Below are 115,343 nucleotides of genomic sequence, written 5' to 3'. Positions count from 1 at the left end.
TACTGCGCAAGCGTATCGTCGCGGAGGGCGCCCGGCCAATAGACCATAAGCCAGGGGATCCAGCTGACGGCTATTGCTGTCCAGAAAATAAGCAGATATTTTTTAGCGGCTGCGCCGAACGTTACAGGCTGCATACGTCCAAAAACATGTGCGGTAAACCGTGACAGCCGGCTCCCGCTATCCGAGAAGCTGCCGCCCCGGAAGCTGCTAACGCTATCGCTGCTGGTACCGCCGCTGATGCCGGTGCTGCGGGTACCGCTGCCGCGGCGCTTCGTCCAATCCGCCCAGCGGAAAATAACCAGTGCTACCAGATATGCCGCGATACCGAAAACGACTCCGCGCTCAACCGCGACAGTCCTCAAATATGGCGCCGAAGAGCCCTCAAACTGTGCAAGGCCGTCAACTACGCAGCTCAGGCAGGCAAGACCGCCGGCAATAACACCGAAAACCAGCGCAGCCGGATCCGCAAGGAACCTGACCGTGCTGCCCAGTACATTCAGTGCACGGCGGGTGCCCGGTGCCGGCCCGGAGGCAGAAGCAGAGGCAGGGATGCGAGCAGCAGGGGCATTGAGAGAAGCAGCAGCCTGCACCTGCGTATCCTGCCTGGTATCGCTGCCCTGCATTGCGGCTTCCGCGCGGCCCCCGACGGCCTGCCGGTTGGTATGCTCAGTTTCCATAGTTGCCTTAACCTGCTTTATTTCTTCCGTATCCTTCGGCCCTTCAGCCTCCCGGGCCCGCGCATCCCTGTCGGCTCCCGCTACTCCTGTTTAAAAATATGTTCCCATGAACTTATTGATGCCATGTCGTAATCAGCATACTCCCGGGCAAGTTTTTTCCAGTTTTTCAGGATAGTGCGAGTAAGGCGGGCATTCTCCAGCATCCCCTGGCGCGCACGCCTGTCATCGCGCCTGACCCACGCCACGGTATTGCCGTCAGGGGCTGTCAGAAGTGCCGAATCAAGGTTGTGCAGTGCTATGCCTGCCCAGGAAGCATCTTTTGCCGGGACAGCAATATCAGGACGGGAAGGATACCCCTGCTTCCGCTTCGCACCGCCTGCAAACCCCGCTGCAGCACAGCGCCCGAGAAGCCCCAGGACAGCCTTATAATAATCCTTCATAGTCAGGCTTTCACGGCGTTTGCCGTGCGAAGCCATCTCCCCTGCCGGCTCGGGGAAATCCTCAAAACTGCTTTTCACCTGCGCATCATCAAACTGCGCGCGCAGGGATTTCACTTCGTCAAGCTTCACAGGAAGGCTCCGGGCAATATATTCCGGCCCTTTAAGGATATCTTTCAGGCCCATCGTATGCAGGGCGAGGGCAGAGTAGAGGAACCGCAGGCTGACGCTTGCATCCCACCGTAGGTTCTCCAGAACCATGCGCGGAGGATGGTCCGGGAAGCACAGCAGCGCAGATATCCACCGGTTACGCTGGATGAAATACTCTTCCCAGCCGCGCGTAGGGTCTTTATCATGCCACGCCTGATGCCAGACTGCCACACCGGGCAGGCATACAGTCGGGCAGCCATGGCGCCTGGCCCGCAGGCAGAACTCGATATCATCGAATTTGATAAAGAACGGCTGGGACAGGCCGATCTCCCTAAGGACAGCTACGGGGATAAGGCACATCCACCATCCGTTATAATCGCTGTCCACCCGCTGATGCCGTTCAGGGGCGTCACGGAGAGGGCTGGCCGCAAAATCAAAATTATAATCAAGCCCGGCAGACGGCATATTCCACATGCGCGAAGAGTTGATGCGCTCACCCTGGGTATACAGCACGGTGCGGTTATCGAGATGGAACATCGCACCGCCCACAAGCAGCGGCTTTACCGCATAATCCTCAAACTGCACGGCGCGGAGGATGGATTCAGGCTCGCTGACGGCATCATCATCGGGAAGGAGCACATAATCGCTCCGGCCTGCTTTCACAGTTTCATACATGCCGCGCGAGTAGCCGCCTGAACCGCCCAGGTTACGCTGGCAGATATAGGAGAGCTGGCCGCCCAGCTCAGCCGACACCTGCTCAAAACCGGGCTGGTTTTCCACACGGTCCGTCCCCTGGTCAACACAGTACACAGTGTCGATACGCCGGCGCAGTTCAGGGGCATTGGCAAGCGTCCGCAGCTGGTTAAGGCAGTATGGGGCGCGGTTGAAAGTCGTTATGGCAACTGACAGCGTCGTCTCAGCCTTTCCTCCCGACAGATGCGCAGTTTTTGCCTCGCGCGGCACGGACCATCGGGCATCTGCTACGCTCACCGGGCTGTCTGAAGCCTCAACATCAAACCAGAAGTAGCCGCCGTCCATAAGCCCGGTCAGAGGTATCTCGGCACTGATGTCGTGGAAACCGTCGGCGGCATCAACAGCTATCTCCTCTGCAGCCGCATAGATAAGCCCGCGGCCGGTAGACTTGAACAGCCGGACGGTCCCGCTGCCCTGTACCCGAGCGGAAAAACGCACTTCCCGTACAGACGTCCACCGGCGCCAGTATGCGGCAGGGAATGCATTGAAGAAAGTGCACAGCGAGGCATACCCGCGCCGGCGGACAGTTATCTGCGTACGGCTGTTGACAGTGAAGGAATCGCACGTTACGGAATCGCCGATGCCGCTGGTGCGCACAAGTTCCTGGAACTTGCCCCGGGTCATGGCGCCCACGTCCAGCTTCGGGAGCACGCCGGACGTTGCCAGCGCAGCTTCATTTATGCGGGGGCGCGTGAAATCAATAGCATAAAGGGGCATGACCTGCTGCCCGTCTTCAACAGGGAAGACCACACGGGATACCGCTTCCCAGCCGTCGCCTTTACTGCCGGCAGTTCTACTGCGCTTTCTGCGTACCATATTTCTACCTTACACCATCTGCCCATCCTGCGATGGGATTTTGCCCTGTTACTGAGTTGCTGAGTCACTGGCGCTGGATATATTCGATCTGCGAAGGGTCTTCCGGGGTTATCCTCAGCACCCGGTCGCTCAGCAGCGCATAGTCGCTGTTCCGCTTATCACGGACCACGAAATCGCAGGCATTATCATCGATCGCCACGGCAACGAATTCCGCGGTATCAGGATCCTCCGCGCTGCCTTTCCACAGCGAAGTCACAAGCCTGAATTCGCCGTTGTTGAAAAGGTCCAGGGGCAGTTCAAACCGTACCGTATGATGCCCGTGCTGCAGGGCTTTCAGATTATGGTTGCCCGTATCATATGTTATGCCTCCGCGCCTTATATCATGCAGGGCGATAGCCAGGTAGAAATCACCGGGCTCGTCGAAACTGTATTCCACATCAAACCGGAAGATATCCGAGCTGCTGTTGACCATTGACGATACAGCAGAAGTCTTCAGGATGGGGCACCGCTCATTGAGCCCGTTCGCATACCCGCCGTTTTCCTTCCGCCTGCGCCTGGCCTCGGCCTTTTCTGCCTCCAGGTTGGCAAGGGTATACTGCTTTGATACTGACTCGGGGTCCCCGATCGACCTGACAGTACCGTCAGAAATCATCATGGCACGGGTGCAGTATTTTGTTACCGAACCCATATCATGGGTCACCAGGATAACCGTTTTGCTCGGATCCCGCTTGATCTCCGTAAAGAAATCGTCGCATTTGCGCTGGAATGCCTCGTCCCCCACAGCAAGCACCTCATCAAGCACAAGGATATCCCCCTGGGCTTTGATGGCAACAGAGAACGCAAGCCTTACCTGCATGCCGGAAGAATAATTTTTAAGCTTCTGGTCCATGAATTCTTCAAGCTCGGCGAATTCAACGATATCATCGTACATGAGGTCAACTTCACGGCGCGTGAAACCCAGCAGCGCACCGTTCAGATACACATTTTCACGCCCAGTCAGCTCAGGGTTGAAACCGACGCCAAGCTCAATGAACGGCACGAGTTTCCCTGAAACCGAGATCTCGCCTTTTTCCGGATAGTATATCTGGGAAATGATCTTAAGGAGCGTAGATTTCCCGCCGCCGTTACGCCCGACGATACCGAAAAACTCGCCCTGATGGACATCAAAACTGATATCTTTAAGGACTTCCTGCCGTGTATAGCCTTTGATGCCTTTTGTCCAGTTGATGAACGCCTGCTTGATGCCGGTCGCCTGCTCAGTAGGCAGTTTGAATGATTTGGACACATGCTGTGCGGAAAGCACGACCGGAGCAGCCATATAGTCGCGCCTGGAAGCAGCTTCCCTGCTCTGCCCATGCATATCCTTTTCCCCGGAACCTGTGGAATCCTGCTTATTATCAGCGGCTTCACTCTGTGCCGGCGGCACATGGAGGCCCTGCGGCTTACCTGGTTTACCCATTACATCACCTCCGCGAACTTGCGGCTGTTGCGCCTGAAAAGCCAGACAGCAAACCACAGCAGTACAGCTGTGAACACTAGGGGGAAGAATTTCCCGCACCAGCCGATAGCTGAATTGCCGTACATCGTCCATATTGTCTGCTGGTTCTCAGCATCTATGAGGTTATGCCTGATATCCTGTATCGACTGGGCAATAGGGTTCAGCAATTCCAGTTTCGCCAGGAGTTCTAATCTCCTGGGCGGTTCCAGCAGGATTTTTAACGGGTAGATAATAGGCATGGCATAGAAAATAAGCTGCTGGAGCACTTCCCAGATATGCGCGATATCGCGGAAATAGGCATACATGGTCGCCATAATAAGCGTCATTGCCAAGGTCACAGCATACAGCTCGATAATATTCAGCGGCAGCAATAAAGTCCACCATGTAAAATTGACACGCAGCGCCACAGCAAAGACAAGCACGACAAGGAGGTTGATCGCATAGCTGATCAATGCCCCGACAGTTGCAGAAACCACCACAATATAGTTGGGGAAATGGATCTTCCGCAGGAGGTCCCCTCTGTCAACAATGGACCGCAGGCCTGTATTGACGGATTCCGTCACGAACTGCCATGAGCTGATACCAGCCAGGAGGACTACCGGGTAGGTAGGCGTGCCGTCAGTCATGCGCAGGAAACGCGCGAAAACGAAATACATGACTACGAACAGCAGCAGCGGCTTGAGCACTGACCACAGCACGCCGAGGAAGGACCCCTGGTACCGCAGTTTGAAATCAGTCTTGACAAGCCCTTTAAGGACAGTCCACGCATAACCGTAGCGCTTCTTCAATCGGTTTTCCACTTGGTTCATCTCATTCCTCTGCCTGCGGTGCACGGCATCCAATTACAGCATGCGTGCACGCCTGTGACCGGCTACTATGCACCATAGGCAGATAAAGGTTAGTCCATTTTAAGATAGTGTTTCCAGTACCCGACAGATGTTATTGTTGCGCGCGCCGCTTCATATTCATGACGCAGACGTGCAGCATGGGTCTTATAGTAGCGCATATCGCGCCTGTAGCGTTTCATGATCTCATTGTACCGGGCCGGGTCTTTCTCACGTACAGCACCTTTACGGTTGAACCAGTCAATGGCGACAAGCTTCTTCTTGCCGCGTATAACGCCGGCCGGATAAGCCCACCCGATCAGCGGAATCACAGCATACCCCCGGCCTTCGCGCTTAATGACATGCTGCCAGTTGTCAGTAGTAAAATCTACTGCACGGTTGAAGAAAGTACGCGGCTTGTCCCCGTCGATCAGCTGCCGGTCAATATCCGAGATCTGGAGGCCTTCAACATCGGGGTCTGCATCAAGCTGTTCCTGGAGGGTTTTAAAATCAACAAGTTTTTCTTTATCTTTATTAGCTTTCATAAAGGTAGCTTCAGCTACCCCCGGCTTGCTGATAAAATCAGGTCCTTTCAGGAAATCTTCGAAGGCATCAAGGCAGAGCTCGGCATCATCATAAGCAAATTTCTTCAGTTCGAGCCTGACATTCTTATACAGCTCATGGAACGGATCAGCCTCTGCTGCCACACCCGTAGTCGCCTGGGCAATCATAATGTTCCGGGTGCTCTGGTACCGTTCCACAGCAGCGTTATATCGCTTGCTGAATGACATATGCCAGACGCACAGGCTGTTCATGGTGATAAATGGGGTTTTGCAGCGTAACCCGTATTCAACATCATCGCAGCGAACAAAGTAAGGGAGCGGCAGGCCGTTCTTTTCGATCACCGAAACGGGGATGCAGCAGTACCACCAGGCAGCATACAGATCTTTTTTCATCTTCTTTGTCGGTTCGAATTTCTCGTTATACACAAGATCTTCAAACACCGTCATACGCAGGGGCGGCTTGCAGGCCCTGAAAGCCCCCTCAGGGCTGACATGCCCGATGTCTTCCCACTGGTCCTCGCCTACCTCGTAGTTGAGCATCGCGCCGCTGATCATGGCCTCTTCATACTCAGGCTTGAGAAGGCGCAGCACATTATATGTGCGTTTGATGCTTTCAGGAGAAACGGCCACGTCGTCATCCATAAGGATGATATTGGTGGCTTTCGGCTCCTGTTCCATAGCGGTGATCATTGCCCGGGTAAAGCCTCCCGCACCGCCAACGTTATCGTTAGGGGTAACAGTGATCCGTTCGCTGCTCAGGGCCGGGGCATCCAGAGTGCGCCCGTTGTCTATAACATACATATGAAAATGCCGGGAAATATCTTCATCAGTATCAATGATATTTTTCCTGATCAGATCAATATTTCCGGTAATATAATTTTCTTTTTTGAACGTTGTCGTGCCGACGGCAAGCTCGATATCGCGCAGCTTCCCGCTGTAGCCGACCTCATAATAGCTGTTGCGGATAGCCACCCGGCCTTCAGTCCTGATGACGAAACCGGCAAGTACCATATCATCCGTAACTGCCAGGGGCATATCAATAGTCTGCCAGCTGTCGCCCGCAGCCACTGTACGCTCAGACCCTTCAATGATTTCAGGCTCTGCGCTGAAGACCCCGCCGTAGTTCTGGCGGACTGTGCACGCTGCACCTTTAAGCTCCAGATGCAGGCTGAAACTGTCTGCGGCAGTATATTTCCGCAGCTTCATGACTGACAGCGAATTGAAATATGTGGCGAAATCATAGGTCCCTGCTGAATACATTTCCCACTCGCCTGTGCCGGGGTCCCGGACCACCGGCTGGTCTGAACGGCAGTACAGGCCCGGATATGCCGCTGAACGCGGGTTCGACTCCAGCAGGATATTGGCAAACTTCATAGTTGACATAATATATACCTCGATAAAACTCCACTAGATAAAGTCAGACATCTATATTTTAGCAATTCCCATGAAACAATGCCGTGAAACTATTTCCTGTAAGCCCGCCACTGCTGTGCCGGCGCACCGTTCGTTTCCCATATCTGCACATTAGCATAATTACGGGCTATGCCGTTAGGGATATCCAGAGCGCGGGAAGCGTTCAAAGCGGAAATAAAAGTATACGTCCCGTTGCTGTTGCGCACCGCTACCCATTTCTGCGCAGCGGCACCGTTCAGCGGCCACTGCTGGACATTCGCCCCGCGCTGCGTGGAACTTCCTGCAACATCAAGGGCCTTCCCTGATGCCACGCTTGTGAAAGTTATGAAACCCTCAGCGTCATGGGTTATTTTCCAGTCCTGGGCTGTGACACCGTTCGCCTGCCACAGCTGGATATTAGTGCCATTTGCGGGGGATCCGCCGTTGAGGTCAAGCCTGTAGTAAGGGTTCGCTGCTGCGCCGAAAGTATATACCCCGTCAGCGAGGTCATTGCGGTGCCGGTATGCCAGAGCCGCAGGGCTGTCTGAATGGGTGACTTCCCACTGCTGGGCCGTAGCCTTAGTATCCTGCCATATCTGGAGCTTTGTCCCCAGCGCAGTATTGCCGGCAGGGTCGTCAAGGAATTTGCCCGATCCTGAGCCGATAAAGCCATACCTGTTTCCGCCAAGCCACCGTGCATGCCAATGCTGGGCTTCGTTGCCGTTGGACTGGTACTGCTGAACCATAGACCCGTTGGCAGACCTGTTTTTATCAACGTCGACAAGCTTCCCCGAGTTCAGGTTCGCAATAGTGTACACGCTGTTGCCCACCTGCCGGAAAGTAAAAAGCTGGGCCGATCCGCCGTTCCAGGTGTACAGCTGCGGCCGCGCAAAATTGTCGCGGGAACCAGAGGGGATATCCATAACAAGCCCAGAACTTATGCCGCTCGATATGCGCATGGCAGTGCCCGTTGATATCGGGTTGACCGATGCGATCTGGAATTTCTGTGCTTCAAGCCCATTAGGCGTATACAGTTTGACCGGCGTGAAATTGGCACTTGACCCGTTTGTCATATCAAGCACCCAATTGCCTAAAGCAGACTGGAGGTAATAGCCGTTCCCCGCGTCACGGATAAACCATTTCTGCGCTGCTGCGCCGTTCACTTCCCACTGCTGTATCTTCGCATTGTTATAAGTCTGGGAACCGCTTACATCAATAGCTTTGCCGGAGTTCACGTTGGTGATCACATAGCTGCCGTCATTCTGGCGGGTGAAGCGGAACTGCTGAGCGGTAGCATTGTTCCAGTGGTACAGCTGGAGCGCCTGGCCGTTGCTGAGGCTGCCTTTATTGATATCAACAGACATCGTGTCATTCTGGCGGACATTGATGTAATACAGGCCGTTAGGTACCGTGACCTGAGGGAGCCGCGTCACATCAAGGCCGGTACTGGCAGGCCTGACCGCATCTTTATACCCGAACGCATTAATATCCACATTCCCACTGATCCCGTTGACCCTGCCGTCAGATGAGTACTGCCAGCCGCGGAAGTTTGAGGACAGACCCGTAAAAGTCATAGTGCTTCCGTACTGGGCGACCCATGACGTTTTCTGATGGATGGACGGGCGGTTCAGTGCGCTGTTGAGATAGCTCGTGTATGAATATACGCCCAGTTTATTCCCATAGCCTGCAGCACCCATAGCTGAATACCATGAGCTGACGATCCTCTCATAAACGGCAGGATCGGTGGAACGGGTATGCCCTTTCCATGTCCACGCTTCAAGGTCATAGTAGATCGGATAACTGAGGTCACGCTCGGAAACGCCGAACCTTTTCAGCAGGTTCGCGGTAGACGTCCCCTCATTGTAGGCAAAACCGGAATCCGACGCATACGAATATATATAGACCCCAAAAGGTATGCCTAAGCGCCTGCATTCTGAAATATTGTACTGGGCTTTTTTATCGGCATTCCCTACTCCGTACCCGATACGGATAATAGCACCTTCGACACCGGCACGTTTGGCGGCTGCCCAGTCGATATTTTTCTGCCATTCGGATACATCGATCACGCCTTTAGCCTGCTGGGCGAAAAGGGACCCGTTACGGCTGAAGAATGCGGGAGTTCCGTTATACTGCCCCCAGTGCGCCCCGTAACTGTTGTTCTGGAGAGCAGCAGGAAGGGCCTTATCCGGGAGGGGCGCAGTTGGAAGGGCTGACCGCAGCAACGGGGCTGCAGCAGTGGCATCCTGGGATTTCAGGGAGACAGATGCTGCCGCAGGAGCAATGCTGCCCTGCTGATGCCCTGAAGAAAGTTCCGCCGGGGCATCCGATCCCGCCTTGTCCCGGATATCTTCCACAGGGACAGGCAGAAATGACTTCCCGCCAGTTTTTGCCAGCGGATCGGCAGGGGCCGTATCCGTACCAAAATAACGTGAATACTGCCCGGGGTCCTGTGAGCCCGAAACTGTTGCCCCGGTTGCAATGTCGTACACTGTGCCGTCAGGCGTTGCAGCCATGCTCCCGGATATGACAACAGCGTTGCCGGGGATGGAACTGGCGACACGGGATGGGGTATCCTGCGGATGGGAGCCGGAATTATTATTCCCCTTAAGGCCACCCCCGCTGCCCTGGGGGCTGCTGGCAGGACCGCCGGAACGTCCGCCCTGCCCCGGGCTGCCTGAAGACCGTAAGCCGTCCTGCGCCCCCTGCCGTGCAGTACCCGCATTTCCGGAAGCGCCCCTGCGTGCAGCCGTGATGGACGCCATATCCTTCCCCCGCGCCGAGAAGTCAAAAGAACCGGTAAGAAAACCGGCTGCCGCAATCGTTGCAGATACTGTTACAAGGGTTATAGCTGCCGTCGTGGCTACAGTGATACGGCGCTTCCTGGCTTCATGCCGCGCTGTGCCTGCAGAGCCGCGTAACCCCCCGGAGGGGTTCCCCGAAGGGTCTGCTGCTGAAGGATCGTTCTTACCCAGTTTCCTCATATAACCGTACCTTTCCAACCTGCGTTCCTGTACGCTGTATACGTTTCCATCTTTCCGATTCCCGGCCAGCCTTTAAATGCCCGTATCACGTTTCCTGTTCCTGCTGTTATTCCGGGCGCGCTGAAGCTGCTGTCCTGTCCACACTAAAGGAAAAGCCTTAAGGTCACAGGTTTTATCAGCAATAAGCACAATTCCTTGTAATTTAGGCTGTATTTTTCTACGTTCCCTTCACAAACGGGGCTGCAGGCCGCGCATATATGCTGCATTCTGCGCCGTCCGGCTGCGGGCAGGCCTGCAGCAGATCGCGCGCATTCCTTGGGACACGGTAAAATATAAGGCACAGTCATTTGTGGTCATATGCGAAGGACGGGTTATGACGATTTACCGCAAAAGCGACAGGCCTGATATGGACAGCGATGGGAATACTGCTGACGCTGCAGCGGAGGCAGGCAGCGCGGATAGTGCTGCTGATATCCAGTCCACGCAGTCTATCCCGCCGATAGAAGACCCGGTGCTGATCACTGATGAAGATGCGCGCAGCCATTCTTCACATCCTGAGGGTCCGGAAGCCTCCCATTCCTATACGATGCCCGACACGCTCGAGGACCCTGTACTGCATATGCAGGAGCAGCAGGCAGTCCGCCCTGCCGGGGACGCCGCCGGCAGTACCACCGGCATAATCCCAGGTGCTGGAGCAGCAGACAGTGCAGAAGACAGGCCGCTTGAAGAAACACAGACTTTCAATCCCCTTCTTGATGATGACAGCGGTCCGGACGGCTGGCAAGGCGTAGGGTTCCACACGCTCAGGGCTGAAGATATGCCGGCAGGCGGCGGCACAGGTACTATGGCTGATACCGGCGCACCTGCCGGGACTACGGAAACTGCCGGAGGTACGGGTGCCGGCGCCGCCAGTACAGGCGATGCGGAAACTGCTATAGTTACTGCCCCGGTTGCTCCGGCTGCCTCATCTGCAGGGGATCCTGCGAACAGGCCGAATGTCCTCCCTGCCCCCGACTTTGACACATCAACACTCATCTTTCCGCCGGCCGGTACCCCTGCGGCGGCAGGGACTGCCCAAAACGGCCCGGCGGATACTGCGGTGCTCGGCAGCGCGGCATCCCCCGCCGCAGAGCCGCCCGCTTCATCGGCTGCTGCAACTGTCCCGGCAATCCCTCCGGCTGCTGCAGCGGCAACACAGGCTATTGCCCCATCCCCCTCAGCCCGGCAGGAGGCTGACCCATCTGCACAAGGCATCTTCTCCTCTGCCACACAGGTGTTCGCGGAATCTGAACCTGACCAGCTTGATCCGGATCTGGATCAGCTCGTTTCCAATTTCGGCGAAGACACAGCATCCTCCGGTACGCCCTTCGCAGGTATCGGGACACGCGGAACCGAAGCATCCGAAGAGCTTGGCGCAGGTGGTGTCAGTGCGGCGGCACGCAAAGAAGATGAAAACCAGCGTAAGCTTATCCGGGTAACTGTGATCACGCTTATTGCCATCGTCGCGGTTATCGCCCTTGTTTACGGAGGCCTGGCGATCCGCCGGGCTATGCGCACCAGTGAATACAACACAGCCCTGTCGAGCTGCCAGGCGGCAACAGCAAAAATGCAGACTGCATCCGGCGAATTGTCCGAGCAGCTGTCGAAAGCTGAAAGCGTAACATCATCGGTAAGCGGATCAGATGTTGAGGATTCAGCAACGATCACACAGCTGCGGACTACAGTATCCAACGCCCGCGATACATCAAACAGCATCAACGCTGTAGAGGCCTGCAGCCCTTCGCTCGTCCGCGGCAAGCTGGAAGAGATCGTCCAGAAAAGCACCACACTTACCGCAAACGCTAATAAACTTGCCCAGTCCCTGAAAAATAACGTTTCTGCAGTGCAGAAAAGCCAGGCAGCAAAGGTAAAATCCAATGCGCGCGAGAGCTTGGAAAGTGCAGTTTCCCAGGCACAGGCCCTGTATACGTCATCAAACGGCAGGGTTATGGATGACCAGGTACGCTCCGATCTGGAATCTGCCATCGACAGTGCCAGGACTCTTCTGAACAAAAGCGGTTCCTCAGTCACCGCCGACGAATACAGCGATGAGCAGAAGACCCTCGAATCTGCTATGGCGAACGTTACCAGCTCTGTCAACGCCAAGGCACAGGCAGACCGCGAGCAGGCCGAGCAGCAGCGCCGGGAGCAGAACGGCAACCAGGGGCAGGATGGCAATCCAGGTGATAATGATAACGATGGTGATACCGGCGGCGAGTAGACAGAGGACAGGATTCCGGCGAGTAGACAGAGGCAGGTACCGTATCCGAAGCATCTGCAGCAGGCATCCGTCCACATCATGAAACAGAGTACCCCCTTTCCGCTTCCCAGGGGCAGTACCGGATATGGTAAGACTAAACCTGAAGCGACGGAAAGGCCATTTTTATGAAGGATACTGCCGGTACGGAAAGTGCGGATACAGAACGCAGTACGGAGGCAAAAGGTATGGATGCAGGAAATGCGCATAACGATATAGACCCTGAGAACGGGCTGCGCAAAAATCTGAAAAACCGCCATATCCAGCTGATCGCCCTCGGCGGCGCTATCGGCACAGGGCTGTTTTATGGGTCCGCCGAATCCATCAAACTTGCCGGGCCCTCCATCCTGCTCGCTTATCTTATTGGCGGGCTGGTCATCTTCCTTATTCTGCGCGCGCTCGGCGAGATGAGTACTAACGACCCCAGGGCCGGTGCTTTCAGCTACTACGCTGCACGGTACTGGCATCCGCGTGCGGGTTTCATCTCTGGCTGGAATTACTGGGCAAACTACATACTCGTGTCAATGGTCGAGCTGAGCGTTGTAGGCACTTTTGTGCAGTACTGGTTCCCCCAGATACCTGCGTGGGTCAGTTCGGCTGTCTTCATGGTAGTTATCACCGCCGCGAACCTCCTGGGGGTACGCGCATTCGGTGAATTCGAATTCTGGTTCGCTATTATCAAAATCGCTGCTGTTATTGCGATGGTCATTGTGGGGCTGACCCTCATATTCCTGGCGGTACCCAATTCCAGCGGCATTATACCGGGATTCTCCAACCTGTTTACGCAGCAGGGAGGATTCTTCCCCCACGGTTTCCTCAGCGCGCAGGCGCTGCATCCTGCAGATGCCGCCCAGGCATCCGGCCCCTCCCCTTCCGGACTTATCGGTTTCCTCGACAGCTTCCAGTTCTCCGGCATGCTTATGGCACTGGTTGTCGTTATGTTCAGCTTCGGCGGTACAGAACTGATAGGCATTGCTGCAGCTGAAGCCGACGACCCCGGGAAGTCGATCCCGAAGGCAACGAATGAAGTAGTATGGAGGATACTGGCATTTTACATAGCCGCGCCTGCCGTGATCATGGCTGTTGTACCGTGGCAGGAGATCGGCAGGCCTGATGCCCGGGGTGTTGTCGTAAGCCCGTTCGTCCAGATATTCAATACTGCAGGATTTTCGATCGCTGCCGACATCCTCAATTTTGTATGCCTCACCGCCGTGATCAGCGTTTACAACTCAGGCCTGTATTCCAACTCCCGTATGCTGTATTCGCTCTCCAGGCAGGGCAATGCGCCGAAATATCTGGGACATGTCAATAAACGGGGCGTACCTGTAGCCAGTGTGCTTACCTCTGCCGCTATTACCGCCATAGCGGTAGTCGTTGTTTTCCTATGGCCGGACTTTGCATTCACCTATCTCCTGGCTATCGCCACTTTCGCCGCGATCATCAACTGGTCGATGATCGCTGTCACACAGATGAAATTCCGCAGATATATAGGTGCCCGCGAAGCCCGGAAACTCACGTTTAAACTCCCTCTGGCACGCATAACGCCATGGATCATTATTAGTTTTATGGTCCTGCTCTACATCCTGATGTGGCTTAACCCGAGCTACCGGGTGGCAGCCATTATCGGGCCGGTATGGGCAGCTGTACTTTTTATTGCTTCGCTTATTACGCATCCGAAAGGACGGGATGCCGCTGGCCCAGCCGATAGGTATACCGGTCCGGCGCACGGCCCTCAGCTGGAAACAGAAGCTTCCTGACGGACGACATCAAGCGCCTTATTGAACGCATCTGACGTCCAGCTTGCCCCGGCAACCTTGTCTACCTTAAGGCTTTTCAGCGGCCTGCCCGCTACCGCAGATTTGATCTGCCTGACAAACCCGTCCTGATATTTTTTCGAGACAGGGGTTGCCGGATGCGGCGTTACCTTCACATCAGAAACCTGTTGATTGGCAACAGTCACAGCAACATCAATCGAGTCCTCGCTGACCGGGCCGTATGTGGCAACTGACGTAAAGGTGCCGTCCGCATATATTCCGGTATCCGGTCCCAGCGTCCGCGGGCTGCCCCTGCCCGGATCCGCGGAAGGTTTGGAAGCCTTCGATGACGGGCTGCCGGAAGACGGTGCCGAAGATTCCTCGCTCCCGCCTGCATAGCTGTCATCCGCCGGGATGGCCCGCGTCTGCCCGCAGCCGGCAAGCAGCATACCGGAAGCAAGGATCCCCAGCGCTGCCAGCGATACGCTTTTACCGGTTTTTTTCTTCATGATCCGCCTCTGTTCCATTGCGGGCCCCATCCGCAGGGCCGGTATGGTCTGCTGTATCCACTTTAGCAGCTTTCGCAGGGGAACTGTATACTGCCGCTGCTGGCGAATTCGGATCGCCGCTCACCGCAGTACGCCCTCCGGCGGCTACAAATCGCTGATGAGCCTGCTTGTCATTCCACTTTTCCCCTGCAACTTGCCCATGGTTAAGCATGATCTCGCGCTGCGCACACGATGCAACAAGCGCATCATGGGTGACAACAATAACAGTCGTACCCTGTGCGTTGAGCCTGCGGAAAAGCTCCAGCACGACCTTTTCGTTGGCCTCGTCCAGATTCCCTGTAGGCTCATCAGCAAGGATCAGCTCCGGATCATTGATCAGCGCACGGGCAATACACACCCTCTGCTGCTCCCCTCCCGACAGCTCCCGCGGCAGGTGGTGCGCGCGCTCTTTAAGGCCTACCCTTTCCAGCGCTTCCATGGCCTGCTTCTCATCAACCACAGAATGGTAATATTGCGCAACCATAACATTTTCCACAGCTGTCAGGTGCGGGACAAGATAGAATTTCTGGAAGACCAGGCCGATCACATTTTTACGGACATCGGCAAGCTGAGACTGGTTAAGGTCTTCAAGGCTGCGCCCGTCCAGGGCAACTGACCCTTCAGATGGGCTGTCGAGGCAGCCGATAATATTCATAAGCGTTGTTTTCCCCGATCCTGAGGAGCCGACGATTGCCAGCCACTGGCCGCGCGGGACGCTGAGGCTGATATCATCTACGGCATGCAGGTCACCGTATATTTTGGAAATATGGCTGAGATCGAGGAGCATGTCCTGTTCCCCATCATTAGTTTTTTCATCATTAATATTGTTATTATTCATCACTGAGCACCACCGCCGGATCGATTTTTACAGCTGTACGGATGGGTATCCACGAAGCGGCTATTGCCGCTGCCACGCTTATTGCCAGGCACAGGAGCGCAAGCGCCCAGCTGAATGAAGCGCTCCGCTGGAATACGGTATCAGTGAGGGCAGCCGAAACACCGTACCCCACGCCGATCCCCAGGATACCCCCGACAAAACCGTAGATCGCGGATTCTGCCTGGAACTCGGCCGATATGCCTGCGGATGTAGCCCCCAGGGCCTTCCTCAGGCCGATCTCGCTTCTGCGCTGGGAAACTATGGAAGCCATCGTTGTTGACACCCCAACAATAGTCAGGGCAAGGATAACCAAGGAGATTATCCAGAAAAGCGTTGTAAGCATGGTGATAATGGATGCATTTGCTGCGGAGATCTTCGCAACTTTCTGCGCTGTTACATTCATGCTCGTCATATCGTTGATATTCCTGACAAGCCTGTCGAGATCCTGCCCCTGGGCAGCTGAGGCATATTCTATAACGTCAGCCCCGCGTTTCCTGCCTGTAAGGCTTTCCAGCGCAGGGTTCGTCATATAGATCATGGAGTCCTCAGCTCCCCCGGTATCAACGATCCCGCAGATACTGAACGGTTTCCCGCCAGTATCAAGGATATCAGATACAGAATCGCGCCTGGGCTGCGCCTTATCGGATGATGCTGTGCTGTCCTGGCTGTCTGAGGCGCGATAACCGATCTTTATAGTATTGCCGACTGATACGCTGAGCGCGCGCGCCACATCGGAACCGATAAGTATCTGATTTTTGCCCTGCGGCATAGACCCCTGAAGGCTCCAGAATGTGTTGATCCCGCGGGTACGCACGGGGTCAATGCCCGCAACCTGGTATGGCGCTGAATGTATGCGCACATTTTCATAGCGGTACGCAGCCCATGATGCCTGCTGGCCGTATGCCGTAACCATATCGGTCGTGTGGTCGATCATTGCTTGCTGGATGCCGTCCGCCGTTTTCCCGGTACCGTTAGATTTCACAATGAGGTTAGCGCCGTAAGACTGCATCTCCTCAGCCATCTGCCGGGGGACGATCACGCATACTGAAATAAGGCAGAATAATGTTGCCGAGCCTACCAGCGATGCGATAACAGCCATGGCTGCGCGCGAACGGCGGCGGAAAACTGCGCCGGCCAGCATTATCCAGAACATGCGGATATTGCTGTTTGAATACCGCTTTCCCCCCGGCCTGTGCCCCCTGCCGCAGGAGCGTCCGGAATCCTTGCTGCCGGAGCGGCCGGCATCCTTATCAGCCATTATGCCTCCTTCCTACCGTCCATGCAGCACCTGGGCGGGCTGCAGTTTCAGTATCTGCCTGACTGCTGAAATAGATGCCGTAAGTACGGTTATGGACAGCAGCACAGCGACGAGGACGAAAACCATAGGCCGCATGGTAATAGCCGAATGGAAAACGGCATGGCCTACAAGCTGCGACAGCCCGGCGCCGGCAGCTGCGCCGGCCACTGCACCTGCTAATGCTATCCCGGCCGTTTCAGCAATAATAAGCCTTGAAACTTCACTGTTTTTGGCGCCGATCGCCTTCAGAAGCGCCAGCTGGGAAGCCCGCTCCGCCATCGCAGCGGACATAAGGTTGGCAACGGCGATCGTTGCGGCGATAAGTGTCAGTGCGGTCATCACGATCATAACTGCGCGGGTCTTCTGAAGGACATTGCCTTCAAGCGCCGCCACCTGACGCACCTGCTTAGCCACAGCCCCGGGGAGGGCCTCCTCGATCTGATACGCGATAGACGACGGGTATGCGGTGCAATACCACGTTTCCCATTCTTCCTGCGATAATGCGTCCGGATTTTTCGCCGCTTTGCGCGCCAGGTCATTTTCAGGTGTTGTCAGCGCTTTCACTTCCACATAATCCACAGAATCCGGCAGTCCGCTCAGATCCTGCACAAGTGCTGTTGATGTGTAAAGGGCGTTGTCGTCATCATCTCCGGAAGTATACACGCCTGTTACTGTCAGCTGCCGTGTATGCGAGCCTTTGGAGAGGGTAACCGTATCGCCGGCAGATATCCCGAGCCTGTCTGCCAGCGCGGAACCGGCCATGGCCTGGTCCGCCGAATCCTTAGCCCACGACCCTTCCAGCTTCCACCATGGACGCATGCGCTGCACCCCAAGCACGCTTGTTTCCCCGGTCGAAGCATGCAGGGTTTTGTTGAACCATGTGCCGATTACAGGGACATTGCCCGCTTTCTGTGCAGTCTTCCCGCTTTGTACCGACATGCGGATATTGAGCTGCGGAGCAAAATCGGTAATATTATATGCCCAGAAAATTGTTTTGATCTTCTGAAGGTCAGATTCCCTGATGAAACTGGTCGGGTCTGCCGTCGATGAGCTGGGGGTATTTGAGGAGCTTGACCCGTACAGTTCGGCCGTGACAGCATCCGACTTAGGGCGGACGGTAATGTTGGACCCGTACGTTGACAGTTCAGTGGTAAGTTTATCGCCAACATCATAGACGATACCAAGCATCGCCACGCTTACTGCGGCGGCAAGTGCTACGGTTATGCAGATAAGCACGCGCCGGCGGAACTGCCGGGCCACTGATCTGCTGATCATCCTCAGAAAAAACATATGAGCCTTCTTCCATCCTACAGCGTTTTGAAGTGGCTCGAAAGGGCATCCAGATCGGCTGTTTTGATAGTGATCTTCCCATGCGCCGATTCATATGCGACCGGGATGGGGTTGCACCCTCCCTTAAAACCAATGGTCGCAAGGTTTATAGCAACATCACACTTTTTGCAGACTATCTTCCCGTCTTTTTCGTAATACCCTGCCGGACCGCAGTTTTCGCATGCATCCAGCCCGACACCATACGCGCCGCCAGATTTTTTGATAATGATGAACCGCATAACAGTGCCGTCTTTCGCCGTGTACTGGAACCGGTGGAGATGGCCGTCAGAAAGCTGGCCGTAAGAGACTGAGGCGACGCCATCCTTCAGCTCATATTTCTCAGGGGCAGACAGGACGATCTCCTGGTTAGTGCGGGCAACGCCATAGGTAAGTGCTGTGCCGACGAAAAGGACCGCTGCCAGGGACCATACTGCCGCAGCGCATGCATGTCTGCGGAATTTCCTCGCGATACGGCCCTGCGCCTGGGAATGGCCTGATCCCTGCACCTGGATACGCGCCTGCGGGCTGATGCGGATCCCTGCCGCCACCGAAACAGCAGCGGGGATAATGAATACAGCCGCCTGGGCAATAACAAGGTAAAGCCCGTGGTTGATGAGGAATACCAGTACGGAGAACAGGGCATCACTCAGCTCGATGTCAGCTGTATTCACCAGTATCTGCACCAGGGCCGTGCTCTGCTGGATAAGTACGGCAGCCATAAACAGCACGCCGGTTGCAGCAAAAACCCTGTGCGGTACGCTTGTCCGCATTGTTGAAAAAATGGCCGCAACAGCTACTGCTGCCCCTACGCCAAGGAAGAAGCCCAAAGCGCGTGCCAGCATAGCGGATGTGAACGCCGACTGGCCTGTTTCCACGAAGTTCGCCAGCTGGATGATGACGTCCGGAAGGCAGGTGAAAAATGTATCCGCAATAGCTGCGGCAGCCACGAGGTTAGCCAGGTCAAGCCATGTGAAGCGCCGTCTTGCTGTTCCCCGGCCTGCTGCAGCTGAACCGGACTCCCCCTGCCGGCTACGCTGCTGTGCGCACTGGCTGCGCCAGTTATTTATCAGCCAGCCTGACCCTGCGATTGCGGCGGTAACAGCGATATCTGCGATCACGCTCACGTAAAGGGCCGGTCGCAGCGCCGCCGTCTGCTGGCTTATCACTGCGAATGAGCGCAGGCCGGCAAAAACAACTGCCCCCGCAATGCCCGCAAGCATACCTATGAAACGCCAGGAGCTGCTCAGAGGTTTTGCTTTGCCCTCCCCCACGGACAGGGTAACGTTTAACACCATATACAGTAATACCGGTGTCAGCGTTCCGGGCAATGCGGTGACAAACTGTTTAAGCACAAGAATCCTTTGCTGTTTCCCTGGTGAAATGCACTCTGAAGGTTACCACTTATGCGGCGTGTAGTTCCAGTCGAAGCTGACTTTCAAAGGTGTGGTCCAGAACTCGCCTTTGACGCCGGTCTCCTTATCGACATGGAGTGCCCACCCTTTTTCAGCCGGCGAGTGGATCGACAGGTTGAGCTTATACTGGCCTGCCTTGTCGAGCTTCACGTTGGCGCCATAGTGCGGTCCGTCATTGGCATTCATCTGCATGAATGTCCCCGATGCGGCAGCCTGGCCGGTGGTTTTATCCACGATCTCATACTGTACAGTCAGATCAGGCACATACTCGCCTTTGGAATAGCCCAGGTCATTATTTGCCAGGGCATGGATATCAGCCTCCAGATGGAAGCTGGCTTCAGCTGCCGACAGGCCCATGCCTGACGGCTTCATATCTACGGGCTGGAAATACACCATAGACACATTCAGCGGCCCGACTTCCTGGTCATGCCCGATAGGGTACTCCTCAAAGCCTTTGCTGCCCTGTGAATCGCTGGATGTCTGCGATGTTTTCGCTTTAGTCGCTGCAGGCTTCTGCGAGCCGCAGCCCGAGAGCGAAACGGCCATAGCGCCCGCACAGAGCATGGCTATTGCGGCCGCACATACTTTCTTCAGTTTTCCTGCATTATCTGTTGCCATCTGTATCTGCCTTTCTTTACAGGATCTGACACTGTGTGTTTAATCGTTGTGATTATGTGTACTGTTTGGATTATTTTTTTGCTGCCCCGTATGAGGCACATCTGCGTGGGGGCTTCCGGTATCCGGGCCGGACGCTCCGGTACCGTCCCCCTCCGCCTGAAGGGAAGCCTTCCTGGCCTTCCTCTGGCTGATGATGGAAACCGCTGCCAGTATTATGACCGTTGCAGCCATGATTATCTGGAAAACAACAGTTTCTGTGTATGGGTATATCCCCAGGAAATCATTGGTGATCCAATCCGGGTGATACACGCCGTCGATCACATCAGCCTCAATCAGTTCATGGAGCCCGCTGCCTGCAAAAATCACGACCATGGCTGCCATAAGGGTACTGGTGGCTGCGAAGAACGGGCGGATAGGGATCCTGACTGATGTGAAGCGGATGAGCAGGAAGACGATAACAAGGATAACAGCTGCTGCGGCAGCCCCTCCGTACAGGGCGCTGTAATCGCTGCCTGATACCATTCCGGCCAGCGCCTGGTAAAACAGCACAGTTTCGGCCCCCTCACGGAATACTGCAAGGAACGACAGCGAGGCCAGGGAAAGCACGCTCCCTGTTGAAATACTTTTCTCAGTTTTGGAACGGATATATGTGTTCCATCCTGCGACCGACGATTTATTGAGCATCCAGTTGCTGGTGAACAGCAGCATCAGCATAGCAACAAGGGCGGTAAACCCTTCGATCATTTCCTGATGGGATCCGCTCGCACCGAACAGTACATTCAAGATAACTGCCATGATCCCGGAAGCTATGATCCCGGCCAGGACACCCATGTAAATATAACGCAGCTTATCCTTATACCCTGCTTTTACAAGATAGGCAATAACAGCCGCAACTACGAGGATGGCTTCAAGCCCTTCACGGATCAGTATGATGAATGCCTGCCCGAATGAGGAACTGAAGAACTGTGTGAACGGGTTGATGTGCGCGGCAGACGAACCGCCGGAATTCGCGGCATCCAGTATCCCGGCATCCTTAGTGAGCATATCTTTCAACGCAGTTACATCTTTTTTGATGGTCTGCGCAGGTTTACCCGCAACCATATCTTTACGGGTCTGTTTGAACTGGTATTCTACCGCGGAGACACGGGCCCCGGAGATCGCACTCATAACGGTTTTTTCAAAACCAAGCTTTTCGTAATACTTGTAGTACGCATCGTTGACGAGCTCTGCTGCTTTTTCACCGTTATGGCCGTCAACTGCGGTTGTATAAGCCTTGTCAAGGATAGCATTCATTTCACGGGCAACTGCAGTCCATGTGCGGTTCCCCCGGCCTTCATTCCTGTTGACGCTCTCAGCGTCCAGTTTGCGGCGTTCCTGCCTGATCTTGTCATCAAGTTTTTTCCCATATACCCGCGGGGACCCGAGGGAAGTGTCGGCATCCAGCACCTGTGCCGAAGCCTTCAGCCGGTTTTTGAGCTGCTGTATGCGGGTTTTGAGGTCCTGGATATTCTGCGCGCTGGGCTGCTGGTATGTAAGCGATGTGACAGCCATAAAATCGCCGGCCTGGGACTGGGCCTCTGCAGATCCCTGGACCTGCTGCACAGCACTGGTCATATTCGTAGCAACATAGCCTGTGTTGTATGCACGCTGCGATGAAGCTGCTGCCGTTGTAGTATCGCCTGATCCGTAAGAAGCCTCTGCAGAGTCAAGGTCCTGGGAGATCCTGGAAACGACTGCATCCCATGAAGCATAATCCGTTGCCGCATCTGCCGCATACGCCCGGGGCACAGTGGCACCTGATATGGCGCTTATGCATATCACAAAAGCAGCGCACAGGAACACACATACACGCAGGGCATGCCGCAGCAATGTACGATGTACATTAAGCCCGCCATGCTGTTTACAGCGCGTAAACGGCAGGGCTTGAGGCATGTGTATAAACGGATATGGATACTGTTTCACGGTTCTCCTTAGGACGAACTCTTTTACTAACGTAAAATATCAGGGCCGATTTGTAAAGGGTTTTAATGAAACTTATTGAAAAATTTTTGACATCTGTTCCTGTATCTGTGATCACGCCTGCGCGCGCTGCGGCCTGCAGGCTGCAAAATCGTTGGCCATACTATAGCGCCTGTATTGCCGCCTGCACCTGCAAGGTATAATGGCACAATGCGAATATCCGATACTGGCGCCGCCTTTGCTGCAGAACGGCATATCTGCGCTTTTCCCGGCGTACTGGGTACAGGCATGATCATTACCAGCGAAAAAAGGATACCGCAGGATGCGCAGGACAGCCTCCGCCGATCTATCTCCGGATATGAAGCTGCCCTGTCCCGGTTCCTGCCCCGCTCGCTTGTGCGCGCTATGGGCGATCCGCAGGGTATAGCCGAGCATAACAGTATTTTTGAATTCCCCGAATACTGCAGGCCGCTTTTTGACATCTACGATTCCCTGTATGAGGCAACTGACGGCCGTATAGACCCCTGCATTGGGGAAAGCCTGATACGCCTGGGCTACAGCGTACCTTTCGACCTTATCGGCAATGGCCCTGCTTCCAGTGGGCCTGTGGGCACCGCCCCAGGCAGGCCCCGCAGCATATCCGCAGGAGCCACTCCTGCCGGATTCCATACCGCAGACTGGCGGTCTATCCACAGGGAGGGGGCAACACTGTACACCAGGACGCCTGTCAGCCTTGATTTCGGTGCTGCGGGGAAAGGGTTCTGTGTTGACCTTTTATCCGCGCAGCTGGAGGCACTGGGCTGCGGAGCGTTCACCATCAATGCGGGCGGAGACCTCTACTTTTCAGCAGCCCGCTCACAGTACAGCCAGGAGACCGGGGATATCCAGAGTCTGCACAGACCTTATAAATCCCATACAGTGCAGGCAGCCGTCGGAGTTACACAGGTCGCGCTCGAAGATCCAAGCGATACCGATACCGCCATAGGCATCTGCACCATCGGCCGCAGTACACGCGAACCCGGCATGCGCGGGACCGCCCTGTGCGCTTCAGCGCCGGGCAGGCGCACATGGACCGTCCGCCGGCCTGATTCCTCACTTATCCAGGCCCATCACATCCTTGATGCGCTGACGGGAAAGCCGGCCCGGGATGTTGAGGCAACGTGGGTATATGCACCGCACACATCATCCGGTATGGAGTATCCAACAGCATGGGCCGACGGGCTGGCAACGGCATTATTCGTCTGCGACCCGCAGCATCTGTATAACAGCACTCCGCCGGAAATCAATTTTGAGTTCCTCCGCCTGCTCAGCGGGCATCCAGAGGGGTGCACAACTGTAGCCGGGCACTCAGCAGAGAATGCGTCCAAAGACGCATCAGGGCGTCCAGCCGCGCACAAAGCCCGATACACAGCCCAGCATTCGTCCGGGTTCCCGGCAGAGATTTTTATAGAATAAATATAAATCCCCGCAAAAATCCGATGCCTTACAGAGAGGCTGTATGCCGCTCTTGCATGCGGCGCACACGGAAATGGGACCACACACCGAAGACCGTAAACCATACAAGTCCGCCCACCGCAAGCCATACTGTGTCTGCCGCCATAAAAAGCGAAATATAGATAAGGATGAAAAAAGCAATGGCAAGGGCATCGAAAATTTTATAAGCAGGCATCAGGAAACCGTCAGCCGTAAAATCAGAACTGCTGCGGTATTTCCAGTGTGCGATGACCGTCAAAATGTAGATGCCGATAATAACGGCACTCGACGCACTGGAAAACCATGTGAATGCCTGCGTTACCGCCGGGAACAGGCTTACTGCAGGCGACAGCAGGATAAACAGCCCGGACATCAGAATGGCACGGGCAGGGACTTTATGCCCTGATACCTGTTCAAGGCTGAAGAAGCGCAAAACAGAGCCTTGCCGGGATCCGTTCGCCACCTGGTAAAGATGGCGGCCTGCAGAGAACAGGAGGGAGTTCAGCGACGAGCTCGCTGCTGTGATCACCACAAAGAATACGAGCGCTGCTGCCCAGTCGATCCCTGCGTATTTGAATACCATAATAAACGGGGAAACGAATTCGCCTGTCTTATCAGGCACGAAATTGCGCCAGGGGACAATAGTCATGATGGCGATAAGCGCGCCGACGTAAAAGATCAGGATGCGGTAAATGATCTGGTTTGTAGCTTTTTTAAGTACCGGACGCGGATTCTTGGTTTCCGATACTGTTACACCGACGAATTCAATCAGCTGATACGCAAAAAATACCATGGGGAATGCGATGGCAAAGTTGTACCAGCCGTGAGGGGCAATCGAAAACCCGCGGAAAATATTGGCAAGCGAAACTTCCCCTGCCGGCGAGCTGATAACAGAATTTGTTGTCCTTATGCTTACTGCCGGATAACGGTAATGGATAATAAGCATAACGATGGCGGTAACGATCATGCCTATGATCAGGGTGATCTTGATCATGGCAAACCAGAATTCTGCCTCCCCGAAAGCCTTGACAGCAATAAGGTTGATGAGGACGAGGACAGCCAGGAACGCTATCTCTATCAGCCATTTCCACGACGACAGGTCAATATTGTACGTCCGGAAAAACTCCACAAAATACTTGGAAACTGCGGTAAGTTCAGTCATACCGATAAGGACGAGCACGATCCAGTACGACCATTGCGCGAAGTATCCCCAGCCCTTGCCTACATATTTCGTAATAAAGTTGATAAACGTGTGCTGGCTTGGATCATTATACATAAGTTCGCCGATAGCGCGCATCAGGATGAACATTACCAGCCCCACCACAATATACACGAGGACGATCGACGGGCCGGTGAGCGCTATCGATTTGCCGGAACCGAGGAAAAGCCCGGTACCGATGGTGCCGCCAATTGCAATGAACTGGACATGGCGGTTGCTCAGTCCGCGCTCCATCTTGTTATGGGTATCAAGCTGCTCCACAGAATCCAGCGAATTGTCTGTTGGACTGCCGTTCGCCATATTATCCACCCCTTGCTGCGTATCTGCCTTATTGCACACTAAAACTTCATCTGACGCTAGTAGTCTCTAATACTACTGTCTGCCGTAGCCTTGCAGCATGCATCATCTCAATATCCGCCAAGTCGGCACATAAAGCACATTAACCGGAACAATCCGGAGCAGGCGCAAAACCAGCTTTATGGGATCTTCCGACGGTAAAACATACAGATACAAATAAAATTCAGGAACCAGCGGATCATCTTTAAGTCAAAGGGTCCAACCGTCGCCAAAACCGTAACAGGGCAGGCCGTAAACTTCTGCAAAAAACATCCCCGCGGCACGAGGCCTCACCACGGAAGAGGGCTGGCATCTGCTAAATATGAATAAGATCTTACAATAACCGGAGCCTCGAGATAAGTTGAGGGGCAGAAGCCAAAGCCCCTGCCCCACGAATACAGCCCTTCTACTGCGTTCTGAAATAAACCATCCTGCCGTGCTGATCTGAACCGTACAGCTCCGGCACTACCTGACTTTCTTGATCCTCATGATGAGGTACGCAGCCACAAGTACAAGGATAATAGCTATAATAAATACCCATACGTATGCGTAGCCTGGAACTTTCCCTGAGTGGGTCATCCCTCTGACCAGTCCTAGAATGGTAGAGGTAAATACAGAACCTATAACTGTAGATAAGGTATTTGCAAGGTTCAAAATCCCCAGATCTTTACCGGCTTCCTCAGGGTTTGGCAGTACCGCAACATTAAGCGCCTGATCAATAGCATTGTAGATCCCATAACCCAGGCCTGCTATACCCGCGAACAGATACATCCCAAGCGGGCTATGGAAAAGCAGAGGCATTGCAGCGCCTACGGCGAATAAGCATGATGCCAGCGCCACAGGGATTTTACGCATATGGATCCTGTCAGTAATCGGTCCGGCAGTCACAGCAGCAAAAAGCGAAACTCCCAGGGTGATCAGTGACATGGTAGCGATAACTGCAGCTGCCTTCTTGACTGCGTCAGTCTGGTCGCTAAAAATATAATCCTGGCAGATGTACAGCTGGTAAGAGTTGATCATCCAGTATCCGCCCATCATAAGCGTCCTGCCACTAAGGGCATAGTAGAAATCCGGAGCATGCAGAGGAGGCCGGAAAGAGCGCAGGATCATCATGACGCTGAACTTATCGCGCGGCTGATCCACATTAGATTTGTCCGCAGGCCATATAGCTACCGTAATAATGCCAATAAGGGAAAATACGCCAAGCCCCATCATCCAGCCGGCGAAAATCCCGGAAGCCCCCTGTTTGATCAGGCTGGCGCCTACATAATTTCCGAGGGTCTGCCCGACAGCTATACCTGCACCGTAAAAACCTGAAATCGTACCGCGGACCTTGTCCGGGACGCGGTCAGACATAGTTGCCACAAAAGGTGCAAGCATAATGTTATAACCCAGCTGGGCCATTGACCACAGGAGGACGATCAATCCAAAATTCCGCGTAACACTAATTAACCCTACGCTAACACCTGCTACGACCCCTCCTGTGATGATCCACCAGAAACGTTTGCCGCGCTTCGAACGGGTCAGGTCAGATAATGTGCCGAATATGACGTTAGCCAGCAGTGCTACAACTGCACCTACAGCGTTCACTATCCCAAGCATGGCAGTTTTCTGATTATCATCAATCTGCCCCAGCACCGCCGGAAGGATAATAGTATTCAGTGCCACCCACGGGATAGCACATGCAACAGCACTTACCGTGAAACCTATACCAAGCCGGATCAGTTCGCCGCGTGAAGGCACGCGCCCTGATGCGTCTGCCATGGGATCGCGCATATCATTCAACGCGGATTCAGGGTTCAGCGGCTCCGATTCAGCAACTTCAGCGATGGCAACTGCCGGCGCTGCCTCAGTCATGCGCACAGCCTGCACATCGGTATTCTGCAGTGTTTCCGGTGTTGCGGGCCGTGCTTCCATGATCGGCTTGCGCAGCTTGTCTACACTTTCTTTCTGCTCGGGAGTAAGCGCATTATCATAATCCGGCCTGTCATCAATGCCGGGGCGCACAAAGCTGTCATCCGAAGGCTGATGCTCCCAATTCTTCTGATCATCTGGCGATGTCATAAAGACCTCCTCAATAGTTCTTAAATTTTAATTTTTACTGTGCTGCTGCCGGCGGGTTTGCGATAATATCATCGGTGACATGCTCACCGGAAGCATCCTTCCACGCAATAGTGCATACAGGGACCTCGCTGCTGCCCGCGCCCTTGCCGGGAGCAAAAGTAAGGGTTGTGCTTGTAGACTGCCCTGTCCATGCCATAGCCAGGGATCCGCCGTTTTCAGTGAAACTGAAATCGCCGTCAAACGCCTCAAGGGTATTGCGGAAACGTCCGAGGGCATTAAGCGCCTGGACCACCGGACGCCTGAGGTTCTCGTCGATCTCCGCAACGGTGTAGTAATGGCGGTTGATATCGCGCCCCACGTTCGTGCGTTTGAGGAGCTCCATATCATTCTTCCCGGCAAGCGCACCTACGTAGTAGACCTGCGGCACACCAGGCATATAGAACTGGACAGCGCGGGATGCGATATACTTCTGGTCATCGCAGCCGAGTGCGGAGTAGTATGTGCAGTTGACCTGGTACAGGTCCAGGTTGGAGGCTGCTGCCCCTGTGGCTTCTGCGGATTCACCATGCGAGTTTTCTTTGATAGTCTCGACAAGCTGGTCAACCTCATCATCGGGCACCAGGCCTTTCAGGGACCTGTCCATCTGATCGGACCCTACGTCGATCACACCAATACCGTCATGGGTATCAAGGACATTTACCGCATTCACGGGCCGAACCCCCAGCCAGTGCGCCAGGGGGCCGGTTTTACCTGTGCTCAGGGCGTGGAGCAGCAGCGCCGGGATTGCAAAGTCATACACGCGGTCAACCTTATTCGCGATCTCCACCTGCTTTTTGTAATAGGAGTGGACCTCGATAAGCGTTTCCATTCCGCGCCTGGCAGATTCTTCCTTGATCCTGCTGATCAAGTCAAAAGTATCCGGCGTCATAAAGCAGCTGGTCTTCGCCCGCTTGGCACCGTATCCCACGGCGTCAAGGCGGATGAACGACACATGCGATTTCGACATCTGGTCCAGGATAGACATGAGATATGCCCACCCTTCATCGGAAGCAGTATCAATATCTACCTGTTGAGGTGTGAAGGTCGTCCAGACAAGGCGCGTTTTGCCGCCCCATGTATAGTGCGTGAAAGGCAGGCCCGGGCGTGGGCGGTATATTCCGGCAAGGTCTTCCTCAGTAGCACCCTCCGGGAATACGGCAGACATGGTGAGGAACATCGGGTAATACTCCGAGCCCTCGCCTTTCTTCATAACATCCTGGAATTGCTCCGACTGCCATGACATATGGTTGACAATAGCGTCAACCATGATGTCGTGGGTTTTGGACAGTTCAGCCACATCATCCCAGCTCCCCAGGCGGGGGTCAACTTTCGTATGGTCAATAGGGTCAAAACCGGCGTCTGCCCCATCAAAAGGGGTAAAGAACGGGAGTATGTGCACACCTTCATACACGCCATCGAACCGGGTGCGCAGAACTTCTGTCAGCGAAGCGAGAGTACCTTCGCCAAGCCTGTCGGCATAAGTAATAAGCTGTACCTTGTTTTTCATCAGACCTCCTTGCCTGAGGGTATCTCCGCTTCTGAGGCGCTGGCCTCAGTGCAGGCACACTTAATAGCTACATACAGGTATACAGTTTTGACAGTCCATGCCGAGCAAGCCTCCTGTTGTTTCCGCAGTACATAAATAATGGGGATCCGGAAAGACCGGATACTGTGAGACTCACCGCGACACGCATTGTGCTACTTGAATTCTAGCACGGAATCCCGCACGCCGTGCCGCTGCCCGGGCCGTAAAAAAGCTGCGCCCGCAGCCATATACGGTGCGGGTGCAGCTATGGGAATTTATGGGGCCGCCGGTATCCCGGCCGCCAGTTTCAGGTTCCGTGCATCAGGCCCCATCGCCTGAAGCTTATGCCTGGATTTTATGGTCCGCCCGGGATGCCCGGATCGCCAGGCCCTTCTTCGCGAAAGCGAATGCGGCAAGTACAGCCAGCACGGTGACAGCGCTGAGGCCAAGCAGGGTATGGGCCTCATCCCCGGTATATGCCAGGGAAGAAGGCCTGGCTGACCTGTATGGGGCCTGCGCCAGTATGCCGGTTGTACCGCTGCCCGAGACCTGCGCACCTTGCGGCGCGGATGCCGCAGGGCCGGACGCCCCGGCAGACCCGTGGGCGCCAGCCGCAGACGGCTGCTGCCCGGCTGAGGATGAAGCACCCTGGGCCGAATCCTCAGGATGGGAAGCCTTATTCCCGGCATTCTCAGCATTCTCAGCATTCTCAGTGCTGTCCGTTTTAACGGCTTCCCCGGCTGCAGCAGCGGCGACGCCTTCCCGCATGCTTTTCAGCTTCTGCAGATAAGACAGCTTTGTGCCAACATCACCGGAAGACTTCGCCGCGGTACGGGCGGTATCGGCCGCAGCAGACCAGCTGCTCCCAGCGGGGCCGGAGACGCTCTCCGCTGCCGCAGGTGCAGCTTTTATATCTGCAGAGATCCGCTCAACAGCAGAGTCCAGAAGCCCGCCCAGTTTTGCCTCACCCTGGCTGGCTGTGACTTTCCCGGACTGCACCAGGGCTGCCAGCGCATCACAGTCCGCCGCGAAAGACCTCCCGGTAACGGTATTGGCCTGAGCAGCCAGTTCCGGGCCAAGGGCCTCCCTCACGGTATGGATCCTGTTCAGCAGCGCCGTCTGTTCAGTTTCAGACAGCATGGCCTGCCCTGCAGCCGTGCCTGTGCCGGCACCGGCAGCATCAGCATTCTGGCCGGTCCCGCCCTGCGCATTGGCACCGTTATTATCCTGGATGTTGTTCACGATGTACGATACAACCGCGGATTCGTTGCCGTACCGGTCAACCGACTTGAAGCTGAACAGCCCGTTAGCCGTAACAACTACCCCGCCGGCGGGGACATCCTGATAGGTTGCCCCGTCAGTGCTGTACCGGACTGTTTCATCAGCTGAGGCGGCTTTGGCAGTCAGCGTTACCGACGCTGCCGGCCCAGTCGTGCTTGGGGTGATCACCGGCGAAGCCAGGGTTTTCCTCGGCTCATAGTATACCGTGATTCTTTTGGTGACAGTATTATTCCCGGAATCGGTGACAGCCACAGTAAGGATATTCCTGCCCTTCACCAGCCTGGCAGTATAGTTGATATCCATTCTCCCGGGCTTGCCGCTATTGATATCGACATCCTCGTACTGGGTGGCAACATTGCTGCCGTTGATCATCAGCTTGAGGTAATCGACATTGTCGGTTGCCGTACCGGTGATCCTGTAAGCCGGATCATTCGTGTACGCCGGCCTATTTGTCGGATTATCAAGCGCCAGTGCGGGAGGGACGGTATCCAGCACGAAAGTCAGAACCTCCTGGAAAGACCTGTCCTGGGTAGTATCCCCAACTATCACGCTGAACGGCTTCTGCCCGGCGGTCCCCAGGTTCAATGTGAACTTGAACGTCAGGTCGTCGTTGATCGGCACATCCTTGCCGTCAACTTTCAGCGTGGTGGTAGGATGCTTGACTTTACCGGTAATCGTTGCCATGCCGGTTTTCGCATCGTAATACCTCGACCTGCGGGCTGTGACCTCATTAGTACCAAAGGTAATGCCATTATTGAATGTGACGGCATTTTTGAGTACTTCAGCATCATATGACGATGTGACCATCTTGTAGGTGCTTGCAGTATTCCCGTCAGCATCCTCAAGCTGGACAGTGATCCTGTTGGAACCATATGAAACAGGGACATCAGCGCTGAACTTGTGCCCGGCATCGATCTGCGCCCTTATCGGCGTGCCCGAAGTAGAGGTTGAGATAGTGACGCTTTCGGTATCATCACTGACCGTCCCTGAAACTTCAACAGAGGATTCCGAAGTCTGCCTCTCGCCGCCATTGATCTTCACATCAGCGAAGCTCGGGGCCTTCAGCCTTACATCAGTCCCAAAGCTCTGCACCAGCTGCGTGCGGGCAGCATTATTGTACAGATTGACCGTGCTATGGTAATCCTCCGCAGTCAGAGGCAGGCTGCCTTTGAAATTGCGGGTCACGGAGTTGTAGGTGATATCCATGTTATGGGTCTTGCCCTGTGAATCAGTATACGTACCGTAGACCTTCCCCGGATAAGTGCCGGAGAACGTATAGGTACCGGTGCCGTCATCGAAGGGGCTTTCCTCATAGCCATCTGTTGGCTGGGATATCTTCTGCGGGATGCCGCCCTTGTCTATGATAAGGCCGTACATAACATCGCCGGGCTTCTGCACCCTTTCTTCCGCACTGGCACCATTCCCGGCATTATCAGTCAGATATGCGCCGATCCTGTTGTCGCCAGCAGCAAGCGCATCTGCCTGCTGCTGGGTCAGCACTGCCCTGATCTGCGAGTAGCCGTCAGGCGTTGTGCCGGTCACCGTATACGAGCCGTAAGGGTTGCTGATGCCGTTCACAGACACTTCAATATTATGCGAGATGCTGAGCCCGCTGAAATCATCCTTAGCCTCTGCCGACAGATAATACACAGTCTTGCCCTGCTTCTGCTCCTGAGCCAGCGAGACATTCCGGACTACAGGCGCCTTGGAATCAAGCTTGAACAGCACATCATAGGCCTGCCGCCTGTCCCCGCCGGACGGCACAGCGGAAATCCGGTACACATACTGCCCGTCTTTCGCATGTTTTACAACACCGTCGCTCTGGTCGTAATACGTACCGTCCCAGGTAGGCGGATAGTAATAGGAATACCTGCCTGCAGAAGGCCTGTAAATAGTCTTGATCTGGTTGGCAGACGAGCTTAATGTTGTAACAACATTGCCGCTGCTGTCAAGTATCTCGACTTTAACATCCCTGGCATTCCTCAGCATGTAGTACTGCATGCCTATACCGTTATACAGGGCGGAGGAAGAAGTGGAGAATGCAACAGCATCCGTATTTACCTTCCGGCTGCCCTGCGCATCAATATACAGCCCGCCGTAATACTGGTCCCCTGAATCCTGGTTGAGCATCAGCGGCACAGTGCCGTAATTGCCGGTTGCCGGGCTGGCTGTAATGCCGTTGATGGCATCAACGATTTTCCCGCTGTTCCAGTCCCCGAAGAACCCCATATAGGGTATGTTCAGGCGCGTGCCGTCGTTCCCCCTGAAGTTCAGGAACCCTTCCACGAACTGCTGGGTGCTGAATGATTCCGGCAGAACCAGCTGGAATTCTACCTGGGCTGTCCCGCCGGCAGGGACATTGATAGTGCTCCCTGCCTTGATGGAAGCCCCATCGATCTTTGTGTCATACAGTACGCCGGTAGCGGGATCAGTTGCAGATGTATAGACAGCATTGGTGCTGTCGTTGGAATCTATGGTATATACCATGCTCTGGCCTGTCGGGTTCGTGAAAGTGAGCCTGAACGTTGTGGTCCTCCCATTGAAGCTTTTAAGCTCAACAGCAGGATATCCGTTTTCCGAAACGACCGTTGACGGATTGTTCTCCAAAGCATCGATAGCTGCCTTGACGTCGATCATTCCGGCACCCTGGCGCCTTGGCGACACTATGGCGTTGCCATGGCCTGTGTCTTTGACCGGCTGCGCAGTATTCATTTCCACAGCCTTGAGCAGGTCGGTAATCTGGGTCCCCTTAAGCTTCTGATAGTAGGCATAGAACTTATTATTTTTATTGTTCATCGCCTGTTTGAGGAGAGCCTGGGAACCCGCAACGAACGGGGACGCCATTGATGTACCCGACATATTCGTGTACCCGTTATTATTCTGCGTAGACCAGATATTCCCGCCCGGAGCTGTGATATCAGGTTTGAAGGACAGGTCGGAAGCCGGGCCGTATGATGTGAATGTAGACATCCGGTCAGTAAGGTAGCTCTGATTCGGCAGAGGCATCAGGGCAATCTTTACAGTAAGCGCCGTACCCTTATGCTGGTCCACCCAGTCAATAAGCTTGTGCCCGGTAACATTAGACAGGCCGAAAGCGGGGAAATCAGAAGACAGGGCAATACCTGTGAAGGGGGATGTGCTGCCTGTCTGGTTATTGACAATAACCACACCTGTTGCGCCCGCCTGCTGCGCATATTTCTGCTTGTCTGTAAAAGTCATGCTCCCGCGGTTGACAATAGCGATCTTGCCTTTTGCCTCAGATGTATAGTCACCCAGGTCACCTGTACTGAGTTCACCGTTGGCTTTCCGCACTACATAAAACTGTTTCTTATTGAAACTGCCTGCAAAACTGTCCGCTGAAAGCCTGACAGACTCAGGCCCGAGCTTGAAACCGTCAGCGTCTGAGAACGTTACCGCCTGGCTGATGACCTGCGAATTTTCGCCTGAAGCAACGGTGGTGGCGCCTCGTGATGCCCCCGGCGTACCTACTGTTTCAAGATCGCTGAGTCCGTAGAAATCTTTGTTGACGCCTTCAGAGGCAGAAGCCGAGGTCCCTGAATTCCCCGCAGAAATTACTGCAGCAGTACCGGCTTCGTTGGCATTCTGCACTGCAGCCTGTTCAGGGTCCTGCAGCGTCTGGTCGCCTGAAGCGGCCCCCAGCGACATATTCAGCACATCAGCGCCGAGCTTCGAGGAATCTTCCACTGCAGCCACTATAGTGACCGTTCCCGTTGTGGACGACGTACTTGAATTGGAAAATACTTTCATTGCCAGGAGCTGCGCCTCAGGGGCAACGCCGGTCACAGAGCGCGCAGGGTCTGTGCCTGTGCCGTTCGCTCCGATGATGCCGGCCACGTGCATCCCATGCTGGCTGTCTTCGCTGTTGTCAGTGATTATGGTGTTGTTATCAGCATAATTGTAGCCGTAAGGGACTTTAGGAGTGAAGTATTTCCCGTGCTTTGCCTTGCTGATGAAATTGCTGACATCCGACCGGGTCAGTTTAACGTCCCGCTCATTGCTGAGCCTCATATCTTTATGGTTTGGGTCGATCCCGGTATCGATAACGGCAACAACGGTATGCTCGCCTTTATATTTGTAGCTTGACCACACTGCCTGCACGTTTGCCATGGAATTGGCGTTAGCCTCGGAAGGATAATAGACTTTCGCAGGCGTAACGCTTTTCACGCCGGCGATCTGCCTGAGCCTGCCGATATCACTGGCTTTGGCTTTAGTTGTGAAACCGTTGAAAACATAGCCGTAGCTTCTGCCTGGGGCCTGCCCGGTCACCTGCTCGGCTGCTTTTTTAACGCTCGCCTGGGCGGCTATTACAGTATCGGTTTCCCGCTGGATCTCAGCGGTACTGGAATAGTCAGCGCGCAAAGTGCCGTTTTTCGATGCCGGCGCTGCAGACATCTGGACTATTACATCAACGTAAATGTTATCCTGCTGCGTATGGCTGAGTTTGCTGTAACTGATATTTTTTACGGCCAGCTGATCAGCGATCGCCTGTTCGGCAGTTACTGTATCCGTACCTGTACCGGTATCTGCCCTGTTTTCTGCGGTATAGGCCTGTGCCTTGCCGGCAGATGCCGGATCGGCTGCAGTGCCTGCACTGTTATGCGACTGCTGGTCTTTTGCTGCAGTGGCTGTCGGAGGCTTGCCCGGCTGGGCCGTTGGCGCAGATGCGGTATCCGCCAGGACTGTGCCGGACGGAAGCGCTGCGAAAACCCCGAAAGTAACAGCAGCAGCTAAAAGAAAAGTTACCCCTTTCTTTTTTGCTTGCATGATGCCCTCCAATTCTCATATATTTAGGTGGATCACGGTTAAAAATACCGTGATATGGTTAGGGGCTATTGTACTCAGATCTGAGATTTTCCAAGGGAAAAGTATTCATTTTCCGCCTGGTCTGTTTATAATGCAGGAATATTTTATAAATTTATACATAACATCCTTGAAAAATAAGGGATCAAGAAAGTTCTTACATCTGTCCACTATGTGGAACCCTGCATACGGGCGTGTGCCTACTAAAATAAGCCAGTACGAAGCAAAACAGCCTAGCTGTGGCTGTTCCGCAGCAGCACATATTATTTAATTTATCCATTGCTAATACGCGAAGGAGAATAACGATGAAGAGGAAAACAGGAGTTCGGGCCCTGCTGGCAGGGATAGCAGCGGCAGCACTGCTGGCCGCCGGCCTTGGGGGATGCGGGCGTGATCCTGCTGTCGCCACATATGACGGCGGCGAAGTATCCCAGCAGGAACTTTATAATGAGCTTAAGCGCTCCCCCTCCGGGAAAACAGTCCTCGCGAACCTCCTGATCTATAAGGCGCTGGACAAGGAATACGGCAGTTCAGTAAGCGCAAAAAGCGTTGACGATGCTTATGCAGACTATAAAAAACAGTATGGGGATAATTTCAGCTCCTATCTGAGCCAGAACGGTTTTACCAGGAAATCTTTCAGGCAGAGCCTGCGCACCAACCTCCTGAGCGAAGTGGCACTGAAACGGCTTAAGAAGGTGTCTGAAGACCAGCTCAGGGAAGCTTGGGAAACCTACCGGCCGCGGGTCACCGTACAGCATATCCTGGTAGGGGATGAAGGCACTGCCAGGCGCGTTATAGCAGAGCTGAACGCCGGCGGCAATTTCAGTACGCTTGCCGGCACATACTCGATCGATACCTCAAGCAAGGACCAGGGCGGCACGGTGGCCTTTGAGGCGGCTGACAGGAATTTTGACTCGACTTTCAAAGATGCCGCGTACGCGCTGAAAGATGGGGAATACACCCGGGATCCGGTGCAGGTCACTAATGGGTATGAAATTATTAAAATGATAAAAAATCCGGGTAAAGGCGAATTCAAAGATAAAAAGAAGGAGCTGACAGAAACCGTATACTCAAAGTGGCTGCGCGATACGAACATAATGCGGCAGGTCATCAGCCAGGTCCTGAAAAATGAACATGTCACTATCAAAGATAAAGACCTGGCTAATGCGCTTGACACCTATAAGGCAGCTGCGCCGTCACTCCAGAAGAAGTGAGTGGGGGAGGAAGGGGGCCCCGGTCAGCCCCTTTCAGTGATGCTTCTGCGCAGCTTTCGGAATATTACGCCGATGCCGGCGCCTATGGCGTATGCTGCTGCTGAGCATAGTATAACCGCACCTTCATAGGGGAGCGCCAATGCCCCTAAAAGCTGAGAAGTGCTGTCCTCAGAGTACTCAACTAAATGCCAACGGATCACGTCATAAAGGAAAAACGCGAGTGCGCTTATTATCTCAAGCCCGGCAACACAATCAGTATCTGCGGGATCGCTACTTCCCACTTGGGGAATGCAATACCCGTGATAAGCATAATAATCGCCATAGGAATGGCAGAAAGCATAACACCTATGATCACCAACCAGTCGAAGTCCCCTTCAACAATACCGTAGCCCCAGAATACCGCAGGGCTAAAAAGTATGATCACTGCACTCAGAACAGTGACAACTGCAAACTGGACGCGGGTTATATGCTTGAACATCCGTGAGAACATCGTTATCCTCCATCCCGGCCATACCAAAAACTCTAAACCATAAAGATAACATCTATATTATCCAGCAAAAGGGCTTCTTGATATAGCCTTATAATCCTGACGGTTTTATTCTAGCAAACCCGAAAAAGTACTTGCAGAAAACCGATAAAACACCTGTCAGTGCATCATTCCCATAAGGCTATAATGGAATCACATTCTGTATCAGATTAGGGGACAAGCCATATCGACAAGGTGGTCATATGAAGGATAAAACGGGCATATACCCATTGCGCATGGCAGCCGGCATCACGGCCCTCTGCAGTATTATGCTTTCCGGCTGCGGGATTAACGCTACAAAAGTTACTGATTTCTCCCGAATAAAGCTGAGCCAGTATGACTACGCTTTACATGCGGGCTCTCAACGTTCAGACAGGCATATGGGGAATACCGCTTACACCATTTTTATTGATAAATACTTTCTTTAAATCCATAACAAATTGTGATTGTTGTTTTCTTAAATATGATTTTACAAAGGGTTTCATAATTATTCTTTTTACTATTACACATTCTGTAAAATCTATTTGAGTTTTATTTCCTTTAGAAGTAAAAATGCCAGTCCAATGTCCTTTTATATTACTGTTTTCCATATCAAACTCCCAACGCTCATACGGTTTTACAACAGTAATAGTAAAGGTGGTAGGAAAGCCATCTTTGGCATATTCAACAAATTGTTTTTTATTTATTACTTCCGTTTTACTTAAATCACTCCGCCATTGACTGTATTTTTCAACCGCTAAAACAGTTTCCCAAACCTTATGAATATCACTATCAATACTTTCTTTTATATTTGAAGTTGTTTTTTTCATATCCATATTACAACGGTTCCATATATCCACTACAACGATAATCTAATTATACAGACTATTTTTGCTGTCCCTGTGGGTTGTGGCTCCGCTGATTGCCCTTATTCTCCAACACAATGTCGTCCGCCTTGATATATCAGTCCACATCAGCCCCTCGATATCTGCCTCCGCTCAGTTCCCTGCACTTTCGGGCGGCACAGGCATCGGTTTCCAGTCCGGATCGTGGAGGATGCGGTGCTCTGCGGCCCACCCTTTGCATATCTGGATGAACCCCGAGCGCAGGCTTTTCCTGTCTACAGTAAACAGGCGGATAAGCTCCTTGCAGAAAGTGATGGCGTTGCCCAATGCAAACGCAGCCGGATAGTAATCGCCATGCGCCATGTAGTAGCGGGCCAGGAAACCGCGGTTGCGCATAAGATAGAAACGTTTGACGTCTGACATGGAATTGATCTGCGGAAGCCCTGCAATATCAATATTTGCGAGCGTGCGCGTGCGGCGCAGCACCTTATCTCTGATAATGATGGGCTCGGTAACCTTGCTGGCAAGATATCCGAAATTGGCATCATCCCAGGCAATGAAGAAACGGGGATCAGGGAAACCGGCCTTATCGACTACCGATCTCTTGAACAGCCCGCCTTCAAAACACATAGAATTCATGGGGCGGAAACCGGAAGCGCCGAACTTCGGCGGGGAGAACGGGTTGGGGATGCCCAGCGGGATTATAGTCTGATACTGCCAGTAAAAATCGCCGCCGTCAAAATCGTAGCGGCCGCCCTGTATGGCTTCAAAATTTTTCATCCATGGGGACAGCTTTTCCAGTGCATCAGGGAGGGCGGCTACATCATCATCCATCACCCAGAACCATTCGCTGCCGCGGTCGTAAGCCTCTTTCACGCCACGGTAGAACCCCCCTGCGCCGCCGGTGTTTTCCTTCATAGGGATATACACCACACAGTCAGTCCCGCCTTTAGCATCTGCCGAAGGGGTACTTCCCGAAGAATGCTGCCGATGGGGAGCATGCCTGCCTTCGGGCACAGACAGCGCTTTCTCAAGCGCTTCAGCGATCCTCTGTGTGTCGGCGGAAGCTTCATTATCCACTATAATGACGCGCCACGGCTTAATGGTGAGGCCTTTAATGGAATCGCACAGTTCCTGGAGCAGCTCCTGACGTTTATATGTCACAATGACCATTGAAAGCCGGTCAGTTACTGCGTGCGCCTGATGGGAATTCCGAACCGTCATGCCTTCCATGATAACAGCCTCACTGTTCTATACGTATATTGGTAATGTTGTACGGCGGCAATGCTGCGTCCGGACAGTGCGCCATCCCGCAGCCTGTATGCGTGTTGTATAAGCCAATAAATGCCTACAGCTGGTATACGAAAGCCTCCCATGGGGAAAGCCTGCCGATAAGCAGTGAGGCCACAGTTTCCTCAGGCCTGTATGTTGAGACCAGTATCTGGTCCGCACCGGCCCGCCCATTCACCAGAGCCGCTGTCTGGGGCGGCACCTTTGCGGGCTGTGACGATACATTAACGGCTACAAGCAGCTGATGCCCGTCCGCTTCAGGGATGCCGCGGGATTCATCAGCAGGCAGGCTGCGCGTAAAAGCATAGACCTGTTCGTCATCGGCATCCAGCAGATCCCACTTCCCCGCAGAAACGAGCACATTGTCATGCCGCAGGCGGATCAGCTCTTTATAAAAGGAATATACAGAATCCGGATCCCGTATTTCGTCATGCGCGTTGACCGTATCTTTATTGGGGTTCACAGATATCCACGGTTCCGTCGGCGCGTATTCTGCCGTAAAGCCAGCGTACCCGGTGCTGTCCCACTGCATTGGGGTGCGCGAGTTGTCGCGGCTCATAGCCGCCAGCCCTGCAAGCATCTCTCCGCCTGTTGACACTTTGGCTTCATCCACACGCTGATGGTACATATTGATCGATTCCAGGTCACGGTACTGGCCAAGACTCGTAAAACCTGCATTCGTCATGCCCAGCTCTTCGCCCTGGTACACATACGGCGTACCGCGGTGCATATGCATAAGCAGGGCAAGCGCCTTAGCCGAGCGTATGCGGAGCCCGTCTGTACTCGTGTCGCCCCAGCGCGATACTGAACGCGGCTGGTCATGGTTGTTGAAGAATAGTGTTGCCCACCCGGCTTTTTCAACTGCCTTCTGCTGGGCACCCATAGCCCTTTTCAGCTCAGTGAGCTTCCATGGGGTTACTGTCCACTTGCCGTCAGCACCATGGTCAACATCGGTATGTTCAAACAGGAACAGCATATCAAGCTCACGATGCACCGGATCGGTAATATATTCGTCCCGTTCAGGCGTGATCCCCGGAGATTCACCGACAGTAAGGTACCCCTCCCTGCCGTCGAACACTTCCTTATGCATCTCAGCAAGGAATTCATCGAGCCGCGGGCCGTCCTGGCAGAACGGGGCGGGGCTGGAATACCCTTCCGGGCCGGCAGCACCCGCGAATACGGCAGAACCCCCTACTCCAGGAAGCTCCCCGGCCTCATCTACTTTCTTGGAGATCAGGGTGATCACATCCATACGGAATCCATCGACACCGCGGTCCATCCACCAGTTCATCATGGTATATACCGCCTGGCGCATACTGGAGTTTTCCCAGTTCAGATCCGGCTGTTTCTTTGAGAACTGGTGGAAATAGTACTCTCCGCGGAGCGGATCGAATTCCCATGCCGACCCGCCGAAATACGATCCCCACCCGTTGGGCTCTGCGCCCTCAGTACCGGGTTCGTGCCCTTCTTTAGCCGGGCGCCACCAGTACCAGTCAGCATGCGGATCGTTTTTATCACGCGATGCCTGGAACCATGCATGCTCGTCTGATGTATGGTTGACAACCAGATCCATCACGATTTTCAGCCCGTGCCTGTGCGCCTGCGCGATAAGCTCGTCCATATCGTCAAGCGTCCCGAACATCGGATCTATATCCTGGTAATCCGCAATATCGTAGCCGTTATCATCCTGAGGCGACCTGTATACCGGGGACAGCCAGATAACATCTACGCCCAGATCAGCCAGGTAATCCAGGCGCGACGTGATCCCGCGCAAATCCCCTATGCCATCACCATCAGTATCCTGGAAAGACCGGGGATATATCTGATATACGACAGCATTAGACCACCACGGGTTGGGCGTATCGCCGTTAGTATGCACCTGCTGCGGGACTGCTTTGCGCCCGGAATCAGTCATAACTGCTCCTCAATATTTATTTATCGATATTGCCGATATTAGCTCGCCAGTTTCAGTTTACCGGTTTCAGTTTACTGCCGGATCACCGGGTTTCGCCTCTGCCTACTTTACAGCACCCCGCATCACGCCGGACACTACCCATCTCTGGGCAAAAATGTATACGATGAGGACGGGGGCCATAGCCATCAGATAGCTGGCGAACGCTACGGGATAGTTAGTATTGAACTGCGACGAGAACACGTACTGCGACAGCTGGATAGTTGAATCCTGCTGATTGGTAAGGATGATCAGCGGAAGCATGAAATCGTTCCACACCCACAGCACTGTCATAATGCCGATAGTCGCGTTTATAGGCCCCATCAGCGGAAAGACGATAGTCCAGAATACGCGCCACGTACTCGCTCCGTCGATCCGCGCAGCTTCTTCCAGGGACACAGGGATAGAGCGGATAAACCCGACCCCGATAAAAAGGTTCGTCCCCAGGCCAAGCACCGTGTACAGGATGATCAGGCCGAACTGGTTGTCCAGATGCATCCATCCCATCTGGCGGGCCAGAGGCAGCATGATCACTGTAAACGGCACGAACATGGCTGCAATAAAGAAATAATAGAGGAATTTGAAGAACGGCCTGTCCATATTGCGGGCGATGGCATATGCTACGAACGTATTGCTCACCAGGGTAAGTGCTGTTGCGCACACAGTGATCAGAAGGGTCGTCCATGCTGCATGGGGGTAATTCACCATATTCCATGCCTGGGCGTAATTGCCCCAGTTCCATGTTTTCGGCAGCTCAAATCCGCCGATAGTAGCATTATCTTTCAGCGACGACACTACAGCGAAGTACAGCGGCACAAGGATAACCAGGGAGAGCACTGCAGCCAGTACGGTCAGCGGCCAGTTCACACGGTTCTGTTTGGACAGGCGCAGCTTTCCCCTATTGGAGCCATAGCGTTTCGCTGCACCGACATTACGCCCCTGGCGCCCCATGGAGCCGAGGCCCGGCTTTTTCTGCTGCGTCCCTGCAGCACCTGCAGTATTTGGATGTGCACTGCTCATCAGATCTGCTCCCTGTTTGAGAAGAACCGTAACTGTACGAAGGCGATAACAGCCAGCAGGATGAAGTACACGACTGCATCTGCTGTCTGATAGGCATATTCGCCGCCCGTCAGGCCGTTATTGTAGATCAGGTAAGAAACGGTTTCCGTTGCGGAATCAGGCCCGCCTCCGGTCAATGCTACGACCTGGTCGAACGCCCCGAGGGCATTTTTCAGCGACAGCACCATATTTATGGTCACGAATGGGCCGAGAAGCGGGAAAGTGATCCGCCAGAAGCCCTGCCATGCATTTGCACCGTCTATTTCCGCCGCCTCATACACTTCCTGATCAATAGTCTGCAGGCCGGCCAGGTACAGCAATGTGTTGTACGCCACTGACTGCCACACCGTAAGGAAGACGATAGGTATCCAGGCCAGCTGCGCGCTGGTAATCATGGATGTGCTCAGCCAGTCGATATGGAGTGCCTGGCCGAGCGCCGGCAGCGGCACCATGAAAATATATTTGAAGACATAGCCGATAACAAGGACTGCCAAAGTGTACGGGATGAAATATATTGCACGGAACCCGTTCTTAAAAGCAATGCGTGAGTTCAGCAGCACAGCCAGGAACATTGCGATAAGGTTGATAAGGACCGTGCATATGACAGCGATAAAAATCGAAAAACCGTACGCATGCCATACACGGTCGTCCTGGAACAGGGCAATGTAATTTTTCAGCCCGATCCATTTATAGGTACCGAAACCCTGCGAATTCGTAAATGAATACAGGATACCCTGGATGAACGGTACGTACAGGAAGAAAGCAAAGATCAGCGCTGCAGGGACCGTCATCCAGTAATAGGTACGGTCCAGCCGCCTGCCTGCCCTCCCCTCTTTTTTGGAGGATACGGGGCCCGCACCTGAACGTGCAGATCCCGGCCTTGGATGCAGAGAAGTTGACACTGTTGTCATAATGGTCTCCTGTTGCCCTACTCAAAAGTCCTGGACTGGACTTTATCCCATTCTTTCTGCATGGCATCGGTAAACTGCTTCGTATTGCCTGTTGTTACCAGTGCCTGCAGGAAGCCTGCGAGATTGATGGATGAAGGTATCTGATGGTCGCAGAAATCTACGATGCGGCCCGAGCGGAAGAAAGGAAGTACGGGGGCGATCTCCCTGCCGCCTGCCTGTGTTTCCTTCAGCGGCGTAAAGGCGTACTGGGCTTTAGCATATTCAGCTACATTCTTCTCACTGAGAAGGAATTCTATAAACATGCGTGCTTCCTTTTCATGCTTGGTGTTTGCGCCCATAGTGAGGAGCACATCGTCACCGGCAACAAGTTTCTGCTCATTGGCATTATTGGTTGCAGGCATGTTGGCGAAGCGCAGGCTGATATCCTTATTGACCGATGTGACCTGCGGTATGGCATACGTCCCGAGAGGGAGGATGGCAGCCTTGCCGTTGGCGAAGTCCTGCGTGGCCTGCTGGTATGTCACGCCTTTGTTTGGCTGCGCATACGTATACAAAGTATGCTCCTTCTGAGCAGTTTCAGTCCACAGCTTGCCGAAATCGGTTTCCTTCTTCTTGAGTTTCGTATAGTCGCTCAGCGGTACAAGGGTACCGTTCAGGGAAGCCAGAGGGGCCTGGAGGGTCCATGTATCCGCCCACGATGCCTCAACCGGCGTGATCCCCGCGCTTTTGAGCTTCTGCAATGCTGCGATAAAGCTGTCCCACGTCTGCGGGGGATTATCAGGGTCAAGTCCCGCTTTTTTCCACAGGTCAGTATTGATGATATAGCCTGAAGCATTGCCGGCGTATGGGAGGGCATACAGCTTTTTCTTTGCCGGATCGGACGTCTGGACGAGATCCCTTGATATCTGCAGCATGCCGGTATTGAGCCTTTTCGTGATTGGGTCGCCTTCCCAGTTATGGTAGACCCCCGAAGCTGCAAAATATCCGTAGCTGATATCGCCGTTCAATGTGATAACATCGGGTACCCGACCTTTTACCAGCCGTGTGCGCATATCGGTCTGCGCATTTGCCGTGTTATTGACATTGATTGTAATATTGGGATGAAGTTTCTCAAATTCACGCGCCTTCTGGGTAAACCATGAAGCAGCTTCCGCCTTAAACTGGAAAAAATCAAGGGTGACCTGCTGCGACTGGGAGCTGCCGCACGCCGCGAGCGCTGAACCTGCTAACGCTACGGTAGCCACTGTACTGATAAGCCGTCCTATTATCTTCCTCATTTTAAGGGTGCCATTCCTCATAATGACTCCTTTTACCATGGTACGGCAGCCATGCCGCAACTCACTACAACACTGCCCAGTCTAATTTCTTTCGATTTATATTCCTACTTTGGGCATGTTCCTATTGTTTTGAAAGTAAAGCATGATAATTTAGTATATATGGAAAATAATCGCATACCTTTATGGTTCAGGCACTCAGAAAATACACACGCAATCGCTGCCGATATCATGCGGAACAGTCCTGTTTCACGGTCGCAGCTGGCACGGAAGCACAAGCTGTCACAGGGGACATTATCGAAGATAACCGGCGAACTGCTGTATGACGGCATCATCGAAGAAAGCGATGCCGCAGCTTCTCCCGGCAGTGCAGAAATGCGCACGGGAGATGCCGGCAGGGGGAGGCCGCAGACCGCACTGCAGATAGCGGCAAAATCCCGGACTTATATAGGCGTCAATATACACACCTACGAATGCATAATGGCAGTGACCGATGCAATGTGCTCTGCAATCTGCGAACCCCTTATCATCCACTATACCGATAACCGTCCGGAAAACCTTACGGCCCTGATCTCCCAGGGAATAGGGCAGCTGTCACAGGCTGCTGCAGAACGCGGTTTCCCCCAGCCCTCGGCAGCAGGGATCACAATAGGCGGGCATATCCTCAACGACAATACTGTGACTTTCGCACCGTTCCTCCAGTGGAACAAGAATGTCGATTTCGGCAATATGGTGCAGGAAGCCGCACATATGCCGGCAGCAGTATTCAATGATCTGGATTCCCTGCTCGCATACGAAAGCTGGTTCGGTGCAGGCCGCAGTTCCCGGCGGTTCGCCCTGCTGACCATCGGGCTGGGGATCGGGTATGCGCTGTGCGACGGCGGGGAGCCCGTTGATTACCCCGATAAAAGTTACGGTATGGCGGGGCATGTGCCCGTTGACCCCGACGGGCCGGTCTGCTACGCCGGGCACAAAGGCTGCTCGCAGTGCCTGACTTCACCGTCAATAGCCATGGAATATTCGCAGCTTATCGGGCATGCATCTACATTCGAGGATTTCGCCCGCAACGCGGAATCAGGCAAACCCATAGCCCGCTACCTTGTGGAACGCACATGCTACAGGCTTGGGGTCCTCATAGCGACAGTTGCCAATATGGCGATGCCCGAAAAAATACTTATTGGGGGCGAATCAGCATATCTGGCTGAAAGCGCACTGGAATCCATCAGGACGGGCGCCGGCCGCTACCGGCACAGCAGGGCTCAGCAGGTGCAGTTTGAGATCCTGAAATACGGGTGGGAACGCTGGGCGCTCGGCGGGGCTGCGCGGGTTATCGCCATGTCTGTTAAAGGATAGGGCGCAGTGCACTGCTCTATCCCCTCCTGCAGGCCTCGCACACACTTACACTTTTTCAGCTGCAAAAATAACAGCCTGTGCAGGATGGAGCTGCGGAGGGCGGATGCCGTAATTGGTGAGCGACTGCGCAGACAGTGTGACCCCCCGGGGCGTCCACCAGTATAACGGCCCTTCCCCGTTGCCTGTCCCGGAAAGGTCCCGGCTGGCGGCGAGCGGGTAAACACGGTATGAACCGTCCGGGTCGAGGCCGGGCAGGCGGACAGGGGCAGCAGGGTAGTTCGGCGACGTAGCCACCTGGATAAAGCGGAAATACCCGCGCGACCTGTCGGCAGAGACTATACCGTCCACGCAGACAGAAGCATCGTTGGTATCAGACTGGACCAGGCTGCCTTCAGCGATCAGGGGGCGCATGTTTTTATACAGCGCGATCCACGAGGACAATTCGTCAAGCTGATCCTGCCCGACAGCATTAAGGTCCCACTCCACACCAAGATGGCCGAAAAGCGACGTAATGGCCCGCATCGGCAGCGATGTTGCGCGCCGCGTGGAGTGCGCAGGGGATGCACCGATATGCTCGCCTATCATTTCAGGAGGGACGAGCAGGGCTGTGTACCGCTGTATCGCAGCGCGTTCAACAGGGTCCACGCAGTCAGATGCCCAGATACGGTCGCAGAATGCGAGGATCCCCATATCTACACGCCCTCCGCCCGAACTGCACGACTCGATCTCAAGGCCCGGATGGCGGAGTTTCAATGCTTCAATGATCGCATAAACAGCCAAGGTCTGGTTATGGACTGCCGGGGTTCCGGAATGCCGGGAAACAGCTTCGGATACAAGCTTATTATGGTCCCACTTGATATAGCTGATCCCTGTTTCGCTGACCAGGGAATCCATCGCATGGAAAATATACGACAGTGCAGCCGGATTGGTCAGGTCAAGCACCTGTTGGGACCGGCCCTGGACGGCACTGCGCCCCGGCGTGGGAGACAGTACCCAATCAGGATGGGCACGGGCGATCCGGGAATCGGGGTTGACCATTTCAGGCTCAAACCACAGGCCAAACTCCATACCCCGGCTGCGGACATAGTCGGCAAGCGGGCGGAGGCCTTCCGGCCATACGTCTTCAGAGACCTGCCAGTCACCCAGCCCTGAAGTATCATCCCTGCGGGACCCGAACCATCCGTCGTCTACCACAAAACGTTCCACACCGCATGACTGCGCAGTGTCGGCAAGCTTCTTCAGCGTATCGAATGAATGGTCAAAATATACGGCTTCCCACGTATTCAGGATGACCGGACGCGGTTTGCTGCGCAGATTGGGGTGGAGCTGGCGCAGGGTCTTATGGAACCTGCGTGCAACTTCGTTGAGCCCCCGGCCGTAGCTGCCGTATACCCACGGGGTTATATACTTTTCGCTGACCTTAAGCTCCACTTCACCGCCCAGAAGCAGCTCTCCGCCGCCTAAAACAGGCAGGCTGAACGGCGTCGAATCTATGCTGAGCGTACTGTTCCCGCTCCATCCCACATGCACGCTCCATACTTCGCCTTCCTCGAAGCCGAATCCGCGGGTACCGGCGCTCATCAGCAGGGATGCATCAAAATCAGGCCTGCCCATGACTGAATTCTTTTCAAAACGGCCTTTAACAAGAGGCTGCCGCTGCGGCGAGCGTTCCCGGAGATGATGCCCTGTCGCAGTCATGATTTCGCTGGCCGCAGGAGGCACTGGGAAACCCAGCTCAACAGCCTGCACAGAAAGGGGGGCTCCGCCTTCCAGCTTCCCTATATTCCTGACCTCAGCTTTCTGCCTGACTAATCCGGAATCAAGCACCTGTATTTCCCAGACAAGCTCCACACCCTGCTCGCTGTCACGCGCCACAACTACGGCATGGGGCACTGCAGCCTGATCCGGATATGTACCGCTCTGCACCTGCGCGGAACGGAGCTCATCGTCGCCGAATCCGGCAAGGGTGCGCGCCTGCCGGGAAACTTCATCAACAAACCTGCCGGCATGGTCTGCTGTAAAACTAGTTACGTCAAACTTGCAGAAAAGCTCTGTCCCTTGCGAGCGTATAACAAAACGGGATTTGCCGCTCCATGCCTCAGACTGTACCGGCATAATACTCGGGAACGGTGTTATATCAAGATTGCCTGAGACCCTTTGGGGGTGGAGAGCATCATAAAGGCCCCGGGAGGAGGACGGATCGCCCATCTCCCTGCCCCAATGGACGATATGCGGCATATCAGAACCGCACGCAGCCAGGGCAAGCGCGACGCCGCCATTGGCGAGGTATACCGTGCGCAGCGGCATGCCGGCGGATGATATGGAATCGAAAGTGCGGACAGCAGCAGTCATTGGTACCGTTCTCCTGATACGTTCTACAACTTTTATACTATGCTTTACGGTGTTCCTGCCTGCGGGGGATACGCTGTATAGCTGGCCCGCATAAGCATTTGCACTGTTTTCCTTCTGCCACTATATAAGCTGAGCTAACGATACGGAAGGTTACTTTCCCTGTCCGGGCGTGGCATGATACAAAGGAAAGTAAAGTCAGACCGGTCGGCCTGGACTGCCGGGATGATGCCGGGAACATGGGCGACGCTGTTCAAAAAAACTGCCGAGCAGCCGGGAACACTCCTCTTCGCGGATACCGCCGGCAACCTGCGGATGCGTCCCGATATGGGGATCACGGGGGATATCCCACACAGACCCGCAGGCACCCATCTTAGGGTCCCATGCTCCGAAAACGATGCTGCCTACATGGGCGCTGACAGCTGCGCCCGCGCACATGGGGCACGGTTCAAGGGTCACGACTAAAGTAAATTCTGCCAAATTCCAGGATCCATTGACGGCGGCAGCGGCGCGGATCACTTCGATTTCAGCGTGGGACAGCGGGTCGCCTTTCTGCTCACGCCTGTTATAGGACCGCGCGGCTATTGCCCCATCCCTGTCAAGCATCACAGCGCCCACAGGGACATCTGCGTTCCTCTCAGCCTCGCGGGCGCAGCGCAGCGCCTCCCCCATCGCTGTAGCCAGCGCTTCGCCGTTGATGCCCATATCCCGCCTGACTGTATCTGCAATAACTACAGCACCAGTATAAAACACCGGCATGGAGAGGGTGGTATGGATGGATCCGGGACGGGGACCGTGAACGCCTTCGATCATATATCTTCTGAAAGGGAATGCCTTATTGTTATACCTTTATTGTTCGCCTTATCGTTATTGCTTGCGCCTGCGTGATATGCCGCTGCCCAGCCGCTTAAAATGCTGTTCAAGGACCAAGGCTGCAGAAAACAGCTCGGCAGGGGTGGCTTCCAAAGCCGTGCACAACTGCCATATCTTGTCGAGGCTCACTGATTTTTCGCCGCGCTCCACGCGCCCAACGTACGACCTGTCCATTTGAGCCGAAAGTGCAAGATCTTCCTGGCTCATATTCTTTCTTTCGCGGAATTTCCGGATAGCCCGACCAAAAGAAAGCCTCTTAATATAAGTATCGTTCGCTTTCATGCGGTTCATCGTCCGTCCGAATCGGCGAGATATCAACGGATTATAAGCCGTAAATCTAAAAACAGCCTGTGAACTTCCCGGCTGTCCCGTGCCGCTCTCTAGCCTATGCCGTGACGTATCATAAAAGTATGACTATGCATCTTACAGTTCTGGATCATCCGCTGGTAGACCACAAACTTACTGTCCTGCGGGATAAAAACACGCCATCCAATATTTTCCGCGAGCTGGTCAGTGAACTGGTGACCCTTGAAGCATACGAGGCGACCCATGATCTTGCCGTTGAAGACCGGCCTATTGAGACCCCTGTAGCATCTGCAACGGGGCGGCATCTTGCCGGGCCTAAGCCGATGGTCGTGCCTATACTCCGTGCCGGGCTGGGCATGCTTGACGGCATGACGCGCCTGCTGCCTACAGCCGAAGTCGGCTTCCTCGGCATGCGGCGTGACGAGAATACGCTTGATATCATCACATATGCAAACCGTCTGCCCGATGACCTGACTGACCGCCAGTGCTTTCTGCTTGACCCGATGCTCGCAACAGGCGGGACACTTGTTGCTGCAATCAAATACCTCAAAGAACGCGGCGCCAAGGATATTACCGCCATTGACATCCTTGCCGCCCCGGAAGGGCTGGATCGCCTTGAAAAAGAGGTGGATCCGTCTATAGACTTCAAAGTGGTCGTCTGCGCAGTGGACGAGAAGCTTAACGATAAAGCGTATATCATCCCTGGCCTGGGTGATGCCGGCGACCGCCTGTACGGGCTGGCGGAGTAGCGCAGCTCTCCCCCGGCCGGTCCTGCTCTGCCGCAGGCATGCCCGGCAGCAGTTTTATAAGACCTATATGAGGTGAAACATGCTCAGCATTTTTGACATGTTCAGCGTGGGCATCGGCCCATCATCATCTCATACTGTAGGGCCTATGCGCGCGGGGAAAGCTTTTTCCGATGCCCTTGCCCGGAACGGCCTGCTCGGTTCGGTTGCGCGGATACATGTCGTGCTGTACGGATCGCTGTCGCGCACAGGCAAAGGCCATGGTACAGACCGTGCTGTCGCTGCCGGGCTTGAGGGCTGGGAACCTGAAACCGTTGACCCCGGGCACGTATTGGCCGTACTTGACGAGTGCTGCCAGAAGCAGGAAATAACCCTTAATTTCAACCATACGATCCCTTTTTACAGGGAAGACATCAAATTCGACCTGTGGCGGACCCCTGATTACCATCCTAACGGCATGGAGATGAAAGCCTTCGATGCTTCCGGCAACGAGCTTTACAGTGACACGGTCTACTCGGTCGGCGGCGGATTTATTATCCACGGCAGTGAGATCAGCGGGGCTTGCTGCAAAGCTGCAGAAGGGCAGGGCCCGGCTGCAGTCCCCTACCCTTTCGCTAATGCGGCAGAATTAGTTGATATCTGCGGACGCGAATCAAAATCCATTGCTGATATAGTATGGGAAAATGAACTGGCGTCCCATACGGAGGATGAGATAAAAGACTATATCCACAGGGTCTGGCATTTCATGCATGAGTGCATCACGAACGGGTGCCTCAGCGAAAAAACCATATTGCCGGGCGGGCTCCGGGTACACCGCCGGGCGCCGGGCCTTTACAGGGCCCTGGCAAGGACCGGCGATACTGCCATATTCGGGGAAAATAAAGAGCTTATCAGCAGGCCGCTGAGTACAACAAACGGCAGCGTTATGGAATGGATCGACCTGTTCGCACTCGCGGTCAATGAAGAGAATGCAGGCGGCGGACGGATAGTGACTGCCCCGACAAACGGTGCTGCAGGCATCGTCCCGGCTGTCCTGCACTACTACTGGTATTTCATTGACAATGCCGACGAGGCAGGTGTAACGGAATTCCTCCTCACTGCCAGCGCTATAGGCTACCTGTTCAAACGCAATGCATCCATTTCCGGTGCTGAAGTCGGATGCCAGGGTGAAGTGGGCAGCGCCTGCTCTATGGCTGCCGGCGGCCTGTGTGCAGTCCTTGGCGGAACGCCTGCCCAGGTGGAGAATGCTGCCGAAATAGGGATCGAACACAATCTTGGGCTGACCTGCGACCCAGTGGGCGGGCTGGTGCAGATCCCCTGCATTGAACGCAACGCTATGGCTTCCAATACTGCCGTCAATGCCGCACGCATGGCGCTGCTCAGCAACGGTTCGCATATCGTATCTCTGGATTCCGCAATTGAGACAATGCGCCAGACGGGGCATGACATGATGTCGAAGTACCGTGAAACTTCCGAAGGCGGGCTTGCCGTTAACGTTGTTGAATGCTGAGGCCGGCGCAGGCTGACTGCCTGTCCGGCCAGCCGGCAGCGGGCCCTCTGCCCTATTCGACTTCTAAACCGTAGTTTTCTGCCATGCTCCGGATATCAGGGGCACCATATCTGTCAACAAGCTCATGCCAGCGCCGCACATTATCTTCCCCGAAACGTGCACAGCGGCGGGAATACCCCTCAACGGATACAAATACGATGGGATCTGATTTGCTGTTGAATTTATCTGCATACATGACGATCTCCTGCTCACGGGTAAGCGGCGCATAATCAGCGGCCGGGAGGTCCAGATGCTGCCGTTCGACCATATCCCTGGTCAGCCCAAGGCCTGTATGGTTGCGGGCAAACTGCGCCACTGCTTCATCGGCGCCGGAATCACGCAGATATGCATATCCCAGTATCCCGTGCCGGATATAGTCCCTGCGGAAAGTCACGGGATGGGCGGGACCAGCCTCCCTACCCCCGTACGATCCCGGGTCATTGATGACCTGATACGTACCGATGTCGTGGATAAGCGCGCCCAGCACGGCCAGGGGAAGGTCAACAGGGCGGCTGCCGTCCGTTGCTGCCCCATGGTCCCCAGCACTTCGGCCCGCAGTATCTTGCCCATGGGCACCATGCCCCGCAGTATTCCTGCCTGCAGTACTGTAGCCTGCGGCGCTTCCCCCCGCGATACTTTTGCAGATGCGCTGGGTAAGGAGCGCAACGATTGCACAATGCGAAGCGATAAGGTCGAATGCCCTGTCGCCCGGCGCCTGATCCCTGTGGAGGCTGAGAGCCCAGCCCAGGGCTTCCTCTGATATCTCAAGCTGCGGAAGTATATCGTCGAGTATCCGCGTATTCCATGTGCCGCCCCGCGCACCAGGCCAAAGGGGACCTGCTCCACCGGTTGCACCGGCCCCGCCAGCCGCGCCTGCCTTACCGGCCATGTCTGGCACGCTGGCTGTATTATGCCTGCTGTCCCTGCCGGTTTTCACCGGCCCAAAACCCAAATCCATATCCCTATCATAAAACGCGCGGAGAACCGGCAGCATTTGCTGCCTGTATGCGTGCCGTCCATAAGCAGTTCCGAGCAGGGACTGGACGGGCAGCATAGTTCAAAAAATCGTTACCCTTTATACTGGATACATAATGTTTTAAAGTGTTCATCTTTAAAGTGTTCATCAAGCTTAGCGATAGCCTATATGCTACGCTGCTGCAGCTTCACAAGTCCCGCCCTATTCAGAGCCAGCCCGGAGGCTGCCGGCAAAATGCCGCATGGTATTTACCTCAGGCGGATTGGCTAAAATAGATGCATGATTGGAAAGCCGCATATCAGGGCCGCCGACTGGCGCGCGCACAAGCATGATTTTGCGGCGCTCGTTGTCGGCGTGATAGCGGCAGCGTGCATTATCCTCGGGTCGGCAATAGGCATTATCCACCTGTTCCAGTCTTCGCAGCAGGGGCGCACCCCCAATGATGCAGGTATAACAACACTAAGCTCGTCAGCCACACCCAAGAATACAGCCCAATCAGCACGGTCCGCGAAGCCTGCCCGATCATCCGGATCTGCTGCAAAGACGGCGAAGCCAAAGGCGCCGGGCAGGAAAGTCGACTGGCATGGCCCGACCGGCGGGGCGCAGCCGGACCTTGCTGGTTACAGTGAACTCTCAATTGACGTAGACCTCAAAAAACAGCGCGTATATGTTAAATCAAACGGCCAGACTATTTACACGATGATTGCCAGCACAGGGATGGACAACACTACGCCAACCGGCAATTTCGTAGCGGGCGGATATGCGCCCAACCCTCGCGGGGCATCGTTCTACAATACTGCGGAGCGGATGGGCGCACAGAACTGGATCTGCATCCATGACAATATCCTTTTCCACTCCGTCCCTACTGACATCAACGGCGAATACATTGCCAGCGAAGCCGAAAAGCTGGGCAGCCCGGCATCGCACGGCTGCATCCGCCTGAGCATAGCAGACAGCAAATGGCTCTATGACCAGCTCCCCACAGGGACGCCCATCCATATCTACTGAGCAAATTCCCGGCGGCTTTCAGCCTCAATAGGATTTGAACTGCCTGTTCTGCCGGCAAGGTTAAATTCTTGCAGTGCGCGAAATTTCCCGATATCAGGATGCTGCGGCTACAGCGGCCGTTAGAATAGCAGATATGACTACAGGTTCAACAGGTTCAATAAACTCAGCAGATTCTGCGCACGCCTCACAGTGGAAGAACCCGCTCCGTGATCCGCGCGATTTAAGGCTACCCCGTATTGCAGGGCCTTGTTCCCTTGTACTGTTCGGTGTTACCGGCGATCTGTCGAAAAAGAAACTTCTCCCGGCCGTATACGACCTTGCTAACCGCGGCCTCCTGCCGGCAGGGTTCGGGCTGGTCGGTTTTGGACGGCGCGACTGGTCGCATGACGATTTCGCGGGATTCGTTAAAGAAAATGTCCGGGAACACTGCCGTACCCCCTTCAATGATTCCACCTGGAAGCATCTGAGCGAAGGGCTGCGTTTCGTCCAGGGCACTTTTGACGATGCTGATGCATTCGCACGGCTGAGCAGCACAGTCGCAGAGCTGGACCGAATAAGGGGCACCGAAGGCAACCATGCTTTCTATATGTCCATCCCGCCGAGGGATTTCCCCGTCGTAGCGAAGCAGCTTGCCGATTCAGGGCTTGCCAAGTCTGCCGGCGACGCATGGAGGCGCGTTATTATTGAAAAGCCTTTCGGGCGCGATCTGGCGAGTTCGCGGGAACTCGACCGCGTTGTGTCGGAAGTGTTCGATCCAAACTCGGTATTCCGTATTGACCATTATCTCGGTAAGGAAACTGTGCAGAACCTTCTAGCGCTGCGTTTCGCCAATATGATGTTTGAGCCGGTATGGAATTCGAATTATGTCAGCCACGTTGAGATCACTATGGCTGAAGATATCGGCATCGGAGGCCGCGCAGGATATTACGACGGGATAGGCGCTGCCAGGGATGTTATCCAGAACCATCTTCTCCAGCTGATGGCGCTCACTGCCATGGAGGAGCCTGCCAGTTTCAACGCGAAAGACCTGGCGATAGAGAAACTCAAAGTCCTTTCCTCTGTACGGCTGCCGGAAGATCTTGCGGCACATACTGCGAGAGGGCAGTATTCAGCAGGCTGGCAGGGCTCTGAGAAAGTTGTCGGATACCTGGAGGAGGCCGGCATCAGCCAGGATTCCACTACAGAGACTTATGCAGCCGTAAGGCTTGATATTGATACCCGCCGCTGGGCGGGAGTGCCGTTCTACCTGCGCACAGGCAAACGGCTGGGCAAGCGCGTCACTGAGATCGCCGTAAACTTTAAGCGCGCCCCGCATCTGCCGTTCGATTCCACGTCAACGCAGGAACTTGGCGAGAACGCTATCGTCATACGGGTGCAGCCCGACGAAGGCATTACCCTGCGGTTCGGTTCCAAGGTACCGGGCACTGCCATGGAAGTGCGCGACGTGAATATGGATTTCACCTACGGCAACTCGTTCACTGAAGCTTCCCCCGAAGCCTATGAACGCCTGATCCTGGATGTCCTGCTTGGAGATCCGCCACTGTTCCCCACATCCCGGGAGATCGACCTGTCATGGAAGATCCTTGACCCGATAGAAGAGTTCTGGTCGGCCCAGGGCCAGCCGGAGCCATACCGTGCAGGAACATGGGGTCCGGCGCAGGCAGATACCATGCTGGCTAACGATGGGCACAGCTGGAGGATCCCGTAAACCCGGAAGGGATCTCACCCATCCCTCACCGCAAACCCCTGTCCCACAGGTGCCGCAGAATGCGGAGCGCAGGGGCCGCAGCTGATACAGGGTCTTGAGGATAGGATCCGGGGCTGCAGGGTGTAGGGACTGGAGAACCGCAGGGACATATACAGGAGCAATAAACATACAGGAGCATAAATGAAAGCCAGACTTAATAACTGCACTACAGCACAGATCACTGCAAAGATCAAAGACCTTCACGAAGAACGCGGAGAATCGACGGAAGGCCGCGTCTTCACTATGCTTATCCATACTTCAGAAGATGATCTGGAAGACGCACTTGCTGCAGCAAACGTAGCGAGCCGCGAACATCCATGCCGCATTATCGCCATAGCAACATGCAGCGGGAAGGGCAGCGACCCCGACACCCCGCTCAATGCTGAGATCCGCTTCGGTGCCGATGCGGGCGCGGGCGAGATAATTGTCCTGTTCCCGACCGGCGGTCTCCTGCGGCATCTCGATACCCTTGTTATCCCTCTGCTTGTGCCTGATGCCCCGGTACTCGCATGGTGGCCGGAAGAAGTGCCCGGGAACCCGTCCGAAGACCAGATCGGCAGGATGGCACGCAAGCGCATTACCGATGCCCAGCAGACAGAAGATCCTGAAAGGACTTTTGAAAACCTGCGCGCGCACTGGACGAAGAATGACACTGACCTGTCATGGACACGCCTGACTATCTGGCGCGGGCAGCTTGCAGCGCTGATCGACCAGCCGCCGCATACAGCTATACAGTCTGTAACCGTCCGCGGCGCCAGGCATTACCTGCCGCTAGAGCTCCTTGCCGCATGGCTTGCATGGTCGCTGAAAGTCCCCGTTACCGTTGACCGCCAGGATGATGCTGTCAGTGTGACCAGCGTTGAGATCACACGTGAGAACGGGGTTGCCAGCATCCAGCGGACGGGCATTGACGAGCTCCAGGTACAGGAGCCAGGCAGGAATCCGCAGAAAATATCGGTCCCCCACCGCACACTTACTGACAGCATCAATGAGGAGATGCGCAGGCTTGACCCTGATGCCATTTACGCGGCCGTCATCAGAGATGGCTGGGATCTCGTACCGCACGAGTAGGCAACACGTCCCCAGAACGCAGATTATACATTATGCAAAGCGTCGTCTAAACTGGGTATATGAGTGTCAGTACATGGGAATTTGGGTCTAAAGCTGCTTATGCGTATTCCAGCCGGGAGGAAACCGTTGCTGCTGTAACTGCTGCGCTTTTCGAACGCACTGCACAGCTGTGCATGTCACAGGGCCGTGTTGATATTGCCCTGACCGGCGGGGGTGACGGTATCGCCGTCCTGTCTGCAGCGCACAGCGTCATGTCCGGGGTCTGGAAATCCGATGCGGATCCGCTGTCCCACATTATTAAGGCGATCGATTTTTCTAAAGTCCATTTCTGGTGGGGCGATGAACGTTTCATCCCCGCAGATGACCCCGACCGCAATGCGCTGCAGGCGCGCACAGCCTGGCTGGACAGCCTCACGACACACCACGGCCTGCCGGAAGGGAATATCCACGAGATGCCTGCCGATACGCGGCCAAAAGGGCTGATCGAACAGTGCCGTAATGATCCTGATGCCAATCTGAAAGCCATGAGGGCAGCTGCTTCACATTACCAGGATGAGCTCGGCTCACAGCTTGGGGATAAGGGGCATTTGGATATCGCACTGTTCGGGGTAGGCCCGGATGGCCATTTTGCTTCGCTTTTCCCTGATCGCCCTCAGATATACAATACGGACAGCGGCACGCTTGTACTCCCTGTTACTGATTCCCCTAAAATGCCGCCGCTCCGGCTGACCCTGACCGCGCAGTTCATCCAGACAGCTTCCTGCGTATGGGTGGTCGCTACCGGCCAGCACAAAGCGGAAGCCGTCGGAAGGGCTCTCCGTGAGGCAAATAACGGCGACGTGCCGAGCTCATTCGCACAGGGTGCGGAAAGGACTATCTGGTTCCTTGACCGGAGATCCGCAGTACATCTTCAAAAGACAGCGGAAGCGCGCCTGTGATCAGTTCCACGTCATGGGTCACCCCTGCAAGCCGCCCGCTGCCGATCGCAGTATAAGTTGACACCCAGGCGTCAAGCTCCCAGTCCGGCACATCGTACTGTGCCCTGCGGCTGGCGTACGCTTCTTCAAGGGTCTCATTTTTATAAGTGACTGCTGTGCCGGTCTCTCTGGACAGTATCCCGGCGATCTCACCAAGCGTCAGAGGCTGGGGGCCGGTAAGGGTATAGGTCGTATTGCTGTGCAGGACGGGATTCCTCAGTACCGCTGTGACTGCTGCAGCTACATCCCTCTGAGATACCGCGGACACACGCCCATTACCGGCAGGGCCTGCAATAATGCCGGACTTCCCCCACTCTATAAAAGCCTCGATATAGAAATTATCGCGCAGGAATGTATACGGCAATCCTGATTTTTTGATATATTCTTCAGTTGCATAGTGGTCGCGGCCTAAGGTGAAGTCAGCGTCTTCGGAAGCACCGTCGAAAGACAGGTAGACAAGATGCCTGACACCCGCCTCCTGTGCAGCGTCAACGAATCCCTTATGTTCCTGCACCCTGCTGGGGCCTTCATGCGCGGAGACCATAAACACAGTCCCCACACCCCGCAGGGCTTCTACTGTCTGAGGATCATACCCGAATATGAACGGGGCTGCCTGCGCACCTTTAAGCCGCGGAACCCGGCCCAGGGAGCTATCACGCGCCAGAAGCCTGAGCGGGTACCCTTCGGCAGAAAGTGCTGCAGCTGCGGCACCGCCGATATTCCCTGTTACCCCTGTTACAGCAATAAGCGGCAACTGATCCATATCCTGCCCTGCCATGGTATCCATATTTTCAGAGTATCCTTACTTATCTTTGCTGCCTGGCGCCTGCATATTACGCCTGCCTGGCCTTTATCGTACTGGGTATTGTATTAGGTTATATCAGACAAGGCCTGTTCCATTTTGCGGCAAACCTTTTGTCTGCCTTATGCTGCTATGCGGCTGCCCGTTTCCTGCCCCGGCCCGTTACCGCTGTCAGCAGGCGGTCTATCCCTTTGATCACCCAGCATACGGCAATCGCGATCACAATAATAATGAGGATGTTCCGGGCTGCAACAAGGTAGCCGATCCTGACCACATTGACGAAAGCATACGGATAAGCATGGAAAACCAGGCCGTGCAGGAACATCCAGCCGACCCAGATGAGCGGGATAACTACACATCTCGGGATGATACCCGGGCCTGACATATCGCGCGGCCCCCAGATGAGCCAGACAGCCCAGGTCAGCGCCGGAGTGACAATATGCTGCCACGGGTTCGTGACCAGGGACCAGCCGCGGAGAGGGTTCGTAGGCGCGATAGCAACCGCATACACAACAGCGGTTACCAATATCATCATGAGCGCGCACATATGGAGCGCCTTGCGCCATGGGGTACGTTTCTGCGGGTTCAATGCAAGCATGAGCGTTACGGCAGCAACCATAATATTCGACCACATGGTGAAATAGGTGAGCTGCTGCATACCGCGTAAAGCCATGCCGGGTGTGCCTTCCGGCAATCCTCCGAAAAGGCCTTCGCCCGTTTTCTTATTGTCAGCTTTGCCGAGAAGCGTAATCGTATTGGTGAGGATCACACCGCCCCACGCAACAGCAGTATTTACCCACAATGCAGGGCGGGTACCTTTAATAAGTTTCACAGATACTAGTTTTCCTGTATCTCTCGACGTCCCTCCTGAGCCCACAATGTATGGAAAGTGCCGGGCCTGTCTACCCGCTTGTATGTGTGCGCGCCGAAAAAGTCACGCTGCCCCTGGATAAGCGCCGCGGGCAGGCGGCCGGAGCGCAGCCCGTCATAGTATGCGAGTGAGCTTGAGAAAGCAGGGACAGGGATACCCGCCTGCGCGGCCGCAGCCACTACCTGGCGCCAGGCATCCTGGGCGTTTTCCACTGCATCCTTGAAATACTCGTCAAAAAGGAGGGAGGTGAATGCGCGGCCTGAACCGTAAGCGTCTGAAATGCGGTTGAGGAACTTTGCGCGGATAATGCAGCCCCCGCGCCAGATGCGGGCTACAGCCCCAAGGTCAATATCCCATCCATACTGCCTGGCGCCGGCGCTGATCTCGTCGAATCCCTGGGCATACGCCACGATCTTAGAGGCATACAGCGCTTTACGGACGGCTTCGATAAACGCATCCTTCCCTTCGTCCCCAAGCGCGATATGCCCGTCAGGCCCTGCAAGCGGCGTCCTTCGGCTTTCCTCGCGCTGTTCCTTCTGCCCGGAAAGCCCCCGGGCGAATACGGCCTCAGCAATGCCCGTAACCGGTATGGCGAGGCTCAGCGCTGTCTGGACTGTCCAGGTCCCCGTCCCCTTCATACCTGCTTCATCAAGCACAATGTCAACAAAAGGCCTGCCCGTATCCGCATCCGTGTGATGCAGGACTTCCGATGTGATCTCCACAAGATAGGAATCAAGCTCACCTTTATCCCACTCGTCAAAAATATCACCGATCTCCTGAGGGGAGAGGCCAAGGCCGCGGCGGAGCAGGTCATAGCTTTCGCCGATCAGCTGCATATCCGCATATTCAATGCCGTTATGCACCATCTTGACAAAATGGCCGGCCCCATCTTCACCAATATGGGTCACGCATGGTTCGCCTTCAGCCTGGGCAGCGATAGACTCGAATATCGGCTTCAGGTAATTCCACGACCAGTCCGTGCCCCCCGGCATCATCGAAGGCCCGTTCAAAGCGCCCTCTTCACCGCCGGAAATACCGCAGCCGACGAAATGCAGGCCGCGGGCACGGACATCTTTTTCACGGCGGATAGTATCTTCAAAATACGAATTGCCGCCGTCAATAATGATATCTTCAGGTTCAAAAACGCCCAGAAGCTCTTCAATAACAGCATCCGTGGCACGGCCTGCCGTGATCATCAGGATCACTTTGCGCGGTTTTTCAAGTGAATCTGCCAGGCCCTGCAGACTGTCCGAAGGGATGAATGCACCTTCACTGCCATAGTTCTTCATGAACTCTTCGGTCCTGCCGGCATGCCTGTTATACACCGCGACCGTATTGCCATGATGGGCCAGGTTCCGGGCGAGGCTTGCGCCCATAACACCCAAACCTATAACACCGATGTTTGCCTGAGCCCCCTGGGGAGCCGTGGAAGCCAATCCGGCCGTACCGTTACCTGCTTCTGTTGTATCCGTCATTGAAACCTCCTGTATGTTGCCTGCCTGGATTGCAGTATATCTACAATTCTAATGCAGGCTGCGGAGGCAGGGGCCGGTTCCCGGTGATTTCGGCTCAGAGAAATTTCTTCCTGGCAACAGCGTCATCTGCCTCTTCGCGCAGGTCTGAAGAGACTGTCTTCAGTGTATGGATATCAACAGGGTCGATTTCACCCGTATCCGCCTTATGCTGCTCAGCCTTGCGGGTAAGGGTAGCCTCAAGGGTGATAGGCCGTTTCGTTTTACGCAAAGGTACATATTTCAGCGGAGGGATCGGCTGCACCCTGACGAACAGCGGCTGCACTTCCACCTTCGGGTTGAAGGCAGACAGCCCGAACCATTTCACAGGCGACCCTGCTACACGGCGGATCGCATACTTCACACGCAGCGAGAATGCGCCGCGGGTATCGATCTTTGATTCAGGCATAAGCGCTTTATGGATAAGCACATAATTGATCGTCCCCAGCTGCGGGTCATTGTCTATCTTCGGATAGATCGTTTCCTGAGGCGGCAGGGTACCCGAATCGATCAGCTCATGCATGATCTGATGCAAGTATGTAGATATATTCTGATTGACCTTGAAACCGATCCTCACACGAACCCTGAACAGGAAATCGGTGCCGAAATTCTCTACGGAATACTCGCGTGTATACGGATCATCAGTTACCAGCACGGAGACTGCCCACCATGCGTGCGCACGTTTAGGATGGTCCGCGAAGATCGAGAAGAAAATATCTGTATCAAGCCTGCGCAGCTCACTGTCAGATGTCAGATAAACCAGGTTGTCTGCATACAGCGGGACAGATTTATCCTGGTGGAGGATGTTGAGCGCGGGGAGGAAATCTTCAGGGGCCATATGGCGCCGCTGGGACCGCTCCACTTTGGTGCCTGTATCCCACGTGTACATGATAAAGAAGATCAGCAGCGTGATAATAGTGGTAAACCAGCCGCCGGTAAAGAACTTCGACAGCGACGAAATAAAGAAGAGCGTCTGGATCGCCAGGAATACTATACCGAAAATGACTGCAAACAGGCGCCTGCGCTGGACAAACCACATATGCGCCATAAGCAGGACGACCGTAGCGATCATCGTTATGGTGAGCGCAAGGCCGTACGCATTGGTGATACGTTCGGAATCCCTGAACAGGAGGAGTACGATCAGAGTGGCCGCGCACAGGACAAAGTTGACCAGGGGGATATAAAGCTGCCCCCGTGTACGTGCAGGATAGCGCACCTGAAGATGCGGCATCCAGTTCAGGCCGGTAGCTTCGGAAACCATAGTGAACGCGCCTGTTATCAGTGCCTGTGAAGCAATGACGCCGGCAGCCACGGAAAGGATCACGGCCACATACCGCAGATTGGGGCTGATCGTCTGGAAGAAAGGGTTCAGGTTCTCCACGTTCCACAAAGACCTGTTATTCTGGTTGCGGATCATCCATGCGCCCTGCCCGAAATAGTTGAATACAAGGCAGATGAAAATGAACGGCCATGTAGCGTATACATTGCCGCGGCCGACATGCCCCATATCGGAGTAAAGGGCTTCTGCACCGGTTGTCGCCAGGAAGACAGTCCCCATGATGGCGATCCCTGCACGGTTGGCACCGTTGAGGTTAAGCAGATATTCAAGCCCGTACCACGGGTTGAGCGCCTCGAAGACCGACCAGTCGTGGCCTATGGAAATAACGCCTACAACTGCCATGAAGGTGAACCAGGCCGCCACGACGATGCCGAAGACGCGGCCTATCCGTTCTGTGCCGCGGGATTGCACTGCAAAAAGTATCACGATGATGACCACAGTGATGATCACTGTAAGATTGCCGTTCCGGCTGAAAACCCCCTGTATTGCAGGAAGCGTTTTCAGGCCTTCGACTGCGGAAGATATGGATACCGCAGGGGTAAGCACGGAATCGGCAAGGAAAGCCGCACCGCCTACCATTGCAGGGATCCACAGCCATTTTGCAAAACGCTTGACCATGGAGTACAGGGCGAAAATGCCCCCTTCGCCTTTATTGTCGATCCGCATGGCGATCAGCACATATTTTACTGTAGTGATAAGCGTGATGGACCAGAAAAGCAGGGAAAGCATACCCAGGACGGATGTGCGGTCAACATACCTGATGCCGCCCTGCCCTGCTACGAATGACTGGGAAAGGTACAGCGGTGATGTGCCGATATCGCCGTACACAACGCCCATGGTAACGATGCACATACCGAGAGAGATCTTGTCGGGCGACGCCTGCACCCTGTTCCACCAGCGGCCCAGCGGCGTGCGCGCTTTGACGGTTTTCATGCGGGCAGACTTGCGGGCTTCTTCTTTGGCGCGCTCCGTCTCTTCGCGCTCCTCCTGCGAGATCGCCTCCTCGGAGACCTCGGAACCGCTGATGATCTCTTCCTCAGGGATTATAGACCCTGTCTCGTCCAGGACAGCAGCAACTTCTGCAGGTTTCGCCTCTTTTGAAGCTGGGGAGATCTTCTTTTGGGGAGTACTGCTGCGCGGGGCAGCATTTACTGCCTTTGCCAGATCCGTGTCATGCACAAGGTGCTGGAGGCCTTTGTCGTTGCCCTGCCCGTTATGGATCCCCGACCTGGGGTCCGGTCCGGTGCCGGCAGGGTCCTCCTGCCCAGTACTGCCATCCTTCCGGCCGATACCCTGTCCGGCATCCCGGTCCAGGCCGGTGCCGCCGCTATGGCCCTCGCTGCTGCCCTGGGGGCTGGCATTATGGCCGGTACTGCTGTTCTGGTCAGCCCTGCGGCCTTCTCCGGCATCCCGCCTTTGGCCGGACGCCTGCTTATGGCCATCAGTACTGCTGCCTCCGCCATTCCCGTTCTCAGCTGCCATACGGCTAACGCGCTTACTATCCTGCTGCGCCATGTGAAATCCTCCTGGCTTTCGCCGCGCGGTCTGCGTACACACGTCCGTGTGCATGCCTCCCGCGAATCACCCATGCCATGCCTATATTGTCACGCATACTGCCATGCTGCGCATGGACCTTCGGGGTATATCATCTCATGTGAGCTGATACCCGCAGATGGCTACTTTATCACGGTATACTCACATTTTACCGGTCGGAATGCGAAAAACCCACTGTTTCCAAGAAGTCTGGGGAGGATTTGACGGTTCATATACCGTAAACTTCACGGGTATTGGCTTCAACCATCCGGGCAAGGGCCGCGGCATCCATGCCCAGAGTATCTGCCATGGAACGCAGGGTATACGGGATCATATACGGGGAATTTGTCCGGCCGCGGTACGGCACAGGAGGCAGGTAGGGGGCGTCTGTTTCTACAAGGATATGATGCCTGTCAATGATGCGCAGGGCCTCGCGTATACTGTCGTTGCCTTTGTACGACACCGTTCCTGAGAAACTCAGATACCAGCCATGTTCGTTGGCGGCGCGCGCGACATCAGGCCCGGCTGAGTAAGAATGGAATACGGTCCGTTCGGGGGCGCCGTTGCGCAGGAGCAGGTCAATAACATCGCCATGGGCATCGCGGTCGTGTATCTGCATGGGGAGGCTGAGCTCCCTGGCAAGCGCCATATGGGCGCTGAACGCTTCGCGCTGGAAACGGCGGGCAGCCTCCCCCGTCCTGAAGTAGTCGAGCCCCGTCTCGCCAATAGCCACTACAATCTTCGGGTTTTCACGGGCAATGCGTTCAACTTCGCCAAGCGCCTCATCGAAGGGCACATCATGCCATGGCTTGTAATCCAGCTCCAGCCCGTCGGGGCCAACCGCTCCGCGATGCCCGTGCAAAACCGTTTCATTCGGATGGATCGCAACGGCGCTGAACACTGTCCCGGGATGCGCGCGCGCCAGGTCAACTGCCGTGCGCAGATACGGCAATTCGCATCCGACGTCTATCACCCTGTGCACGCCCACAGCAGCGGCCTGGTCCAGCATAATGTCAGGCGTGTAGACCGGAACCGGTTCCTGGCCGCGCTCCGCAGCCTGGCGGCTCATCTCTTCGGCAAATTCCGCCACTGCAGCCAGATGTGTATGGTTATCAGTTACAGGGGTTCCCAAAGGTTCCGGCGCCGGCGGCCAGGACCTGTCCCGATGTTTTTTCGGCATGCCATCGCCCCATTCCATAGTCCTATAGTTCCCGTGGCCTCATAAGCGGTTCCATAAACGGCCCCACGATCTGCACAAGCCGGCAATGCCGGCCGCCTCCGGAGGCCTACCGCCTGGCGGCTTACCCGCGATAATATACCATCCCCATGGCTTCGCGCACCTGCTGGAGCGTTTCTTCAGCTATGGCATTAGCGCGCTTATTCCCCTCACGCAGGACATCCCGCACATAATCCATATCCTGTGCGAGCTCAGCACGGCGTTCGCGGTGCGGGGCGAGGAAACTGTTGACAGATTCAGTAAGGTAATTTTTCAGCGCGCCTGCACCTGAGTCACCGATCTCTTCGGCAATAGTGCGGGGGTCCCTTCCCGTAACAAGCCCTGCTGTTGTCAGGAGCGCTGATACCTGCGGCCTGCCGGCAGGGTCGAATGTGATGCGCCGCTCAGAATCTGTGGGGCGCTTCTTTATAAGCTTTGCCGTTTCTTCAGCAGTAGCCCCAAGTGAAATAGCATTCCCGTACGATTTGCTCATCTTGCGCCCGTCAAGCCCGGGGATCTCCGAGATATCAGACAGGACTGCCTCCGGCTCGGGGAATACCGGATCACCTTTGGCATACCGTTCGTTGAACCGCCGGGCGATAGTCCTGGTCAGCTCAATGTGGGGCAGCTGGTCCTTGCCCACTGGGACTATATTCCCTTTGCAGAATAAAATATCGCACGCCTGGTGCACAGGATATGTCAGCAGCAGCCCAGTCAGAGCATGCCCGGATGCTTCCATCTCAGATTTCACCGTAGGGTTGCGGTGCAGCTCAGCTTCAGTCACCAGCGACAGGAAAGGAAGCATCAGCTCATTTTCTGCCGGTACTGAAGAATGCGTGAAAATCATTGTTTTTTCAGGGTCTATGCCTGCCGCAAGATAATCCATGATTATATTGAGCACGTTATCTTCAATATGCTCTGTCGTATCCCTGTCAGTGATCACCTGGTAATCAGCAATAATAATATTGGTATGCACACCAAGGTCCTGCATTTTCACGCGCTCAAGGACCGTCCCGAAATAATGCCCCAGATGCAGACGGCCGGTCGGCCTGTCCCCGGTAAGCATAGTAAACTTCCCGGGATCTTCATGCAGCTTCTGAAGCGTTTTATCTGAACGCCTCTTTGCTTCTTCATAACTTGCACTGATCTCATTCCCCGCTGCAGTCAGCCGACGGCCGGTATCCTGTGATATGCTGCCTGTGTTCGCCATGAGTCAACTCCTTCGCGGGGGAGCGCAACACCCCGAAAAACGTAAAAAAATAGTTAAAATCTTGCTTTAATCATAAAAATTTCGGCAGACAATCATAATTCGTGGTATCCTACTTGTTGATGATCAAACACTGTGTGAGATAGCCGTAATCGGCAAAGGAGTTTTTATGGGCCGCGGACGTCAGAAGGCAAAACAAACAAAGATGGCTCGGAAACTCAAATATATGACCACCGATACGGATTATAACGAGCTTGAAAGGGAGCTGTCTTCCCGCGAATCTGACGCTGCCGGTACAGCTGATGACGGTATCAGTGATGCAGAGCCTAACCATGACGCACAGGAGACCGGAGCCGGCGGCGCCAGCACCAGGCCTAACATGGCAGACAGCGGCACGGCGCCTGACAGAACTTCACCCGAAAACACTTCTGATGATCTTGATGAGTATGCAGCATGGGCCGCAGAAGCGGCTAAAAAAGCCGGATCACAGCCGCCGAAAAAACCTGCCGTGCATAAGCCATTCCCCAAAATGCCTTTCCCGGGCAAGCTGAAGCCTGGCTCAGAAAAATAATTCTGATACTAATTGACAATATCTGGCACTATTCCCATGCTGTAGCACAACGGTAATCCCGATACGGGAGAATGCAGGCTTAGCACCTGATGCGCCTTTTTATACGTCATAGCGCCAGCTGCGGTCTGTGAGGATGCGTGCGGCAGCCAGGCCTATCGGAAGGCATACCACCACAAGCAGGGCACGGAAAGTCCAGTCCAGGGCCGCGGCAGAGTTGAACTGCCCCAGATAGTAGACAGCCTCATACATATACAGCCCCGGCACCATGATCACAATAGACGGCACAGTCAGTGTGATACGCGGGAAACCATATTCTGCGGGGATAAGCCCGTGACGTACAGCAATGCGCCAGCCGCTTGCCATCAGCCCGGCGATAAGCGCCCCCAGGAAAGCTGCAGCCTCAATAGGCATATGCCACAGATCAATGATCTCCAGGCGGAATGTGTCTGCGGCTGCACCGATCAGGGCAGCAATACACGCCATTTTCTGCGGTGAGTTGAACAGTACCGAGAACCCCCATACGCCGCCGAAAGCGGTGATAAACCGCAGGACTGCGGTCAGCCAAGGAGCCATATATAACACCTCGAACCCTCCGGGGGTCAGATGGACGATATCCGCAACAGCCCACGCAGCCAAAGTCGCGGAAGTAATGATGGCAAGGAAATATACGCCGCGCTGGATCCCTGAAGAAATATCCAGCTTAGCAATATCAAGCCCTCCTGTGATCAGCGGAAACCCGGGTACAACAAACAGGATCGCACCGATATACGCTGTATCATGCGCAAGCGCAGGCGGATATACGAACCCCAACAAACGCAGCGACCCAATACTGATGGATGCTGCTGCAACAACTGCCAGGGCGGTAACAAAAAACTGGTTCATATGCCGTCTGCCGAGGAGGCTGCGGACGAACTGGCCGCAGCCGGCGCCGATAAAAGCAGCAAACATATCGACTATCCCACCGCCCAGCAGGAATGTGAATGATGCACAGGAAACCGCAGAGGCCAGTACCTGCATTGCCGGCTTGTACAGCCGATGGCGGTATTCAATGGCATCCAGCCTTTCATGGACTTTCCGCACCGTAACACTTCCAGCCCCCACATGCATGCCGGCAGGACAGGCAGTACCCGCTTCCCCGCTGGCAGCCTGGCTACGGCTGCCACCAATAATATCGGAATCCGGCGCAACAGCCATGCTCTTTTCATTCGGAAGCCCCGCAATGAAATTCTGCGATGCATCCGCAGCCTTGTGATACGTACCCTTCCGCCCGAGGCTCACCGAAAGCCAGTCAGTAAAATGCTCCATCAGCCATATCCGCTCGGTGTTGACACCTACTGTAGGCAGATCTACAACTTCTGTTATCCTCTCGCTGCTGTCTGAACATGAAACTTCGATATCAGCAATATTGACATCGGAACGCACATCAACATCAAGATCCTGCCCTATACGGCCCATAAGCTCACGGACGCGGTAGCTTCCCGTGCCGCTGGCAAGTTCCAGAGCACCCGCCCGGACAATAACGCTGGCTTTCGCCGCCAGGTTCGCCTGGTCAAGTGGCTTGTCAAGGTCTGAGACCACATCATCAACAGCCAGAGGGACAGAATGGCTGTGCAGCCGCCGGGCATCAAGCAGGCTCCTTTCGCGGATACTCTCTTTACTGTATTTTTCGCGGTATTCTTTCACCGAATCTGTTATAGAGTCTTTTAAGCCCATACCCTCATTGTTGCCCTCAATAACGACAGTAACGACAGCCGGTGCAGTACAGCCTGCGGCAGCAGCCAGCCCTCTGGAACCTGCCTGTGCGTAGAATAGTACCGTTATGGCCACAGGATTTAATGCAGGATTTAATACGAAAAATACGCGGAACAGGCTCATAAGCCTTGCCGTACCTACTTTCGGGCAGCTTATTGCTGAACCCGCTTTCGTGCTCATTGACACGGCGATCGTAGGGCATATATCAGTCAGTGCGCTTGCAGGGCTTTCTGCAGGGTCCACTATTATCCTTACTGCGGTGGGGCTGTGCAATTTCCTCGCCTACTCCACGACTTCCCATGTATCTAAACTTATCGGTGCGGGGAAAACCATGGAAGGCCTGCGCTCGGGGATAGACGGGATGTGGCTGGCACTGGGGATCGGCATCGTTTTAGCTTTTGGGCTGTTTATCTGGGCGGAACCCCTGTGCTGGGCTATAGGTGCGCGCGGTGCTGCCCTTGGACAGGCTGTACTGTATACGAAAGCGGTCGTACTGGGCGCGCCGGGGATGCTTCTCGTTTATGCGGCCAACGGCATATTCCGTGGCCTCCAGAAAGTACAGGTCACGTTATGGGCAGCAATCGCGGGCGCCGTGCTGAACACTGTTTTAGATTTTATGCTGATCTACGGCGCACATATGGGAATACTCGGGTCAGGTATCGCTACAGGCATTGCCCAGTGGGCCATGGGGGCGGCCCTCGCTGCGGCAGCCGCATGGCATGCCTGCCGCCATCATGTCAGCCTTCTGCCGTCAAAGGGAGGCCTTGCCCAAAATACTTCTGACGGGCTGCCGCTGTTCATCCGTACACTGGCTTTACGCATTGCAATGGTGTCTACTGTGGCTGCTGCCGCTTCAATGGGCACGTACGTTTTTGCAAGCTACCAGGCAGTGAATTCTGCATGGAATTTTGCCCTGAATGCCCTGGATTCAGTGGCGATTGCCGGCCAGGCGCTTGTAGGCGCTGCCCTGGGGGCAAAGGATATCGGGCAGGTGCGGTATCTGACACGTTTCATTGCGCGGTGCGGAGCTGAGCTCGGCGTTATTGCCGGGCTGGTTTTTGCAGCTCTGGGGATATGGGGGCCGGGGCTTTTCAGCCCTGATCCGCAGATACAGCATCTGATCAGCATTTCCATGCTTGTTGTAGCTGTTTTCTTCCCGCTTCAGGGCTGGATGTGGGCCCTTGACGGGATACTTATCGGGGCGGGAGATTTTGCTTATCTGGCCGCCGCATGTTCTGCAGCCGCTGCAGTATATATCGCCGTATTATGGGCGGCCGGGACCGCCTTATCCCTGCTGCATGCAAGTTCTGCAGATATAAAAATCGCTGTTTTATGGCTGGTGTTCAATATAGCCCTTATGGGGCTCCGCGGCCTTGCCAACGGCCTGCGGGCATACAGCGACAAATGGATTATCAAAGCTACGGCCCCGTGATCCGGGGATCGGAGCGGGCACCGGGATTTGCAGAGCCCGCCGGAGCTGAGGCGGTCAATCGCCGAGGATACCGTCTACAAAACCTTCGGGATCGAATGGGGCAAGGTCATCCGGCCCTTCACCCAGCCCGACAAGCTTAACGGGAACGCCTAAAGCTTTCTGGACGGAGATCACTATGCCGCCGCGTGCGGACCCGTCAAGCTTGGAGAGCACAACACCGGTTATGCCTATCGCCTCGGCAAACACCCGCGCCTGTTCCATACCGTTCTGGCCTGTTGTAGCATCAAGGACGAGCAGGACCTCATCTACAGGCATAGTCCGCTCTGTTACCCTTCGGATCTTCCCAAGCTCATCCATAAGGTTGGCCTTATTCTGCAGGCGGCCTGCAGTGTCAATAATAAGCACATCTGAACCGGTTTCCTGTGCTTTTTGCGCTGCATCAAAAGCGACTGACGCAGGGTCGCCGCCTTCCTGGCTGCTGCGGATAACAGGAACGTCAACACGGCTCCCCCATGTTTCCAACTGGTCTGCTGCTGCAGCACGGAAGGTATCAGCCGCTCCCAGGACAACGGATTTCCCTTCAGACACGAACAGCCGAGCCAGTTTTCCCGCTGTAGTCGTCTTGCCGGAACCATTGACGCCGACCATAATTATTGCAGACGTCCTGCCTGAGTTGCTGTCCCGTTCAGCAGCGAGGGAACGGTCAAGGCCGGGATCGACCATTTCCAGCAGCTTGGTGCGGAGCATCTCATGGACTGCCGCAGGGTCTTTCTTCCCCTGGACGCGGGCATCAGTGCGGAGCTCATTGACCAGCTGTTCACTGGTCTCGGCACCGACATCAGCAAGGATCAGGGTATCTTCAACATCATCCCAGTCTGATTTGGTCAGCGTATCCTGCGACAGGATAGTGAACAGTGCCCGGCCAAATGGGTTGCTGGTTTTAGCAAGCCTGGCACGCAGGCGGACCAGCCGGGACTGTTTGGATTCAGGCTCATCGCGTTTGCCGCCAGTTTCACTGCCTGCAGAAGACCCGACAGAAGTCTCTGCCGTCGCATGGTCCTCGACGGCAGACGGGAACCCTGCTTCGGAAGGTGCAGGACCGGCAGCAGGCTCGCTTTCAGTACCGGCATCGCCGGGCGTATCAGAAAGCCCTGATGGGGATGTACTTACAGCAGTGCCTGTACCGGTGCCCTCATCATGTTTCCTGCGGGACCTGATAAAAATAAAGATCCCTGCTGCCGCAGCCGCTATTACGGCCACAGCAACGCATATACCAATCACTGCCAAAGAATTCATAACTCTTCCTTACGTTAAACCTGTTTTAACCATCAGCCCGCACGATACGGTCAAACGTACTGTCCGCATCATCGTCCAATGTCTTCTCTGCCTTACTAGTATCAGCAGCCTCCACAGGTCCCGCTTCCGGTTCGGCACTGTCCAGTGCCGGCCCTTCTGCATTCGCTGTGTTCCTATCAGGACTATTATACCCCCTGCCGCCTTCACGGGGCTGTACTGCACGTACTGCAACAGCAGTCGAGCCTTTCCCCAGATACACGGGTGATTCCATCGTAGATTCCGTCGAAGCCTCTTCACGCTCCTGCCGGGCGCGTTCACCGATATCCGGCTGCGGGGAAAACGACATAGGCCTGTGTCCTGTCATACGGTTTGCCTGAGGCCTTGTATCCTTCTCATCGTCAGCGGTAGCGTCATCATGCTCGACTGAACTGATACCGCTGAACATGCCTGTACGCTTGGAATCACCCTGGACCCGCCACAGGATAAACCCGAACGCCGCTATAACAACCAGCGCCCAGAAAAGAATAATCACCAAGCCAACACTCATGGTTCTTATTGTACCCATCTGTACGTGAAAAAATAAACATGGCGCCCAACACGCCATAAGCTATGCCGTACAGACGTTACATAATTACATAACCATTACATAACACCGCTTGATGCGCCCAGGTCCATCAGCCACTGGCGTATATCGTTGCATTCGTCAAGGCTGACAGCATGATCCAGAGGGGCGTATTCGCACAGCTTCAGAAAAGTCTTCTCCTCGAGGAAAGCAGCAAGTGCTGAAGATTCAAACCGGGCAATCATATCGTCCCGAAGCCCATAGCCATAGAAAACAGGCGGAGCGATCTGCGCAAGCCTTGCATCTGCAGGGGCAACCCCGGGGACAACAGCGGGGGCAAGGAAACCTGACAGGCAGACAGCGCCTTTATACCGTTCAGGGCGCATCCGCAGCATATGGACTGCCAGCGCGCCGCCCTGCGAAAAACCGAACAGGACAATATCACGTTCCTGCGGGACTGACTCCTCTATCCACCGGTCTACTGCGCGTGCAGCCTGATATATGTCACGGTCAAGGTCATCCCCGTGCGGGACCGGATCATGGAACCATGTGTATGCGCCAGGCCCTCCGTCCGCACCCGCATCCTGCGGGCCGGCCAGGGCCAGCGGGGCGCGGAGTGAAACATAGTCGCTGAAGGGCGATACGTAGCTTCCGAAGAATCCGGCGATATCCTCCTCGTTGGAACCCCACCCGTGCAGAAGCACAAAAAGCGGCCGCCGGGGGCTGTTCATGCCGCGCCCCCGCGAAAACAGTGCTTCACTGACCCTTACGGGGTCCCCAAAATGCCCCTGTACAACACCTGATTCCCGCCCTATGCCAATATCCGTAAAGCCTGCCATACCTTTACGATAGCAGCGAGTATGCCAAATACTCCATGGAAATGACATACTTCACAGTTACACTGGATATGTAGGATGTACACCAGATACACTGGGTATTTGTACCACCTTTAGAAACGAAGGATGTTTATGCTTCTGAGCGATCGCGATATCAGGAAGGCTTATGCCGGCGGGCGCATCAGCCTGGACCCGTGGGACAGCACCATGGTCCAGCCTGCATCTGTTGATGTCCGTTTAGACCGGTTTTTCAGGGTTTTCAATAACTATAAATATACTTATGTTGACCCTGCGGAGAACCAGGGCGACCTTACGCAGCAGTTTGAAGTCGCAGCTGACGAACCGTGGATCCTGCATCCCGGGGAGTTCATTCTGGGGTCTACCTGGGAATACGTAAAGCTTGATTCGACGATTGCCGCACGCCTGGAAGGGAAAAGCTCACTAGGACGCCTGGGTATCCTCACCCATTCGACTGCCGGGTTCGTTGACCCTGGTTTTGAAGGGCATATCACTTTGGAGCTGTCCAACGTCAGCAATCTTCCGGTCAAACTGTGGCCGGGGATGAAAATAGGGCAGATGTGCTTCTTCGATCTGTCATCAGAAGCTGAATTCCCTTACGGCAGCGGTAAGAATGGGTCCCATTACCAGGGGCAGCGCGGCCCAACACCGTCGCGCTCTTACGAGAATTTCTACCGTGCCGATGTCAGCGGGCAGGACGGGAAGGCCGGCAGCTAGTAACACGCCCGTGCAATACTAGGTAATATGACAGAACGAATCCACTACACTGCAACGCGGGCGAAATACCCTTCATCGGTGCACCCTGTGCGCACGGCCCTCCCCCTTTTCTTTCTTGCAGCCGGAGGGCTGGTTGCGGTAATTGACACCATACTTATTTTTACACATGCGTCCCAGGGGATTGATAGTACTGTTTTAGCAACGATGGTAGCTTTCCGGTTCAACGCCCTGGTGAAAGTCGCACAGGCTTTTACTGCTGTGGGTTCGATTAAGGTCACTATTGCCCTGGTTGCTGTGGCTGCTGTGGCTTTGTGGTTTACCAAACACCGCACCCAGGCATACGTCCTTGCGGGGGCCGTAGCAACTTCTGCTGCTTTCACATGGGCCGTCAAGATTTTTGTACACCGTGGGCGGCCTGATCTCCAGTACCGCATTGGGCAGGTAGAGGACCCCTACTCCTTCCCTTCCGGGCATTCGCTTAATTCAACTGTTTTCTACGGGACGCTTGCAGTGATTGCCCTGTATTCTGCTATTTCTATGGCTAAAAAAACCGTTATAACTATCCTATGTACCCTCATGCCCCTGCTTATCGGCATCGGCCGTCTGTATCTGGCGCACCACTGGTTTACCGATGTGCTCGCCGGCTGGGCTGTTGGTATTGCATGGGTAGGGATAGTCGGGCTTGTGTATGCACGGCTTGAACAGCGTGCATATAAACGCAGCCAGCCCGTGGGCGCACAAACACAGCAGGCTTCCCATGCCGTACATACGCCGCAGCCAAAACATCAGGTGCAGGCACAGACACAGGCACAAATGGCGAACCGCCCCCGGCCGCAGACCTCTGCGCATCCGGGAAGCTCTGCCCAAGTAGAGGTACACAGGTATCCTCAACATCAGCCGCAGCAATCGGAGCAGTCCCGTCAGGTCCAGCGTTTCCCTGCGCACAACGAACCGGCTAATGGCCCCGCATCATACCCGCCGTCTTATCCGCCGCAATCTAAAAATTAAAATACCTAATTTACGCCTGTGCGCCACACTACCTCAGGCTTAAGAAGCCTATGCCATTTTTCATCGGCGGTGACAGCCTGGCCGTTAGCCATATCAAGGATCATCCGGATAAGCAGCTGCGATACTTCACCCAAAGGCTGCCGTACTGACGGTATAGAAAATGCACGGGCAAGGGCAGAATCATCAAAACCGGTCACAGTAGCTGCCTGAAGGCTTGGGATGGAGGGGATACCGCCATCTATATTAAGCGACAGCTCCTTATCGGAGAACCTGCTCATAGTCCAGATCACCCCAACAGCCAGTGTGTCTGAAGCGCAGACCACAGCATCTATATTATCGTGGCGCGAGAAAAGCTCAATTGAAGCATGCGAACCCGCATCGATTGACTCCTGCGTCCCGATAGACCATGAATCAAGGTCTTCCGTATCGGCTGCAAGATTGGCTTCAAGCATAGCATCCCGCCAGCCGCTTTCCCTGTCCTGCGCGGTGCCGGTACCCGAATCCCAGCCGATGAAGCCTATACGCCGATGCCCTGAGGAAATCAGGCGGGACGTTACTGCCTTGATCCCTGCATATCCGTCAACATCTACCCAGGGTATATGTTCTGCTGTTTCCGCCGGGATATTCCATGGACGCCCAAACAGCACAAACGGCTGATGATGGTCAAGCATCCACTGCGGCCTGCCGTCATACTTTTCAAGTTCGTTAATAATAATGGCGTCAACATCGGACTGTTCACGCAGGCTGGCAATATGCGCCAGCTCACTCTGCTCATCTTTGCGCGCATACAGGACGATCTGCTTGTTGAGGTCATTCGCATGCTCTGCCAGGAGATGCAGGAATGCGTCGAAAATCGGTGATGGTGCACGGTTTTCGCCAATGGAGATACCAAGTGCAACTGTGTCCGACTGCCCTGACCTCAGCCTCCGGGCTGAAGCGTTAGGACGGTATCCAAGCTGTTTGATCGCTGCCTTGATGCGCTTGCGCGTACCGTCTGAAACCATATCAGGCGAATTGATGGCGTTGGATACGGTTTGATGGGACACCCCTGCTACACGCGCAACATCGCGTATACTGACCACGGCCCCCCTTTTTTATTAATATGTAATCATATTGTTTTGTTTATATTTTGGTTTTGTTTATATTTTGTTGTCCAATCATTTTGAATCCATATAACTAACAGCCAAAATGCCTGCTGATGACTCCGTCGCCTCGTTATATGAACTTGGAAATGGTTCCTGAGAGCTATCTTAGCAATAATTATGAGCATACGGAATACGGCGTTTCTCATATTCTCATAACACCGGGGCATGGAATGTATTCCGGTCTTTCAGAACCTCGCCCGGGCTCAGGAATTTATAAAAGCACCTGCCCCTTTTTACTGAAATTTTTGCTGAAAACGCGGACGGCAAGTTTATACAGCTCGGAGGCGGCCAGCACGCAGGCTGCCAGTGCTATTGCTTCAAACCACTGGTGCCAGTGGAGAGGCGTTGTCCCGAAAGCTGTATTCAGCACGGGTATGTAGATCACCGCAAGCTGCAGCACTACCGACAGTGCAATAGCGCCCCACAGCCAGCGGTTGGTGAACATGCCGCTGAATGCAGATTTCACGGCGGACCGCGAAGCCAGGGCATTAAACAGCTGGGCAAAAACGAGGATCGTGAACCCCATCGTGCGTGCCATGACCATCTGCTGCTCGTGGGAATGCCCGGCTGCGGCAGCAAGCGCAGGAGTATCAGTAAAAAGCCCGCCAGGCAGGTACAGGTCCATGCCGATAAGTGTTACAGCAGCCATCACTATGCCGATAAAAGCGATGTTGCCCCACATTGCCGCATCGATCACACGCTCGGTTGTTTTGCGCGGCCTGCGCGACATAACATCATCAGTCTGCCCGTCAACGCCCATGGCAAGCGCGGGCGCCGCGTCGGTAAGGAGGTTGATCCACAGGAGCTGTGTTGCCAGAAGCGGCACAACGACACCGGAGGAATCCCCGGACGTGATCCCCAGGAACCCTGCGAAAATGACCCCGAAGAAAACTGTGAATACTTCGCCGACATTCGAGCTGAGCAGGTAGCGCAGGAATTTACGGATATTGTCAAATATCACGCGGCCTTCACGCACTGCAGCCACGATAGTAGCAAAATTATCGTCGGCAAGGATCATTTTGGCTGATTCTTTGGTGACTTCGGTCCCTGTGATACCCATTGCTACACCGATATCAGCTGTTTTTACTGCCGGGGCATCATTAACCCCGTCGCCTGTCATTGCAGCGATATTACCCTGCTTTTGAAGGGATTTGACGATGCGGAGCTTATGCTCGGGAGACACCCGCGCATACACGGAAACTTCATTGACTGCCTTATCAAGCTCAGCTGTATCCATGGCGTCAAGCTGGCCGCCGGTGAGGGCGTGCGCCCCTTCTTTGGGGATGACCCCAAGATCGGTGGCGATCCGCGTAGCTGTCAGCGGGTGGTCGCCTGTGATCATAATAGTCCGGATACCCGCACGATGGGCCTCAGCAATAGAACCTGCCACTTCAGTCCGCGGCGGGTCAATAATGCCTACCATGCCTGTCCAGATATATCCCTGTTCAATGGTGTCAGCCTGCAGCGAGATATCAGGCACGTTACCTGATGCATCAGTGCGCACGCCCTCCACATCGCCAAGTGCGCGCACGTGCAGCGGCCTGTAAGCCTGCCCGAGCGTACGGTATGCCTGCAAAGAAAGGCGCTCCACATCGGCCAGGATATCCTGGCGGTCCCCTTCGGTCAGCCTGCGCACAGCACTGCCAACGAGTATCTGGGTGCAGTGCGCGAGCAGCACATCGGGAGCGCCTTTCGCGAGCGCGGAGAGCTCGTTATTATTTGATTTGTCCCTGAAAATCACGGTCTGCATTTTCCGCTCAGATGTAAAGGGGATCTCTCCTACGCGCTCGTATCCCTGGAACCGGTCGAGCGCGCGCACTTTCCGCGCCGCTACGATCATCGCCGCTTCCGTCGGATCCCCTATGATCTCCCACTCATCCCCGCTCTCCCTGCCTTTCCCATCATGGGTACTGTTCCCCATGTTCCCAACTCTGCGCAGGTCTGCATTATTGGCCAGCGCCCCGTCAGCCAGTGCGGTAATGATCTCATGATGGAGGTCTGACCCCTCTTCGATCTGGGAACCGTCTGCTGCAGCCAGATGCCCTACGGGAGTATAGCCGGATCCGGTGAGGGCCACTTCCCCGCTGGGGGTGACGACTGTCTGCACAGTCATTTCGTTGCGCGTCAACGTGCCGGTCTTATCTGAACAGATGACCGATGCCGAGCCCAGTGTTTCTACGGAGCTCAGTTTTTTAACGATCGCATGGTGTTTCGCCATCCGCTGCACCCCCAGGGCAAGCACAACAGTCATGATGGCGGCAAGGCCTTCCGGCACGGCTGCTACGGCAAGGGATACTGCCAGCAGCAGGGAATCGATGATATCTTTGCCGGAATGGAACCCTTCTGTGAGCCACAGGGCAAGCACAACAATAACAGCAATGGCGATGACCGCGATGCCGAGCATTTTGGTTACTTTATCCATTTCTTTCTGCAGAGGGGTAGCATCTTCTTCTGTTTTCGACAGCATATCTGCAATCTTGCCGACCTGGGTGCGCATACCTGTACTTGTGACTATAGCCCGGCCTGTGCCCTGTGTAACGGATGTACCGTTGAAAACCATGTTAGCCCTGTCTCCCAGGGCTTTCGTCATTTCCAGGGTCGCAGGGTCTTTAGCTATGGGGAGGGATTCACCGGTAAGGGATGCTTCAGCGACCCGCAGGCTTGCGGCAGCAAACAGGCGCCCGTCAGCAGATACGGTATCGCCTTCGCCTAAAACAAGCACATCGCCGGGCACTATATCCGCCGTACTGACAGTTATGACGCGCCCATCGCGCAGGACTGCAGACTGCGGGGCCGTCATTTTTGCCAGCGCTTCCACTGACTGCTCCGCCCTGGCCTCCTGGACGTATCCCAGAATAGCGTTGATAATAAGGATCAGTACTATAACGATGCAGTCAAAAGGTGCGCTTTCAGCAGCCTGCGGGCTTGTGGACTTCTCAACAGCCCATGCGATAAAAGAAATCACCGTTGCTGCAAGAAGCAGATAGACCAGCGGATCTTGGAACTGCTGCAGGAACTTCTTCCATGCAGGGTCTTTGGGCGCGCTTTCCAGCTCGTTCTTCCCGAACTTTTCAAGCCTCCGGGCTGCTTCTGCAGAGCTCAGCCCTTGCCGCATATCTGTATTAAGCTCTTTTTCGACGGCTTCCGCACTGGCAAGCGATGGATCCGGGCCGTCCTGGCCCCAATCCCCTTTACGCATCTCCCCTTCAGTAGCCTGTGGAGCATTGGTGCTGTTGAGCGTACCCGACATCATTTCTCCTGATCATGCCGCGGAGTAGTCAGCATGCAGAGCCGCCGCATGCTGCGCGGATATGGATAACGTAATTGCCAATCTTATATAATTGCGTTGACTGCTGCAGCAACACCAACAGCTCAGTTTTCCGGCTTTTCACAGCTGTTCCCCAGCTGTCGGTCTGTTTCCTGATATGTAGCCGGTATATTGTTACAATACAAAGAAGAAAAGAGGAACGTTATGACACAGATGCACCCACAATCCCATATACCGCAGGAAAATCCGCAGCAGGAACGCGATGGTGAAACCGGCAAAACACTGCCGGCGTATATCCGGCAGGGGCAGCACCTGCCGCCGTCAGAACAGCAGGGCTCAGCCTGGTATCAGCCGGCACCGCAGGCCGGGCAGGGGAGGCAGTCAGCGCCTGCAGCCGCACCACAGGCACAGTACAGTCAGTATTCCGGCCAATCCGCGGCACCGCAGGCTGATGAATCGCAGACGCCTTCTGCGGGTTACGTGCCGCAGACAGGGCAGCGGACGTTCGCTGCGGGCTACACTGCCGTCCAGCCGCAGCAGGCCCCTCAGCCGCAGGCCCAGGAGCACCACGGGATGCAGGCGCCATCAGCACCTTCCCCCTACCAGGCTCCGCCATCCCCGTATCAGACAGCTTCTGCCCCTGCGGTCGGCGCTGCTTTCCAGCCGGCACCGCAGGCAGCCCGGGGTTTAACCCCGCCATTTGCGCAAAAGCCTGATAAAAACCGCCTTCCACGCGATTTCGGATTCTTCCACTTTACCGATGCGGTCAGTTATCTCCGCGAAATAGCGGGATACCAATGGTGGCGCCCCCTTTTCACACTCCTTATCGTACTCGGATGGATAGGGGTGTTCGAGCTTGCTGCCGTACTCACACTGCGCAGCATCATAAGGGAGCTGGTATACGGCGGCGCGATCCGCTACCTGGCAGCTATGGAAGGGTCTGTTCCTCTGTGGCTCTATATACTTATCAACTTCGGGATAACGGCCGTTATTTTCCTGCCGCCGACCCTTATCGGGACTGTCATGGCTGACGGAAGGCCTATCAGCACACTTACCAACCGTTACGGCAAAATGCGGTGGAAAACACTTGCATGGTGCACAGGCGTTGCATTCTTCTGGGCGTTCCTCATCATACTTCTTCCGAAGATAATAGCCGACCCTGATTTCCTTATTTCCAGGCTTGATACCAGCGGTTTTCTTGTCAATTTCATTGTCGTGATAACCGTTATCCCCGTACAATGCGCTGCCGAAGAATACCTTTTCCGCGGCGTTGTCCTCCAGGCTTTCGGACGCTGGATACCTCCGCGTTACGTCCTTACCGCACCTGTTATCCCGGCAGTAATATTTGCTTCACTGCATACCCAGTATGGGTTCTGGGGAAAGTTTGTAGTCTTCATTATGGGGTTATGCACAGGTTACCTGGTGCTGTTCACGGGCGGGCTGGAGGCCGGCATAGCAATACATACCGCTAATAACTGCACTATCGGCCTCGCACTCATTCTGGGCCTCACCAACCGCAGCGGGAGCGGAGCGCTGAGCGAACCCGTAAGCATAACCTTGGATATCCTTATGGAAGTGCTTTTCTTTGTGACTGTCCTTGCCCTTGGGCACCGTTTCAAATGGTTCGCCGGCACCCCGGTGCCTCCCTACGCTATGCGCAATTTCAGGAAGCCTGTACGGCCAGCCTTCATAGGCGGGCAGGTGCCGTATCCCCTGCAGCAGACGCTGTGGCAGGGGCAGCAGTTTGGTGCGCAGCCTCAGCCCGCATATGCGTATCCATCTGCACCATTTGCAGCGAACGCTCCAGCCCAGTACGGCTATCCGGCTGCCAGACAGGACCAGAGGGCAGGGATACTGGCAGGTACAGGCGCGGCAGGGCCATCGGCACCGTACCAGCCGTACCAGCCGCAGCAGCCAACCCCTTTACCGGCACCGCGGCCCTATTATCCGCAACAATAACTGATAACGTCCGGGCAGATCCACACAGCCAGGGCCTGCCCGGACAGCCGTTTGAAAGGCTCCATAAAGTGCTCCCTATTATTTAACGAAGTCATACAGGATCACATTACAGGGTCCGCAATCCTCACAGAGCCCGTGTGCCCTGACTGCGGTGTGCCGGACAAACGCCTGGCCGGCAGCAGCGGTTTCCCTTGCCCCCGCCCGGGTTGCTACGTCCGGGTATTATAAACAGTTATGGTTTCAAAAAAAGGCCCTGCTAAAGGTTCGGGCGGCAAACACCGCAGCAAGCTTCGCGGGCATGGCCCCACTCCGAAGGCTGAAGATCGCGTATATCACAAGGCGTACCGTGAGAAAAAAGCGGCTGAACGCAGGAAAATTTCTGACCCTCGCCTCGCTGCCCGCCGGCGTGCGGCAAAATTTGTATCTGACTCTGACGAGCTGGTCATCGGCAGGAATTCGGCACTGGAAGCGCTGCGCGCGCATGTGCCGTCTACAGTGCTCTACATACTGAACCGTATTGAGCATGATGGCCGTACCCGCGAAATAATACGCCTTGCAGGGCTTGAAGGCTTGAAAATACTGGAAGCTGACAGGTTCGAGATGGACCGGATAGCGCATACAGGAAACCATCAGGGTGTAATCGTCAAGGCTGCCCCCTACCGATACCATTCGCTTCTGGAGCTTGCAGACCGCGCAGAAACGAAGGCGCGTGCCATGGAATCCGCCCCTGCAGGTGCGCGCGCCCTGGCACGTCCGCTGTTCATTGCCCTTGACGGCGTCACTGACCCTCAGAACCTGGGGGCGGTTATCCGTTCCGCCGCCGCATTCGGCGCAAATGGCGTCATTCTGCCGGAGCGCCGGAGCGCCTCTGTGACCGCTGCTGCGTGGAAAGTGTCTGCCGGTGCTGCTGCGCACCTTCCCGTTGCGCGCGTAGTCAACCTGACTAAGGCGATCGAAAGCCTTAAAGAGCGGGGATACTATGCTATAGGCCTTGACGGCGGCGGAACGGCCCAGGTGGGAAGCAGCGGTTTCGAGACAGACCCCCTGGTCGTTGTTTTGGGTTCAGAAGGCAAAGGGATCAGTAGGCTTGTCCGCGAACAGTGCGATGCTGTCGTGTCTATCCCCATGACCGCTATGGTGGAATCCCTTAACGCTTCTGTTGCGGCGGGTATCGCCCTTTACAGCGTGCATGCCGCCCGCAGGGCTGCTGAAGAGGGGTAGCCGGACCCGAGGAAAGAGGGAAAGCGGATGCCCAGTTACCCGCCGCTGCCCGGTTATCCTGCTGCCCACACAGCGGCATCAGGATCATCTTCCGGATCGTAGGGCCGGTCATCCATCCCTCCGGCATGCGCAGGGTCATCAGCATCATAACTCTCACGGTCATCAACGACCCCTGAATCCTGTTCTTCAACAATGGCTTTCATAACCTGGGTATCTATTCTGTAATCGGGGAGATACTCTTCAATATAACTCTGCACCGCGGCGCCCATCGGGACGTCATGCCCTGCCGCTTCAGCCAGATACCAGCGGTGGGTAAGCACTTCATGGAAGAACTGGGCGGGTTCGATCTGATTGTGGTATTCAGGCGGGATCATGCGCACGGTCGGTTCAAAGACTTCCCGCATCCAGTCTGTTGCCACGATCTCCAGAGGCTCATCCTGCCGCCATGCGGATGCGCGGTACGCATCCAGATCGTTGAGCAGGCGGCGGGCCTGGTTCTCCTGCACGTCCAGCCCGGTAAGGCGCAGCAGCTTGCGCGATGCGTACCCCGCATCCACGACCTGCGGCCGTACATGGATATGCGCCCCGTCTTCATCTGTATTGACAGCAAGCTCATCGACGTAAAAGCCAAGCTCATTAAGCTCATTGACACGCTTTTCGATTTTCCACATCTCGTCAGGCGTAAATGTATCTGTCCCTGTCAATGCTTCCCACAGTGAATGGTAGCGATCTGCCAGGCGGTTGCCGACTTCGACCTCATCCACTTCGCTGGGCAGCAGCGCACCCGCCTGCAGATCCATCAGTTCACCGATGATGTTGGTCCGCGCCAGATCAATATCATATTCACGCTGACCGTCGCTCAGGTTGGCATATAATGCGCCGGTCTCCGCATCTACAAGCACGGCAGTAAAGGAATCGGCATCGCGCAGGAAAAGGACGTTCGACAGCGACACGTCCCCCCAGTAGAACCCCTGCAAATGCAGCCTGACCATAAGCACCGCCAGGGCATCGATAAGGCGCTCCGCCGTATCTTCGCGGATATTGCGCGCAAACAGTGCGCGGTACGGCAGGGAGAACTTCAGCTGCTCAGTCACGAGGATCGATTCAAGCGAGTCCCCCTGAGGGTCATGCCTGCCGGAAACTACGGCAACAGGTTTGACTGCCGGAAGATCAAGCTTTTCAAGGCTTCGCAGGAGTTCATATTCCCTTTCCGCCACCTGAATATTGATCTCTTTCATTGCCATAATGGAATCGCCAACGCGCACGAACCGCACGACATGCCTGGAAATACCGCGCGGCAGGTTGACCAGGAGGTCTTCGGGCCATTTGGCGAGGGGAAGGTACCACGGCAGGGTGAACATACGCGGGTTCGATGTTGCCGCAGTGATTGTCAGAGCTTTAGGTTCTGCCGAGGGTACGGCTTCCCCTTTCGGCGGCGCATCAACGAGTGCTCCGCTTGCCTTCACAGACGTAGCATTCCTTAAACGGGGATCCAGTGAGCTGTCCATATATACCATGCTACCTGCCCTCCGCCCTATAACACTCGCGGCGCATTAAAAAGCCCCGGCCGGCAAAGAGTCAGCCAGGACGATAGTAATAAATAATAATCCGATCAGGGATAGGCCTGAAACTAGTTCAGGCGCATCTCAGTTGCCGGGGAGAACAGATGCATCTTCGTCGGATCGATATGGATACGTACAGTATCACCAACCTTCGGAAGCTGGCGCGGGTTCACGCGGACAGTTGTCATCTTGTTCTGGTCAGACATCATCGTATCCTGCGATGAATCACTGTCACCGGTCACAATGTTACCGTAAATGTAACCATCCGAGCCAAGATCTTCAACATTGAGAACATCAAGCTTGAATGCATCCGGATCAGCATCGGAAGCAAGGGAAGCATCCTCCGGACGGAACCCGAGGACGATCTTGCCGCCGTCTTCTGCAGTGAGCTTATCAACGACTTCAGTTGGAAGCGTGATAGTATCATCACCGATCTTTGCCTTGCCGTCCACTACCGGATAGGTATTGATATTCATGGAAGGCGAACCGATGAATCCGGCAACGAACACATTCGCAGGACGGTCATACAGCTCAGTCGGTGCACCGACCTGCTGCAGGACGCCGAGCTTGATAACAGCAATACGGTCGCCCATCGTCAGGGCTTCTGTCTGATCGTGGGTCACATACAGTGTGGTGACTCCGAGCTGACGCTGCAGTGCTGCGATCTGTGTACGTGTCTGGACACGAAGCTTTGCATCCAAGTTTGACAAAGGCTCATCCATAAGGAATACCTTCGGCTTGCGGACGATTGCACGGCCCATAGCTACACGCTGGCGCTGGCCGCCGGACAGTGCCTTTGGCTTGCGGTCCAGATACTCGGTCAGATCGAGGATCTTAGCCGCCTCTTCCACGCGCTTGCGGATCTCAGCCTTAGGAGTACCGGCAATCTTCAGAGCGAAGCCCATATTGTCTGCAACAGTCATATGCGGATACAATGCATAGTTCTGGAAAACCATTGCAATATCACGGTCTTTTGGCTGCATATTGGTGACGTCGGTATCACCGATCATGATGCTGCCCTGATTGACTTCTTCCAGGCCGGCAAGCATACGAAGCGTTGTAGACTTACCGCATCCAGATGGACCAACGAGGACGAGGAACTCGCCATCCTTAATTTCCATATTCAGGTCATCGACTGATGGCTCTGTGTTGCCCGGATAGATTCGGGTGACATGATCGAATTTTACTTCTGCCATAACTTTCCTTTCATAGGCAGGTACGTGCCTAACGATCCGTTGTGAGAGGTTTCTTTTTATTTGTCAGGCCTTGGCATACCCGTCCTGTCGTCGGAGCACGCCGATGGTCCGATGGTTCTCGAAAGTAACTCTTCCTTGAGCCATGTATTAACTCTACACGATAGTACAGATAATTACAAATATGGCGGGATACCGGGCCGGAGGGGATTGGATGCCTTCATAGCCCGGGCAGGGGCGGGCCGGTCAGATGTGAAGCCTAAGATAGAACCATTATGTCGGATATGAATACTCTGGACCTTGAACCCGGAAATATCGTTGGCGGGTATACACTCGTATCGCGGCTTGGCGGCGGGGCTATGGGGACAGTATGGCGCGTAAAGGATGACGGCGGCCAGATCTACGCTATGAAGATCCTCAGGGATTCCTTTGCTGAGGAGGATGCCGGGGATCCGGGCTCTGCCGAATCGCGCGAACGTGCGACTGCCCGCGAAAGATTCCGCCGTGAAGGCCTGGCGCTGAAGCGCATTGACCATCCGGGCGTATGCCAGATCGTTGATATGGAGCTGGACGATTCCCTTGCGTTTATTGTTACGGAGCTTGTCAATGGGCTCAATCTGCGCGATGATGTGCGCGACAACGGGCCGTACGTCGGGGAAGATCTCGCCCGGCTGGCTGAAAAGCTGATCGACGCTGTGGATGCTGTGCACGCTGCGGGGATTATCCACCGCGACATCAAACCGACAAATGTCATGATTTCCGCGCGCGGACCGATCCTTGTAGATTTCGGCATTGCAATGGGCGAAGGCGAATCCCATGTTACCCGTACCGGCCTTGTTATGGGGACACCGGGGTTCATTGCGCCTGAGATCATTGACGGTGCAGAATCCGATGAAGCGACGGACTGGTGGAGTGTTGCCAGCGTCCTTGGTTTCGCAGCAATGGGCGAACCTGTATACGGCACAAAACCGATGATGGCGGTTCTTGAACGTGAAGCCGCCGGCAACGCGAACCTGTCCGGCCTTCCTCCCCGGACAACATACATGCTGCGGGAGGCGCTTGACCCTGACCGCATGAAACGCTGCAGTGCGCAGGAACTCCTCCATACGATCAGGCAGGATGCTATGGAAGGCGCGTGGGAAGAAAGCGCCAGTGCTCCGGACACAGACGAGGTGGTGCCCCCTTTTTACAGTAGCTCCGCGGGGCCAGCAAATCCGCGGAAGCTGTGGACAGACCCTGTTGCAGCCCCTGCCGGCGGCACTCCTGCTGCAGATGGCACCCCCGGCAATGCAGACGGTCACGACGGCCGTACACGTATTCTGGCGTCGCACCGGTATCCTCTGATACATGACGTACATGACGGCAGTACCGAAGCCCTGTCATCAGCATCCATGCCCAGCGAAACACAGATCATACAGCCGGATACCCCTGCAGCAGGCAGGGAAAGCAGATCTTCATCTTCCTATTCCGGGGATCCCATGAAGGAAGATACATATGTTTCACCCACGCGGGTATACCGGCCGGATACACCAGATATATCCGCCCCCCGGACAGAATTATATCCTCAGGGTTACGCGCAAGTTCCCCCGCCATTCCCTGCAATGATGCCGGTACAGGCTGCCCAGCCGGCATACAGCCAGATGCAGATGGGCCAGCCGCTGCTGCAGCCAGCCTCCACAACACCGCCGGCCATGCAGCAGAACCCTGTTATCCCTGCCGAACAGGTGATGTGGTGGTACCGCCGGCACAGCCTTCTGCCGATCGTTATAACGGCTGCCCCGCTTACCCTGCTTGCCGCGGCTGCCCCGTGCATATCATTCATTTTCGTGTTCCTCATTCTCTGGGGCATGGCTGCAGCAGGCTACGCTGCGCAGGCGCGCGAACGCCGCCGCGAAAATAACGGGGGCGTATTCAAACGCAGTGACAGCGCACGCACTCTTATCGGGCTCCCGTGGAACGCCGCAAAAGGGCTTATCCCTGCCGCAGGGGCAGCCGCTATTGGCTGGGCGGGCTGGGCAGCAGCCCTGGCCTTATTTTCCCTTGTGTGCAACGCCGCCTCCGGCTATACGCATGTATCCCTGAAACTGGGCTCCGAGCCCAGCACACTTTTTATCCCCCTGCCGGCAGGCCGTCTGGCTTCTGTGTCCGGCGGCATCCTAATCCTGTCGTTCCTTGCAGGATGGACGTGTGCACTGGCCAGCCGTCCTGCGCTGATCATCAGATGCGGATTCGGAGCAGTGCGGAACGCTGATATCCCAGGCTACCCTCAAAACATCCATCTTCAGGGCAGCCGGGACAGCACAGGCGGCTATTACCCTCAGAGCATAGGAGGCAGCAGCCCCGGCCAGGGCAAAGCCCTCGGCATCAGGCACAAAACACTGGTATCAGCTATTATCTGGCTTATTGCTGTGCTGATTGCTGCAGGCTACATCCTGCCCGGCATAATCGACTGGGCACCGCTTGTGGTCAGTTATGCCGGATAGGGCTGTTATAATAGCAGGCGATAAATATGCCGCAAGCATACGGCAAGGAGAACTATGGCACAGCCTAAACAGTCTAAAAACAGCGCGAAAGACTCACGGCAGCAGGGACGTATCCGTGCCCGGCAGAAACGGCGTGAGGCGCAGCTCGAAGAAGAACGGATACTGCAGGAGCAGCGCACCCTGGAGCGCAGGCAGCAGACGGTCATCGGCGCTGTAACCGCTGCCATCATTATTATCGCCATTGCTGTTATCGCAGGGACTGTTATTTATAACAATATCAGGAACAGTAAAGCCGGTATCAGGGATTCTGCCTATGCGGCCATGCAGGCTGTAAAAAATAAGCCGTCCTACGCAAACAGCGAGGGCGGGTTCGTTTTCTCCAAAAACGGGATTGGCAAAAAAGTCAAAGGCGCCCCAACTGTTGAAGACTACATGGATTTCATCTGTCCTGCATGCGGCAGTGCGAACCGTGCACTTGATGCCACTTTTATCAAAATGGTTGATTCAGGCCAGCTCAATCTGGAAGTCTATCCTGAAGGGTTCCTTGATGCGTCATCGACGGATAACTACTCCACCCGGGCTGCTGCCGCAACCATCTATGTCATCCAGAATGACCCTAACCATGCGCTGCAGTTCATTTCCAAAATGTTCAGCACCGAGAACCAGCCTCAGGAAGCATCCGGCTATGTCCCTGTGACAAATGCCAGGATACAGCAGATCGCAAAGGATGCAGGGGTAGACGCAGATGTTGCGAAGAAATGTACGGACGGCACCTACACTGAATGGGTCAGGGCAGCTGCAAAGTACACCCCATACCGTTCTGAACTCTGGAACGTATCGGGCTCCAATAAAGGCTCAATGACCACGCCTACGTTCCGTATCAACGGCCATTACTGGGATTTCTCACGGGCAACGGGCCCGGACTGGCAGACAAACCTGCTCAGGGCAATAGGCATGAAAAAAGCCGATATCGGTATCACTGGAAAGATGCCGTCCATCGGCTCAGATAAGGGCCCGATCTACTAGACCCGGGCCACTTTCACTTCTAGGTATTCTCAACAATGACCTGTCCTGCGGGGCGGTTTCTCCTCACACGTCGTCAACTATATCCCGGTACACCACTGTGGAATCATACAACGTAAAGTACTTACAGCGTTTAACCTTGATTTTCCAGCAGCGTTGAAACATGGGGGATGCCGTCCAGAAGGAAAACATCTGAGACTGCCCGGAAGCCAAATGATCCATAGAAAGCCCGCACATAGTCCTGCGCTTCAATCTGCACATTTTTGCCTGGGAATAAAGCTTGTGCCCGTGCGATAGTAGTGCCTACAAGCTGATGCCCATAATGGTGCTTACGGTATTCCTGAGGGACGAAGACCCTTCCAAAAGTTACATAATCGCCCTTGTCAATGATCCGCGCATATCCTACGAAATTTCCAGTATCATCGGAAAGGGTCACATGATAGGCACAATAGTCTTCTGAATCAATCTCCTGATAAGCGCACTTCTGCTCAACAACGAAAACACGTGTCCGTTCCTCAGCAATTTTACAAAATTCCTGGGCCGTCAGCTCCTGCAAAGTTTTAACAGCAGCCTTCATATCTGCCATCCTTTCAGAGGACTGGAGTTTTAAGACTTTTATTAAGCCTTTACACTGTATACCTGATTCACCCTACGCCGCGCATGGGTAATACGCATATTGCCGGCGTGTTATCCAACCGTTCGGCTATTGTGTATTAGGTCGCAGCAAGCTGCGAGTGCCCCCCTAGCTCAGCTGGCTAGAGCAGCTGATTTGTAATCAGCAGGTCGACGGTTCGAATCCGCCGGGGGGCTCTGCTGATACACAGTCTGGGAGAAAGGGAGTATGGGAATGAAAAAATACAATAAGAGCTATATCGGTTCCCTGCTTGGCTTAGTGCCGTCGCTTATCCTGATCGTATTCGATATATGGTTCACCCTATGGTTCAATCCCTCCATTATCTCAGAACATAACTTTGATGCAATCGGAGCCAACCAGGCTTACGGCTGGATGATGCTTTTTATACATTTTTTTGCTATACCTATATGCTTGGGAGGAGCAGTTATTGCGCTTATTTTCTCTATTTTAGGAAAGCAGAGGCAGGAACTGAACAAGCCTCTGCAATTAAGTAATATTATTTCTGCCGCAGCGATTATTGCTGCAATAGCATGGGTATTTGCCGGTGCGGAATTGCCTGACAGTTTATCAGGCTACATGCGTGCAGTTATACTGATCTTCTCTCTAAATACGATATCCGGGATAATATCGTCAATAGTGCTCCTTACTCCGCGATCGGGAGGGGTACGGTTCGGCCGTATCTGGCTTATTATCACTGCCATCATTATTATCGCGCCTATTGCCGCAGACACCATACAAAACGCTGTCCTGCAGCAATAAATAATAAAGCAGCTTGCCGAGCCCACAGAACGGAATAAAAGCGGAACTGTATGGGAAAGGGGACCAATCCAGCCTGCTTCAATACACCGTCCGGAAGCCCGGCAAGCTTTGCTGCTACTGGGATATTCAATTATGAGCCTGAAACTCCGGGCCGCATATCCTGCAGCCGGTGTTTACAGCCGTCTCAGGGTTATCGTGCTGCTTCAGTTACCTGTTTGGTAATGCCTATCATCCATTCTGAAAGCGTCGAATACTGGGAAGGCATTGATTCGGTAATATGGACTATCGACACCTTCGCAGAATCTGCTGCTTTAGTGATCGTTTCAGTTGTAGAATCGGTCTCCTGATCGTTGACGAAAAGGAAGGATACTTTCTTCTGCGACAGGATATCCGTGAACTCCTTGATATCGTTTGCTGAAGGTTCACTTTCGTTAGCCGCAGCATTCGCATATCCGGAAGGGGTAGAATCTTCCAGGCCGAGATCGGAAGCCAGATAGCTTGCCACCGATTCAGTTGCTGCGTACTTTTTGCCTTCTATGCTCTTTTTAGCTTCCGCAGCTGCCTGGGTGAATTTCTCTTCAGATTTCTTCCACGCATTATACTGGCTGTCAAAGTAAGCGCTGTCGGATGGCCTGGCTTTCTTGAAAGCTTCTGCCAGTTTCTTGGCAGCGGTTTCACGCGCTTTTGCCATAAACCAGATATGAGGGTTCCCGCCTTCCTTGACGCCGGCCTCCTCGGCAACATCAATGACTGTTGCTTTGGTGCCTTTGGCAGCTTTGGCTGCCCATGGGTCATAATCAGCACCGTTATAAATAGTGACGTCGGTTTTGGAGAATTGCGCAACATCATTAGCCTTCGGCTCGAATTCATGTGCCTCAACATTGGGGTTGCTCAAAATACTGGTAACTTTTACCTTGTTCCCGCCGATCTCTTTAGCCAGCGATCCCCACTGGTTTATGCTGGACACCACATTGATAGCCGATCCTCGGGTACCGGAACCGCTGCCCTGCTGGGATGCATTACTCCCGCAGGCACCTGCCGCAATAATCATGCTTAGCCCTGCAGCAAGTGCGAATGCGCTGCGGATGGTTTTCTTTCCTGCAAACATAGTATTCTCCTGATAGTTCGTATACCTTGCCTGTATTCTGCTGCCTGCGGATGTTCCAAAGCATCGGGTACCCGCCGGCTTTTCTCTTATGTGTTATTAATAATAATTCTCATTACCGACATAAACGGATAATCCGGCCCTGTCGGCGATTCGCCCCGACAGGCAAACAGGCCGGGAAGCCGGACGCGCTGTATTCCTGGCAATATGCCACACTTCCGGATATGCGCCCGGGCTATAGTTCCGGGGTTCAGACTTTCGCTTCTTTCGGCAGACGGTGAAGGTTCTTCTCAGTCCATGAAAACTGGGAAACGTACGGGTTGCCGGCAATAACGAAACGACGGAGACGGCTGACTTCCTTGGAGATGCCTATACGGACAGTTGCGGCCGCACGCTCCCTTTTACCCAGCTCGGCATACGCAAGGCGCAGCGGCTCCTGCGACAGATCATGACCGTAAAGGGCCTTATCAATATCCAACGCCTTGCACAGCTTTGCCGGACCGTTAGTCAGCTCATACCCTTTTCTGCTGCGGCGTTCCTCCATAAACCCGATTCCGCTCACAGGCTCGACCGCACGAATAAGGGCCCCTGCGCCGAATCCGTCATCATTGCATGCGATATTCATACAGAAATGTATGCCATGGATCTGATACACATAAGCATGCCCGGCGGGCCCGAACAGCGCCTTATTCCTCTCACTCTTACCGTGATATGCATGGCTCGCCTGGTCATTTTCGTCATAGGCCTCAGTCTCGACGATCCGCACAGCAGATCGCCCCTCATACTTGCCTTCGGCATCATAAAAGTCGCGGATGAGGAGGCAGCCTAACAGGCGCACCGCAACATAATCCGCAGTCCCGCCCAGGAAATCAGGGAATACCAGGCCACCGGACGCCCGGTCCCTGCATTCAATATCCGAGATCTTAGTATCCTTATCTGCCATTGCTGCCCTCGCTTTCTTGGCTTTATCTCCTGCTGTCAGTTTTCTGGCCCCCTTTAGCGCTTTAGTTCAGTTGAACCCGACAAAATGGTTGGCGATCGCATACACACGCCTGACAAGCGCACGCCCCACGGGGCTTGGCATATTGACCGCCCTGCATAATGTAGTTTTCCGGACATCGTGGCTTATCTGCGGGGAATATTCATACAGGTCATCCCACATATGCGATTTCCGTACGTAATTCTCCTTCTTTTTCGACAGGATAAGGAAGATCGACACTACTACGCAGTTGATCGACAGATAGTGGATCATATATTTATAAAGCCCGTAAGGGACTGTAGACGCATCAGGCGTTGCATGTACCATGAACGAATTGACCTTCAGCAGCTCGTCCACACGCCGGATCATCGTCTCTTTCGCTACGGACTGACCCTCACGCCCAATAAAATACCTGTAGAAATCTACATCAAGGTATGTCATCGTTTTGACATACGGCAAAGGCTGATATGCATAAATAAAATCCACATAAAATGTTTTCTCGGGGAGACGCATTCGTGATTCCCTGAGTACGGAAGCCCTGTATATGATTGAGTGCATAAGAAGATACTGGTTGATATAGAACGTCCTCAGATCATCCCAGGTCAGGACGCGCCCTGTGGGGATAGCGTGCTTATAGTTAATGACTGTCTGGATATTCTCTGCCTTTTTCTCATAAACATAGTTTGTGACAACCATATCTACCGGCATCGTATTCATGGCCTGCAGACGCAGGAACCTCAGGACTTTTGCATACGCACCGGAATCAAGCCAGTCATCAGCATCAACGATTTTGATATACATACCCTGGGCAGCATCTATCCCGGCGTTTACAGCACCACCATGGCCTCTGTTCTCCTGATGTATGACACGGACGACCCCCTGGGAGCCTTGTGCCAGTTCGTCTGCAAGCGCAGGGGTGGAATCCGTGGAGCCGTCGTCAACAATAACTATGTCTATATCGGCAGTACTGTCACAGTTAAGCAGGGAGTTGACGCATCGGCGCAGGCATTGCTCAACGTTATACGAGGGCACAACAATAGTCAGGGTCTTCTGCCGCACTGCAGGTATTGCGGGATGAGGGGCAAGGCCCGTACCGGCATTTTCAGGTATATCCGGATTCTCGTCATCCGACGGACCTGCTGTGCCTGCCTTATCCCTCAGATCCATAATTATCCTTTCCCCGCATACACCTGCCACTTTCCAGCTTCAGCAGCAGGTATCTGCTCAAAACCGCGAATATCCCTTTATATTTTACACGTGATGCATTATCGCCAGAAAACGTTTCACGTGGAACATTTCCTGCCATACTTACAGCCTGTTGTCTTTCCAGGATGTAGGTACCTTATCCGATCCACCAGCACATATAGATCATGCCCGGGAAGCTTCCTGCCGGGCCCTTCTGATCTCCTCCTCATGCTTTTTGCTCTTCGGCATAATCCACCATTTGAGCAGCGGATAGCTGACAATGACAGCCAGAAGGGTGTTGACAACAGAAGCGACTGTTGCTGCAACCTGGTCATTCCAGCCCCAGCTATGGCACAGGCTGGTGACCCATGGAGGAAGCACAAGGTTGACAATAACAATGATTACAGCCAGGATAATATATTTCCATGCAGCATTTTTGAAGCTCGAATCAGATTTGAATACCCATTTCATCTGGACAAAGAAGTTGACCACCTGGGCTATGGCTTCCGCCATAAGGAATGTCAGGAACCCGCCCAAGCCATTGGATTTGGGAGAACTGTAATTGAAGATAAGGAAGCTGAACGGCTGCGTTATATGTAAGGCATTGACAAAAACAAAAAAAGTATTAGAATGTTTGGAAACATGATATGGAGGTATACATTTGAAAAGTAGACAGGAACTGGAGCAGTTATTATTTTCAATAAACGGTCAGGGATATGGTGCATATAAATCTATAAAGGGAGAGTACAACTTCGGGAAATATATTCTTTCCATTGACCATGTACAAGTTGACCCATATGCACCGCCATCAAAAGTGCGGATTATTATGAACAGGAAAGTAACAGGTATCCCTGATGAATTACTTGATTCAAAAAGTAAAATTATTGCCGTTTCGGATTTTTTAACAAGGGAGTTTTATAAAAAAGCTGAAATTTACAGTCAGAAAATAAATGCTACAGGTGGTAGCGGTATGATTGTAATTGACAGATGCGGACAGGAGATGTTGGAGAGAACTTCCGTTTTGATTAAGGACAACAGAGTTGAGGTAAGATTTGAGATAGGGCTTCCGGCAGCCGGCAGACGCGTTTTAGGAAAAGAAGCCAATCAGATTTTTTCACAAACTCTTGTAAAAATTATGGATGCGGCATTATTGTATGAAAATATTGATCATAATGAATTGAAAAATCAGATTTCTTTAATGATCGACCAAGAGTATATAAGGGAGGAATTAAAGCGAAGGAATTTGGTTGCATTTGTTGCCAACGGATCTGTTTTGCCACGTGAGAGCGGTGTTTCAGATAAGCCTTTGCGTGACGGTATTCCTTTTAAGAGTCCAAAAAGTTTTGAAACGGATATGGATCTTCCAAGCGGAAAGCATATATCCGGGATGGGAATTGAAAAGGGCATTACATTGATTGTAGGTGGAGGCTACCATGGTAAGTCAACACTACTGAAAGCACTTGAACGTGGAGTATATAATCATATTTCAGGTGACGGGCGTGAAATGGTGATTACATGTTTTGATGCGGTCAAGATTCGTGCAGAGGATGGAAGAAATGTTGAAAAAGTAAATATAAGTGCTTTTATAAATAATCTGCCGGGAAACAAGGATACACATTTATTTTCTACGGAAAATGCCAGCGGAAGCACATCACAGGCGGCAAATGTAATGGAAGCGTTAGAATCCGGAACTTCACTTATCTTGATTGATGAAGATACTTCCGCCACCAATTTTATGATATGTGACGGTCGTATGCAAAAGCTGATTGCAAGACAAAAAGAGCCTATAACACCTTTTATTGATAAAGTAAAACCTTTATATAAAGATTTGGGAGTTTCCACCATACTCATAGTGGGAGGTTGCGGAGATTATTTTGATGTTGCCGACAGAGTTATAATGATGGATGAGTATATTCCAAAGGATGTCACCGACAGAGCAAAGGAAATAGCGTCTACCAACGGATATAAAAGAGAATTTTTATCAGATAATGTTTTTGGTAAAGTAACACATCGTGTTCCTTTGAAAAAAGGATTCTCTTTGTCAGGTAAAGAAGATCGCCTGAAAGCCAAAGGCAAATATACTATTTTGTATGGATGGAACAATATAGATATTTCAGGGCTGGAGCAGCTTGTTGATGAAAGTCAGACAAATTGTATCGCCGTTATGATCGGGTTTTTAAAGAATAAAGTGATTGATGAAAAGAAGACAATTGAACAGGCACTGGAGCAGATGTACAGACATATTGAAAGGTTCGGATTGGATTCTATATCACCATATACAGGTCATCCCGGTAATCTTGCAATGCCAAGAAAACAGGAAGTTTTTGCGGCTATCAGCAGATATAGAGGGCTGGTTGTAAAAGGATAAACACTAACTTATACTTATTCCTAATCATCTGACCGATATAAAAACTTTGAAAAAGTTTTCACTTCTTTCATTGAAGCTTACTTTCCAAAATGTTATAATCCTCTTATAACTTATATAACTATTTTATCTCTTTACAGGAGATTTCTGATTTAGAAATATACTATAAAACAAAACCTGTAAGTCAAGTTTAGTACTTGATTCTACAGGTTTTTTCTTTTGCTGTTTTTAGGATTTGGAGGTTTTGATATGGCAAACAGAGTAAGAACTCATGGCATTTATTTAATGCTTTCAGATGATGAACTAAAGGTTTTGGGGAAAAAATATAGGCTCTCCGGTTGCAAAACTTTGCGTCAGTTTATTATGAAATGCATCCTTGGTAAGGATATTTTCGTATTGGATATGACAGCTTTTAGGGAACTTTCCGCAAGTATAGGTAGAATAACCGGTAGTATCAATCAGATTGCAAAGCGGGTAAATTCCACCGCAGCTATCTATAAAGATGACATCCTTGATATACAGGAGCTACTAAAAAAGCAGGGAAAAGATATTTACTCTCTGCGAAAAAAACTATATGACCTTGGAAATTTAGAAAGTATAAATACGGAGGAAGTCTGATGGCTGTTACAAAGATTCATCCCATAAAAAAAACTTTGCACTTAGCCCTAAACTACATCACGAATGCTGATAAAACTGATGAAAAAATCCTTATTTCCTCTTTTAACTGCAATCCTAAGCTGGCTCATCTTGAGTTTGAGCAGACAAAAAGAGAATGTAATTCCAAGGCAAAAATATTGGCAAGGCATTTAATTCAATCTTTTGCTCCCGGAGAAACCACTCCTGAACAGGCACACAAAATAGGTCTTGAACTATGTGAAAAGGTCTTTCAAGGAAAGTATGAGTATGTACTCACTACCCACATAGATAAGGGGCATCTTCATAATCATATTTTATTTAATAATGTAAATAGATTGTTGTTAATTGTGCCTTTTTGGTTCGCTTTTATATAGATATTTTCTTGGACAATTAAATAATGCAATAACAATAAAAGCTAATTCAATTGTTATTTCCGGAGGACTTTTTACGCCAAAGTGTAGAAGTCCTCCTTTTTTATTCTCAAAAAGCAAAACAGAGAACATAAAAAGGAGGATAACACAATGGCTAAAGAATATTACATCTATGTCAAAGGGAACGCCATACCCGTAAGTGAAGAAGCCTATAAAGCCTACTGGAAGATAACAGAGCATGAAAAATATCTTTACATGATAGATAGAGAACACTGCGTATTACCATTTTCTTCTTTTGATTATGATGGACATTATGCAGACAATATCGTCGATGAAAGTGTTGATGTAGCAAGAATTGTGGAAACACAAATGATGATTGAATCATTGAGATATGCTATATCAAAACTGAACGACGAAGAAAGGGACATCATAGAGCGTTTGTACTTCAATGATGAAACTGTTCGTTCGGTAGCAAAATTAAAAGATATTACACATCCGGCTTTAATCAAAAGAAGAAACAAAATTCTTGAAAAGCTGAAGAAACTTATCGAAGATTTATAAACTTCGGTAACCAAGGGGGTCAAACTTTCCTTATATAAAGTGAAGGGGAGTTTGACCTCCGTTACTTTATATAAGAGATATAGCCTATTTATGGCAAACAGGAAGATGTAAAGAAAATCCCTTTCAAATATTTGTTCTTTGACAACTGAATAGACCAAGACGGGACTTTTAATTACTTAGTGAGCGTAAGAAATTTACGCCATAACTTTCCTGCTGAAGAAATTCGGTTTAAATGAACACTGTCAAAGACAAGGATATAAGGAAACGAGCGATAAATAAATTCTCTTAAAGCAAAGGACAAGGATAACTTTGTGAGCTATGACCTGAGTAATGATAATGATACTTCTTTAGTGAAAGTCGGCTCATCTTAACAGGGGCGGTGGTGAGATTCCAATGTTGCTGATCCAAAGCATCCGTCAATGTCATAAAACTTAAAAATGAATTTTAACGAGGAGGGTTTAGAATGAATAACAAATTATTAAAATATAGCCTCCAATTATCTATGCTATCTATCTTACTTTCCGAACATTTACTAAACGATATTGAATATAGAAAGATAAAGTTAAAACTAATGAAAAAGTATAACATTTCGACAGAATTATATTTATAATGTTTTGTAAGTGTGGTATAATTAAACTGCATAGAAAGATACAAATAAGGAGGCGGATGCAGTGAAGAAAGATGTAAAAGTTATTAAAGGTGATACCACACTGAAAAGAACTGCATCAGGCTGTGTTGAACGCTCAATAAAGCGAGTGGCAGCTTATTGCAGAGTTAGTACAGATACTGAAGATCAGATTAACAGCTATAATTCTCAAGTAGAACACTACACAGAATTTATAAAGAAAAATAAAGAGTGGACACTTGCAGGAATATATGCTGATGAAGCGATAACCGGTACACAGGTTGACAGAAGAATTGATTTTCAAAGACTAATCAATGATTGTATGAACGGCGATATAGACATGGTAATTACAAAATCTATATCAAGATTTGCAAGAAATACTTTAGATACTTTGAAATATGTTAGAAAGCTAAAGGAATATAATGTTGCAGTATTTTTTGAAGAAGAAAATATCAATACTTTAACGATGGATGGAGAGCTGCTTTTGACTATTTTGAGTTCAGTTGCTCAACAGGAAGTAGAAAATATTTCAGCCAATGTTAAAAAAGGCTTGAGAATGAAGATGGAAAGAGGAGAAATGGTCGGGTTTCAAGGTTGTTTAGGTTATGACTATGATCCGGAAACTAAGAGTATTTCCATCAATGAAAAAGAAGCTGAGATTGTACGATATATTTTCAGAAGATACCTTGAAGGCGTTGGAGGTATGGTTATTTCCAGAGAGCTTGAAGAACAAGGTTATTTATCGCCAAGAGGATATAAGAAATGGACTGAAACTACTGTTTTAGGAATCATTAAAAATGAAAAATATAAGGGCGATCTTCTCATGGGTAAAACATTCACTGTTGATCCTATTTCAAAAAGAAGATTAGATAACTTTGGGGAACAAGATAAATTTTATATTGAAAATCATCATGAGCCTATTATTTCCGAAGAAGATTTTGAAAAGGCTCAGGGAATTAGATTAAGAAGGGCAAAGAATAGAAATACAGTTGCTAATAATGGCGGTAAAAGAGAAAAGTATTCAAGGAAATATGCTTTCAGCAGTATGCTGGAATGCGGATTTTGCGGTCATATGCTTTCAAGAAGAAATTGGCATTCAAGTTCTGAATATAAAAAAGTAATTTGGCAATGTGTCAATGCCACTAAAAATGGAAAGAAGTATTGCCCACACAGCAAAGGCATTGAAGAAGAAGCCGCAGAAAAAGCATTTATGGAAAGCTATCGTCAGGTATGCCACAATAATGTAGAGATTACAAATGAGTTCTTAAAAACTGTGGAAGAAGAGCTGAAAGATAATAGCTTAGCAAAGGACTTGAAGGAGATTAGTAATCAACTTGATAAAATACTGAAGAAAGAGAAAGACCTTGTTGAATTAAGGCTTAATGAATCAATCAGTATGGACATATATCAAGAGAAATATAATGAAATTTCCATCAGTAAGGAGAAATTGCTTGAAGAAAAAAGAGCGTTAGAGATAACTTTGACCGATGAAAAAGCATTAAAGAAAAGACTTGAAGGATTTAAGAAGCTATTGGAATCGAATAAATATCTTGAAGAATTTGACAGAACTGTATTTGAAAGTATAGTAGACAAAATCATAATTGGTGGAACTAATGATGATGGGGAAATTGATCCTGCAATGATTACTATCATATACAAGACAGGGAAAAAAGACTCTCAAGATGGACGATTATTCAAGAGTAGAAGAAAAAATGCAAAAGCTACTGATGAAAATGACAGCAATAAATTGTATCCTCAATCAAGCAACGAGGTCAATAAATTGTATTCCTATCCAACAGACAACATAGCATGACCGAGGAAATACAATAAAACCCTGCTGCCTTCAGGCCGCAGGCAGCAGGGCAGAAAGGATAGAAAGGGCAGAAGAGTATTTCAGGCTGCAGGGATGCCCTGAGGATACCCCTTAGAAATGCCCGTTAAGCCGATAATACACATCGCTGAGCTGAAGCCCTTTCTCGAAGCCAGCAGCGGATGTATCCTCATCAATAACAGCAAGCTCTACACCGGCTATGCGTGCAAAATCTTCCCAGGCCTCACGGCCGGCAGCGGTAGTCATGCATGTATGGTGGGCGGCACCCGCAAGAAGCCAGCACTGGACAGATGTTTTCAGCGACGGTTTAGGCTCCCACAATGCACGTGCGGTAGGAAGCTTGGGAAGCTCCCGGTCCGGCTGCACAACGTCCACCACATTCATAACAAGACGGAACCGCTCGCGCATATCGGCGAGGGAAACAACAACGGCGTCTTTCTTAGGTGTAGCGGTAAAAACCAGACGCACCGGATCTTCTTTCCCGCCAATACCAAGCGGGTGTATCTCAAGGCTGGCCCTGCCGTCAGTTTTCAGCGTTGGCGAAACTTCCAGCATATGGGCTCCCAGTATTTTTTCTTTTCCGGAAACGAAATTATAGGAATAATCTTCCATCAGCGAGCAGCCGCCTTCAAGGCCATACCCCATAACATTCCCTATGCGCACGAGTACGGAAGTTTTCCAGTCTCCCTCTGCGCTGAAACCGTAACCGTCCGCCATCAGACGCTGTGCACCGACACCGGGAAGCTGCCTGAGCGGCCCGAGGTCTTCAAAATTATCTGTGGCTGCTGTTGCGCCAATATTATCAAGCATATTGCGCATGCCTGCTTCTTCCCGGGCAGCTGTAACCAGGGAATCATACCGTGAACCAAGAAGTTCAGGGGCTACATCATATTCACGCTTATAATCGTCGATGATCGCCCTGACCTGGTCATCGCCTGCCTTATCAACATATGCTGCCAGTTCATTGACCGGCCAGGTATTGACGGAAGTCCCGAATACACGCTCCGCTTCCGTTTTGTCGCCTTCAGTCACAGCGACATTGCGCATATTGTCGCCCCAGCGGCAGACCTTCATAGTGTTGGCGGCATTCCAGCCCGCACATGCCCGTGCCCACACGCCAATACGCTGTGCAACATCAGGGTCGGTGTAGTGTCCCGCAACGATTTTACGCGGTATCCCAAGGCGGGTGACAATATAGCCAAATTCGCGGTCGCCATGGGCAGCCTGGTTAAGGTTCATGAAGTCCATATCCATGGTATCCCAAGGGATCTCAAGGTGATGCTGGGTATTGAGCTGGAGCAGCGGCTTATGGAGTTCGTTCAGGCCGCGTATCCACATTTTTGCCGGGCTGAATGTGTGCATCCATGCAATCACACCAATACATTCCGGGTGCGATGAAGTATCGATCATGAAATTCCTTATGGAATCGGAATCTTTCAGCGTCGGTTTCAGGACCAGCTTCACGGGGATATCCGGAGAGGCATCCAGCGTTTCCACAATATCATGGGACTGCCTGGCTACCTGCTGCAGGGCTTCTTCACCATACAGATCCTGCGATCCGACTGCAAACCAGATCTCTTTGCCCTCAAACGGGTTTTCCATTGCCATAATTACTCCTTGGTTATTAACTATTTGCCTTGCTGGCCGTATACATTCTGATAACGGTCATTGAGTCTGTCGATATCTTCCTGCGGGATAGGGATCACTCCCCCTATCATCTGCGCTGCCCACACTGTATGGGCAACTTCTTCCGTCATAGCTGCAGCCTTGACTGCTGCTTCAGCACTCCTACCGATAGTGAACGGGCCATGGTTCTGCATGATGACAGCGGGGGATTTCGGATATTTTTTCAGTGTTTCGACCACACCTTCGCCGATAGCTTCAGAGCCGATAAGCCGGAATGGCCCTACCGGGACTTCTCCGCCAAATTCATCACCCATCATAGTGAGTACGCAGGGGATATTCTTCCCTGTCGCTGCCCAGGCCGTGGCATATGTGGAATGGGTATGGACGACACCGTATACTTCCGGCATCATGCGGTAGATATATGCGTGGGAAGCAGTGTCGGAAGATGGTGCTGCCGCGCCATCTACCACATTCCCTTCCAAATCGCACACCACCATAGATTCCGGCGTAAGGTTTTCATACCTTATGCCCGAAGGTTTGATAACCATGAGGTCCGCGGAATGCAGGCGCTGTGATACATTCCCGGCAGTCCATACTACAAGGTTCCATGCAATCAGCTGCTGGTGGAGGTCTGACACTTCTTTCCGCACGCGCATGACTTCGCTGCGGGTTTCCTGAGAATAATCATTGAGAGTTGGCATATTGCTCCTGTCTGTTTGTTTGTTTTCCCGATAGTTACGGCATCGTGGTTTCCACTGCTGCCGGTTTCCGGCGTTCCTCGCATTTCACTGGTGCTGTGCGGTGTTTTCATCGGCACTGTCATCACTGATAGTCCTGACGGCTTCCTTTTCCACAGGAAGGGCTGCGGTAAAACGCCTGAAGAACTTCTTAAAACCTTCAACGTCGTCAGGGCGGGGCTGCTCTGTGGATGGCTGGGCAGCAGCGAATACTTCCGTATCAAGGAAATCCGCAAGATCCTGCGTTTTCCCGGCTCCCGCGCAGCGCAGCAGATATGCTGCAAGGACTGCCATGCCCCAGGCACCGCCTTCAGAAGCAGTGGGCATTACTGTGACAGGAACGTTGAATGCTGCGGCAAGTATGCGCTGCGCGACTACAGGGGTGGTGAATATACCGCCATGGCCGACCAGGGTATCTATAGCCACATGCTCATCTTTCGCCATAATATCCATGCCGATTTTCACCGGACTGAATGCAGAGAACAGCTGCGCCCGCATAAAATTCCCCAAAGTCATGCGGCTGTGCGGGCCGCGGGCAAATACAGGCCGCCCTTCTTCCAGGCCGGCGAGAAACTCCCCGGAATAGAAACAGTAGTTGATAAGCCCGCCCGCATCGGCATCCGCACTTATGCCGGACGGAAGCTGCGGACTGGAAGTGCCAGAAGGCCTGTCAGTAAGCGCAGCAGTGAACAGTGTGGAATACACGGTATCCATATCCATTACTATACCTGCAGCCTGTGCAAACTGGCTGAAAATACCCACCCACGCGTTGAGGTCCGAAGTAAAATTATTGGCGTGCGACATCCCCGCTAGATCCCCTGAAGGGGTAGCGACGATATCGATTTCCGGATGGAACCGTTCTAGCCTGTGTTCCAGGACGACTGTAGCAAATATCGATGTCCCTGCTGATACATTGCCTGTACGGGGACGTACTGAATTTGTCGCTACCATGCCGGTCCCCGCGTCGCCTTCCGGAGGCGCCATCGGGATGCCCGGGCGAAGCCTGCCGCTGGGATCAAGAAGCTGTACACCTTCCGCAGTCAGTGTCCCCGCATCTTCCCCTGCTGCAAGCGGCTGAGGCAGGATATCCCGGATATCCCAGGGCTGCTGCGATACTTCCGGCAGGCTGCTGAACCGGTCAAGGAAACCTTCTTCCCATGTATGTGTCTGAGGGTCTACGGGGAACATGCCCGATGCATCGCCAACCCCCAGGACTTTACGTCCGGTAAGTTTCCAGTGGACATATCCTGCAAGCGTAGTGAAATACGCCAGCTCAGGGACATGCTCTTCCTTGTTGAGTATCGCCTGGTACAGATGCGCGATAGACCAGCGTTCGGGGATATTGAACCGGAACAGGTCCGACAGCTTTTCGTGCGCTTCGCGGGTACTGGTATTGCGCCATGTGCGGAACGGTACGAGAAGTTTGCCATCTTTGTTAAAAGCCAGGTATCCGTGCATCATTGCAGAAAAACCGAGCGACCCGACAGCAGTAAGCTCTGCCCCGTATTTCCCTTTAAAATCATCAGCCAGGCTGGCATATGCATCCTGAAGGCCGGACCAGATATCATCCAGTGAATACGTCCACAGCCCGTTTTCCAGACGGTTTTCCCAGCCATGCTCCCCTGAAGCAAGAGTCTCATACCTGTTATTAATCAGGACAGCTTTGATCCGCGTGGAGCCAAACTCGATCCCCAGTGAAGTCCTGCCTTCGGCAACATCCTCGGCAGCACGCCCCGTATTCGGCAACATATGTGTTTCAGCTGCCATTCCCGCTGCTGTATCAGCTACTGTGCCAGCCATGCGGCACCACCTTTCGCGTATCCGGCCCGCAGCACTGTAAATGCGGACCCGTCCAGTAGTCCAGTACCCCTTAGTACTGTTTTTGGAACCGTCTCACCGTTCCCGTCTGTGGAAACATTACGGATGGATTCTGTTTCTGCTTTTCTTTTCCGTATTTATATGTGAGCGCTCACACATCAAGTATAGCACTAAAGGGATTCTATACACGCGCCGTATTGTCTATTCCACTATCTTTACAGGTACTTTTACAGGCTTTCCCGTCGGATAAACTGTGCAGGGACCTGGATAACACCGTGCCGCTGAGGCAATACAGCAGCATCCCTGTTCCCTGTGAGGCCTTTCTTCCAGCCCTTTATCCCATTCCCTGCTTCTGCGCCACTGGATACATCCCCTGCAGTTTCTTCCGGACCTTCTGCGCTTCCGGGATCCTCAACAGCATTAAGGAGTATCTCCATAGCCGTTGATCCGAGCATCCCAAAATCCGGTTTTACTGTGCTCAACGGCGGGCATGTACTGTCTGACCCGGGCATATCATCATATCCGGCGATTTTTACCAGCCTCCGGCCCGTATCCCTGTTATCTATATCCAGGCCCGGGTATTCGCCTAAAGCGCGTAAAGCACCAAAGGCAAGCAGGTCATTGGCACAGACAACTGCGATATTACGGCCTTCACGGAACTTGCCGCTTTCAGGCCCTTTGTCCCCGAAAGCTTCTCCCAGTATGGCCTCTACTGCCGAATACCCTGCCTGGGCATCCCATGAGTCCGCGTCAATAACAGTGCTCTCCATCCCGAGTTCCGTACACGCTGCTTCCCATGCTGCACGCCGGGTATACGCATCGCGCCACTGCAGGGGTCCTGCAAGATAATAGGCCGCATTATCCATGGATCCTGCGGCTGCGGAACCCGAATCCTTAGCCCCCTGATGCCTGAAACAGTCAGAATATACTGTTTCTGCAATACAGCCCACTGCATCCCATTGGTCAATACTCACAGCATACACGGTACTGTTTGCCTCAAGATACCCTTCAATATCCTCATCCCCATCCGATCCGGTAATGATCACACAGGGGACATCAAACCGCACCTGCTTAACGGCATGGAGCATGGCATCAGTCGGAGCAACGATCACATATGCCTCGGCACCAAGCTGGGAGAAACCCTGCATAATAGAGGAAAATTCAGTATCTGACAGCCCCCGTTCGTCAACATTGGCCAGGGAAATAAAATATCCGCGGGCACGGGCCGTCTGTTCCAGTGCTGATATCGTAGATAATGGCCCAAAATAATTGATGCCGCCTGCTATGACTGCGATCATCCGCGAATGCCGTGTTGCAAGTGCACGGGCAGACTGGGAAGGCTGATAATGCAAATGCCTGATGGCATCTTCAACTTTCATCCGCGTCTGTTCAGCTACATATCCGGAATTATTGATTACACGGGAGACTGTCTGCCGGGAAACACCGGATGCATATGCCACATCATCAATCGACGCACGCCTGTTGCCTGACGGATTATCACGTTCCATAGGACCCGCCTTTACCTGCTGTTTCCAGCCTGGTATAACCGGGTACTCGGACCTGGTCTGTTAATCATCACCAAGCGTTACGTGGATCCCGCCTACAAGGCGGCTGGAAACATTGTACAGAAGTGCCCCAATTGCTGCCATCACGCAAATAATAACGATTTCGAATACCGACAGGATCGTTATTGCACCAATAACCCGTGGAAGGCTGAGGATATCTGTCAGATTGAATGAAGAGCTGATCCTGGTACCAAGTTCGTTGACAACATCAAACAGGCCTACCGCATCTACAATAAACCAGATAAGGGTTACGGCAACAAGCTGGATTATGGCTCCAGCAATAGAAAGCATGAACGCCATTTTGGTGACAGACCATGGATCCACCCGGGTTATTGACAGGTTCATCCGGCGGGCGCGGGGCACACCTGAGCCTGTACCGGCTGAGGAAGAGCTTCCGGCACGGCTGGTATCCCCCGGCTGCTGGGAAGTTCTCGCGTGACCTCCGGAATTTGCTGCCGGACGGACAGCAGACCTTGCCGCAACCTCCTGGGCATCACGTGTAGTGTACTGTGTTTCGGCATTAGGATCCGCCATCTGCTGGGCAGATGCGTCCTGCCGGGCGTCGTACCGTGGATCCTGCGGCTGCGGAGTTTCTGCCGTCATAATACCCTCCTACTCAGCTGAGCTTGTGCCCGCTGCGCTATCGGTTGTTATTCCTTGTTCAACTGTACTCCTGGTGCTGCCATCCCGGTCCGCAGCGTCAGAGTTATTTACTGAATCTTCAGTATTCTGTCCGTCACCAGTTTCATCATCTTTTTCAGCATTCCGGGCGATAGACAGGATCTCATCATCCTTACCGGTTTTCGCTAGGGTCACACCCTGTGTATTCCTGCCGGTACGTTTGATCTCCGAAACATCCGAACGGATGACCTTGCCTGATTTCATAATGGCCATCACCTGGTCATCTTCATGGACTACCATAGCGCCGACAAGAGATCCCCGGTCCTCCACAAGATTGATGGCTTTAACTCCATAACCGTTGCGCCCCTGCAGACGGTATTCGCTTAACGCAGTACGCTTGGCAAAACCCTCATTGGTAACTACAAGAAGGTCTGAATCCGAATCAGCCGGGATAACGTCCATGCTCAGCAGGAGGTCATTGCCGGGCTCTCCGCGGAATTTCATCGCCTGGACACCTGCAGTCTGGCGTCCCATAGGGCGCAGGGTCTGGTCATCTGCCTGGAACTTAACGCTCATGCCTTTCCGCGAAACAACAATGATTTCATCATCACTGTTGCATAGTGCGGCACCGATAAGTTCATCAACGACCGCTACCTTCTTGCCGTCGGCATCAGTCCTGTAAGCACCTTCGATCTCGCGCAGACGTACGGCGATCAGGCCTCCCTGGCGGGCAGAATCATATTCTGAGAGATGGGTTTTCTTGACTTTGCCGCTGCGGGTTGCAAGGACCAGATACTGTGCTGCGGAATAATCCCTGATAGAGAGGACCTGCTGTATTTTCTCATCAGGCCCCAGCTGCAGGAGGTTAGCAACGTGCTGGCCTTTGGAATCGCGGGAACCTTCCGGGACCTCATAGCCCTTGATACGGTATACCCTGCCCTGGTTGGTAAAGAACAGCAGCCAGTTATGGGTACTGGTAAGGAAGAAATGGTCCACAACATCATCTTCACGCAGCCGGGTCCCTTTGATCCCTTTGCCGCCCCGATGCTGAGCCCGGTATTCATCAGCTTTTGTACGTTTGATATAGCCGGAATGCGTTACTGTTACAACAACATTCTCCTCAGCTATAAGGTCCTCAACATTGACTTCGCCGGAGAACGGGAGTATCTGTGTGCGGCGCTCATCACCGTATTTGTCAACGATTTCATCCATTTCATCGCCGACAATGGCGCGCTGGCGCTCCGGGCTGGCAAGGATATCATTATAGTCAGCGATCCGGCGCATCAGCTCATCGTGCTCATCAATGATCTTCTGCCTTTCCAGTGCAGCCAGCCTGCGCAACTGCATGGCAAGGATGGCGTCCGCCTGTACCTGGTCAACATCAAGCAACCGCATCAGGCCCGCACGGGCCTCATCTACATCCGGCGACCTACGGATAAGCGCTATGACTTCCTCGATCATATCCAGCGCTTTCAGATACCCCTGGAGGATATGGTCGCGCTCCTCCGCCTCACGCTTCAGATACCTGGTGCGCCGTTCCACAACATCAAGCTGATGCGATACCCAGTGACGGATGAATGCGTCAAGGCTGAGCGTACGCGGCACGCCGTCCACCAGGGCAAGCATATTGGCGCCGAATGTCTGCTGCAGCTGGGTGTGCTTATAAAGATTGTTGAGCACTACCTTCGGGACAGCGTCACGTTTAAGGACGAGTACCAGACGCTGGCCTGTACGCCCGGAAGTCTCGTCGCGCATATCAGCGATACCCTGGATCTTCCCGTCACGCACTGCTTCCCGTATTGAAGATGCCAGCCGGTCAGGGTTCACCTGGTAAGGGAGTTCAGTCACCACCAGACACAGGCGGCCGTTGATCTCTTCAGTATTGACTACGGCACGCATAGTGATCAGGCCGCGCCCGGTACGGTACGCCTGCTCAATGCCTCTGTGGCCGAGGATCGTTGCTCCTGTTGGGAAGTCAGGCCCCTTAATAATGGCGATCAGATTGTTGAGGAGCTCTTCACGGCTGGCATTCGGATGGTCCAGCGCCCAGTGGACCCCCTGCGCGACTTCACGCATATTATGAGGGGGGATATTCGTCGCCATGCCTACAGCAATACCTGCCGAACCGTTCACCAGAAGGTTGGGGAACCGGCTTGGCAGCACTGTAGGTTCCTGGGTCTTGCCGTCGTAGTTGGGGACAAAATCGACGGTATCTTTATCAATATCACGTACAAGCTCCATAGCCAGCGGTGCCATACGGCACTCTGTATATCGCATGGCAGCTGCAGGATCATCTCCAGGAGACCCGAAATTGCCCTGGCCGTCCACAAGCAGATACCGCATCGACCACGGCTGTGCCATACGTACCAGCGTGTCATAGATAGCAGCATCGCCGTGGGGATGGTATTTACCCATCACATCACCGACAACGCGGGAACATTTGTTATAGCCGCGGTCCGGCCGGTATCCCCCGTCGTACATCGCGTAGATCACACGGCGGTGTACAGGCTTCATGCCGTCGCGGACATCGGGCAGTGCGCGTTCAACGATTACCGAAAGGGCATATGCAAGGTATGATTCCCGCATTTCCTGCTGCAGGTCCATTGCCCTGATACGGGTGCCTTTCAGCAGTCCGAAATCTTCGTCGCCTGCCTGAGGGCTTACAGGTTCAAGCGAATTATCCGCACCGTCTGCCGGTTCTTCGCTGCCGAGGTCTGTCTCATTATCGTCTGCCACGGTTCTTCCTTACCTTTGATGTTCCTGTTCCTGTTGATATCTGCACTATAGGGATTGGCTATGCATCTATGAAGCGTGCATCACGGGCATTACGCTGGATGAACAGGCGGCGCGGCTCCACATCCTCACCCATCAGCATGGAGAATGTCTCATCCGCCTGTGCAGCATCCTCAATATGTATCTGCTTCAAAATGCGGTGTTCAGGGTCCATTGTGGTTTCCCATAATTCCTGATATGTCATTTCACCCAGGCCCTTGTACCGCTGGATACCTTCGCCTTTAGGGAGCTGCCTGCCGGAAGCCCGCCCTTCCTCCAGCATACGGTCACGCTCAGCGTCGGTATAGACGAAATCGTGCGCGCCTTTCGTCCATTTCAGCCTGTACAGCGGAGGCATTGCAACATATACATAGCCTTCAGTGATCATAGGCCGCATATAGCGGAAGAATAATGTCAGGTTCAATGTTGCAATATGGGCGCCGTCAACATCAGCATCAGCCATAATGATGATCTTATGGTAGCGTACCTTGCTCACGTCGAAATCTTCCCCATATCCTCCGCCAACTGCGGTAATAAGGGATTCAATGGTATCTGACTTCATCATACGGTCGAGTGAGGCACGTTCTGTATTGAGGATCTTCCCCCGCAGAGGAAGGATAGCCTGGGTTATCGGGTTGCGCCCCTGGATAGCGGAACCGCCTGCCGAATCACCTTCCACAATGAACAGCTCGCATTCTGCAGGGTCTGAAGACTGGCAGTCTTTCAGCTTATCAGGCATCCCGGCTGATTCAAAGATCGACTTGCGCCTTGTCGATTCACGCGCTTTTTTGGCTGCCAGGCGTGCCCGTGCAGCTTCCATACCTTTCTGGATGATCGATTTCGCTTCGCTCGGATGGGCATCAAACCAGTCGGCCATCCGTTCCGTCATAACGCGCTGGACGAAGGTCTTAGCGATCGCATTGCCGAGCTTGGTTTTCGTCTGCCCTTCGAACTGCGGGACTGTCAGCTTAACGGAAATCACCGCCACAAGCCCTTCACGCACATCATCACCGGAGAGGTTTTCATCTTTATCTTTAAGGATGCCTTTTTCACGGGCATACCGGTTAACAAGGCCGGTAAGCGCGGCGCGGAAACCTTCTTCATGGGTCCCGCCTTCAGTTGTTGAGATCGTATTGGCAAAAGTGTGGACGGATTCAGAATACCCTGAAGTCCACTGCATGGCGATCTCAGCAGAAATACCCTGCTGCGTATCTTCTGCATCAATATCAATGATATCTTCTTCGATCACAGCGGATTTTTTGGCTTTGACCAGATAATCGACATAATCCTTAATGCCGTTGACGTACTGGTACGTAACCGTACGATGCCCGTTTCCAGAAGGATTATTATCCTCTGAGGCAACTTCATCTACAGCTTCATCTACTGTGCGCAGATCAGTCAGGGATATTTTCAGCCCTTTATTCAGGAAGGCCATCTGCTGGAAACGTGCGCGGAGGGTCTCGAAATCATATTCTGTTGCATCAAATATCTGAGGGTCTGCCCAGAAAGTTACAGAAGTACCCGTGCTTTCGCCCTCATCCATAGCCCTGCCTTTTTTTAACGGGGCTGATGGCCTCTGATCAATATACGTCTGGGTCCAGTGGAATCCCTGGCGGCGCACTTCAATATCCACTCTGGTGGAAAGCGCATTCACAACAGAAATACCTACGCCATGGAGGCCGCCGGATACAGCGTAGCCGCCGCCGCCAAATTTGCCTCCTGCATGCAGTTTGGTCATAACCGTTTCCACACCGGACCGGCCTTCTCCCGGAACTTCATCAACAGGGATTCCGCGGCCGTCATCTATTACCTGCACACCATTATCCGGCAAGATCGTCACTTCAATATGCGAAGCATACCCCGCAAGCGCTTCATCAACTGAATTGTCAACTATTTCATAAACCAGATGATGGAGCCCCCGCGGGCCTGTAGACCCTATATACATTCCCGGACGGATACGTACAGCTTCAAGCCCTTCAAGGACTCTGAGATCGCTCGCATCATAATGGTCCGGTTTCATATCGTCGTCAAGCTGCTCGCCGTTGCCCTCACGCTGAGTTTCCTTCTGCACCTGTCCATTTTCTTCACTGCCAGCCAAGCTGTCCTCCTTAAACCCCAATATCGCCTTTGCCACATAAGCAATTTCGGAGTACTTTCCGCAAGTACTTCACGCTAAAAAGCACAGAAACGGCTCTTAAACGCATTCACACATGATATACATAGGGTACCAAAAGAAGTAGACGTTATGCTACTGAGAAGCCTTCAGCGGATTATTTCGATGTCAGCAGCAGGTTACAGCCCCCGCCGAATTCCTCGATATTTTTTTGCCGAAGATTGCGGACCGGTCACACGGATCTGGGTTACAGGAAGCCCCTGAAGCCTTTGTGATATTACTTTTTTCAGCTGCGGCACCATATATGTCAGCTGGGTAGCCCACACAGGGGAATCTGCTGTAATAACCAGAAGTCCGTCCGAATACGATCCCACACTCGTGTGCTGCGCAATATGGTTTCCGACAACGCTTCCCCACTGCGTCTGCAGTTTGGCAAGCATAAGGTTCTTTTTCCATACGCCGCTGCCCGAAGCAAACAGTTTTTCCAGAGCTGTATCAAGATCCTTGGGGTCGCGCCCTTTTTTGCCGAAGCTGTCCCTGGCCTTTTCATTCATCAGGGCGTAATCACGCTTCTGAGTAAACAGTTTTCTATACCGTTTAAATATCTGCGCAGGAAGCTTTTTCTGCGGCAGCCCGAGCCGCTCTGCTACGGGTGTTACAGATTCCCGGTTATTTTCTGCCATCAACCGCCCCATATATCATCAGTATTGTCCCTGACTTTTTCAACATTAATAAGCTTTACGCCGGCACGCGGATCAGCATTCCCGGAAATAAATTCATCAGGTATATCGCTCTGTGATGCAGCAGTAATGATAACCTGCCCCTGACCTGCAGCAAAATCAACGATTTTTGTGCGTCTGTATGTATCAAGCTGGGAGAAGACATCATCAAGGATAAGGATAGGCTTGTTCCTGATCCCGTGAAAATTATTGCCGGAGTCGGACAGTGTATTTCCGGTATCATTATCATTATGGCGTTCATTATGCCCGGCAGCCATTTTCTCTGATAATACTTCAAACAGAGCCATTTTCAATGCTAAAGCCAGGGTCCATAATTCACCGTTTGACGCATATTCGCGTGCCGGCATTGAATTGAGGAAAAAGCCTATATCGTCGCGATGCGGTCCTATCAAGTTCCGTGCCTGGGCGGCCTCCCCTTCAAACAGCCGCTGGAAATGGCTGCTTATAGCGGAAAATGGATCATCAGGAAAATCATACACTTCCGTAAAAGACGGGGAATATTCCAGCGTTGCTTTCTGGCTGTCCCCTGCAATATGGGAATAGATCCGCGAAAACGGCCCTTCCAGCTGATCACAGATACTGGCCCTTAACCGGGTCAGCTCTATACCTGTGCTGATCAGCTGCCCGGTCCATACTTCCAAACTCGAATAATCCTGAGCGATACTCTGGCTATCATACCCCTGGCTGCTATATCCGCTGTACCGGCCATCGCCTTCAGGACCATAAGTACTGCTGCCCATATCCCTTCTGTTCGCAATGTTCTTCAGAAGTGCTGACCTCTGCTTTGAGACATGGGCATACTTCTGCAAGACCCTAAAATAATCCCGTATTACCTGTGACCCTGCACTATCAAGGAAACTGCGCCGCCTTGTCGGATCAAGGGAAATAAGCCATTGGTCTTCAGGGGTAAAAGAAACAGTTTTGATATTCCCCACTATATCGCGCAGATAAAGTGCAGGGCCGTTGTTGATGCGGGCACGGTTTGCACCTTTTGCAGGGATAGTTACCGTATACTGATCAGGTTTTGTTCCCGTCTTTTTTTCAGAGCCGGAAATATCAGGATCAGAAACATCTCGGCCTGATTCCACATTTGCCCGTATAACTGCACTTTTCTGCCCATGCTGTATAAGCGGCTGTGATGAGCCCGCCCTGTGGCTGGACCCTGTTGAGAGGAACTCTACTGCCTCAGCAATATTTGTTTTGCCCAGGCCGTTATGCCCAAAAAGTACATTGACATGGCTGCCCAGATCAAGGACACAGTGGTCCCACGACCTGAAATAGTCAAGGGCAAGCCGCGAAATATACACAGAATACTCTTTACTTTGGTTCAATAAGCCCGAGATGGTCAGTCAACAAACCGTACCGGGACCAGAAGATACCGGTAATCCAGCGATTCATTGCCGTCCTGCTCCTGCTGCCCGTTAAATTCCACTGCCTTTATAGGAGAGACCATCTTTACGCGGACATACGGTTCATAAATTGCCCCCAGGCCTTCGAGAAGGTAATTAGGGTTGAAAGCGATCGTAATGGGATCTCCATCCATATCAACCGGGATCACTTCTGTTGCCTGGGATTCGTCAGCCGATCCTGCAGACAGAGTCACTTCGTTATTATCGAAAACCATACGGATAGGGGCATTCCGTTCTGCTACAAGGGATACACGCCGGATAGCATCAATAAGGGCATTTTTGTCAATAACCGCCTGGATCGGGTATTCAGAAACAAAAAGGCGGTCAACTGACGGGAACTCGCCATCAATAAGCTGAGTCGTTGAAACTTTCCCAGCGTTGGTAAAACTTACCAGTGTCGGCGACTCGCTGTTGAACCCAAGAACAACGTTCTGCGCAGTATCCAGGGAGCGTGAAATATCACGCAGGAGGTTTCCCCGCACAAGCAATGCTGTATCAGTATCATCCTGCGCAGGAGACCACGTAAAGGTTGACCGTGACAGACGGAAACGGTCTGTTGCAGTCATTTGCACTTTATCACCAGAAAAGGCTACACGGACCCCGGTAAGCACAGGCCTTGATTCTTCACGGGAAATAGCAACAGCTGCCTGGGCGATAGCGTGCGAGAAAGTATCTCCGTCTATAGCGCCTAAAGAGGAAGGTATTTCAGGAAGTTCAGGATAATCGGATTCAGGCATCAGCTGGAGGGAGAAGGTGGATTTTCCTCCTGAAACTGTTAATTTTGAGCCATTTGTTGATAAGTAGGTCTTCCCGCTCGGCAGGGCTTTAGCTATATCTGCAAGGAGCTTTCCCTGTACTACAACAGTGCCGTCTTCATCGATTCCTGCTTCAATGTGATGGCGCGCAGAAATTTCATAATCAAATGCTGAGAGCTGGAGGGTACCGTCAGCTGCTTCGAGCTTTACACCTGTAAGGATAGGTGTCGCAGGCCTGGCAGGGATAATACGGGTAGTCCATGATACAGCCTCTGAAAAAGCAGAGGAATCAATCTCAACCTTCATTAGTACCTCAGTTCGTAGTCTGGCAAACTTTAAGTCTTATGAGTCTATTGTAACGGGCGAACGAACATATACGAAACGGGATGGTGCATGCGGTTATGGCTAAAAGGGCAAGTATATAAATTAGATAGTAGTCGTAGTAGAGGCTGTGGAAGATGTGGAAATGGTGTATGAACCGCATGATATCAATTGTGAAGGCAACGGTTGCATGTGGAAAATCAGTTTAGAAAATGTGGATAACTTTGATGTTACTCACATGCAATATGTTATGGATTTTTTATCCTCAAAAATGTTAATTTTATTAACGTTTTTTGCCCATGTTTTCCACGCCAATATCTTACTTATCCTCAGGGTTATCATATATCTGTGGAAAGTATTGTGGATAAGTTTCTTCACAAAATGGAGAGGATGTAAAGGGAGGAAGCAGAAAAATAAAGCAAAATAGAAGCACAGTATATTTCTGTGAAAAGACGTAACAGGGAATTATTAATGAGGAAACCGTATAATCTATATATTTCAGGGATCGGCAGAATAGGCAGAACTGTACTGTTACATCCATATCCGAATATCTGATCCGCGTGAATACCGGTCAATTACGGGAAACAGGGCTGATTGAATCTTTCTGTTTGATATACATAGTGATTTCATTGACGTTATTGTAGAGGGCGCGTTTTTTGCCCATCTCATTGGCAATCTTTTTGCAGGCATGCATGACTGTGGAGTGGTCGCGCCCTCCGAATATTTCGCCGATATCAACAAGAGAAAGGCTTGTCATTTCCCGAATAAGATACATGGATACCTGCCGGGCTTCGGCAACGTTTTTTGTACGTGAGGGCCCGACGATATCGTCAAAAGTAAGTGTATAGTGATGCGCTACATTGGTGATAATGCTTGTAGGCGTAACTTCCACGTCGGAATTGAAAAAATCGTGGAGGGTCTGCTCTGCTAAAGTACGGCTCACCGGCTGGTCATTAAGCGTTGCTATAGCTGTGACGCGGGTAAGCGCCCCCTCAAGCTCACGGACACTGTCTGTGATTTTGTCGGCGATATAATCGAGGACATCATTAGGGACAGGGACAATACTGTTGGAGACCTTCAGCCGCAGTATTGCCAGCCGTGTCTCTTTTTCCGGCGGTGCAACATCAACAACAAGCCCTTTGTTGAAGCGTGTCCTCAGCCTTTCATTGAAGCCTTTGAGATTATTAGGTGCAACATCGGACGCAATGACTATCTGCTTGCCTGTACTGGTCAGTTCATTGAACGTGTGGAAGAACTGTTCCATTGTTTCAGTACCGCGGAAAAACTGGATATCATCAAGCAGCAGGACGTCAACATTCCTGTATTTCTTGGTAAAATTAGCTAAAGCTGCCTGTTTCCTTGCCCCTGCAGCAAGAGCACTGACGAAGTCATTGACGAATTCTTCTGCGGTAACATACCGCACTGTTGCTTTAGGGTCCTGTCTGAGCACATAATTGCCGACAGCATTGAGCAGATGGGTCTTCCCCAGACCTGAACCGCCATAAATAAATAATGGGTTATAGTCTGCAGTTCCCGGAGCCTCAGCAACTATTACTGCTGCTGATTTTGCAAAGCGGTTTGATGTCCCCTGGACGAAAGTATCAAAAGTCGCGTAAGGGTTAAGGTGGGTGACGGCATTCCTCGATATCTGGGTTTTAGGGAGATGTGGCTGATTTTGTATATTATCGGCCGGCTGAGGTTCCCTGCCGCCTTTATATATCGGGTCATGGAACGGTGCATCCTTATGCTCTGCGGACGGTTCACTGCGTAAAACTTCAGATGCGTGCTGCCCGTAGTGGGCAGGTGTGTACGGCTCTGTGTAGCCTTTTGTTTTTGTTTTACGCGGTGCAAAAGTGCTGCTGGTCCCGGTCCCTTCCGGGTTTTCCACATTTCCGATGAGGCCCGGATCAATACCGATATTTTCCGATATGCTCAGGTCCGGCTCATAAGGGTTTATCCCTGTTTCGGTTCCCAGTTCCGCATATCCGCTGCCGCCGTTATCTTTATACCCTACATTGTTTCTGTTGATATCGCTGTCCGCAGTATTTGCAGTATCCGTATAGGGATTGTTCGGGGTATTGACTTTGACAATGAAAGTCATGGGTTTGTCAGACACAGTTGACAGGCATTCGTTGATATCATCATGGAGCTTGTTTTCCAGAGTAGAACGGAGTGAATCTGCGTCAACTGAGAGGATAATCATATTATCGAATACACCCAGTGCGCTTACTTCGCTAACGAGGTTTGTATCACGGGGGCTCAGATACCCCTGGTCCTTCATATAATTCCGGGTCCGCGACCATAGCTGTTGAGCGGTAGGCTCAGTATTGCTATGATGTAAGGCCAT

The 115,343-nt window shown here is 53.2% G+C and carries 83 protein-coding genes, 1 tRNA gene and 1 pseudogene (1 of these 85 running past the window's edge); 27 read left to right on the top strand and 58 right to left on the bottom strand.

The window, feature by feature from the left end; all coding sequences use genetic code 11:
* From ABKA16_RS00425 to ABKA16_RS00400, 6 genes are all read right to left on the bottom strand, one after another.
* Window positions 1-677 carry the start of a sortase B protein-sorting domain-containing protein gene (locus ABKA16_RS00425; protein ID WP_380999768.1) on the bottom strand. The gene continues 1,573 nt to the left of window position 1, outside the view, so the window shows 677 of its 2,250 coding nt (coding positions 1-677); the start codon lies at window positions 675-677; its stop codon lies beyond the left edge, outside the window.
* Window positions 678-757: 80 nt separating this feature from the next.
* Entirely contained in the window at window positions 758-2,833 is a 2,076-nt protein-coding gene (locus tag ABKA16_RS00420; RefSeq protein ID WP_380999770.1) for a glycosyltransferase, read from the bottom strand.
* A gap of 64 nt (window positions 2,834-2,897) precedes the next feature.
* Complete coding sequence (locus ABKA16_RS00415) at window positions 2,898-4,193, bottom strand: ABC transporter ATP-binding protein (protein ID WP_381000156.1); 1,296 nt, start codon at window positions 4,191-4,193, stop codon at window positions 2,898-2,900.
* A 98-nt stretch (window positions 4,194-4,291) separates the two neighbouring features.
* The gene (locus ABKA16_RS00410; protein WP_380999771.1) at window positions 4,292-5,140 is read right to left on the bottom strand and encodes an ABC transporter permease; all 849 of its coding nucleotides are present in this window, start codon (window positions 5,138-5,140) and stop codon (window positions 4,292-4,294) included.
* Window positions 5,141-5,229: 89 nt separating this feature from the next.
* Window positions 5,230-7,101 carry a glycosyltransferase family 2 protein gene (locus ABKA16_RS00405; RefSeq protein WP_380999772.1) on the bottom strand — a complete coding sequence of 624 codons (1,872 nt, stop codon included), beginning with the start codon at window positions 7,099-7,101 and terminating at the stop codon, window positions 5,230-5,232.
* A gap of 80 nt (window positions 7,102-7,181) precedes the next feature.
* Entirely contained in the window at window positions 7,182-10,091 is a 2,910-nt protein-coding gene (locus ABKA16_RS00400) for an RICIN domain-containing protein (protein WP_380999774.1), read from the bottom strand.
* Window positions 10,092-10,464: 373 nt separating this feature from the next.
* On the opposite strand from ABKA16_RS00400, the gene ABKA16_RS00395 reads away from it, so the two are divergent.
* The gene (locus ABKA16_RS00395) at window positions 10,465-12,351 is read left to right on the top strand and encodes a hypothetical protein (RefSeq protein ID WP_380999776.1); all 1,887 of its coding nucleotides are present in this window, start codon (window positions 10,465-10,467) and stop codon (window positions 12,349-12,351) included.
* A 224-nt stretch (window positions 12,352-12,575) separates the two neighbouring features.
* On the top strand, window positions 12,576-14,144 hold the full coding sequence (locus ABKA16_RS00390; protein ID WP_381000157.1) for an amino acid permease: 1,569 nt from the start codon (window positions 12,576-12,578) through the stop codon (window positions 14,142-14,144).
* Here the strand turns inward: ABKA16_RS00390 and ABKA16_RS00385 are convergent.
* The 7 genes from ABKA16_RS00385 to ABKA16_RS00355 form a co-directional block, all read right to left on the bottom strand.
* Window positions 14,120-14,650: an FMN-binding protein gene (locus ABKA16_RS00385; protein ID WP_380999778.1), complete on the bottom strand. Its 531-nt coding sequence runs from the start codon at window positions 14,648-14,650 to the stop codon at window positions 14,120-14,122. The two genes, ABKA16_RS00390 and ABKA16_RS00385, sit on opposite strands and share 25 nt — an antisense overlap.
* Window positions 14,631-15,476, bottom strand: coding sequence for an ABC transporter ATP-binding protein (locus tag ABKA16_RS00380; RefSeq protein WP_381000159.1), 846 nt, complete (start codon window positions 15,474-15,476; stop codon window positions 14,631-14,633). Before ABKA16_RS00380 ends, ABKA16_RS00385 begins: the two co-directional genes overlap by 20 nt.
* Window positions 15,477-15,519: 43 nt before the next feature.
* A complete protein-coding gene (locus ABKA16_RS00375; RefSeq protein ID WP_381000160.1) occupies window positions 15,520-16,719 on the bottom strand; it encodes an ABC transporter permease in 1,200 nt (399 codons plus the stop codon).
* Between the two features lie 117 nt (window positions 16,720-16,836).
* Window positions 16,837-18,153 carry an ABC transporter permease gene (locus ABKA16_RS00370; RefSeq protein WP_380999779.1) on the bottom strand — a complete coding sequence of 439 codons (1,317 nt, stop codon included), beginning with the start codon at window positions 18,151-18,153 and terminating at the stop codon, window positions 16,837-16,839.
* 17 nt (window positions 18,154-18,170) lie between these two features.
* Window positions 18,171-19,544, bottom strand: a complete 1,374-nt coding sequence (locus ABKA16_RS00365; RefSeq protein WP_380999781.1) for a Fe-S-containing protein — start codon at window positions 19,542-19,544, stop codon at window positions 18,171-18,173.
* A gap of 42 nt (window positions 19,545-19,586) precedes the next feature.
* The gene (locus ABKA16_RS00360; RefSeq protein ID WP_007147791.1) at window positions 19,587-20,222 is read right to left on the bottom strand and encodes an iron transporter; all 636 of its coding nucleotides are present in this window, start codon (window positions 20,220-20,222) and stop codon (window positions 19,587-19,589) included.
* 39 nt (window positions 20,223-20,261) lie between these two features.
* The gene (locus ABKA16_RS00355; RefSeq protein WP_381000162.1) at window positions 20,262-22,154 is read right to left on the bottom strand and encodes an FTR1 family iron permease; all 1,893 of its coding nucleotides are present in this window, start codon (window positions 22,152-22,154) and stop codon (window positions 20,262-20,264) included.
* Between the two features lie 237 nt (window positions 22,155-22,391).
* On the opposite strand from ABKA16_RS00355, the gene ABKA16_RS00350 reads away from it, so the two are divergent.
* Window positions 22,392-23,636, top strand: a complete 1,245-nt coding sequence (locus ABKA16_RS00350; RefSeq protein WP_380999783.1) for an FAD:protein FMN transferase — start codon at window positions 22,392-22,394, stop codon at window positions 23,634-23,636.
* A 28-nt stretch (window positions 23,637-23,664) separates the two neighbouring features.
* Here ABKA16_RS00350 and ABKA16_RS00345 read toward each other — a convergent pair whose 3' ends face one another.
* The 4 genes from ABKA16_RS00345 to ABKA16_RS00330 form a co-directional block, all read right to left on the bottom strand.
* The gene (locus ABKA16_RS00345) at window positions 23,665-25,173 is read right to left on the bottom strand and encodes an amino acid permease (RefSeq protein WP_380999784.1); all 1,509 of its coding nucleotides are present in this window, start codon (window positions 25,171-25,173) and stop codon (window positions 23,665-23,667) included.
* Between the two features lie 501 nt (window positions 25,174-25,674).
* Window positions 25,675-27,273: an MFS transporter gene (locus tag ABKA16_RS00340; RefSeq protein WP_380999785.1), complete on the bottom strand. Its 1,599-nt coding sequence runs from the start codon at window positions 27,271-27,273 to the stop codon at window positions 25,675-25,677.
* Window positions 27,274-27,307: 34 nt separating this feature from the next.
* Window positions 27,308-28,819, bottom strand: coding sequence for a sucrose phosphorylase (gene gtfA, locus ABKA16_RS00335; protein WP_380999787.1), 1,512 nt, complete (start codon window positions 28,817-28,819; stop codon window positions 27,308-27,310).
* A gap of 360 nt (window positions 28,820-29,179) precedes the next feature.
* On the bottom strand, window positions 29,180-34,903 hold the full coding sequence (locus tag ABKA16_RS00330) for a S8 family serine peptidase (RefSeq protein ID WP_380999788.1): 5,724 nt from the start codon (window positions 34,901-34,903) through the stop codon (window positions 29,180-29,182).
* Window positions 34,904-35,244: 341 nt separating this feature from the next.
* Between ABKA16_RS00330 and ABKA16_RS00325 the strand changes: the two genes are divergently transcribed.
* Window positions 35,245-36,153: a peptidylprolyl isomerase PrsA gene (locus ABKA16_RS00325; RefSeq protein WP_380999790.1), complete on the top strand. Its 909-nt coding sequence runs from the start codon at window positions 35,245-35,247 to the stop codon at window positions 36,151-36,153.
* A 229-nt stretch (window positions 36,154-36,382) separates the two neighbouring features.
* On the opposite strand, the gene ABKA16_RS00320 is transcribed toward ABKA16_RS00325, so the two are convergent.
* The 7 genes from ABKA16_RS00320 to ABKA16_RS00290 form a co-directional block, all read right to left on the bottom strand.
* Entirely contained in the window at window positions 36,383-36,643 is a 261-nt protein-coding gene (locus tag ABKA16_RS00320; RefSeq protein ID WP_380999792.1) for a hypothetical protein, read from the bottom strand.
* A 404-nt stretch (window positions 36,644-37,047) separates the two neighbouring features.
* Window positions 37,048-37,488 (bottom strand): SRPBCC family protein, encoded by a 441-nt coding sequence (locus ABKA16_RS00315; protein WP_380999793.1) that lies wholly within the window; start codon window positions 37,486-37,488, stop codon window positions 37,048-37,050.
* A gap of 168 nt (window positions 37,489-37,656) precedes the next feature.
* Window positions 37,657-38,736 carry a glycosyltransferase gene (locus ABKA16_RS00310; RefSeq protein ID WP_380999794.1) on the bottom strand — a complete coding sequence of 360 codons (1,080 nt, stop codon included), beginning with the start codon at window positions 38,734-38,736 and terminating at the stop codon, window positions 37,657-37,659.
* A gap of 115 nt (window positions 38,737-38,851) precedes the next feature.
* Window positions 38,852-40,708: an alpha-glucosidase gene (locus ABKA16_RS00305; RefSeq protein WP_380999795.1), complete on the bottom strand. Its 1,857-nt coding sequence runs from the start codon at window positions 40,706-40,708 to the stop codon at window positions 38,852-38,854.
* Window positions 40,709-40,810: 102 nt separating this feature from the next.
* Window positions 40,811-41,764 (bottom strand): carbohydrate ABC transporter permease, encoded by a 954-nt coding sequence (locus tag ABKA16_RS00300; protein WP_380999797.1) that lies wholly within the window; start codon window positions 41,762-41,764, stop codon window positions 40,811-40,813.
* Window positions 41,764-42,714, bottom strand: a complete 951-nt coding sequence (locus ABKA16_RS00295; RefSeq protein WP_380999798.1) for a carbohydrate ABC transporter permease — start codon at window positions 42,712-42,714, stop codon at window positions 41,764-41,766. The genes ABKA16_RS00300 and ABKA16_RS00295 overlap by 1 nt, the downstream gene beginning before the upstream one ends.
* Window positions 42,715-42,731: 17 nt before the next feature.
* The gene (locus ABKA16_RS00290; protein ID WP_380999800.1) at window positions 42,732-44,012 is read right to left on the bottom strand and encodes an ABC transporter substrate-binding protein; all 1,281 of its coding nucleotides are present in this window, start codon (window positions 44,010-44,012) and stop codon (window positions 42,732-42,734) included.
* A 138-nt stretch (window positions 44,013-44,150) separates the two neighbouring features.
* Between ABKA16_RS00290 and ABKA16_RS00285 the strand changes: the two genes are divergently transcribed.
* Complete coding sequence (locus ABKA16_RS00285; protein WP_380999802.1) at window positions 44,151-45,341, top strand: ROK family protein; 1,191 nt, start codon at window positions 44,151-44,153, stop codon at window positions 45,339-45,341.
* 45 nt (window positions 45,342-45,386) lie between these two features.
* Here the strand turns inward: ABKA16_RS00285 and ABKA16_RS00280 are convergent, their stop codons facing one another.
* The 3 genes from ABKA16_RS00280 to ABKA16_RS00270 form a co-directional block, all read right to left on the bottom strand.
* On the bottom strand, window positions 45,387-47,693 hold the full coding sequence (locus ABKA16_RS00280; protein ID WP_380999804.1) for an alpha-galactosidase: 2,307 nt from the start codon (window positions 47,691-47,693) through the stop codon (window positions 45,387-45,389).
* A 195-nt stretch (window positions 47,694-47,888) separates the two neighbouring features.
* Window positions 47,889-48,395 (bottom strand): nucleoside deaminase, encoded by a 507-nt coding sequence (locus ABKA16_RS00275; RefSeq protein WP_381000164.1) that lies wholly within the window; start codon window positions 48,393-48,395, stop codon window positions 47,889-47,891.
* A gap of 162 nt (window positions 48,396-48,557) precedes the next feature.
* Complete coding sequence (locus ABKA16_RS00270) at window positions 48,558-48,845, bottom strand: helix-turn-helix domain-containing protein (protein WP_434156681.1); 288 nt, start codon at window positions 48,843-48,845, stop codon at window positions 48,558-48,560.
* Window positions 48,846-48,979: 134 nt separating this feature from the next.
* Here ABKA16_RS00270 and upp point away from each other — a divergent pair, with 134 nt between their 5' ends.
* Complete coding sequence (gene upp / locus ABKA16_RS00265; protein WP_381000165.1) at window positions 48,980-49,618, top strand: uracil phosphoribosyltransferase; 639 nt, start codon at window positions 48,980-48,982, stop codon at window positions 49,616-49,618.
* A 79-nt stretch (window positions 49,619-49,697) separates the two neighbouring features.
* Window positions 49,698-51,125, top strand: coding sequence for an L-serine ammonia-lyase (locus tag ABKA16_RS00260; RefSeq protein ID WP_380999808.1), 1,428 nt, complete (start codon window positions 49,698-49,700; stop codon window positions 51,123-51,125).
* 52 nt (window positions 51,126-51,177) lie between these two features.
* Here the strand turns inward: ABKA16_RS00260 and ABKA16_RS00255 are convergent, their stop codons facing one another.
* A complete protein-coding gene (locus ABKA16_RS00255) occupies window positions 51,178-52,122 on the bottom strand; it encodes an HD domain-containing protein (RefSeq protein ID WP_380999809.1) in 945 nt (314 codons plus the stop codon).
* A 297-nt stretch (window positions 52,123-52,419) separates the two neighbouring features.
* On the opposite strand from ABKA16_RS00255, the gene ABKA16_RS00250 reads away from it, so the two are divergent.
* The 4 genes from ABKA16_RS00250 (at window position 52,420) to pgl (ending at window position 56,904) form a co-directional block, all read left to right on the top strand.
* Entirely contained in the window at window positions 52,420-53,148 is a 729-nt protein-coding gene (locus tag ABKA16_RS00250) for a L,D-transpeptidase (RefSeq protein WP_380999811.1), read from the top strand.
* 133 nt (window positions 53,149-53,281) lie between these two features.
* Window positions 53,282-54,856: a glucose-6-phosphate dehydrogenase gene (gene zwf, locus ABKA16_RS00245; protein ID WP_380999813.1), complete on the top strand. Its 1,575-nt coding sequence runs from the start codon at window positions 53,282-53,284 to the stop codon at window positions 54,854-54,856.
* Window positions 54,857-55,036: 180 nt separating this feature from the next.
* On the top strand, window positions 55,037-55,966 hold the full coding sequence (locus ABKA16_RS00240) for a glucose-6-phosphate dehydrogenase assembly protein OpcA (RefSeq protein WP_380999815.1): 930 nt from the start codon (window positions 55,037-55,039) through the stop codon (window positions 55,964-55,966).
* A 59-nt stretch (window positions 55,967-56,025) separates the two neighbouring features.
* Window positions 56,026-56,904 (top strand): 6-phosphogluconolactonase, encoded by an 879-nt coding sequence (gene pgl / locus ABKA16_RS00235; RefSeq protein WP_380999816.1) that lies wholly within the window; start codon window positions 56,026-56,028, stop codon window positions 56,902-56,904.
* Here the strand turns inward: pgl and ABKA16_RS00230 are convergent.
* From ABKA16_RS00230 to trpS, 6 genes are all read right to left on the bottom strand, one after another.
* Window positions 56,840-57,730, bottom strand: coding sequence for an SDR family oxidoreductase (locus tag ABKA16_RS00230; protein ID WP_421671995.1), 891 nt, complete (start codon window positions 57,728-57,730; stop codon window positions 56,840-56,842). The genes pgl and ABKA16_RS00230 overlap by 65 nt on opposite strands.
* 145 nt (window positions 57,731-57,875) lie before the next feature.
* Entirely contained in the window at window positions 57,876-58,577 is a 702-nt protein-coding gene (locus ABKA16_RS00225) for a Pr6Pr family membrane protein (protein ID WP_380999819.1), read from the bottom strand.
* A gap of 5 nt (window positions 58,578-58,582) precedes the next feature.
* Complete coding sequence (gndA, locus tag ABKA16_RS00220; RefSeq protein WP_380999821.1) at window positions 58,583-60,091, bottom strand: NADP-dependent phosphogluconate dehydrogenase; 1,509 nt, start codon at window positions 60,089-60,091, stop codon at window positions 58,583-58,585.
* 94 nt (window positions 60,092-60,185) lie between these two features.
* Entirely contained in the window at window positions 60,186-62,981 is a 2,796-nt protein-coding gene (locus ABKA16_RS00215) for a KUP/HAK/KT family potassium transporter (protein ID WP_380999823.1), read from the bottom strand.
* Between the two features lie 247 nt (window positions 62,982-63,228).
* Entirely contained in the window at window positions 63,229-64,179 is a 951-nt protein-coding gene (locus ABKA16_RS00210; RefSeq protein ID WP_381000166.1) for a TatD family hydrolase, read from the bottom strand.
* A 121-nt stretch (window positions 64,180-64,300) separates the two neighbouring features.
* Window positions 64,301-65,425: a tryptophan--tRNA ligase gene (gene trpS, locus ABKA16_RS00205; protein WP_380999824.1), complete on the bottom strand. Its 1,125-nt coding sequence runs from the start codon at window positions 65,423-65,425 to the stop codon at window positions 64,301-64,303.
* 166 nt (window positions 65,426-65,591) lie between these two features.
* Here trpS and ABKA16_RS00200 point away from each other — a divergent pair, with 166 nt between their 5' ends.
* Window positions 65,592-65,993, top strand: a complete 402-nt coding sequence (locus tag ABKA16_RS00200; RefSeq protein WP_380999826.1) for a DUF3073 domain-containing protein — start codon at window positions 65,592-65,594, stop codon at window positions 65,991-65,993.
* Window positions 65,994-66,092: 99 nt separating this feature from the next.
* Here ABKA16_RS00200 and ABKA16_RS00195 read toward each other — a convergent pair whose 3' ends face one another.
* Complete coding sequence (locus tag ABKA16_RS00195) at window positions 66,093-67,706, bottom strand: threonine/serine ThrE exporter family protein (protein WP_381000168.1); 1,614 nt, start codon at window positions 67,704-67,706, stop codon at window positions 66,093-66,095.
* Between the two features lie 106 nt (window positions 67,707-67,812).
* On the opposite strand from ABKA16_RS00195, the gene ABKA16_RS00190 reads away from it, so the two are divergent.
* A complete protein-coding gene (locus ABKA16_RS00190; RefSeq protein ID WP_380999827.1) occupies window positions 67,813-69,177 on the top strand; it encodes an MATE family efflux transporter in 1,365 nt (454 codons plus the stop codon).
* Between the two features lie 54 nt (window positions 69,178-69,231).
* Here ABKA16_RS00190 and ftsY read toward each other — a convergent pair whose 3' ends face one another.
* The 3 genes from ftsY to ABKA16_RS00175 all read right to left on the bottom strand — a co-directional run bounded on the left by ftsY (window position 69,232) and on the right by ABKA16_RS00175 (window position 71,874).
* Window positions 69,232-70,473, bottom strand: coding sequence for a signal recognition particle-docking protein FtsY (ftsY, locus tag ABKA16_RS00185; RefSeq protein ID WP_380999828.1), 1,242 nt, complete (start codon window positions 70,471-70,473; stop codon window positions 69,232-69,234).
* A 25-nt stretch (window positions 70,474-70,498) separates the two neighbouring features.
* A complete protein-coding gene (locus ABKA16_RS00180) occupies window positions 70,499-71,020 on the bottom strand; it encodes an adherens junction-associated protein 1 (protein WP_380999829.1) in 522 nt (173 codons plus the stop codon).
* Window positions 71,021-71,115: 95 nt separating this feature from the next.
* A complete protein-coding gene (locus ABKA16_RS00175; protein ID WP_380999831.1) occupies window positions 71,116-71,874 on the bottom strand; it encodes an alpha/beta hydrolase in 759 nt (252 codons plus the stop codon).
* Window positions 71,875-72,003: 129 nt separating this feature from the next.
* On the opposite strand from ABKA16_RS00175, the gene dcd reads away from it, so the two are divergent.
* Both dcd and ABKA16_RS00165 read left to right on the top strand, forming a co-directional pair.
* Window positions 72,004-72,606: a dCTP deaminase gene (gene dcd / locus ABKA16_RS00170; RefSeq protein ID WP_380999832.1), complete on the top strand. Its 603-nt coding sequence runs from the start codon at window positions 72,004-72,006 to the stop codon at window positions 72,604-72,606.
* Between the two features lie 27 nt (window positions 72,607-72,633).
* Window positions 72,634-73,614 (top strand): phosphatase PAP2 family protein, encoded by a 981-nt coding sequence (locus tag ABKA16_RS00165; protein WP_380999833.1) that lies wholly within the window; start codon window positions 72,634-72,636, stop codon window positions 73,612-73,614.
* A gap of 5 nt (window positions 73,615-73,619) precedes the next feature.
* Here ABKA16_RS00165 and ABKA16_RS00160 read toward each other — a convergent pair whose 3' ends face one another.
* Together ABKA16_RS00160 and ABKA16_RS00155 are read right to left on the bottom strand one after the other, a co-directional pair.
* The gene (locus tag ABKA16_RS00160) at window positions 73,620-74,696 is read right to left on the bottom strand and encodes a LacI family DNA-binding transcriptional regulator (RefSeq protein ID WP_380999835.1); all 1,077 of its coding nucleotides are present in this window, start codon (window positions 74,694-74,696) and stop codon (window positions 73,620-73,622) included.
* Between the two features lie 274 nt (window positions 74,697-74,970).
* Window positions 74,971-77,958 carry a cation-translocating P-type ATPase gene (locus tag ABKA16_RS00155; RefSeq protein ID WP_381000170.1) on the bottom strand — a complete coding sequence of 996 codons (2,988 nt, stop codon included), beginning with the start codon at window positions 77,956-77,958 and terminating at the stop codon, window positions 74,971-74,973.
* 273 nt (window positions 77,959-78,231) lie between these two features.
* Here ABKA16_RS00155 and ABKA16_RS00150 point away from each other — a divergent pair, with 273 nt between their 5' ends.
* A complete protein-coding gene (locus ABKA16_RS00150; protein ID WP_380999837.1) occupies window positions 78,232-79,986 on the top strand; it encodes a CPBP family intramembrane glutamic endopeptidase in 1,755 nt (584 codons plus the stop codon).
* Window positions 79,987-80,220: 234 nt separating this feature from the next.
* Entirely contained in the window at window positions 80,221-81,207 is a 987-nt protein-coding gene (rlmB, locus tag ABKA16_RS00145) for a 23S rRNA (guanosine(2251)-2'-O)-methyltransferase RlmB (protein ID WP_380999838.1), read from the top strand.
* 53 nt (window positions 81,208-81,260) lie between these two features.
* On the opposite strand, the gene ABKA16_RS00140 is transcribed toward rlmB, so the two are convergent.
* Together ABKA16_RS00140 and ABKA16_RS00135 are read right to left on the bottom strand one after the other, a co-directional pair.
* Window positions 81,261-82,715: a DUF4032 domain-containing protein gene (locus tag ABKA16_RS00140; RefSeq protein WP_380999840.1), complete on the bottom strand. Its 1,455-nt coding sequence runs from the start codon at window positions 82,713-82,715 to the stop codon at window positions 81,261-81,263.
* Between the two features lie 122 nt (window positions 82,716-82,837).
* Entirely contained in the window at window positions 82,838-83,965 is a 1,128-nt protein-coding gene (locus ABKA16_RS00135; RefSeq protein WP_007147841.1) for an ABC transporter ATP-binding protein, read from the bottom strand.
* A 272-nt stretch (window positions 83,966-84,237) separates the two neighbouring features.
* Between ABKA16_RS00135 and ABKA16_RS00130 the strand changes: the two genes are divergently transcribed.
* On the top strand, window positions 84,238-86,445 hold the full coding sequence (locus ABKA16_RS00130) for a serine/threonine-protein kinase (protein WP_380999841.1): 2,208 nt from the start codon (window positions 84,238-84,240) through the stop codon (window positions 86,443-86,445).
* Window positions 86,446-86,499: 54 nt separating this feature from the next.
* Window positions 86,500-87,471 (top strand): DsbA family protein, encoded by a 972-nt coding sequence (locus ABKA16_RS00125; protein WP_380999843.1) that lies wholly within the window; start codon window positions 86,500-86,502, stop codon window positions 87,469-87,471.
* 130 nt (window positions 87,472-87,601) lie between these two features.
* Here the strand turns inward: ABKA16_RS00125 and ABKA16_RS00120 are convergent, their stop codons facing one another.
* Window positions 87,602-88,045, bottom strand: a complete 444-nt coding sequence (locus tag ABKA16_RS00120; protein ID WP_434156678.1) for a GNAT family N-acetyltransferase — start codon at window positions 88,043-88,045, stop codon at window positions 87,602-87,604.
* Window positions 88,046-88,204: 159 nt separating this feature from the next.
* Here ABKA16_RS00120 and ABKA16_RS00115 point away from each other — a divergent pair.
* Together ABKA16_RS00115 and ABKA16_RS00110 are read left to right on the top strand one after the other, a co-directional pair.
* Window positions 88,205-88,278, top strand: a tRNA-Thr gene (locus ABKA16_RS00115).
* Window positions 88,279-88,309: 31 nt separating this feature from the next.
* Entirely contained in the window at window positions 88,310-88,861 is a 552-nt protein-coding gene (locus tag ABKA16_RS00110) for a hypothetical protein (RefSeq protein ID WP_380999846.1), read from the top strand.
* 190 nt (window positions 88,862-89,051) lie between these two features.
* Here ABKA16_RS00110 and ABKA16_RS00105 read toward each other — a convergent pair whose 3' ends face one another.
* From ABKA16_RS00105 to ABKA16_RS00090, 4 genes and pseudogenes are all read right to left on the bottom strand, one after another.
* The gene (locus tag ABKA16_RS00105; protein WP_380999848.1) at window positions 89,052-89,969 is read right to left on the bottom strand and encodes a metal ABC transporter solute-binding protein, Zn/Mn family; all 918 of its coding nucleotides are present in this window, start codon (window positions 89,967-89,969) and stop codon (window positions 89,052-89,054) included.
* A gap of 247 nt (window positions 89,970-90,216) precedes the next feature.
* A complete protein-coding gene (locus ABKA16_RS00100) occupies window positions 90,217-90,909 on the bottom strand; it encodes a DNA-3-methyladenine glycosylase (protein ID WP_380999850.1) in 693 nt (230 codons plus the stop codon).
* Between the two features lie 66 nt (window positions 90,910-90,975).
* A complete protein-coding gene (locus ABKA16_RS00095) occupies window positions 90,976-92,112 on the bottom strand; it encodes a glycosyltransferase family 2 protein (RefSeq protein WP_380999852.1) in 1,137 nt (378 codons plus the stop codon).
* A 201-nt stretch (window positions 92,113-92,313) separates the two neighbouring features.
* Window positions 92,314-92,742 (bottom strand): annotated as a pseudogene (locus tag ABKA16_RS00090) (GtrA family protein); the annotation flags it as partial.
* Window positions 92,743-92,791: 49 nt separating this feature from the next.
* Between ABKA16_RS00090 and ABKA16_RS00085 the strand changes: the two are divergent.
* The 5 genes from ABKA16_RS00085 (at window position 92,792) to ABKA16_RS00065 (ending at window position 98,501) form a co-directional block, all read left to right on the top strand.
* Entirely contained in the window at window positions 92,792-94,498 is a 1,707-nt protein-coding gene (locus ABKA16_RS00085) for an ABC-ATPase domain-containing protein (RefSeq protein WP_380999856.1), read from the top strand.
* Window positions 94,499-94,744: 246 nt separating this feature from the next.
* Window positions 94,745-95,113, top strand: coding sequence for a plasmid mobilization protein (locus ABKA16_RS00080; protein WP_380999858.1), 369 nt, complete (start codon window positions 94,745-94,747; stop codon window positions 95,111-95,113).
* Window positions 95,113-95,505, top strand: coding sequence for a relaxase/mobilization nuclease domain-containing protein (locus ABKA16_RS00075; RefSeq protein ID WP_434156676.1), 393 nt, complete (start codon window positions 95,113-95,115; stop codon window positions 95,503-95,505). Before ABKA16_RS00080 ends, ABKA16_RS00075 begins: the two co-directional genes overlap by 1 nt.
* Before the next feature lie 147 nt (window positions 95,506-95,652).
* Window positions 95,653-96,063 (top strand): sigma-70 family RNA polymerase sigma factor, encoded by a 411-nt coding sequence (locus tag ABKA16_RS00070; RefSeq protein WP_380999860.1) that lies wholly within the window; start codon window positions 95,653-95,655, stop codon window positions 96,061-96,063.
* 671 nt (window positions 96,064-96,734) lie between these two features.
* Window positions 96,735-98,501, top strand: coding sequence for a recombinase family protein (locus ABKA16_RS00065; protein ID WP_380999861.1), 1,767 nt, complete (start codon window positions 96,735-96,737; stop codon window positions 98,499-98,501).
* 111 nt (window positions 98,502-98,612) lie between these two features.
* Here ABKA16_RS00065 and araA read toward each other — a convergent pair whose 3' ends face one another.
* The 10 genes from araA to dnaN all read right to left on the bottom strand — a co-directional run bounded on the left by araA (window position 98,613) and on the right by dnaN (window position 112,981).
* Complete coding sequence (gene araA / locus ABKA16_RS00060) at window positions 98,613-100,127, bottom strand: L-arabinose isomerase (protein WP_380999862.1); 1,515 nt, start codon at window positions 100,125-100,127, stop codon at window positions 98,613-98,615.
* A gap of 20 nt (window positions 100,128-100,147) precedes the next feature.
* Window positions 100,148-100,846 (bottom strand): L-ribulose-5-phosphate 4-epimerase, encoded by a 699-nt coding sequence (locus tag ABKA16_RS00055; RefSeq protein WP_380999863.1) that lies wholly within the window; start codon window positions 100,844-100,846, stop codon window positions 100,148-100,150.
* 84 nt (window positions 100,847-100,930) lie between these two features.
* Window positions 100,931-102,649 (bottom strand): xylulokinase, encoded by a 1,719-nt coding sequence (locus ABKA16_RS00050; RefSeq protein WP_381000172.1) that lies wholly within the window; start codon window positions 102,647-102,649, stop codon window positions 100,931-100,933.
* A gap of 278 nt (window positions 102,650-102,927) precedes the next feature.
* Window positions 102,928-104,208, bottom strand: a complete 1,281-nt coding sequence (locus tag ABKA16_RS00045; RefSeq protein WP_380999865.1) for a LacI family DNA-binding transcriptional regulator — start codon at window positions 104,206-104,208, stop codon at window positions 102,928-102,930.
* Window positions 104,209-104,268: 60 nt separating this feature from the next.
* Window positions 104,269-104,868, bottom strand: coding sequence for a DUF3566 domain-containing protein (locus ABKA16_RS00040; protein ID WP_007147857.1), 600 nt, complete (start codon window positions 104,866-104,868; stop codon window positions 104,269-104,271).
* A 9-nt stretch (window positions 104,869-104,877) separates the two neighbouring features.
* Window positions 104,878-107,622, bottom strand: coding sequence for a DNA gyrase subunit A (gene gyrA, locus ABKA16_RS00035; protein WP_380999867.1), 2,745 nt, complete (start codon window positions 107,620-107,622; stop codon window positions 104,878-104,880).
* Window positions 107,623-107,680: 58 nt separating this feature from the next.
* Window positions 107,681-109,756 (bottom strand): DNA topoisomerase (ATP-hydrolyzing) subunit B, encoded by a 2,076-nt coding sequence (gyrB, locus tag ABKA16_RS00030; RefSeq protein WP_409349290.1) that lies wholly within the window; start codon window positions 109,754-109,756, stop codon window positions 107,681-107,683.
* Between the two features lie 194 nt (window positions 109,757-109,950).
* The gene (locus tag ABKA16_RS00025; RefSeq protein WP_380999868.1) at window positions 109,951-110,454 is read right to left on the bottom strand and encodes a DUF721 domain-containing protein; all 504 of its coding nucleotides are present in this window, start codon (window positions 110,452-110,454) and stop codon (window positions 109,951-109,953) included.
* Entirely contained in the window at window positions 110,454-111,818 is a 1,365-nt protein-coding gene (locus ABKA16_RS00020) for a DNA replication/repair protein RecF (protein ID WP_380999869.1), read from the bottom strand. The genes ABKA16_RS00025 and ABKA16_RS00020 overlap by 1 nt, the downstream gene beginning before the upstream one ends.
* A gap of 38 nt (window positions 111,819-111,856) precedes the next feature.
* Window positions 111,857-112,981 (bottom strand): DNA polymerase III subunit beta, encoded by a 1,125-nt coding sequence (gene dnaN / locus ABKA16_RS00015; RefSeq protein ID WP_380999871.1) that lies wholly within the window; start codon window positions 112,979-112,981, stop codon window positions 111,857-111,859.
* Window positions 112,982-113,126: 145 nt separating this feature from the next.
* Between dnaN and ABKA16_RS00010 the strand changes: the two genes are divergently transcribed.
* Entirely contained in the window at window positions 113,127-113,423 is a 297-nt protein-coding gene (locus ABKA16_RS00010) for a hypothetical protein (RefSeq protein WP_380999873.1), read from the top strand.
* A gap of 144 nt (window positions 113,424-113,567) precedes the next feature.
* Here the strand turns inward: ABKA16_RS00010 and dnaA are convergent, their stop codons facing one another.
* Window positions 113,568-115,343, bottom strand: a complete 1,776-nt coding sequence (gene dnaA, locus ABKA16_RS00005) for a chromosomal replication initiator protein DnaA (protein ID WP_380999874.1) — start codon at window positions 115,341-115,343, stop codon at window positions 113,568-113,570.

The sequence above is a fragment of the Scardovia wiggsiae genome, assembly GCF_051045985.1.
GTDB classification, from domain to species: Bacteria; Actinomycetota; Actinomycetes; order Actinomycetales; family Bifidobacteriaceae; genus Scardovia; species Scardovia wiggsiae.
Note: the sequence above shows the minus strand (reverse complement) of the source record. Positions and strands in the feature narration are given on the sequence as shown.

What these genes read in the sequence shown, in the direction of transcription:
- ABKA16_RS00215 (WP_380999823.1), bottom strand. Translation starts at nt 62,981, where the DNA reads ATGGCGCAGCAGGATAGTAAGCGCGTTAGCCGTATGGCAGCTGAGAAC.
- ABKA16_RS00175 (WP_380999831.1), bottom strand. Translation starts at nt 71,874, where the DNA reads ATGGCAGGCTTTACGGATATTGGCATAGGGCGGGAATCAGGTGTTGTA.
- ABKA16_RS00350 (WP_380999783.1), top strand. Translation starts at nt 22,392, where the DNA reads ATGCGAATATCCGATACTGGCGCCGCCTTTGCTGCAGAACGGCATATC.
- ABKA16_RS00280 (WP_380999804.1), bottom strand. Translation starts at nt 47,693, where the DNA reads ATGACTGCTGCTGTCCGCACTTTCGATTCCATATCATCCGCCGGCATG.
- ABKA16_RS00210 (WP_381000166.1), bottom strand. Translation starts at nt 64,179, where the DNA reads ATGCCGAAAAAACATCGGGACAGGTCCTGGCCGCCGGCGCCGGAACCT.
- ABKA16_RS00070 (WP_380999860.1), top strand. Translation starts at nt 95,653, where the DNA reads ATGGCTAAAGAATATTACATCTATGTCAAAGGGAACGCCATACCCGTA.
- ftsY (WP_380999828.1), bottom strand. Translation starts at nt 70,473, where the DNA reads ATGAATTCTTTGGCAGTGATTGGTATATGCGTTGCTGTGGCCGTAATA.
- ABKA16_RS00100 (WP_380999850.1), bottom strand. Translation starts at nt 90,909, where the DNA reads ATGGCAGATAAGGATACTAAGATCTCGGATATTGAATGCAGGGACCGG.
- ABKA16_RS00150 (WP_380999837.1), top strand. Translation starts at nt 78,232, where the DNA reads ATGACACAGATGCACCCACAATCCCATATACCGCAGGAAAATCCGCAG.
- ABKA16_RS00400 (WP_380999774.1), bottom strand. Translation starts at nt 10,091, where the DNA reads ATGAGGAAACTGGGTAAGAACGATCCTTCAGCAGCAGACCCTTCGGGG.
- ABKA16_RS00300 (WP_380999797.1), bottom strand. Translation starts at nt 41,764, where the DNA reads ATGAGCAGTGCACATCCAAATACTGCAGGTGCTGCAGGGACGCAGCAG.
- trpS (WP_380999824.1), bottom strand. Translation starts at nt 65,425, where the DNA reads ATGGCGAACACAGGCAGCATATCACAGGATACCGGCCGTCGGCTGACT.
- zwf (WP_380999813.1), top strand. Translation starts at nt 53,282, where the DNA reads ATGACTACAGGTTCAACAGGTTCAATAAACTCAGCAGATTCTGCGCAC.
- ABKA16_RS00345 (WP_380999784.1), bottom strand. Translation starts at nt 25,173, where the DNA reads ATGGCGAACGGCAGTCCAACAGACAATTCGCTGGATTCTGTGGAGCAG.
- ABKA16_RS00025 (WP_380999868.1), bottom strand. Translation starts at nt 110,454, where the DNA reads ATGGCAGAAAATAACCGGGAATCTGTAACACCCGTAGCAGAGCGGCTC.
- ABKA16_RS00045 (WP_380999865.1), bottom strand. Translation starts at nt 104,208, where the DNA reads ATGGAACGTGATAATCCGTCAGGCAACAGGCGTGCGTCGATTGATGAT.
- rlmB (WP_380999838.1), top strand. Translation starts at nt 80,221, where the DNA reads ATGGTTTCAAAAAAAGGCCCTGCTAAAGGTTCGGGCGGCAAACACCGC.
- ABKA16_RS00325 (WP_380999790.1), top strand. Translation starts at nt 35,245, where the DNA reads ATGAAGAGGAAAACAGGAGTTCGGGCCCTGCTGGCAGGGATAGCAGCG.
- dcd (WP_380999832.1), top strand. Translation starts at nt 72,004, where the DNA reads ATGCTTCTGAGCGATCGCGATATCAGGAAGGCTTATGCCGGCGGGCGC.
- ABKA16_RS00310 (WP_380999794.1), bottom strand. Translation starts at nt 38,736, where the DNA reads ATGGAAGGCATGACGGTTCGGAATTCCCATCAGGCGCACGCAGTAACT.
- ABKA16_RS00285 (WP_380999802.1), top strand. Translation starts at nt 44,151, where the DNA reads ATGGAAAATAATCGCATACCTTTATGGTTCAGGCACTCAGAAAATACA.
- gndA (WP_380999821.1), bottom strand. Translation starts at nt 60,091, where the DNA reads ATGACGGATACAACAGAAGCAGGTAACGGTACGGCCGGATTGGCTTCC.
- ABKA16_RS00155 (WP_381000170.1), bottom strand. Translation starts at nt 77,958, where the DNA reads ATGCGTAAAGGGGATTGGGGCCAGGACGGCCCGGATCCATCGCTTGCC.
- upp (WP_381000165.1), top strand. Translation starts at nt 48,980, where the DNA reads ATGCATCTTACAGTTCTGGATCATCCGCTGGTAGACCACAAACTTACT.
- dnaN (WP_380999871.1), bottom strand. Translation starts at nt 112,981, where the DNA reads ATGAAGGTTGAGATTGATTCCTCTGCTTTTTCAGAGGCTGTATCATGG.
- ABKA16_RS00125 (WP_380999843.1), top strand. Translation starts at nt 86,500, where the DNA reads ATGGCACAGCCTAAACAGTCTAAAAACAGCGCGAAAGACTCACGGCAG.
- ABKA16_RS00405 (WP_380999772.1), bottom strand. Translation starts at nt 7,101, where the DNA reads ATGTCAACTATGAAGTTTGCCAATATCCTGCTGGAGTCGAACCCGCGT.
- ABKA16_RS00395 (WP_380999776.1), top strand. Translation starts at nt 10,465, where the DNA reads ATGACGATTTACCGCAAAAGCGACAGGCCTGATATGGACAGCGATGGG.
- ABKA16_RS00080 (WP_380999858.1), top strand. Translation starts at nt 94,745, where the DNA reads ATGGCAAACAGAGTAAGAACTCATGGCATTTATTTAATGCTTTCAGAT.
- ABKA16_RS00180 (WP_380999829.1), bottom strand. Translation starts at nt 71,020, where the DNA reads ATGAGTGTTGGCTTGGTGATTATTCTTTTCTGGGCGCTGGTTGTTATA.
- ABKA16_RS00230 (WP_421671995.1), bottom strand. Translation starts at nt 57,730, where the DNA reads ATGGATACCATGGCAGGGCAGGATATGGATCAGTTGCCGCTTATTGCT.
- ABKA16_RS00315 (WP_380999793.1), bottom strand. Translation starts at nt 37,488, where the DNA reads ATGAAAAAAACAACTTCAAATATAAAAGAAAGTATTGATAGTGATATT.
- ABKA16_RS00390 (WP_381000157.1), top strand. Translation starts at nt 12,576, where the DNA reads ATGGATGCAGGAAATGCGCATAACGATATAGACCCTGAGAACGGGCTG.
- ABKA16_RS00110 (WP_380999846.1), top strand. Translation starts at nt 88,310, where the DNA reads ATGGGAATGAAAAAATACAATAAGAGCTATATCGGTTCCCTGCTTGGC.
- ABKA16_RS00190 (WP_380999827.1), top strand. Translation starts at nt 67,813, where the DNA reads ATGGCCACAGGATTTAATGCAGGATTTAATACGAAAAATACGCGGAAC.
- ABKA16_RS00255 (WP_380999809.1), bottom strand. Translation starts at nt 52,122, where the DNA reads ATGGATTTGGGTTTTGGGCCGGTGAAAACCGGCAGGGACAGCAGGCAT.
- ABKA16_RS00380 (WP_381000159.1), bottom strand. Translation starts at nt 15,476, where the DNA reads ATGCTCCTCGATCTCAGCCATATTTCCAAAATATACGGTGACCTGCAT.
- ABKA16_RS00120 (WP_434156678.1), bottom strand. Translation starts at nt 88,045, where the DNA reads ATGAAGGCTGCTGTTAAAACTTTGCAGGAGCTGACGGCCCAGGAATTT.
- ABKA16_RS00410 (WP_380999771.1), bottom strand. Translation starts at nt 5,140, where the DNA reads ATGAACCAAGTGGAAAACCGATTGAAGAAGCGCTACGGTTATGCGTGG.
- ABKA16_RS00305 (WP_380999795.1), bottom strand. Translation starts at nt 40,708, where the DNA reads ATGACTGATTCCGGGCGCAAAGCAGTCCCGCAGCAGGTGCATACTAAC.
- ABKA16_RS00095 (WP_380999852.1), bottom strand. Translation starts at nt 92,112, where the DNA reads ATGGATCTGAGGGATAAGGCAGGCACAGCAGGTCCGTCGGATGACGAG.
- araA (WP_380999862.1), bottom strand. Translation starts at nt 100,127, where the DNA reads ATGGCAATGGAAAACCCGTTTGAGGGCAAAGAGATCTGGTTTGCAGTC.
- ABKA16_RS00320 (WP_380999792.1), bottom strand. Translation starts at nt 36,643, where the DNA reads ATGTTCTCACGGATGTTCAAGCATATAACCCGCGTCCAGTTTGCAGTT.
- ABKA16_RS00135 (WP_007147841.1), bottom strand. Translation starts at nt 83,965, where the DNA reads ATGGCAGAAGTAAAATTCGATCATGTCACCCGAATCTATCCGGGCAAC.
- ABKA16_RS00275 (WP_381000164.1), bottom strand. Translation starts at nt 48,395, where the DNA reads ATGGGCATCAACGGCGAAGCGCTGGCTACAGCGATGGGGGAGGCGCTG.
- ABKA16_RS00240 (WP_380999815.1), top strand. Translation starts at nt 55,037, where the DNA reads ATGAAAGCCAGACTTAATAACTGCACTACAGCACAGATCACTGCAAAG.
- ABKA16_RS00050 (WP_381000172.1), bottom strand. Translation starts at nt 102,649, where the DNA reads ATGGCAGCTGAAACACATATGTTGCCGAATACGGGGCGTGCTGCCGAG.
- ABKA16_RS00415 (WP_381000156.1), bottom strand. Translation starts at nt 4,193, where the DNA reads ATGCATGGGCAGAGCAGGGAAGCTGCTTCCAGGCGCGACTATATGGCT.
- ABKA16_RS00385 (WP_380999778.1), bottom strand. Translation starts at nt 14,650, where the DNA reads ATGAAGAAAAAAACCGGTAAAAGCGTATCGCTGGCAGCGCTGGGGATC.
- ABKA16_RS00250 (WP_380999811.1), top strand. Translation starts at nt 52,420, where the DNA reads ATGATTGGAAAGCCGCATATCAGGGCCGCCGACTGGCGCGCGCACAAG.
- gtfA (WP_380999787.1), bottom strand. Translation starts at nt 28,819, where the DNA reads ATGAAAAACAAGGTACAGCTTATTACTTATGCCGACAGGCTTGGCGAA.
- ABKA16_RS00140 (WP_380999840.1), bottom strand. Translation starts at nt 82,715, where the DNA reads ATGGACAGCTCACTGGATCCCCGTTTAAGGAATGCTACGTCTGTGAAG.
- ABKA16_RS00195 (WP_381000168.1), bottom strand. Translation starts at nt 67,706, where the DNA reads ATGGGCTTAAAAGACTCTATAACAGATTCGGTGAAAGAATACCGCGAA.
- ABKA16_RS00270 (WP_434156681.1), bottom strand. Translation starts at nt 48,845, where the DNA reads ATGAAAGCGAACGATACTTATATTAAGAGGCTTTCTTTTGGTCGGGCT.
- ABKA16_RS00340 (WP_380999785.1), bottom strand. Translation starts at nt 27,273, where the DNA reads ATGACATCGCCAGATGATCAGAAGAATTGGGAGCATCAGCCTTCGGAT.
- dnaA (WP_380999874.1), bottom strand. Translation starts at nt 115,343, where the DNA reads ATGGCCTTACATCATAGCAATACTGAGCCTACCGCTCAACAGCTATGG.
- ABKA16_RS00130 (WP_380999841.1), top strand. Translation starts at nt 84,238, where the DNA reads ATGTCGGATATGAATACTCTGGACCTTGAACCCGGAAATATCGTTGGC.
- ABKA16_RS00055 (WP_380999863.1), bottom strand. Translation starts at nt 100,846, where the DNA reads ATGCCAACTCTCAATGATTATTCTCAGGAAACCCGCAGCGAAGTCATG.
- ABKA16_RS00330 (WP_380999788.1), bottom strand. Translation starts at nt 34,903, where the DNA reads ATGCAAGCAAAAAAGAAAGGGGTAACTTTTCTTTTAGCTGCTGCTGTT.
- ABKA16_RS00420 (WP_380999770.1), bottom strand. Translation starts at nt 2,833, where the DNA reads ATGGTACGCAGAAAGCGCAGTAGAACTGCCGGCAGTAAAGGCGACGGC.
- ABKA16_RS00290 (WP_380999800.1), bottom strand. Translation starts at nt 44,012, where the DNA reads ATGAGGAATGGCACCCTTAAAATGAGGAAGATAATAGGACGGCTTATC.
- ABKA16_RS00355 (WP_381000162.1), bottom strand. Translation starts at nt 22,154, where the DNA reads ATGCCTCAAGCCCTGCCGTTTACGCGCTGTAAACAGCATGGCGGGCTT.
- pgl (WP_380999816.1), top strand. Translation starts at nt 56,026, where the DNA reads ATGAGTGTCAGTACATGGGAATTTGGGTCTAAAGCTGCTTATGCGTAT.
- ABKA16_RS00165 (WP_380999833.1), top strand. Translation starts at nt 72,634, where the DNA reads ATGACAGAACGAATCCACTACACTGCAACGCGGGCGAAATACCCTTCA.
- ABKA16_RS00295 (WP_380999798.1), bottom strand. Translation starts at nt 42,714, where the DNA reads ATGACAACAGTGTCAACTTCTCTGCATCCAAGGCCGGGATCTGCACGT.
- ABKA16_RS00370 (WP_380999779.1), bottom strand. Translation starts at nt 18,153, where the DNA reads ATGTTTTTTCTGAGGATGATCAGCAGATCAGTGGCCCGGCAGTTCCGC.
- ABKA16_RS00260 (WP_380999808.1), top strand. Translation starts at nt 49,698, where the DNA reads ATGCTCAGCATTTTTGACATGTTCAGCGTGGGCATCGGCCCATCATCA.
- ABKA16_RS00040 (WP_007147857.1), bottom strand. Translation starts at nt 104,868, where the DNA reads ATGACGGCAGAAACTCCGCAGCCGCAGGATCCACGGTACGACGCCCGG.
- ABKA16_RS00200 (WP_380999826.1), top strand. Translation starts at nt 65,592, where the DNA reads ATGGGCCGCGGACGTCAGAAGGCAAAACAAACAAAGATGGCTCGGAAA.
- ABKA16_RS00375 (WP_381000160.1), bottom strand. Translation starts at nt 16,719, where the DNA reads ATGTTCTGGATAATGCTGGCCGGCGCAGTTTTCCGCCGCCGTTCGCGC.
- ABKA16_RS00360 (WP_007147791.1), bottom strand. Translation starts at nt 20,222, where the DNA reads ATGGCAACAGATAATGCAGGAAAACTGAAGAAAGTATGTGCGGCCGCA.
- ABKA16_RS00075 (WP_434156676.1), top strand. Translation starts at nt 95,113, where the DNA reads ATGGCTGTTACAAAGATTCATCCCATAAAAAAAACTTTGCACTTAGCC.
- ABKA16_RS00105 (WP_380999848.1), bottom strand. Translation starts at nt 89,969, where the DNA reads ATGTTTGCAGGAAAGAAAACCATCCGCAGCGCATTCGCACTTGCTGCA.